The sequence below is a fragment of the Aliiroseovarius sp. F20344 genome (genome assembly GCF_023016155.1).
In the GTDB taxonomy this organism is placed as follows: domain Bacteria; phylum Pseudomonadota; class Alphaproteobacteria; order Rhodobacterales; family Rhodobacteraceae; genus Aliiroseovarius.
In genome coordinates this window covers 455,987-570,440 of record NZ_JALKBG010000006.1, presented here as the reverse complement: position 1 = coordinate 570,440, position 114,454 = coordinate 455,987, and the positions used below count along the sequence as shown (strand labels likewise).

111 protein-coding genes and 2 tRNA genes (2 of these 113 cut by a window edge) are annotated in these 114,454 nt (G+C 56.4%); 43 read left to right on the top strand and 70 right to left on the bottom strand.

The annotated features are described in order from the left end of the window. The 7 genes from MWU55_RS08570 to MWU55_RS08540 form a co-directional block, all read left to right on the top strand. A protein-coding gene (locus tag MWU55_RS08570) for a homoserine dehydrogenase (protein ID WP_246935628.1) crosses the window boundary here: on the top strand, positions 1-1,026 show its 3' portion. The gene continues 267 nt to the left of window position 1, outside the view; only the last 1,026 of its 1,293 coding nucleotides appear in the window; the start codon falls outside the window, past its left edge; it ends in the stop codon at positions 1,024-1,026. 220 nt (positions 1,027-1,246) lie between these two features. Next, positions 1,247-2,218 (top strand): class II fructose-bisphosphatase, encoded by a 972-nt coding sequence (gene glpX / locus MWU55_RS08565; protein ID WP_246935627.1) that lies wholly within the window; start codon positions 1,247-1,249, stop codon positions 2,216-2,218. After that, a complete protein-coding gene (locus MWU55_RS08560; protein ID WP_246935626.1) occupies positions 2,218-2,769 on the top strand; it encodes a cysteine hydrolase family protein in 552 nt (183 codons plus the stop codon). The genes glpX and MWU55_RS08560 overlap by 1 nt, the downstream gene beginning before the upstream one ends. Further along, a complete protein-coding gene (recJ, locus tag MWU55_RS08555; protein ID WP_246935625.1) occupies positions 2,766-4,514 on the top strand; it encodes a single-stranded-DNA-specific exonuclease RecJ in 1,749 nt (582 codons plus the stop codon). The genes MWU55_RS08560 and recJ overlap by 4 nt, the downstream gene beginning before the upstream one ends. Before the next feature lie 88 nt (positions 4,515-4,602). Next, positions 4,603-4,677 (top strand) — tRNA-Glu (locus MWU55_RS08550). Between the two features lie 130 nt (positions 4,678-4,807). Continuing rightward, positions 4,808-6,289: a DUF4403 family protein gene (locus MWU55_RS08545; RefSeq protein ID WP_246935624.1), complete on the top strand. Its 1,482-nt coding sequence runs from the start codon at positions 4,808-4,810 to the stop codon at positions 6,287-6,289. Positions 6,290-6,387: 98 nt separating this feature from the next. Beyond that, positions 6,388-6,462: transfer RNA gene (locus MWU55_RS08540), tRNA-Glu, on the top strand. A gap of 77 nt (positions 6,463-6,539) precedes the next feature. Here the strand turns inward: MWU55_RS08540 and MWU55_RS08535 are convergent. The 5 genes from MWU55_RS08535 to MWU55_RS08515 form a co-directional block, all read right to left on the bottom strand. Next, positions 6,540-6,857, bottom strand: coding sequence for a hypothetical protein (locus MWU55_RS08535; protein ID WP_246935623.1), 318 nt, complete (start codon positions 6,855-6,857; stop codon positions 6,540-6,542). A 126-nt stretch (positions 6,858-6,983) separates the two neighbouring features. Then, on the bottom strand, positions 6,984-7,964 hold the full coding sequence (locus MWU55_RS08530) for a diguanylate cyclase (RefSeq protein WP_246935622.1): 981 nt from the start codon (positions 7,962-7,964) through the stop codon (positions 6,984-6,986). Further along, positions 7,961-8,551 (bottom strand): heme NO-binding domain-containing protein, encoded by a 591-nt coding sequence (locus MWU55_RS08525; RefSeq protein WP_246935621.1) that lies wholly within the window; start codon positions 8,549-8,551, stop codon positions 7,961-7,963. Before MWU55_RS08525 ends, MWU55_RS08530 begins: the two co-directional genes overlap by 4 nt. Positions 8,552-8,626: 75 nt before the next feature. After that, positions 8,627-9,319, bottom strand: a complete 693-nt coding sequence (locus MWU55_RS08520) for an HAD family hydrolase (protein ID WP_246935620.1) — start codon at positions 9,317-9,319, stop codon at positions 8,627-8,629. 47 nt (positions 9,320-9,366) lie between these two features. Then, positions 9,367-9,645, bottom strand: coding sequence for a DUF3572 domain-containing protein (locus MWU55_RS08515; protein WP_246935619.1), 279 nt, complete (start codon positions 9,643-9,645; stop codon positions 9,367-9,369). Between the two features lie 91 nt (positions 9,646-9,736). Between MWU55_RS08515 and MWU55_RS08510 the strand changes: the two genes are divergently transcribed. Further along, a complete protein-coding gene (locus MWU55_RS08510) occupies positions 9,737-11,122 on the top strand; it encodes a diguanylate cyclase (protein WP_246935618.1) in 1,386 nt (461 codons plus the stop codon). A 30-nt stretch (positions 11,123-11,152) separates the two neighbouring features. Here MWU55_RS08510 and MWU55_RS08505 read toward each other — a convergent pair whose 3' ends face one another. The 4 genes from MWU55_RS08505 to MWU55_RS08490 form a co-directional block, all read right to left on the bottom strand. Beyond that, positions 11,153-11,674 carry a periplasmic heavy metal sensor gene (locus MWU55_RS08505; RefSeq protein WP_246935617.1) on the bottom strand — a complete coding sequence of 174 codons (522 nt, stop codon included), beginning with the start codon at positions 11,672-11,674 and terminating at the stop codon, positions 11,153-11,155. Continuing rightward, complete coding sequence (locus MWU55_RS08500) at positions 11,671-12,084, bottom strand: hypothetical protein (RefSeq protein ID WP_246935616.1); 414 nt, start codon at positions 12,082-12,084, stop codon at positions 11,671-11,673. Before MWU55_RS08500 ends, MWU55_RS08505 begins: the two co-directional genes overlap by 4 nt. Continuing rightward, positions 12,071-12,658 carry an RNA polymerase sigma factor gene (locus MWU55_RS08495; protein ID WP_246935615.1) on the bottom strand — a complete coding sequence of 196 codons (588 nt, stop codon included), beginning with the start codon at positions 12,656-12,658 and terminating at the stop codon, positions 12,071-12,073. The genes MWU55_RS08500 and MWU55_RS08495 overlap by 14 nt, the downstream gene beginning before the upstream one ends. A gap of 80 nt (positions 12,659-12,738) precedes the next feature. After that, the gene (locus MWU55_RS08490) at positions 12,739-13,323 is read right to left on the bottom strand and encodes an EF-hand domain-containing protein (protein WP_246935614.1); all 585 of its coding nucleotides are present in this window, start codon (positions 13,321-13,323) and stop codon (positions 12,739-12,741) included. Positions 13,324-13,517: 194 nt separating this feature from the next. On the opposite strand from MWU55_RS08490, the gene MWU55_RS08485 reads away from it, so the two are divergent. Further along, positions 13,518-13,940, top strand: coding sequence for a DUF983 domain-containing protein (locus MWU55_RS08485; RefSeq protein ID WP_246935613.1), 423 nt, complete (start codon positions 13,518-13,520; stop codon positions 13,938-13,940). Positions 13,941-13,958: 18 nt separating this feature from the next. Next, positions 13,959-14,660 (top strand): NUDIX hydrolase, encoded by a 702-nt coding sequence (locus MWU55_RS08480; protein ID WP_246935612.1) that lies wholly within the window; start codon positions 13,959-13,961, stop codon positions 14,658-14,660. A gap of 5 nt (positions 14,661-14,665) precedes the next feature. On the opposite strand, the gene MWU55_RS08475 is transcribed toward MWU55_RS08480, so the two are convergent. From MWU55_RS08475 to MWU55_RS08460, 4 genes are all read right to left on the bottom strand, one after another. Next, positions 14,666-15,568: an EamA family transporter gene (locus tag MWU55_RS08475; protein WP_246935611.1), complete on the bottom strand. Its 903-nt coding sequence runs from the start codon at positions 15,566-15,568 to the stop codon at positions 14,666-14,668. A 44-nt stretch (positions 15,569-15,612) separates the two neighbouring features. After that, positions 15,613-16,140 carry a lipocalin family protein gene (locus tag MWU55_RS16600; protein WP_246935610.1) on the bottom strand — a complete coding sequence of 176 codons (528 nt, stop codon included), beginning with the start codon at positions 16,138-16,140 and terminating at the stop codon, positions 15,613-15,615. Positions 16,141-16,177: 37 nt separating this feature from the next. Further along, positions 16,178-17,221: an aldo/keto reductase gene (locus MWU55_RS08465; protein WP_246935609.1), complete on the bottom strand. Its 1,044-nt coding sequence runs from the start codon at positions 17,219-17,221 to the stop codon at positions 16,178-16,180. Positions 17,222-17,289: 68 nt separating this feature from the next. Further along, positions 17,290-18,069: an SDR family oxidoreductase gene (locus tag MWU55_RS08460; RefSeq protein ID WP_246935608.1), complete on the bottom strand. Its 780-nt coding sequence runs from the start codon at positions 18,067-18,069 to the stop codon at positions 17,290-17,292. Between the two features lie 103 nt (positions 18,070-18,172). Between MWU55_RS08460 and MWU55_RS08455 the strand changes: the two genes are divergently transcribed. From MWU55_RS08455 to MWU55_RS08445, 3 genes are all read left to right on the top strand, one after another. Further along, positions 18,173-19,780 (top strand): peptide chain release factor 3, encoded by a 1,608-nt coding sequence (locus tag MWU55_RS08455; RefSeq protein ID WP_246935607.1) that lies wholly within the window; start codon positions 18,173-18,175, stop codon positions 19,778-19,780. Between the two features lie 60 nt (positions 19,781-19,840). Continuing rightward, a complete protein-coding gene (locus MWU55_RS08450; RefSeq protein WP_246935606.1) occupies positions 19,841-20,407 on the top strand; it encodes a hypothetical protein in 567 nt (188 codons plus the stop codon). Positions 20,408-20,597: 190 nt separating this feature from the next. Next, the gene (locus MWU55_RS08445; RefSeq protein WP_246935605.1) at positions 20,598-22,067 is read left to right on the top strand and encodes a DEAD/DEAH box helicase; all 1,470 of its coding nucleotides are present in this window, start codon (positions 20,598-20,600) and stop codon (positions 22,065-22,067) included. 86 nt (positions 22,068-22,153) lie between these two features. On the opposite strand, the gene MWU55_RS08440 is transcribed toward MWU55_RS08445, so the two are convergent. The 19 genes from MWU55_RS08440 to MWU55_RS08350 form a co-directional block, all read right to left on the bottom strand. Next, complete coding sequence (locus MWU55_RS08440) at positions 22,154-23,815, bottom strand: ribonuclease J (RefSeq protein ID WP_246935604.1); 1,662 nt, start codon at positions 23,813-23,815, stop codon at positions 22,154-22,156. Further along, a complete protein-coding gene (locus MWU55_RS08435) occupies positions 23,812-24,591 on the bottom strand; it encodes a type III pantothenate kinase (protein WP_246935603.1) in 780 nt (259 codons plus the stop codon). Before MWU55_RS08435 ends, MWU55_RS08440 begins: the two co-directional genes overlap by 4 nt. Before the next feature lie 11 nt (positions 24,592-24,602). Next, the gene (locus MWU55_RS08430) at positions 24,603-25,355 is read right to left on the bottom strand and encodes a biotin--[acetyl-CoA-carboxylase] ligase (RefSeq protein WP_246935713.1); all 753 of its coding nucleotides are present in this window, start codon (positions 25,353-25,355) and stop codon (positions 24,603-24,605) included. 4 nt (positions 25,356-25,359) lie between these two features. Further along, a complete protein-coding gene (nuoN, locus tag MWU55_RS08425; RefSeq protein ID WP_246935602.1) occupies positions 25,360-26,796 on the bottom strand; it encodes an NADH-quinone oxidoreductase subunit NuoN in 1,437 nt (478 codons plus the stop codon). A 12-nt stretch (positions 26,797-26,808) separates the two neighbouring features. After that, positions 26,809-28,353, bottom strand: a complete 1,545-nt coding sequence (locus tag MWU55_RS08420) for an NADH-quinone oxidoreductase subunit M (RefSeq protein WP_246935601.1) — start codon at positions 28,351-28,353, stop codon at positions 26,809-26,811. Next, on the bottom strand, positions 28,353-30,515 hold the full coding sequence (gene nuoL / locus MWU55_RS08415; protein WP_246935600.1) for an NADH-quinone oxidoreductase subunit L: 2,163 nt from the start codon (positions 30,513-30,515) through the stop codon (positions 28,353-28,355). The genes MWU55_RS08420 and nuoL overlap by 1 nt, the downstream gene beginning before the upstream one ends. 6 nt (positions 30,516-30,521) lie before the next feature. Beyond that, positions 30,522-30,827: an NADH-quinone oxidoreductase subunit NuoK gene (gene nuoK, locus MWU55_RS08410; protein ID WP_108856011.1), complete on the bottom strand. Its 306-nt coding sequence runs from the start codon at positions 30,825-30,827 to the stop codon at positions 30,522-30,524. A 51-nt stretch (positions 30,828-30,878) separates the two neighbouring features. Then, the gene (locus MWU55_RS08405) at positions 30,879-31,328 is read right to left on the bottom strand and encodes a hypothetical protein (protein ID WP_246935599.1); all 450 of its coding nucleotides are present in this window, start codon (positions 31,326-31,328) and stop codon (positions 30,879-30,881) included. A gap of 8 nt (positions 31,329-31,336) precedes the next feature. Then, the gene (locus MWU55_RS08400) at positions 31,337-31,951 is read right to left on the bottom strand and encodes an NADH-quinone oxidoreductase subunit J (RefSeq protein WP_246935598.1); all 615 of its coding nucleotides are present in this window, start codon (positions 31,949-31,951) and stop codon (positions 31,337-31,339) included. Then, positions 31,948-32,355 (bottom strand): carboxymuconolactone decarboxylase family protein, encoded by a 408-nt coding sequence (locus MWU55_RS08395; protein WP_246935597.1) that lies wholly within the window; start codon positions 32,353-32,355, stop codon positions 31,948-31,950. The genes MWU55_RS08400 and MWU55_RS08395 overlap by 4 nt, the downstream gene beginning before the upstream one ends. Before the next feature lie 9 nt (positions 32,356-32,364). Continuing rightward, a complete protein-coding gene (gene nuoI / locus MWU55_RS08390) occupies positions 32,365-32,856 on the bottom strand; it encodes an NADH-quinone oxidoreductase subunit NuoI (protein WP_246935596.1) in 492 nt (163 codons plus the stop codon). A gap of 3 nt (positions 32,857-32,859) precedes the next feature. Continuing rightward, complete coding sequence (nuoH, locus tag MWU55_RS08385; protein WP_246935595.1) at positions 32,860-33,897, bottom strand: NADH-quinone oxidoreductase subunit NuoH; 1,038 nt, start codon at positions 33,895-33,897, stop codon at positions 32,860-32,862. 14 nt (positions 33,898-33,911) lie between these two features. Beyond that, complete coding sequence (locus MWU55_RS08380) at positions 33,912-34,709, bottom strand: hypothetical protein (RefSeq protein WP_246935594.1); 798 nt, start codon at positions 34,707-34,709, stop codon at positions 33,912-33,914. A gap of 18 nt (positions 34,710-34,727) precedes the next feature. Then, entirely contained in the window at positions 34,728-36,746 is a 2,019-nt protein-coding gene (gene nuoG, locus MWU55_RS08375) for an NADH-quinone oxidoreductase subunit NuoG (protein ID WP_246935593.1), read from the bottom strand. Between the two features lie 60 nt (positions 36,747-36,806). Beyond that, the gene (locus tag MWU55_RS08370) at positions 36,807-37,226 is read right to left on the bottom strand and encodes a DUF5333 domain-containing protein (RefSeq protein WP_246935592.1); all 420 of its coding nucleotides are present in this window, start codon (positions 37,224-37,226) and stop codon (positions 36,807-36,809) included. A gap of 121 nt (positions 37,227-37,347) precedes the next feature. Further along, on the bottom strand, positions 37,348-37,806 hold the full coding sequence (locus MWU55_RS08365; protein ID WP_246935591.1) for a hypothetical protein: 459 nt from the start codon (positions 37,804-37,806) through the stop codon (positions 37,348-37,350). A gap of 8 nt (positions 37,807-37,814) precedes the next feature. Then, positions 37,815-39,110: an NADH-quinone oxidoreductase subunit NuoF gene (nuoF, locus tag MWU55_RS08360; protein WP_246935590.1), complete on the bottom strand. Its 1,296-nt coding sequence runs from the start codon at positions 39,108-39,110 to the stop codon at positions 37,815-37,817. 6 nt (positions 39,111-39,116) lie between these two features. Next, entirely contained in the window at positions 39,117-39,341 is a 225-nt protein-coding gene (locus tag MWU55_RS08355; RefSeq protein ID WP_246935589.1) for a DUF5337 domain-containing protein, read from the bottom strand. Positions 39,342-39,350: 9 nt separating this feature from the next. Further along, positions 39,351-39,617 carry a hypothetical protein gene (locus tag MWU55_RS08350; protein ID WP_246935588.1) on the bottom strand — a complete coding sequence of 89 codons (267 nt, stop codon included), beginning with the start codon at positions 39,615-39,617 and terminating at the stop codon, positions 39,351-39,353. Here MWU55_RS08350 and MWU55_RS08345 point away from each other — a divergent pair. Further along, on the top strand, positions 39,616-40,116 hold the full coding sequence (locus MWU55_RS08345; RefSeq protein WP_246935587.1) for a hypothetical protein: 501 nt from the start codon (positions 39,616-39,618) through the stop codon (positions 40,114-40,116). The genes MWU55_RS08350 and MWU55_RS08345 overlap by 2 nt on opposite strands. Before the next feature lie 274 nt (positions 40,117-40,390). On the opposite strand, the gene MWU55_RS08340 is transcribed toward MWU55_RS08345, so the two are convergent. From MWU55_RS08340 to MWU55_RS08275, 14 genes are all read right to left on the bottom strand, one after another. Beyond that, entirely contained in the window at positions 40,391-41,575 is a 1,185-nt protein-coding gene (locus MWU55_RS08340) for an NADH-quinone oxidoreductase subunit E (protein ID WP_246935586.1), read from the bottom strand. After that, on the bottom strand, positions 41,575-42,795 hold the full coding sequence (locus MWU55_RS08335) for an NADH-quinone oxidoreductase subunit D (RefSeq protein WP_246935712.1): 1,221 nt from the start codon (positions 42,793-42,795) through the stop codon (positions 41,575-41,577). Before MWU55_RS08335 ends, MWU55_RS08340 begins: the two co-directional genes overlap by 1 nt. Then, complete coding sequence (locus tag MWU55_RS08330) at positions 42,795-43,406, bottom strand: NADH-quinone oxidoreductase subunit C (protein ID WP_246935585.1); 612 nt, start codon at positions 43,404-43,406, stop codon at positions 42,795-42,797. The genes MWU55_RS08335 and MWU55_RS08330 overlap by 1 nt, the downstream gene beginning before the upstream one ends. 3 nt (positions 43,407-43,409) lie before the next feature. Next, the gene (locus tag MWU55_RS08325) at positions 43,410-43,943 is read right to left on the bottom strand and encodes an NADH-quinone oxidoreductase subunit B (RefSeq protein ID WP_246935584.1); all 534 of its coding nucleotides are present in this window, start codon (positions 43,941-43,943) and stop codon (positions 43,410-43,412) included. Further along, a complete protein-coding gene (locus MWU55_RS08320) occupies positions 43,934-44,299 on the bottom strand; it encodes an NADH-quinone oxidoreductase subunit A (protein ID WP_133489503.1) in 366 nt (121 codons plus the stop codon). Before MWU55_RS08320 ends, MWU55_RS08325 begins: the two co-directional genes overlap by 10 nt. Before the next feature lie 288 nt (positions 44,300-44,587). Next, on the bottom strand, positions 44,588-44,974 hold the full coding sequence (locus MWU55_RS08315; RefSeq protein WP_246935583.1) for a hypothetical protein: 387 nt from the start codon (positions 44,972-44,974) through the stop codon (positions 44,588-44,590). A 20-nt stretch (positions 44,975-44,994) separates the two neighbouring features. Further along, positions 44,995-45,777, bottom strand: a complete 783-nt coding sequence (locus tag MWU55_RS08310) for a crotonase/enoyl-CoA hydratase family protein (protein ID WP_246935582.1) — start codon at positions 45,775-45,777, stop codon at positions 44,995-44,997. A 3-nt stretch (positions 45,778-45,780) separates the two neighbouring features. Continuing rightward, entirely contained in the window at positions 45,781-46,635 is an 855-nt protein-coding gene (locus MWU55_RS08305; protein WP_246935581.1) for a hydroxymethylglutaryl-CoA lyase, read from the bottom strand. A gap of 18 nt (positions 46,636-46,653) precedes the next feature. Further along, a complete protein-coding gene (locus MWU55_RS08300; protein ID WP_246935580.1) occupies positions 46,654-47,331 on the bottom strand; it encodes a glutathione S-transferase family protein in 678 nt (225 codons plus the stop codon). Then, positions 47,328-49,268: an acetyl/propionyl/methylcrotonyl-CoA carboxylase subunit alpha gene (locus MWU55_RS08295; RefSeq protein WP_246935579.1), complete on the bottom strand. Its 1,941-nt coding sequence runs from the start codon at positions 49,266-49,268 to the stop codon at positions 47,328-47,330. The genes MWU55_RS08300 and MWU55_RS08295 overlap by 4 nt, the downstream gene beginning before the upstream one ends. A 65-nt stretch (positions 49,269-49,333) precedes the next feature. Further along, positions 49,334-49,771, bottom strand: coding sequence for a thermonuclease family protein (locus tag MWU55_RS08290; RefSeq protein WP_246935578.1), 438 nt, complete (start codon positions 49,769-49,771; stop codon positions 49,334-49,336). A 3-nt stretch (positions 49,772-49,774) separates the two neighbouring features. Then, positions 49,775-51,379: a carboxyl transferase domain-containing protein gene (locus MWU55_RS08285; RefSeq protein WP_246935577.1), complete on the bottom strand. Its 1,605-nt coding sequence runs from the start codon at positions 51,377-51,379 to the stop codon at positions 49,775-49,777. A 1-nt stretch (position 51,380) separates the two neighbouring features. Next, positions 51,381-51,917 carry a lysozyme inhibitor LprI family protein gene (locus tag MWU55_RS08280; RefSeq protein WP_246935576.1) on the bottom strand — a complete coding sequence of 179 codons (537 nt, stop codon included), beginning with the start codon at positions 51,915-51,917 and terminating at the stop codon, positions 51,381-51,383. After that, on the bottom strand, positions 51,917-53,077 hold the full coding sequence (locus MWU55_RS08275) for an isovaleryl-CoA dehydrogenase (protein ID WP_246935575.1): 1,161 nt from the start codon (positions 53,075-53,077) through the stop codon (positions 51,917-51,919). Before MWU55_RS08275 ends, MWU55_RS08280 begins: the two co-directional genes overlap by 1 nt. A gap of 374 nt (positions 53,078-53,451) precedes the next feature. On the opposite strand from MWU55_RS08275, the gene MWU55_RS08270 reads away from it, so the two are divergent. Beyond that, positions 53,452-54,003 carry a hypothetical protein gene (locus tag MWU55_RS08270; protein ID WP_246935574.1) on the top strand — a complete coding sequence of 184 codons (552 nt, stop codon included), beginning with the start codon at positions 53,452-53,454 and terminating at the stop codon, positions 54,001-54,003. 174 nt (positions 54,004-54,177) lie between these two features. On the opposite strand, the gene MWU55_RS08265 is transcribed toward MWU55_RS08270, so the two are convergent. From MWU55_RS08265 to MWU55_RS08250, 4 genes are all read right to left on the bottom strand, one after another. Next, positions 54,178-55,680 carry an alanine/glycine:cation symporter family protein gene (locus MWU55_RS08265; protein ID WP_246935573.1) on the bottom strand — a complete coding sequence of 501 codons (1,503 nt, stop codon included), beginning with the start codon at positions 55,678-55,680 and terminating at the stop codon, positions 54,178-54,180. A 30-nt stretch (positions 55,681-55,710) separates the two neighbouring features. Continuing rightward, positions 55,711-56,145, bottom strand: a complete 435-nt coding sequence (locus tag MWU55_RS08260; protein WP_246935572.1) for a universal stress protein — start codon at positions 56,143-56,145, stop codon at positions 55,711-55,713. 189 nt (positions 56,146-56,334) lie between these two features. Next, entirely contained in the window at positions 56,335-57,537 is a 1,203-nt protein-coding gene (locus MWU55_RS08255) for an aminotransferase class I/II-fold pyridoxal phosphate-dependent enzyme (protein ID WP_246935571.1), read from the bottom strand. A 53-nt stretch (positions 57,538-57,590) separates the two neighbouring features. Beyond that, entirely contained in the window at positions 57,591-58,274 is a 684-nt protein-coding gene (locus MWU55_RS08250) for an HAD-IA family hydrolase (RefSeq protein WP_246935570.1), read from the bottom strand. A 131-nt stretch (positions 58,275-58,405) separates the two neighbouring features. Here MWU55_RS08250 and glmU point away from each other — a divergent pair, with 131 nt between their 5' ends. From glmU to MWU55_RS08235, 3 genes are read left to right on the top strand one after another with little or no spacing between them, the layout of a single operon-like run. After that, positions 58,406-59,761 (top strand): bifunctional UDP-N-acetylglucosamine diphosphorylase/glucosamine-1-phosphate N-acetyltransferase GlmU, encoded by a 1,356-nt coding sequence (gene glmU, locus MWU55_RS08245; protein WP_246935569.1) that lies wholly within the window; start codon positions 58,406-58,408, stop codon positions 59,759-59,761. A 2-nt stretch (positions 59,762-59,763) separates the two neighbouring features. After that, positions 59,764-61,584, top strand: coding sequence for a glutamine--fructose-6-phosphate transaminase (isomerizing) (gene glmS, locus MWU55_RS08240; RefSeq protein WP_246935568.1), 1,821 nt, complete (start codon positions 59,764-59,766; stop codon positions 61,582-61,584). Further along, positions 61,581-62,387: a DNA alkylation repair protein gene (locus MWU55_RS08235; protein ID WP_246935567.1), complete on the top strand. Its 807-nt coding sequence runs from the start codon at positions 61,581-61,583 to the stop codon at positions 62,385-62,387. Before glmS ends, MWU55_RS08235 begins: the two co-directional genes overlap by 4 nt. 60 nt (positions 62,388-62,447) lie before the next feature. On the opposite strand, the gene MWU55_RS08230 is transcribed toward MWU55_RS08235, so the two are convergent. Both MWU55_RS08230 and MWU55_RS08225 read right to left on the bottom strand, forming a co-directional pair. Continuing rightward, positions 62,448-64,100, bottom strand: coding sequence for an AMP-binding protein (locus MWU55_RS08230; protein ID WP_348646222.1), 1,653 nt, complete (start codon positions 64,098-64,100; stop codon positions 62,448-62,450). After that, positions 64,097-64,561 carry a D-galactarate dehydratase gene (locus MWU55_RS08225; RefSeq protein WP_246935566.1) on the bottom strand — a complete coding sequence of 155 codons (465 nt, stop codon included), beginning with the start codon at positions 64,559-64,561 and terminating at the stop codon, positions 64,097-64,099. Before MWU55_RS08225 ends, MWU55_RS08230 begins: the two co-directional genes overlap by 4 nt. Before the next feature lie 94 nt (positions 64,562-64,655). Between MWU55_RS08225 and moaA the strand changes: the two genes are divergently transcribed. Further along, on the top strand, positions 64,656-65,663 hold the full coding sequence (moaA, locus tag MWU55_RS08220) for a GTP 3',8-cyclase MoaA (protein WP_246935565.1): 1,008 nt from the start codon (positions 64,656-64,658) through the stop codon (positions 65,661-65,663). Between the two features lie 134 nt (positions 65,664-65,797). Here moaA and MWU55_RS08215 read toward each other — a convergent pair whose 3' ends face one another. Next, positions 65,798-66,961: a M20 aminoacylase family protein gene (locus tag MWU55_RS08215; protein ID WP_246935564.1), complete on the bottom strand. Its 1,164-nt coding sequence runs from the start codon at positions 66,959-66,961 to the stop codon at positions 65,798-65,800. A 414-nt stretch (positions 66,962-67,375) separates the two neighbouring features. On the opposite strand from MWU55_RS08215, the gene MWU55_RS08210 reads away from it, so the two are divergent. The 4 genes from MWU55_RS08210 (at position 67,376) to MWU55_RS08195 (ending at position 72,329) form a co-directional block, all read left to right on the top strand. Next, a complete protein-coding gene (locus tag MWU55_RS08210) occupies positions 67,376-69,085 on the top strand; it encodes a peptide ABC transporter substrate-binding protein (protein WP_246935563.1) in 1,710 nt (569 codons plus the stop codon). 66 nt (positions 69,086-69,151) lie between these two features. Then, a complete protein-coding gene (locus tag MWU55_RS08205) occupies positions 69,152-70,162 on the top strand; it encodes an ABC transporter permease (protein WP_246935562.1) in 1,011 nt (336 codons plus the stop codon). Further along, a complete protein-coding gene (locus tag MWU55_RS08200) occupies positions 70,155-71,069 on the top strand; it encodes an ABC transporter permease (RefSeq protein WP_246935561.1) in 915 nt (304 codons plus the stop codon). Before MWU55_RS08205 ends, MWU55_RS08200 begins: the two co-directional genes overlap by 8 nt. A 162-nt stretch (positions 71,070-71,231) precedes the next feature. Further along, the gene (locus MWU55_RS08195; RefSeq protein WP_246935560.1) at positions 71,232-72,329 is read left to right on the top strand and encodes a YeeE/YedE family protein; all 1,098 of its coding nucleotides are present in this window, start codon (positions 71,232-71,234) and stop codon (positions 72,327-72,329) included. On the opposite strand, the gene MWU55_RS08190 is transcribed toward MWU55_RS08195, so the two are convergent. The 10 genes from MWU55_RS08190 to MWU55_RS08145 form a co-directional block, all read right to left on the bottom strand. Further along, a complete protein-coding gene (locus MWU55_RS08190) occupies positions 72,262-73,548 on the bottom strand; it encodes a DUF3422 domain-containing protein (RefSeq protein WP_246935559.1) in 1,287 nt (428 codons plus the stop codon). The two genes, MWU55_RS08195 and MWU55_RS08190, sit on opposite strands and share 68 nt — an antisense overlap. A gap of 109 nt (positions 73,549-73,657) precedes the next feature. Then, complete coding sequence (gene murD / locus MWU55_RS08185; RefSeq protein WP_246935558.1) at positions 73,658-75,064, bottom strand: UDP-N-acetylmuramoyl-L-alanine--D-glutamate ligase; 1,407 nt, start codon at positions 75,062-75,064, stop codon at positions 73,658-73,660. A gap of 99 nt (positions 75,065-75,163) precedes the next feature. Then, positions 75,164-76,246, bottom strand: a complete 1,083-nt coding sequence (gene mraY / locus MWU55_RS08180; protein WP_246935557.1) for a phospho-N-acetylmuramoyl-pentapeptide-transferase — start codon at positions 76,244-76,246, stop codon at positions 75,164-75,166. Positions 76,247-76,267: 21 nt separating this feature from the next. Then, positions 76,268-77,683 carry a UDP-N-acetylmuramoyl-tripeptide--D-alanyl-D-alanine ligase gene (gene murF / locus MWU55_RS08175; RefSeq protein ID WP_246935556.1) on the bottom strand — a complete coding sequence of 472 codons (1,416 nt, stop codon included), beginning with the start codon at positions 77,681-77,683 and terminating at the stop codon, positions 76,268-76,270. Then, on the bottom strand, positions 77,680-79,158 hold the full coding sequence (locus tag MWU55_RS08170; protein ID WP_246935555.1) for a UDP-N-acetylmuramoyl-L-alanyl-D-glutamate--2,6-diaminopimelate ligase: 1,479 nt from the start codon (positions 79,156-79,158) through the stop codon (positions 77,680-77,682). The genes murF and MWU55_RS08170 overlap by 4 nt, the downstream gene beginning before the upstream one ends. 28 nt (positions 79,159-79,186) lie before the next feature. Further along, positions 79,187-80,992 (bottom strand): penicillin-binding protein 2, encoded by a 1,806-nt coding sequence (locus MWU55_RS08165; protein ID WP_246935554.1) that lies wholly within the window; start codon positions 80,990-80,992, stop codon positions 79,187-79,189. Further along, positions 80,989-81,330 carry a cell division protein FtsL gene (locus tag MWU55_RS08160; protein WP_246935553.1) on the bottom strand — a complete coding sequence of 114 codons (342 nt, stop codon included), beginning with the start codon at positions 81,328-81,330 and terminating at the stop codon, positions 80,989-80,991. The genes MWU55_RS08165 and MWU55_RS08160 overlap by 4 nt, the downstream gene beginning before the upstream one ends. Then, a complete protein-coding gene (gene rsmH, locus MWU55_RS08155; protein WP_246935552.1) occupies positions 81,330-82,337 on the bottom strand; it encodes a 16S rRNA (cytosine(1402)-N(4))-methyltransferase RsmH in 1,008 nt (335 codons plus the stop codon). Before rsmH ends, MWU55_RS08160 begins: the two co-directional genes overlap by 1 nt. Beyond that, on the bottom strand, positions 82,330-82,836 hold the full coding sequence (mraZ, locus tag MWU55_RS08150; protein WP_246935551.1) for a division/cell wall cluster transcriptional repressor MraZ: 507 nt from the start codon (positions 82,834-82,836) through the stop codon (positions 82,330-82,332). The genes rsmH and mraZ overlap by 8 nt, the downstream gene beginning before the upstream one ends. Positions 82,837-83,488: 652 nt before the next feature. Then, positions 83,489-84,556 (bottom strand): Mrp/NBP35 family ATP-binding protein, encoded by a 1,068-nt coding sequence (locus MWU55_RS08145; RefSeq protein WP_246935550.1) that lies wholly within the window; start codon positions 84,554-84,556, stop codon positions 83,489-83,491. 473 nt (positions 84,557-85,029) lie between these two features. On the opposite strand from MWU55_RS08145, the gene MWU55_RS08140 reads away from it, so the two are divergent. After that, entirely contained in the window at positions 85,030-85,245 is a 216-nt protein-coding gene (locus tag MWU55_RS08140; RefSeq protein ID WP_246935549.1) for a DUF1127 domain-containing protein, read from the top strand. Between the two features lie 383 nt (positions 85,246-85,628). On the opposite strand, the gene MWU55_RS08135 is transcribed toward MWU55_RS08140, so the two are convergent. After that, positions 85,629-86,513, bottom strand: coding sequence for a homocysteine S-methyltransferase family protein (locus tag MWU55_RS08135; RefSeq protein WP_246935548.1), 885 nt, complete (start codon positions 86,511-86,513; stop codon positions 85,629-85,631). Between the two features lie 124 nt (positions 86,514-86,637). Next, the gene (locus MWU55_RS08130; RefSeq protein WP_246935710.1) at positions 86,638-88,956 is read right to left on the bottom strand and encodes a UvrD-helicase domain-containing protein; all 2,319 of its coding nucleotides are present in this window, start codon (positions 88,954-88,956) and stop codon (positions 86,638-86,640) included. Between the two features lie 310 nt (positions 88,957-89,266). On the opposite strand from MWU55_RS08130, the gene topA reads away from it, so the two are divergent. Further along, on the top strand, positions 89,267-91,816 hold the full coding sequence (gene topA / locus MWU55_RS08125; RefSeq protein WP_246935547.1) for a type I DNA topoisomerase: 2,550 nt from the start codon (positions 89,267-89,269) through the stop codon (positions 91,814-91,816). Here topA and MWU55_RS08120 read toward each other — a convergent pair. Together MWU55_RS08120 and MWU55_RS08115 are read right to left on the bottom strand one after the other, a co-directional pair. Further along, on the bottom strand, positions 91,809-92,330 hold the full coding sequence (locus MWU55_RS08120) for a helix-turn-helix transcriptional regulator (RefSeq protein ID WP_246935546.1): 522 nt from the start codon (positions 92,328-92,330) through the stop codon (positions 91,809-91,811). The genes topA and MWU55_RS08120 overlap by 8 nt on opposite strands. A gap of 43 nt (positions 92,331-92,373) precedes the next feature. Further along, positions 92,374-92,823 carry a hypothetical protein gene (locus MWU55_RS08115; protein ID WP_246935545.1) on the bottom strand — a complete coding sequence of 150 codons (450 nt, stop codon included), beginning with the start codon at positions 92,821-92,823 and terminating at the stop codon, positions 92,374-92,376. Between the two features lie 229 nt (positions 92,824-93,052). Here MWU55_RS08115 and MWU55_RS08110 point away from each other — a divergent pair, with 229 nt between their 5' ends. From MWU55_RS08110 to MWU55_RS08085, 6 genes are all read left to right on the top strand, one after another. Then, the gene (locus tag MWU55_RS08110) at positions 93,053-93,766 is read left to right on the top strand and encodes a CoA transferase subunit A (protein ID WP_246935544.1); all 714 of its coding nucleotides are present in this window, start codon (positions 93,053-93,055) and stop codon (positions 93,764-93,766) included. Between the two features lie 3 nt (positions 93,767-93,769). After that, positions 93,770-94,399: a 3-oxoacid CoA-transferase subunit B gene (locus tag MWU55_RS08105; RefSeq protein WP_246935543.1), complete on the top strand. Its 630-nt coding sequence runs from the start codon at positions 93,770-93,772 to the stop codon at positions 94,397-94,399. A 161-nt stretch (positions 94,400-94,560) separates the two neighbouring features. Continuing rightward, on the top strand, positions 94,561-95,685 hold the full coding sequence (locus tag MWU55_RS08100; protein WP_246935542.1) for a PQQ-dependent sugar dehydrogenase: 1,125 nt from the start codon (positions 94,561-94,563) through the stop codon (positions 95,683-95,685). Between the two features lie 126 nt (positions 95,686-95,811). Further along, a complete protein-coding gene (locus MWU55_RS08095) occupies positions 95,812-96,834 on the top strand; it encodes a lysylphosphatidylglycerol synthase transmembrane domain-containing protein (RefSeq protein WP_246935541.1) in 1,023 nt (340 codons plus the stop codon). Beyond that, positions 96,818-98,131, top strand: coding sequence for an FAD-binding oxidoreductase (locus MWU55_RS08090; RefSeq protein WP_246935540.1), 1,314 nt, complete (start codon positions 96,818-96,820; stop codon positions 98,129-98,131). The genes MWU55_RS08095 and MWU55_RS08090 overlap by 17 nt, the downstream gene beginning before the upstream one ends. A 5-nt stretch (positions 98,132-98,136) precedes the next feature. Further along, the gene (locus MWU55_RS08085) at positions 98,137-98,883 is read left to right on the top strand and encodes an SDR family NAD(P)-dependent oxidoreductase (RefSeq protein WP_246935539.1); all 747 of its coding nucleotides are present in this window, start codon (positions 98,137-98,139) and stop codon (positions 98,881-98,883) included. Positions 98,884-98,937: 54 nt separating this feature from the next. Here MWU55_RS08085 and MWU55_RS08080 read toward each other — a convergent pair whose 3' ends face one another. Together MWU55_RS08080 and MWU55_RS08075 are read right to left on the bottom strand one after the other, a co-directional pair. Beyond that, a complete protein-coding gene (locus MWU55_RS08080; protein ID WP_246935538.1) occupies positions 98,938-100,383 on the bottom strand; it encodes a UbiA family prenyltransferase in 1,446 nt (481 codons plus the stop codon). Further along, complete coding sequence (locus tag MWU55_RS08075) at positions 100,376-101,215, bottom strand: lytic transglycosylase domain-containing protein (RefSeq protein WP_246935537.1); 840 nt, start codon at positions 101,213-101,215, stop codon at positions 100,376-100,378. Before MWU55_RS08075 ends, MWU55_RS08080 begins: the two co-directional genes overlap by 8 nt. A 327-nt stretch (positions 101,216-101,542) precedes the next feature. On the opposite strand from MWU55_RS08075, the gene MWU55_RS08070 reads away from it, so the two are divergent. From MWU55_RS08070 to MWU55_RS08020, 11 genes are all read left to right on the top strand, one after another. Then, the gene (locus MWU55_RS08070) at positions 101,543-101,728 is read left to right on the top strand and encodes a hypothetical protein (protein WP_246935536.1); all 186 of its coding nucleotides are present in this window, start codon (positions 101,543-101,545) and stop codon (positions 101,726-101,728) included. Between the two features lie 303 nt (positions 101,729-102,031). Beyond that, positions 102,032-102,868 (top strand): Flp pilus assembly protein CpaB, encoded by an 837-nt coding sequence (gene cpaB / locus MWU55_RS08065; protein ID WP_246935535.1) that lies wholly within the window; start codon positions 102,032-102,034, stop codon positions 102,866-102,868. Between the two features lie 231 nt (positions 102,869-103,099). After that, positions 103,100-104,512, top strand: a complete 1,413-nt coding sequence (locus MWU55_RS08060; protein ID WP_246935534.1) for a type II and III secretion system protein family protein — start codon at positions 103,100-103,102, stop codon at positions 104,510-104,512. Between the two features lie 10 nt (positions 104,513-104,522). Next, positions 104,523-105,185: an OmpA family protein gene (locus tag MWU55_RS08055; protein ID WP_246935533.1), complete on the top strand. Its 663-nt coding sequence runs from the start codon at positions 104,523-104,525 to the stop codon at positions 105,183-105,185. Between the two features lie 409 nt (positions 105,186-105,594). After that, entirely contained in the window at positions 105,595-106,839 is a 1,245-nt protein-coding gene (locus MWU55_RS08050) for an AAA family ATPase (RefSeq protein WP_246935532.1), read from the top strand. Between the two features lie 15 nt (positions 106,840-106,854). Continuing rightward, positions 106,855-108,324, top strand: coding sequence for a CpaF family protein (locus tag MWU55_RS08045; RefSeq protein WP_246935531.1), 1,470 nt, complete (start codon positions 106,855-106,857; stop codon positions 108,322-108,324). A 3-nt stretch (positions 108,325-108,327) separates the two neighbouring features. After that, positions 108,328-109,296 carry a type II secretion system F family protein gene (locus MWU55_RS08040; protein ID WP_246935530.1) on the top strand — a complete coding sequence of 323 codons (969 nt, stop codon included), beginning with the start codon at positions 108,328-108,330 and terminating at the stop codon, positions 109,294-109,296. A gap of 11 nt (positions 109,297-109,307) precedes the next feature. Beyond that, on the top strand, positions 109,308-110,282 hold the full coding sequence (locus tag MWU55_RS08035; protein WP_246935529.1) for a type II secretion system F family protein: 975 nt from the start codon (positions 109,308-109,310) through the stop codon (positions 110,280-110,282). Between the two features lie 33 nt (positions 110,283-110,315). Further along, on the top strand, positions 110,316-110,930 hold the full coding sequence (locus MWU55_RS08030) for a tetratricopeptide repeat protein (protein WP_246935528.1): 615 nt from the start codon (positions 110,316-110,318) through the stop codon (positions 110,928-110,930). A 30-nt stretch (positions 110,931-110,960) separates the two neighbouring features. Beyond that, positions 110,961-111,827 (top strand): tetratricopeptide repeat protein, encoded by an 867-nt coding sequence (locus MWU55_RS08025; protein ID WP_246935527.1) that lies wholly within the window; start codon positions 110,961-110,963, stop codon positions 111,825-111,827. Between the two features lie 5 nt (positions 111,828-111,832). Next, the gene (locus tag MWU55_RS08020) at positions 111,833-112,333 is read left to right on the top strand and encodes a prepilin peptidase (protein WP_246935526.1); all 501 of its coding nucleotides are present in this window, start codon (positions 111,833-111,835) and stop codon (positions 112,331-112,333) included. 65 nt (positions 112,334-112,398) lie between these two features. On the opposite strand, the gene MWU55_RS08015 is transcribed toward MWU55_RS08020, so the two are convergent. Then, positions 112,399-114,099, bottom strand: coding sequence for a hypothetical protein (locus tag MWU55_RS08015; protein WP_246935525.1), 1,701 nt, complete (start codon positions 114,097-114,099; stop codon positions 112,399-112,401). A gap of 126 nt (positions 114,100-114,225) precedes the next feature. Between MWU55_RS08015 and MWU55_RS08010 the strand changes: the two genes are divergently transcribed. Beyond that, positions 114,226-114,454, top strand: the start of a protein-coding gene (locus MWU55_RS08010) for an ATPase (protein ID WP_246935524.1). Its footprint extends 1,085 nt past the window's final position; only the first 229 of its 1,314 coding nucleotides appear in the window; its start codon is at positions 114,226-114,228; its stop codon lies off the right edge, out of view.

The window sequence follows — 114,454 nt, the reverse complement described above, 5'->3', positions numbered from 1 at the left end:
GCGAAAGATGCCTGTGAAGCCGCGATTGCAGCGGGCAAAGACATCGTCACCGCCAACAAAGCGCTTTTGGCCCACCATGGACAGGAGCTGGCCTTGGCTGCCGAGGCCGCTGGCGTACGCATCCGCTACGAGGCCGCCGTTGCTGGCGGCATTCCGATTATCAAATCCCTGATGGAGGGCTTGGCCGGAAACGAAATCACCCGCGTCATGGGCGTGATGAACGGCACATGTAACTATATTCTGACCCAGATGCAGGCCACGGGCCGTGGCTATAACGCGCTGTTCGAAGAATGCGCCGAGCTTGGGTATCTGGAAGCCGATCCCAACCTGGACGTGGGCGGCATCGACGCCGGTCATAAACTGTCGATCCTGTCCTCGATCGCCTTTGGCACGCAGGTCAATTTTGACGCGGTCGAACTGGAAGGCATTCAGCGCATCCAACTGGAAGATATTGAACACGCTGCAGAAATGGGTTTCCGGATCAAGCTTCTGGGTGTTGCCCAGATGACGGGTCGCGGGCTTGAGCAGCGTATGTCACCCTGCCTTGTGCCAGCCACCTCTCCGTTGGGTCAGCTGGAAGGCGGCACCAATATGGTCGTCGTGGAAGGCGACGCGGTTGAGCAGGTTGTTCTGCGCGGACCTGGAGCGGGCGAAGGTCCAACCGCCAGCGCTGTGATGGGCGACGTGATGGACATCGCGCGCGGCATCTCAATCCCGGTATTTGGCCAGCCTGCAAAAACTCTGCGCCCTGTAACGGGTGCAAAGGCTGCGAAGCCTGCCCCCTATTACCTGCGTATGTCCCTGTTGGACAAACCGGGCGCGATGGCCAAGGTCGCCGCCGTTCTTGGTGACGCAGGCGTTTCGATCAACCGGATGCGCCAAACCAGCCATGATGAAAAATTGGCCCCCGTCCTGATCGTCACGCATAAATGCACCCGTGACGCATTAGATGCAGCGATCAAAGGCTTTGCGGCCACTGGCGTGGTTGATGGTGATCCCGTCGCCATTCGTATCGAAGATCTGTAACCCAGCTCCCGCAACGGTTACGAAACTGCGCCGTGGGTCACCACGGCCACGGTGATCTTTATGATCGCGCTGCTCTTTCAGGGGCACTTTCGCAGCCCGGACATTCGATTCTATTCGTGAAAGCGGCTTGTGGCTGCTATTTCGCCAAGTAAGGCACTTGCCCCTGCCCCCCCCGGCGCTTAAACCGGAACCCGAATAGAGACAGTGAGGATTGCCCCTTATGGCTGATAAAGTCGTTTTTGCCGACCGCATGCTTTCGCTTGGTTTGGCCCGTGTTTCCGAAGCCGCCGCCACGGCCAGCGCCGATCTGGTCGGCCGCGGGGACGAAAAAGCCGCAGACCAAGCCGCTGTGAACGCGATGCGTGATCAGCTGAACCTGCTGGACATTCAAGGTACCGTTGTGATCGGCGAAGGCGAACGTGACGAAGCCCCGATGCTGTATATCGGCGAAGAAGTCGGCACCGGCGACGGCCCTGCGGTGGACATCGCACTGGACCCGCTGGAAGGCACAACCCTGACCGCCAAAGACATGCCAAACGCGCTGACCGTGATTGCCATGGCTCCGCGTGGTACTCTGCTACACGCCCCTGACGTTTATATGGAGAAGCTGGCGATTGGCCCGGGCTATCCCAAAGACGTCGTCTCGCTTGAGATGTCTCCCAAGGAGCGCGTTGAAGCCCTGGCCAAAGCCAAAGGGTGCGACACCAAAGACATCACGGTCTGCGTTTTGGAACGCCCCCGCCACGAAGAAATGATTGAAGGCATCCGCTCGACCGGTGCTGCGATCCGCCTGATCACCGATGGTGACGTGGCCGGTGTCATCCACTGCGCCGAGGCCGAGATCACAGGCATCGACATGTATATGGGCCGCGGTGGCGCGCCGGAAGGTGTACTGGCTGCATCTGCTTTGAAATGTATGGGCGGGCAAATGTGGGGTCAGTTGACCTTCCGCAATGATGACGAGCGTGGCCGCGCGGCCAAGGCGGGCATCACTGATCTGGACCGCATCTATTCGCGTGACGAAATGGTCACCGCCGATGTGATCTTTGCGGCAACCGGCGTCACCGATGGTTCGATCGTGTCGGGCATCAAACGCGAACCCGGCTGGCTGACCACCGAAACGCTGCTGATGCGGTCGAAAACCGGATCGGTTCGTCGCATGATCTACCGCAACCCGGTTTCTGCCGACTGATGCTTGGGGCCCTGATCCTGATTGATATTCAGGAAGGGTTTGACGACCCGTTCTGGGGCACGCGCAACAATCTGGATGCCGAGTCAAACGCCGGACGGCTTTTGACCCATTGGCGGGCGCACTCTGCGCCCGTCTTTCACATTCAGCACCTGTCGACGACGGCCGGCAGCCCGCTTAACCCGGATGGTGGGCTCGTAGCGTTGAAATCCATGGTGTCGCCCCGCGAAGGTGAACCGGTCTTAACCAAACATGTGAACTCGGCCTTCATTGGTACCAATCTTGAAAAACGTCTGCGAAAGCTTGATGTGGTCGACGTCACCATCTGCGGCCTGACAACCCCGCATTGCGTCTCGACAACCACGCGCATGGCAGCCAATCTGGGCTTCAAAGTCCGGCTGGTCCACGACGCCTGCGCGGCTTTCACGGGCAATGCTGACAGCTCTTGGCGCAATGAAACACCCCCAAACGCTGCGCAAATTCACGAGGCAGCTTTGGACCAGCTACATGGCGAGTTTGCGCAAGTTTTGTCGACCGATCAGGTGCTTGGATGAGCACGTTTCTGGGCGTTGAAAGCTCTTTGACCGGGCGCAAATGGATCGGCCCCTCGCCCGAGTTAGAACGGCAGGCCGAAGCGATTGCCCAACAAACGACCTTGCCCGCGCCGCTTTGCAAACTGCTGGCGCAACGTGGCATTCCGGCCCACGAGGCAGCAGGATACCTTGACCCAACGCTGCGCGACCTTCTACCCGACCCGCGCAAGCTGAAAGACATGGACAAGGCGGCGGCCCGCATCCTTGCAGCCCTAGATCAGAACGAAAAGATTGCGGTTTTCGCCGATTACGACGTAGATGGCGCAACCTCGGCCACTCTGTTGATCGACTGGTTTCGGCAATTCGACCGACAGATCAAGCTCTATATCCCGGATCGAATTGCGGAAGGCTACGGCCCCAACACCCCCGCTATGGAACAGCTGGCCAAGGATCACAGCCTGATCATCTGCGTTGATTGCGGGACGCTTAGCTTCGAACCAATCGCCGCAGCCCGCGCAAAAGGCGCAGATGTGATCGTGCTGGATCACCACCTTGGCGCTGAAACGCTGCCCGATGCGACCGCAGTGGTGAACCCAAACCGCCAAGACGAAATCGACGCCCCCGGCTATCTTTGTGCGGCAGGTGTCGTCTTCCTTGTTCTGGTCGAGCTGGGACGTTTGCTGCGCGAAGCTGGACGCAGTGGACCCGACCTGATTTCGATGCTCGACCTTGTGGCGCTTGGCACCGTTGCGGACGTTGCCCCCCTGATCGATGCAAACCGTGCCTTCGTACGACAGGGCTTGAAGATCATGGCCCGTCGTGCGCGTCCTGGGATGGTTGCATTGGCAGATGTGTCCGGGCTGAACGAAGCCCCGCGCGCGTATCACCTTGGATACTTACTGGGGCCGCGCGTGAACGCAGGCGGTCGTATCGGAAAAGCAGATCTTGGCGCGCGATTGTTGGCGACAACGGATGCAAACGAAGCCAATTCCATTGCCGAGAAGCTTAATGAACTCAACGCAGAACGGCGAGAGATTGAAGCCCGCGTGCAAGAAGTTGCGATGGAGCAGGCGGAAGAACGCGGGTTAGACGCCCCGTTGGTTTGGGCTGCGGGCGAAGGATGGCATCCCGGCGTTGTGGGCATCGTCGCCAGCCGCCTGAAAGAGGCCACCAATCGCCCGTCCATCGTAATCGGATTTGCCGAGGATGATGGCAAAGGGTCGGGCCGTTCGGTCAGCGGGATTGATCTTGGTGCAGCCATTCAGAAGCTGGCGACCGAAGGTGTCATCCAAAAAGGTGGTGGCCATAAAATGGCAGCGGGTCTTAGCCTGTCGCGTGATCAGTTGGAGCCCGCCATGGCGCGGCTGAACGAGCTGATGGAAAAACAAGGTGCGGGCGCGCTTGGGGCCGCGGATCTGGTTCTGGATGGTGTCTTGATGCCGTCCGCGGCAACCGTCGATCTGATCGAAACCTTGGAAGAGGCCGGGCCCTTTGGGGCCTCTGCCCGCGCTCCGCGCTTTGCTTTCCCGGATGTGCAGGTGTTTTTCGCCAAACGCGTTGGTCAAAATCACCTGAAAGTCAGTTTTGGGGACGGCTTGGGAACGCGGATCGACGCGATTGCGTTTGGGGCTTTCGATGGTCCTTTGGGCCCTATGCTTGAAAACCATGGCGGGGCTCGCTTTCATCTGGCGGGGCGACTCGAAATCAACCAATGGCAGGGCAGAACCAGCCCGCAACTTCGGCTGGAAGACGCGGCAAAGGCCTGAATTAATTTGATTTTATCTCGCTCCAAAAAAGTGAAAATGCCTCTTGCGTGGCTTCGGGCTTTGACATAGAAACCCCTCACCACAGAGTGGCCCGTTCGTCTATCGGTTAGGACGCCAGGTTTTCAACCTGGAAAGAGGGGTTCGATTCCCCTACGGGCTGCCACTTTTCCCTGAAATCTTGATGTCCACACAGCGGAAAATCACTTTTCTGTGGTGAATTTCCTGTCCAGTTGCCCCTTGCTGCTGGGGTCAATTCCTCGCAACATCAGGCAACTTGATCAACACCTATGGTTATGATGTTCCGTAAAAGCTTCCTTCGCCTTGCACTATCTGCGTGGTCTGCATTTCCTGCCAACGCGCAAGAGTGCGATCCAACAACCCATTCTTACATCACACTGCCCTTGTCGATCCCGCTGGACGAACTGCAAACGCAGCTTAATGCCTCGGTCGACGAAGTGATGCGCGGGATTGAGAATGATCCGGTTCCGGGTCGGTTGGTGGATGACACGCTCGGCTGGGCTGCACGACGATCTGATATCGTTCTACGTCCGAGCGCAAATGGTGGGCTGATTGCCAAAGCCAACATTCGTGGCAATGTGCAGTTGACCGGCGGCATCCAGATTGTGCGCGGTGCGGTCGGCGCGCTTTTGAACCAAGTTGCCCCCGCGAACATTCCCATAAGCCAATCCAGCAAGCTTGAAGCGCGTGTGGTCGGTGATTTCAGACCGATCCTTAGAGAAGACTGGAGCCTGAACCCACGCGCGGTAGCATCTGTGCAGGTAACCCAAGCCGAGGCGAAAATCGCCAAGTTGGGCAGATTATCGTTCCGAAAGCTGCTTCAGCCCACGGTCCAAGAAAAGGTCGACAAGTTGATGGCGAAGCTGAACCGCGACCTGCCAAAAGACCAGTTCTTGCGCAAAGAGGCACAAGACCTTTGGGACGACTCCCATAAGGTGATCGAAGTCCGGGGCGATGTGCCCGGGTGGATCGTGACCAAGCCCGTTCGGTTTGAGGCGGTTCAACCCTTTGTCGATCAACAGGAAAATGCTCTACGCCTAGGTCTAAGCCTGTGCTTTGAAGCGACCGGTGTTTTGACCCCCAACAGGCCAGATCGCCCCCGTCGCAGCGACGTTCCCCCGTTGAAATTCATCGATAAGATCGATACCGGTGGCATCGCGATCAGACTGCCTGTCTCTGCAAGCTGGGATCGGTTAAGCGAGATTGCCACGTCTGAGATCACGCAGACCGAGATGAAATGGCCCCAAAACGGACGCGCGTTTAACATGACCCTGTCCAATGCGACGCTTAGCGGGACGAATGACGGGGATATGACGGTAAAGCTTGGGTTGTCCGCTTCAAAAGGCTGGCTCAGCCGTGTCCTGTTTGGGCAGAAATTCGATGGCGACATTACCTTCACCGCCACCCCTCAACTTACGGACAACAAGCTGACAATGGTCAATGCACGTATCACTGAAGAAAGTGATGGCCTGCTGCTTAAGTCCGCCAAATGGCTTCTGAAAGGGAAACTGGAAGAGCTTGTTGAGACGCATGTGCATGCGGACCTAACCGGGGTGAAAGCTGAGACAGAGGCGTCGACCAAAGAAGCTTTGCGTCGTCTTGCGCAGGACATGCGGTACGATGGGTTTGGCGTGAGCTTCAATGATGCCGACATCAACCTGATTGGTTTCACCCCAAGCGATCGCGGACTGGAGTTTACGCTAAGTGGCGTGACAACCACGCAAAATGCGCAGGTTACTTTCGTCCCCCAATTCTAACCCGGGCGTCGCTCGCAGAGATGGAAATTCAGATTTCTTTGATTTCCCCTCTTGCGCTTGTAAATGGGCTCGCCTAATAAGCCGCCTACCAACAACGTGGCCCGTTCGTCTATCGGTTAGGACGCCAGGTTTTCAACCTGGAAAGAGGGGTTCGATTCCCCTACGGGCTGCCACTTGGTTTTCCAAACATCGCCGCATCAAATCTGCTGAGCTACGCTGCGCAAACCGGATCGCATTTTCACGTAGTTTGTTACTGGCCGACGCTGAACGTCGCTTTCCCGCCCGGACTTACAAAGATCACGGTTTGAATGTCGCCATCCGGGGCATATTCAGCAAACACGTCCATGCAGATCGGTGCGCCGGTCAATCCACGAGTGAACTCGCGACAGTATTTGTTATCATCCAGCGTCCAAGTCCCTGCAAAAGCAATGCCGTTAAACACACCTTCCAATGATCCGTCAGCATTGATGAATGCTTGCGAAACTTGTTCGCTGCTAAGCGCCCGCCCCAGAATGGATCGTATTATATCGTCTGTCTGAGACGCCACAGGGTTGGCTAAGATCGGCACCCATGAACTCGCGACAAAAAGGGTAACGATTGCATGCGATAACAAGGGCATAGGGGGGCCTCGGCTGTGTTGGAGTCTTGTTTGTGCTAAGGCCTGCCCCCTATCCTGTCAACCGAACAAAAGGACCTATCGGCTTACCGTAAATGCAGCTCTGCCAGCACGCTTTGAGGCATACAGTGCCTGATCCGCATCTTCGGCCATTTCCAAGGGATCTGGATGCACATAACTGGTCGATAGCACCACACCAATACTGGCCGACACTCCGCATTCAATATCCCTGAAAACAACGGGCTTTTCGATACGCTGGATCAGTCTGGCGGCGATTTTTTCCAAGCGTGCTGGGCAAACGAGATTGTCCAGAACAATCACAAATTCATCCCCCCCCACACGCGCGACCAGATCCACTTCGCGCGTCTCTTGTTGCAAAACATCAGCCACTGCTTCGAGCACCGCATCCCCCGCCGCATGACCATGGGTGTCATTGACGGATTTGAAGTAGTCGAGGTCCAGATGCATCAGCGAAAACGGCACATTGCGTTTCAACTGGCGGCCAAAACGCAAATCAAGCGCACGTCGGTTGGCCAAACCTGTTAGCCCGTCCGTCTGCGCCTCATTTTTGGCGACTTCTTTTTCGTCATGAAGTCGGTGTGCAAGTTGGCTTGCAATGTCCATAGCTGCTGTCTTTGCTTCTACCAGATACAGCATTTCGACGGCCAGTTCGGTGGGGGCGAAATCTGACCCCGTCAATTCATAGCGCGCGACGGCCTCTGCGATGGAATAGCCAAAAGAGAGGTTCAACAGAACGCAGTTCAAATCGGGCATAAACGCAACGGCCCCCGTCAAAGGCGTTTCATATTCGTCTCGGATCTTCAGCCGAACACGTTTGGTGTCGATTCCCCGAACATCTTCAATCCGCTTGATATTTCTTGGCCGTTTGAGCTCCAGCAACCCAAAAACGTTTCGCCCGACAACGTCGCGATCCCCAAACACCTTTTGGATGGTTGGGCCGGCGTGCTGAATGATCCCCTTTGCGTCTATCATCAGGTGCATCGGCAGAACGCGATCAAGAACACCACAAGTGAAGGGAATTGGCCGTTCCATATTCATGATACGCCACCTGTTGCCCACAAAAACTCACGCCCTTCTGCGTGTTGGCACTCAAGCAGGTCTGCTGTGATGACGACATTGTCGGCGGTCTCGGCAGTCACCTCTAAAAAAACCAGAGAGCCAAAATCATCAGCCAGAGCCCGCAGCACGCCTAAAAGCACGTAAGGCGCGCCTTTCGGAATGTTTTCGCATGTGATTTCAAAGCGATGCGGCTGCCGTTCATCCACTTGAATATTCGGTAGGTGTAGGTCCGGCACAGCCAGAAGCGAACGCCCTTTAAGGTCCTCAAGAGAGTGAAGAAAATCCGTGTAGTCAACCCCACCGAACCGCAGCAATCTGCGTACTCTTTCAACCCGCGTATCAGTTACTAGGAACGTGCCGAAATCTTCCAGCAATGATTGCCGATCCCGATTAAGGTCAACGGCCAATTGCTGAAGGATCGACAGCCCAACCTGATCATCATAGTGAAACAGTGGTTCAACCGCATTGAGGCTAAGGTCGAGCTTGGACAACACACCAGTCCACACCTGATTTCCATAGGTCAGGCGCACAAAAAATTCGAATGTCCACAGGATCAAGCCATGCATTTTCGCCACTCAGGTTATTAACTGATGACGATGTAACAGCCTAAATCTTAATAAACCGCAAAGCCGATTTGGAACCTAAACCAGTTGGTCCAACCAAGCCGGAATTTCGCCGATATCAGCAAGAACAACATCCGCAAAGGGGTGCAGCTCATCCCGTGTGGCGACCCCGGTAAGAACACCGATGGTTTTCATTCCTGCAGCGCGTCCGGCCTTCAGATCGTGCAGGCTATCACCGACCATTCCCACATGCATCGCAGGGACATCGATATGGTGCGCGAATGCCAAGCATGGGCTCGCATCTGGCTTTACACCATTTCCGCTGTCATATCCGGAGATGAAATCAAACAGATCGGAAACTTTTGCACTCTGCAAATGCTGCCTTGCAGGGCGTTCTGCATCGTTCGTTGCCACACCAAGGGCCAGCCCTCTTTCGCGCAGATGATTTAGCAATGGGACAAGCGCGACAGCCTCGACTTGCGGGGCGGTTTCAGCCTCGTCGTTAAGTATTCTTTCCAACTCACCCGAAGGCATGTCGACGTGCTTTTGCAAGGCGATCACAATTTCAGCCGGCGTGCCCGCAATTACCACGCTATCGGGGGCGAATTCCTGCGCCTCCATGTCAAACCCGACATCATGACCAATACGCGTGGCCCAATCGACATCCCCATTGGTCAGACGCAAAAGCACCTTATGTGTCCACGCTTCCCATGTGGCTTTGAAGTGAAAAAGCGTGCCGTCTTTATCAAAGAGAAGGGCCTTGATGGTCATGGTGGCTCCTGCCTGTAAACTTGGGGAACACTGCCCAGTTCCCGCCTTCAGGTCCAGTGAAAATCTGCCCCTCCGGGCAAGGCTTGTCGCACCGATGCCACCTGCACATAGGGAAGCCCCTGAGCGTCACAGGCTTGCATAACCCATTGGTCGTCCATCATCAGGAAATCCAGCATCGCAGCCAGAAACTGAGGATCGCCTGCGTTTTCACGCAACGTGTCCTGATCTGCCCCCGTCGCACCCATGAAAATCGGCAAAAGTTCTTCATTGCCAACCAGCCAACCAAGCATTTTCAACGCGATCCCTTCGGCCTGATCCGGTGTCATTTTAACACTCCTTTGCATTTGGAAAGGATTTCTTAACCAATCGGGCGCAGAGTGTCTGCACACCTTTGTCAACAACTAGCAAAATGGACACATGAGCGGAAGGATCCTCATAGCAGATGATCTGGCGACCAATCGCATCGTACTGAAGGTCAAACTGACTGTTTCATGCTACGATGTCATACAGGTCGAGCGCGTCGATGACGCGCTTGAAACCGCTCGTCGTGCGCAGCCCGACCTGATCATTCTTGGACGCGGCCGCAAAGGGCAAAGCCTGTCGATTTGCACAGCATTGAAGCAGGATCAAATTCTGTCTTCGATCCCCGTGATATTAATCACTGACAAAGATGACCGAAATTCCCGGATCGAAGCATTGCGTGCTGGTGCCGAGGATGTCTATTCCCGGGGCGGGAACGAAAGCACATTATCTGCCATGGTGCGCAACCTTATCCGGACACGCGGCACATATGAAGAAATCATGCGCCATCGCGACATCAGTACAGAGTTCGGCTGCGCGGAAGATGCAGCCAGCTTTGTACCGGCCGCGCATATCGCACTGGTGGCCCCGGACCCGGAACAAGGTCTGCTTTGGCGTCGAAACCTTTCTACCGAGATGCCCCATCGACTAGATGTGATGACGATCACACAAGCTTTGGGGGATATGAATGCTGTTCGGAATGTACCGGATGCCTTTGTGATCAGCGCATCCTTGCTGGAAGACACCGATGGGTTGCGGCTGGTCAGCGAGCTGCGTTCGCGCGTCCAAACCCGCAACGCAGTAATCGTGGTCGTCCATTCCGAGGATCGACCGAATGATGGCGCAATGGCGTTGGACTTGGGCGCAGATGCGGTCATGCATCCTTGTTTCGAAGCGATCGAATTGTCATTGCGCCTAAAGGCCCTTCTATCTCGCAAGTTAGAGCTTGATGCGCTGCGCAAACGCTTCGACCTTAACCTTTCGCTGGCCGTTCAGGATCCACTGACCGGATTGCACAACCGGCGTTATGCACAAAGCTACCTGAACCGGTTAGAGCAAGAGGCGCTTACCAACGGACAAGCCTATGCGATCATGGTGCTGGACCTTGATCACTTCAAATCTATCAACGACCGATTTGGCCACGGAGTAGGCGACAAAGTGCTGGTCGAGGTCGCAAACCGAATGCGTAAAAATCTACGAGAATTTGACCTTCTGGCTCGATTTGGGGGCGAAGAGTTTTTGGTGGCCCTGCCAGACGTCAGCCCAAAGGATGTTGCCGCGATGGCAGAGCGTTTGCGTCGCGCGGTTGGAGACGTTCCAATCAAGGTGTCAGAAATTGCTGCACCCATTCATGTCACTGTGTCGGTAGGCGTTGCCGTTTGGGGGGATCAAGCGAATGATGCCCGCAGCTCGCACGAGCTAACCCAGGCGGCAGATGAAGCGCTCTATGCCTCGAAGTCTGAGGGTAGAAATGTTGTGACCTTCGGCAAGTCGGCGGCTTAACCCACCGGCTTCCAACCCCGACCATTCAGGCTAGCGGTGTGACCTGCGATCGATCGTGGCTTCAAGCCGATCCGCAAAAGCCTTTCGTTCTTCGGGCGACATGCTCACAATTCGATCGACCACAAGATTTCGCAGGCTTTCCCCTCGGCTCCGCATACGATCCGCCTGTTGGGACATCGCGTTTTCAAGGACGCTTTTGTCAAAAGCCTCAGCTCTCAGCAGCTTCAGAAGCATTTCAAAATCGCGCTCTAGCGTTGCGCGGTTTTCCTTGAACGATCCGCCTTCGCGGCGAAACTCACGGCCAATTTCGCGGCGATCTTTGGGGTTTAAAGCCTTGGCAATCGGCGCAAAACCAAGATCGCGGATCACCCCGCGTTCCGGGCCACGGTGATCGAAGTTCGCGCGATCATGCCCCGACAGTTTCGCGCCAATGATCAGCCCCAAAACCAATAGGTTCAGCGTGAGCGAGATCACTAAAATAATGCGCGTCAAATGGCGGCGCGATTTCCTTTCGGGCTTGGAATGTTGCGTATTTTGATCAGATGCGCTCATCCTTCATCCTCCGCAAAGAGTGTTGTTCCCAAATATCCCGGCGCCAGATCTTCCAACGCATAGGACGTATCCGCAGCCGTATAATCACCCGACAACACCAACCCACCTGATAGGGTCTCAAGTTGCACGGGCTGCGTAAATCCGATCCACACACCGGCCACCGTCGCGGAGGCAAGGCTTGCCGCAGCTGGCCAGCCACCAATTGCAGAGAATATCGATTGAAGCCACCCGCCTTCTTGGGATCCTTGCCCAACAACAGGTAGAGTTTCGACCGCAGACAATTGAGCCTCGGCATCCGCAATGATGGCATTGAAGACATCAGCCGAAGGTTCGACATCCGCTTTTCGCGCCGCATTAAAGAATAGCTCAAGCTCACTGTCCAGCAGGGGCTGTTTGTCAGTCTTCGCCATATCCCAACTCCTCACGTCGTCCGGCCAGATCCTTGGCCAATGCTCTTTTGCCCCGGGCGGTTAGACTTTCCACCGCCTCGACACTTATGTCCATGATCTCGGCGATCTCGGGGTTGGTGGCCCCTTCGATATGCCGAAGTGTCACTGCAATCCGTTGCCGGTCGGGCAGCCGGTTCAGTGCACCCTGCAAGGCTTGCGCCCTGTCTTCATCCATCATGCTCTCAACCGCAGATGGCCGCCCGTCTTCTGGGTCACCAGCCGCGTCGATGTTCACTGTGCGCCGCTTGCGTAACCGATCCGTACAGAGGTTGGAAACCACACGATACAGCCAGGTTGAGACCTGAGCTTCCCCTGTACGCCAGCCTGTTGCCTGTTTCCACAAGCGCAGCATCGCCTCTTGCGTTACGTCCTCAGCCTCGGCCCGATCACCGCCAAGCAGGCGCGTCGCAAAGCCCAAAGCACGCGGTGCAAGCCTGTGGGTCAAAAGCTGTGCAGCCATTGGATCGCCATTGCCGTAAAGCACCAGCAATGCTTCATCAGAAGCTTCTTCATATGCGTCCAAGGCCATATTCATATGTCCTGCCTAGTCCGATCCGTGACACAAGACAACTTGGCAACGCCCTGCCCCGTCGGAAAGGGCGTTGCCGGCTGCAATTAGCCTTTGCGATCGCGGTTTTTGCCGCCATGACGCATGAACATCTCTTTTTGCGCTGCGTCGAATTCGGCTTGCGAAATCGCGTTGTCGTCATCCGTGTCGAAACGATCAATCAGACGTTCAAAGCGCGACAGCTCGGGGGACATTTCTTCAAAGCTGAGCGACCCGTTTTCATCCGCATCCTTTTTGGCCAACCGGTCTTCGATCTTCCAGCCCATGCGCTTTTGCATCATCTTGCCCATGCGCTTGCCGTCGCCTTTTCCTTGGCCTTTTTCCATACGATCAGCCATGCGCTTTTCGGCCTGCGCCTTCAGTTCTTCCAGCGTCAGCTCTCCGTTCCCGTCAGCATCCGCTGCATCGAAACGAGCTTTGGCGAAAGCTTGCAAATCTTCGACAGTGATCTGACCGCTTTTGTCCAGATCGACATCTGCAAATTCCATCACCATGAAGCCGCCTTTGCGCCCCATCATATCGCGTCCACCTTCTTTACCACCAAAGGCCATCGCGGCTGTTGAGGTCAATGTTAGGGCCGCGCCCAGACCAAGTGCAATGGCGGTGGCAGCTGTTTTCGCGTTCAGTTTCATAACTAACTCCTGTGTGTTCTTGCCTGTGCGACAGGGTGTTTTCCCCGACGCTATGTAACTTCAACGCACGAGCTGAGCGTTTCCGTCGCCAAGTCTCGAATTTTTCCGCGACATCGCGCCGCAAGCGCATTTCATGACATGAACTGCCCGTGGGAATCTGTATGATAGTCGGATGCGCGAACAAGGATTCACTCATGACTGAGAATGCCGAGATATCGATGGACGAGATGCCAGCCACATCCGAAGCCACAGAACGAGAGCTAAAGCCCGCCCTGCGCAAAGGCTGGGGCAAACGCTGCCCAAGCTGCGGCACGGGCAAACTGTTTCAGGGCTATCTGAAAGTGCATCACGATTGCACGGTCTGCGGCGAGGAACTTCATCACCAACGCGCGGATGATGGCCCGGCATATCTGACAATTATCGTGGTCGGCCATGTCATGGCGCCGCTGCTTCACATTTTTTATGTCCACGTGGTTCAGGATCCTTGGATGCTGGCGACCATTTTCACGGTTGGCACCGTGGCGGCTTCGCTTTACCTATTGCCTAGGTTCAAAGGCTTTATGATTGCCTTCCAATGGGCCAAACGCATGCATGGGTTTGCCGGCAAAAAATCTTAGACCACGTAAGGGGCCAAAATGGACAAATCCAAGATCATCCGCGACGCAGCAACCGTCATTCTGATCCGGGACAAATCCACGCGACCTCAGGTTCTTATGGGGCAACGCGGCGCAAAAGCCGCCTTTATGCCCAATAAATTCGTATTTCCGGGCGGTGCATTGGACGCAACCGATGCGATGGTACCTTTGGCGGATGCCGGTGCGGAACCATGTTTGACCCGTCTGGGAGAACAGGCTGACGCCTCAAAGGCGCAGGCCCTTTTGGTCGCCGCAATCCGCGAGCTTTGGGAAGAAACCGGACAAATTCTGGGGGAAGCTGGCAGCTGGAATGGCACTATCCCTGAAGACTGGAAGAGTTTTGCCGATGCAGGCTTTATTCCGTCAGCCAAAGGCATGTCCTTTGTTTTCCGCGCCATCACGCCCAAAGGCCGCACCCGCCGTTTCGATGCGCGCTTCTTCTCGGTCGACGCCGATGAGTTGCAGACCGATATCGACGACTTTTCGCGCGCATCGGACGAGCTAAGCCATCTGCAGTGGATCCCGTTGGATGATGTGCGTCGGTTTGACCTGCCCTTCATTACCGAAGTTGTTTTGGCCGAGATCGTTGGCAAGCTTCCAAATATTGGCGCGCCCGCAGAAGTGCCATTCTTCAACAATTCGGACGAGGAAAGCCTGTTTGAGCGCCTTGGCGGCGTTGGCCCGCTGTCCGCGTTGAACTAACGGTCCTATTTCAAAAACAAGACCAGCATTAGAACCGACACTAGGATAAGTGCGGTTCCACCATATTCGCGTCCGCTAACCTTTTCGCGAAAGACAAAAATTGTAGCTGCGTAGGAAAACAACAGCTCAATCTGACCAAGCGCTTTCACAAGAGCAGCATTCTGCAAAGTGAATGCGGTGAACCAGCAAAAACTCCCGATCATCGAGCTTAGCCCGACAAGCACGCCTACGCGCCACGCCGCAAAAACGCGGCGGATCTCGCCTTTTTCGCGCAGCGCCATCCATGTTGCCATGACCAGCGATTGAAACGCCGTCACCACAGCCAGTGTGAAACCCGCACGCGAGATCACGTCATCGACATCCAGCGACAAAGACGCCCCACGATACCCAATGGCGGAGAACGAGAACAAAAGTCCAGCGCCAAGTCCAAGGGCAGCGGCTTTGTTAAAGAACCGTCGCCACCCCTGCCCGCCTTCCGGTGGGTCCGACAGCAATATCAGCCCCAAAAAGCCGATAACGATCGCCAAGGCACCAGCCAGTTTGACACCTTCCCCAAGCACCAACAGCCCAGTCAGAGCTGTCAGCACGACCTCGGTTTTTTTGAAGGTGATACCGACCGCGAAGTTACGTTCGGCAAACAATGCGACCACGCAAATGGTGGCCAAAATTTGGGCAATCCCACCTACGGAGGCGAATAGGAAAAAGCGCGCTTCAGGGCGTGGAACCTCGTGCCCGCTAAGGACAAAATACGCGGCCATCAAAAGCGCAACCAACGGTGCGGAGTACACAAACCTTGCAAATGTCGCGCCGGTTGCGCTTAACCGCGTGTCCTTCAGCCGCTTTTGCAGCATGAACCGCAGGTTCTGCGAGAACGCTGCCAATATGGTGATCGGAATCCAAGCTTGCATGCTCATGCCTTCGCATGATGCGGCACCCGGAACAAGGGCATAGCCTAGCGCATACGCAACCGGCTTTTATCATAGCCATTAAACGCCAGCATATCCGCGGCTGCTTTAATACGATCTTCGCCGCCGGTCCGCTGGCGATCGATGATCCAGCCGAAACTGCCAGACGGTGTGCCAATCGCAGCGGTGCGATAATCCGCATCCACCCAAAGCACCCAATATTCGGTGCCAAAAGGCGGTGTGCCCACGATGATGCGTCCGGCTGTATTCATGCTGGCGTCATAGCGTTCACGCGACCCGGTAGAGTTGCTGACAATGATCCCAGACACTCCGGCGGCTCCGGCCTCGACCACGACATTGCCGTATAGGGGCTTTTCGCCGGGATGCACAAACTCCCCCCGGATCACCCATTTGCCCGCGAACCTCGCCGCATCAAACCGGGTCGTTGAACTGATCGGCCGTTTTGTGTTGCGGTGAAACTCCACCCCGTCGTCGCCACCGCCCAGACATGCGGTTAGAGCCGGCGTCACAGCGGACGCCGCCATTAGCTTAAACAGATTGCGTCGATCAATCACAGGAAACCTCGTTACTTAACCTAAGTATTTCAGACTGTTAGTAAGGCATCGGATGGGCACGATGCGCCACATCGATATCTGCCAGAACTTCATCTGTTAGGACAAGGTCTTTGCCGTCAAGAATATGTCCCAGCTGCTCCATCGAAGAAGCCCCAAAAATGGTCGACCCCATAAACGGACGCCCGACCGAGAAGGCGAGCGCCATCTGCGTCAAATCAAGCCCGTGTTTGTCAGCAACCGCCTGATAGGCATCGACAGCCGGGAATGCACGTTCGGTGACCCTGCCCCCGAGGCCAGGATAGATATCAAGTCGCGACCCTTCCGGCACAGCACCCTTTTGATATTTCCCGGTCAGAAGACCCGTCGCCAAAGGTGAATAGGACAGAACCCGCGTGCCTTCATTCATGCAAAGCTCTGCCAAATCAGTATCGGCCAATCGGCACATCAGGCTGTATTCATTCTGGACCGAGATCACCTCGGGCGCGCCCATCTCTCGTGCAAGACGCAGCCATTGGGCCGTACCCCATGCACTTTCGTTGGACAGCGCAAAATGGCGCACTTTGCCCGCGGCAACGACTTCGCTCATGGCGGTCAGAACGTCTCGCATATGCGCTTCGGTTGCTTCGCGGTTCTGGCCCGATGGATCAAAGGTCCAATTCTGGCGGAATGCATAGCTTCCGCGCATCGGCCAATGGGTTTGGTAGATGTCGATATAGTCGGTGTTGAGCTTTTTCAGGGAAGCGTCCACCGCCTCGTGAATGACCGCGCTGTCATAACCTTTACCGCCCCGCTTCCAGCCCGGATTATCGCCCGACACCTTGGTCGCGATGACAACATCGTCGCGCCGACCGGTTTTCGCCAACCAACCGCCGATTGTGGCCTCGGATGCTCCGCAGCGTTCGGCTTTGATGGGGTTCACCGGATACATCTCGGCGGTATCAATGAAGTTGCCGCCATGATCCAAGAACATGTCGATCTGATCGTGGCCTTCGGCTTCCGTGTTTGTGGATCCCCACAGCATCGAGCCAAGGCAAAGCGCGCTGACTTCAAGTGCGCCATCGGCAAGTTTGTTCATACGCATCGTGTTTCTCCTTTGGCCTTAGCCATGTTGTTCAGGCAGCAAATGATGGTGGATTGAGGTGTCAGTGGTCAGAGCGTCGTGTTGGTCGCACCGCCATCCAGAAGCACATTCTGTCCGATCATGAAACCCGCATGTTGCGAACACATGAAAGCGCAAGTGGCGCCGAATTCTTCCTTGGTGCCATAGCGTCCGGCCGGAAGGGTTTGGAACTTCTGCGCGCGCGCCTCGTCAAATGACACGCCGCTCGCATCCGCAGCCGCCTGATCAAGCGAGATCATGCGATCCGTGTCGTGCAGCCCCGGTAGAAGGTTGTTGATGATCACACCCTGACCCGCCATCTGGCGCGAGACGCCTGCGACAAAGCCGGTCAGACCTGTACGTGCTGTGTTGGACAGCCCCAAAACCGCAATCGGAGCCTTCACGGACACGCTCGTGATGTTCACAACACGGCCCCAACCGCGCTCTGCCATACCCGGGATGAGCGCCTGCATCAGTGCAATCGGCGTCAGCATATTGGCGTCAAAGGCTTCAATGAACGCGTCGCGTTCCCAATCGGTCCAAGTGCCGGGGGGCGGCCCGCCCGCATTGGTGACAAGAATATCAACGTCGCCTGCGGCCTTTAGAACGCGTGCGCGGCCCTCTTCCGATGTGATGTCGGCGGCCACGGTCACCACTTCGACGCCCGTTTCGGCTCGGATTGCTTCGGCAGCCTCCAACAACGGACCCTCGGTCCGTGCGTTCATCACCAGCGACACGCCTTCACGCGCCAAAGCCTGTGCGCAGCCAAATCCCAACCCTTTGGACGATGCGCAGACCAGTGCGCGCTTGCCAGAGATTCCCAGATCCATCTTATCCTCCACCGTGTTTGACCCAGACCTAGCAGCGCATCCCGTCTGAGGGAAGCGTGCATGCATGTTGCACCACCCTGCCCCCGTCGCTATATGCCAATCCATGTTGGACACGAATACAAACCGCCCCGAATTGCCGCCCGAGATTGCGCGCCGTCGCACTTTTGCGATCATCAGCCACCCGGATGCCGGCAAGACGACCCTGACCGAGAAATTCCTTCTGTATGGTGGCGCCATTCAGATGGCCGGACAGGTGCGCGCCAAGGGCGAGGCACGGCGCACACGATCCGACTTCATGAAGATGGAGCAAGACCGGGGCATCTCGGTCTCGGCCTCGGCCATGTCGTTTGATTTCGGCAAATACCGCTTCAATCTGGTGGACACGCCCGGCCACTCGGATTTCTCGGAAGACACCTATCGCACGCTGACCGCTGTGGACGCGGCGGTTATGGTGATCGACGGGGCGAAAGGTGTTGAAAGCCAAACCCAGAAACTGTTCGAAGTCTGCCGTCTGCGCGATCTGCCCATTCTGACCTTCTGTAACAAGATGGACCGCGAAAGCCGCGATACATTTGATATTATTGACGAAATCCAAGAGAACTTGGCCATCGACGTGTCCCCGGCCAGTTGGCCTATCGGGATGGGTCGCGACTTCATGGGCACCTATGACCTTTTGAATGATCGCCTTGAACTGATGGACCGCGCCGACAGAAATGTCGTGGCTGAGACCATCGAGATCAATGGGCTGGACGACCCCAAACTGGCCGAGCATGTGCCCGAACATCTGCTTGAGAAGTTCTTGGAAGAGGTCGAGATGGCGAAGGAACTTTTGCCTAAACTCGACCCTCAATCGGTTTTGGAAGGCCACATGACGCCAATATGGTTCGGCTCGGCCATCAACTCGTTCGGCGTGCAGGAATTGATGCAGGGAATCGCCAATTACGGCCCGGAACCGCAGCCCCAGCAGGCTGATCCCCGTGCCATCGCGCCCGAGGAAAAGAAAGTCGCGGGCTTTGTCTTCAAGGTTCAGGCCAACATGGATCCGAAGCACCGTGACCGCGTCGCGTTCATGCGTCTGGCCTCGGGCCACTTCAAACGCGGTATGAAACTGACACATGTGCGCTCGAAGAAACCGATGGCAGTTTCGAACCCTGTGCTGTTTCTTGCCTCTGACCGCGAGCTTGCGGAAGAAGCTTGGGCAGGTGACATCATCGGCATCCCGAACCACGGACAGCTGCGCATCGGCGACACGCTGACCGAGGGCGAAATGATCCGCGCCACCGGCATCCCCTCTTTCGCGCCAGAGCTGCTTCAAACAGTGCGCGCGGGCGATCCGATGAAAGCCAAGCACCTTGAAAAGGCACTGATGCAGTTTGCGGAAGAAGGGGCTGCGAAGGTCTTTAAACCCAACATTGGTTCCGGCTTCATCGTTGGCGTCGTTGGCGCGCTTCAGTTCGAAGTGCTCGCAAGCCGGATTGAAATGGAATACGGCCTGCCTGTGCGGTTTGAACAGTCCCAATTCACCTCGGCCCGTTGGATCCTTGGCGAAAAGGATGAAGTCGAAAAGCTGGTCGACGCTAACAAGCAGCACATTGCCCATGATAACGACGGAGATCCAGTATTTCTGACGCGTCTTCAATGGGATATCGATCGTGTTGAACGTGATTATCCCAATCTACGCCTGTCCGCCACCAAGGAAATGATGGTATAAGCCATGTGCCCGCCACGCCCCTCGCCTTTGCAAAACCGCGTTTTGCCAACGGGCGAGATTGTGGCGGACACAGCCCGCGGGATATTCACCGGAAATCGGGGCATCCTGCCTTTCACCGACGGCAAGCTGGGTACATCCCGCTGGAAACACAAGCATTGGATTATCTGCGACCTTAAACATCCAAAAGGCCGCAATCACGGCCCCATGCCGACACGGGCGTGGACACCGCTTTTCTTTTTGGACGAAGCAGTTGGATTGGCCGCAGGTCACCGCCCTTGCGCCTATTGCCGACCAAAAGCTTACAAGCGCTTCAAAGCAGCCTGGTCAGAGGCACATGAACCGATGTCACATCGCGAAATGGATCGTGTTCTGCACCAGTCGCGCGTGACACGTTCGCGACAACAGGTCAGGCACGAGGCATCATGCGCGGACCTGCCAGACGGCAGCTTTATCCTAAGGGATAATCAGCCCTTTCTGCTTCATCAGCAGCGGGCTTTCCCCTATCTGCGTGACAAATATGGTCCTGCAATCCCGCAACCAGCCGAGCGTGTCACTGTGCTGACGCCTGCACCAATCATTGATATCCTGCGCCACGGATATCAGCCTATCCTGCATCCCTCAGCCTAGCTGTCGCTATTTGTGCAACATTCGCAACGCTTTGCTGGGATTGGGCAGAATATGACCCATGTCATTGACCAAGGCCCTTTTTTTCTTTACCCACATGCCCAACCGAAGGGGCGCTGAATATGCGCACACGCCACACGGGCCTTCCCTTCTTAGACGCACGGGCGCGACATGTCCGTGAAACAGGACATACATGACCAAATTTTCTGATTTAAAACTCAGCCCGAAAGTGCTGAAAGCTGTTGATGAAGCGGGCTATGAAAGCCCCACCCCCATTCAGGCGGGTGCCATCCCCCCGGCCCTTGAAGGCCGCGACGTTCTTGGGATTGCCCAGACTGGTACCGGTAAAACCGCATCCTTCACCTTGCCCATGATTTCGGCCTTGGCACGGGGTCGCGCGCGTGCGCGTATGCCGCGTTCCTTGGTGCTTTGCCCCACGCGCGAATTGGCAGCCCAGGTCGCTGAGAATTTCGACATCTATGCAAAGCATGTGAAACTGACCAAAGCGCTTTTGATCGGCGGCGTAAGCTTTAAAGAGCAAGACCAACTGATCGACCGTGGTGTTGACGTTCTGATCGCCACACCGGGTCGCCTATTGGACCATTTCGAGCGCGGTAAGCTTTTGCTGACCGGCGTGCAGATCATGGTGGTGGACGAAGCCGACCGGATGCTCGACATGGGGTTCATTCCCGACATCGAACGTATTTTCGGCCTGACGCCGTTTACGCGCCAGACCCTATTCTTCTCGGCCACCATGGCGCCCGAGATTGAGCGGATCACCAACACCTTCCTGTCGAACCCCGAACGGATCGAGGTCGCCCGTCAGGCAACCACATCCGAGACGATCACGCAGGAATTGTGCATGTTCAAGGCCTCGCGCCGTGACCGTGCCGCGTCCGAAAAACGCAAGCTCTTGCGGGCACTTATCGACCGTGAAGGCGACAAATGCACCAACGCAATTATCTTCTGCAACCGGAAGACGGATGTGGATATCTGCGCGAAATCCCTTAGCAAATACGGATATGACGCTGCTCCAATCCACGGTGATCTGGATCAGTCCAAACGCATGGAAGTTTTGGATGGATTCCGCGCGGGTACGCTTCGGTTCTTGTGTGCATCAGACGTGGCAGCCCGCGGGCTTGATATTCCGAATGTGAGCCACGTGTTTAACTATGATGTGCCGGGTCACGCTGAAGATTACGTCCACCGCATTGGGCGTACCGGTCGCGCAGGTCGTGAAGGCAAAGCCATCATGATTTGCGAGCCGCGTGACGACAAAAACCTTGAAGCGGTTGAACGTCTGATCGAACAGGAAATCCCGCGCGTTGAAAATCCAGTTTCGAACGAAAAGCCTCAGCGCAGCCGTGCGAAATCTGATGAGCAGCGCACTGAAAAACCCGCAAGACCTGCCCGTAAGCGCAAGTCGGTCGATGAAGTGACAGAAAAGCCTGCGCGCAAGCGCAAGTCTGATGATGCCCAAGACATCAAGACCGAAGCCCCCGTGAAAGAACAACCAAAGCCCGAAGCCAAGCCCGAGCGGAATGATCGCAACAAGGGACGTGGCCGCGGTGGCAACCGTCGCGACACCAACAAAGTGGTCGGCATGGGTGATCACCTGCCCGAGTTTATCGCCAAAAGCTTTGAGGAACGGCGCGCGGGTTAAGACCTTGCAGCATTGAACAGAAAACCGCGCGACCCCACCAGGTTCGCGCGGTTTTTCTTTTTGCAAGCCCCCTTACGGTGCGACGTTTACTCCAACCGGCTGACGATGATGGTCACTTCAGGCTTGCGCCCGATCTCATCATTGGTGGATTTGCGCGCGATGCGTTTCAGTTCGTCCGCTAGCTTATCTTCGTCGCGAAGCGTCTTGTTCGCAGCGCGCATAAGGAACTGACCAAGGTCTTCTTCTAGAACATCCACCAAAGGCGCATTTGACTGACCAACCTCTGGCAGGCCCATGAGCTCCACCCACGGCTCCCCTAACGGCTCATCACCATCTAAGATCACGTTCACGATCACATGGCCGTTCAGCGCCAATCGGATACGGTCGCGCACAATGCCGTCAAGCGACCCGATCAGAATGTCCCCATCCAGATAGATGCGATCCGTTTCAACATGTTCCACAACATGAGGCTGATCCCCGGTCAGATCACATACGGCTCCGTTCACTACCACCATCGAGGCCCGCCCCGCATCAGACGCAAGCTTGGCATGTTCACGCAGATGCCGGTGTTCACCATGCATTGGGATCACCATTTCGGGGTTGATGATCTCATGTGCGCGCAAAAGATCGGGGCGGTTCGCGTGACCCGAAACGTGGTAGCGGTCGTTCTCGGCCACCAGTTCCACGCCCATCTCGGAAAACGCATTCATGATGCGAATGACGCCGCGCTCGTTGCCCGGAATGGTCTTCGACGAAAACAGGAACATGTCCCCTTCCGCCATCGTCAGCCCCATATACTTGCCCCGCGCCAATTGCGCCGAGGCCGCCCGGCGTTCGCCTTGGCTTCCTGTCACGATCAGCATCAGGTTTTCACGCGGAATGTCGCGGGCATCTTCCGGCGTCACAGTGGTCGGAAAGTCATCCAACTCACCCGTTTCGATCCCTGCTTGAATCATCCGCCGCATCGCGCGTCCCAACAAGCAGATCGAGCGCCCGGCGGCCTTGCCTGCCTCGGCCAGTTGCTTCACCCGCGCCACGTTTGAGGCAAATGTCGTCGCCACAACCATATGCGGCGCGTCTTTCATCAGGGCCACCAGCTCGGGGCCAACCTCGGCCTCGGAGCGTCCGGGATTGGGGGAAAACACGTTGGTGGAATCGCAGACCAGCGCCTTTACGCCAGGCTTCGCGATCTTGCGCCACAAGCCTTCGTCAAACTTGTCACCCAACACTGGGGTCTCATCCAACTTGAAGTCACCGGTGTGCACGATCCGGCCCGCGGGCGTATCAATCACCAAGCCAGCGCTTTCCGGGATCGAATGGCTGAGCGGCATGAAGCTGACCTTAAACGGCCCAGCATCAATCACCTGCGGATAGACACCCGCGGCAATTACGGCCTCAGCCACCTGCCCCGCTTCTTCCATCTTTCGCTGCGCATGATAGCGCGTGAAAGGGCGCGCGTGGATCGGCGCCTTCAGCTTGGAGTACAAACGCCCAACAGCGCCCACGTGGTCTTCGTGCGCGTGGGTGATGAAAATCGCTTCAAGCCGGTCGGCGTTGTCTGCCAGCCATGTGACGTCGGGCATGATCAGGTTCACGCCCGGCGTCGTATCCATATCCGGGAAAGTCACACCCAGATCCACAAGGATCAGCCGTTCCTTTCCGGGTTTGCCATAGCCATAGACATAGGCATTCATGCCGATCTCGCCGGCGCCCCCCAGCGGGAGGTAAATCAGACGGTCAGCACTCATATGTTGCCCTGTTCCTTATTGTAGTCGTAGATGCGCACAAGCCCGTGCATGGTCAGATCCTCGTCGATCTTATCGTATAGTTGCGCGCCTTGTTCAAAGAGCGGCGCGAGCCCTCCTGTTCCGATAACCTTCATGGGAAGGCCATATTCGTCTTTCACCTTTTGCACCAACCCCTGCACAAGGCCAACATAGCCCCAAAAGATGCCAGATTGGATGCAGCCCACCGTGTTGGTCCCAATCACCTTTTCAGGTTGGGTCACGTCCACATGTGGAAGGGCCGCTGCCCCTTGGTGCAGAGCCTCAAGCGACAGGTTTACGCCCGGTGCGATCACGCCGCCGATATAGGCGCCATCATGGGCGACCACGTCGATATTGGTAGCGGTTCCGAAATCCACCACCATGCAATCGCCACCGTAACGTTCAAAACCAGCCACGGCATTGGCCAGACGGTCAGGACCGGGCGTGGTTCCCTGGTCCACGCGTGGGGCGACAGGCAAAAGGCAATCAGGCTTGCCAACCACCAGCGGGCGACAGCCAAAGAAACGATCCGCAAAGACACGCAGGTTCCAGACCACGCGTGGCACGGTCGAGCTGACCACCAATCCGGTGATCTGCGGATCGATCTTGTAGTGATTGATCAGCGTCGAGAACCAAGTGAAATAGGCGTCTGCCGTACGCGAATGGTGGGTTGATGTTCTGAGCGTGCACAGAAATTTCTCGCCATCCCAGATCGAGAAGACGGTGTTTGTATTGCCGCAGTCAATGGCCAGAAGCATGTGCCACTCCCTTAGAAAAAGATCTCGGCCGCGGGGATCACCTCGCGCGCTTTGGCCGTTGATAAGACAAGGTTGCCAGCCGCGTCCACTGTTTCAAATCGTCCCACATACTGGTCACGAGTGGTGCGGGCCGTGATTGTATCGCCCAACCGAGCTGCCCGGGCGAGCCATGCTTCTCGGATTGGTTCAAACCCGTAGGTCACAAATTGGGTCTCGTAGTGATCATACGCAGGGGCCAGAAAGCCCAGGAAGTCTTCTTGCGATAACTGAACACCGGTTTCGCTGGCTAGGCTGACAGGGGCGACCGCTCCGGCTTCGACTTGTTCAACCTGCGGCGTGTCGATCAGATTAACCCCGATCCCGATGGCGATGTGGCTGACTTGCCCTCCGGCCACGCCGGCGCTTTCCAAAAGGATGCCAGCGACTTTACCGCCATTCAGCAAAACGTCATTTGGCCATTTCAGCGACAGCCCGTCGGTTCGACCCGTAGCCGTCGCAAAGGCGTCGTACAAAGCCAGTGACGCAACGAAACTGCGCAGCGCAACCTTATCAGGGGTTTCATTCGGGCGCATGACCAGAGTGGCCGAGAAATGGCCTTTCGGCGCGGCCCATGCCCTGCCCCTACGTCCGCGACCTGCGGTCTGTTCCAGCGCAAGGATCCATGTAGGGCCCAAAAGGCCCGGCGCGATACGCCGGGCCTCTTCATTGGTGCTGTCCACCGTGGTCAGAACGCGTTTTTCAACGCCGTCTGGCCATTTGGGCAGTCCGTTATTTGACAAGGGCTTCTGCAGCGGCCGCGGCCGCGCCTTCGATGCCGAAGAAATTCACGACACCCAATAGGATGATCGCGGCAGACCCCATCAAAGCGGCCCATGCGGCAGGCGACATGTTCAGCTCAACGCCGTCACCCTCTTCTCCAAAGTACATGAAGTACACGATGCGCAGGTAGTAGAAGGCGCCGATCACGGATGCAATCACACCAGCCACCGCCAGCCATGTCAGACCAGACTGAACTGCGGCGATCAGCACACCATATTTGGCAAAGAAGCCCAGCATGGGCGGCACACCAGCAAGCGAGAACAAGAGGATCAGCATCGCCAACCCCTTCAGTTTGTCATTCACGGCAAACTGGTTCAGCGCGGCAATGTCCGTAACCGGACGGCCATCACGCTCCATCGACATGATGAAGGCGAAGGTGCCGATGTTCATGGTCAGGTACACAGCCATGTAAAGCAGCATTGCTTGAATGCCGTATTCACTTCCCGCAGCCAGACCAAGAAGGGCAAAGCCCATATGGGCGATGGATGAATAGGCCATCAGGCGCTTGATATTGGTCTGCCCAATGGCCGCGAATGCGCCAAGGAACATGGATAGTACCGCCAAAAGCGCGATGATCTGCTGCCAGTCGCCTACGGCCTGACCGAATGCGTCAAACATGACGCGGGCAAAAAGACCCATGGCCGCCAATTTCGGAGCGGTGGCAAAGAACGCTGTCACCGGGGTCGGTGCGCCTTCGTACACGTCTGGGGTCCACATATGGAACGGTACGGCTGAGACTTTAAAGGCCAGACCAGCGGTCACGAAGACCAGACCAATCAGAAGACCAAGGCCAACCTGACCGTGGTTTGCGGCTTCGATGATGCCCGAGAAGACCGTTGTGCCCGCATAGCCGTAAACCAGCGAAGAACCATAAAGAAGCAGGCCCGAAGACAACGCGCCCAACACGAAATATTTCAGACCGGCTTCGGTCGACTTCACGCTGTCACGGTTCAGCGACGCAACGACGTAGAGCGACAGCGATTGAAGCTCCAGCCCCATGTAAAGCGACATCAGATCCCCAGCAGAGACCATCATCATCATGCCGACAGTGCCGAGCGTGACTAGAATTGGGTATTCAAAGCGCAGCAGGCCACGACGCGCCATGGTCGCCTCGCCCATCACCAAAACAGCGGCGGCAGACAAAAGGATCGCAACCTTGGCAAAGCGCGCATAGGCGTCATCAAGGAACATGCCGTTGAAGGCAGCAGTGTTGCCGTCCCCGCCAGCCACCATCAGGGCCACGATCACCATCACGGCGCCGGTGATCCATGTGATCGGTTTGGCCAAGGCATCCTTGCCCGTATAGACCGCAGCCAGAAGCGCCACCATCGCATAGATCGCAAGGATCAGCTCAGGCAGAACCGTTTGAAAATCAACAGAGCTCATCTTTCGCTCTCCTTAATGCGATGCGGTCTGCGCCATCTCTGCAGCATCTGCAGGAATAGCGGCATGGAAGTTGGTCAAAAGCGCCTCGACCGAGGGGCCAATGATGTCGGTGACCAGCGATGGGTAGACACCCAGCAGCAGGGTCATGAAGATGAGAGGTGCGAAGATCGCTTTCTCGCGGCCATTCATCTCGGTGATCGACTTCAGGCTTTCCTTGATCAGATCGCCAAAGACGACGCGGCGGTAAAGGTAAAGCGCATAGGCGGCCGAGAAGATCACACCCGAGGTCGCAACCAGAGCAACCCAGGTGTTGGCTTTGAACATGCCCACCAGTGTCAGGAATTCACCCACGAAGCCCGAGGTACCTGGAAGGCCCACGTTTGCCATGGTGAAGAACATGAAGATCAGCGCGTAAGTCGGCATGCGGTTCACAAGACCTCCGTAGGCCGAGATCTCGCGGGTATGCATGCGGTCATAGATGACGCCAACACACAGGAAGAGGGCGCCCGAGATAAAGCCGTGGCTGATCATTTGGAAGATCGCGCCGTCCAAACCTTGTTGATTAAGCGAGAAGATACCAGCCGTCACGTAACCCATGTGGGCAACGGACGAATAGGCAATCAGCTTTTTCATGTCTTCTTGCACCAGCGCAACCAGCGAGGTGTAGACAATCGCAATCGCTGACAACCACAGGACGAAGCACGCCATCACGTCTGCCCCAATCGGGAACATCGGCAGGCTGAAGCGCAGGAAGCCATAACCGCCCATCTTCAGAAGGATCGCGGCCAGCACGACCGAACCGGCGGTCGGCGCTTGTACGTGTGCATCAGGCAACCAGGTGTGAACCGGCCACATCGGCATTTTCACCGCGAAGCTTGCGAAGAAGGCCAGGAACAGAAGCGTCTGTGCGCCGCCTACAATCTGGATGCCCAAAAGGCTGAAATCTTCCGAACCAAACTTATGCGCCATCAGCGTCGGAATGTCCGTCGTGCCTGCGTCGATGAACATATAGATCATCGCCACCAGCATCAGGACCGAGCCCAAGAAGGTATAAAGGAAGAACTTGAAACTCGCATAGATGCGGTCCTTGCCGCCCCAGATACCAATGATCAGGAACATCGGGATCAGGCCTGCTTCGAAGAAGAGGTAGAACAGCACCAGATCCAGCGCCATGAAGACGCCCAGCATCAGGGTTTCAAGCAGCAGGAAGGCAATCATGTATTCCTTCACGCGGGACGTGACGCCCCAGCTGGCCCAGATGGTCAGTGGCATCATGAAGGTGGTGAGCATGACAAACAGGACCGAGATCCCGTCGACGCCCATCTTGTACTTCAGACCCATGATCCACTCGCCTTCTTCCACGAACTGGAAGCCAGTGTCAGCTGGGTCAAACCCTGTGATCACCAGAAGCGAGAAAAGGAAAGTTGCAACCGTCGCTGCCAGCGCAAGGTACTTTGCGTTGCGCGCGGCCGCTTCGTCATCGCCGCGCAAGAAAAGCGCAAGGATCACAGCCGCGACCAGCGGCAGGAAGGTAATGATGGAAAGCAGGTTATTCATTAGTGCGCTCCACCGCTGAAGATAATCATGATTGTCACCAGTGCGACGATGCCAAGAACCATCGCGAAGGCATAAGAGAAGACGTAACCAGTTTGTGCACGGCCAGCCTGTTTTGTGAACCAAGGCACGATGCCCATCGCCACGCCATTTAGGAAGCCGTCAATCACATTGCCGTCGCCGCGTTTCCACAAGAACCGTCCAATGGCAAAGGCGGGCTTGACGAAAAGGATGTCGTAGATCTCGTCAAAGTACCATTTGTTCAGAAGGAAGTTGTAAATCAGCGGGAATGTCTCGGCCAATCGCTTGGGCAGGCTCGGGTTCTTGATATAGAACCAGAAGGCCGTCACGAAACCGATGATCATCGCCACGAAGGGCGAGACCTTGACCCATTTCGGCACATAGTGCGCGTCATGCAGAACGTGATTGTCGGCACCCATGTAGATCGCACCTTTCGGCGCTTCGCCGTGATGTGCAGCCGCAACCGGTGCATGTGCGGGGTCGGCCATGGTTTCAGCATGTGCTTCTTCAGTGGCGTGGGCCGCGTCGTCGTGGCTGTGATCGTCCGCAGCGTGGTCATCCTTTGCATGATCGTCGCTATGACTATCCGCAGCCTCACCGTGGCTGGCCGAAGCGTGGGCCTCGATGCCAAAGAACTTCTGCACCTGCTCTTCTTTCCCGAAGAACGATCCATACCAGATCATACCGGCAAAGATCGCGCCCAAGGCCAGAACACCCAGCGGGATGGTCATGACCAGCGGGCTTTCATGTGCATGCTCATGCGTGTGCTTGTCGCCGCGCGCCTTGCCGTAGAAGGTCATGAACATCAGGCGCCAGCTGTAGAAGCTGGTGAAGAGCGCGGCGATGACCAGCATCCAGAAGGCGTAGCCTCCGTTCGTGCCGGCAAATGCGCTTTCAATCACGGCGTCTTTCGACAGGAAGCCTGCAAATCCGATGGTGGTCAGCGGGATGCCGACACCGGTGATGGCCAGTGTACCGATCATCATGGCCCAGAAGGTGATGGGCAACTTCTTACGCAGGTTGCCATAGTTGCGCATGTCCTGTTCGTGATGCATTCCGTGGATGACCGAACCGGCGCCAAGGAACAGCATCGCCTTAAAGAAGGCGTGGGTGAACAGGTGGAACATAGCGACCGAGTAGACGCCAACGCCAGCCGCCACGAACATATAGCCCAGCTGCGAACAGGTCGAATATGCGATCACGCGTTTGATGTCGTTTTGCACAAGGCCCACGGTGGCCGCGAAGAACGCAGTGGTGGCGCCAAGGAAGACGATGAAGTTGGTCGCCTCGGGCGCGTACTCCATCAGGGGCGACATGCGGCAGACCAGGAATACACCCGCGGTCACCATGGTCGCGGCGTGGATCAGGGCCGACACCGGGGTCGGGCCTTCCATCGCGTCGGGAAGCCATGTGTGCAGGATCAACTGAGCCGATTTACCCATCGCGCCGACGAACAGAAGGAAAGCCAGCAGGTTGGCTGCGTTCCAATCACGCCACAGGAAGTGGAGGTTGGTTTCCGCCAGCGCAGGTGCGGCTGCAAACACATCGTCAAAGCGGATGCTATCGGTCATGTAGAACAGGCCGAAGATGCCCAAAGCGAAGCCAAAGTCACCAACACGGTTTACCACGAAGGCTTTGATCGCCGCCGCGTTGGCCGAGGGTTTCTTATAGTAAAAACCAATCAGCAGATACGAGGCCACACCCACGCCTTCCCAGCCGAAGAACATCTGCAAGAGGTTGTCCGAGGTCACCAGCATCAACATGGTGAAGGTGAAGAAGGACAGATAGGCGAAGAAACGGGGGCGATAGCTTTCGCCCTCGAACTGCGGATCGTGGGCCATATAGCCCATCGAATACAGGTGAACCAGCGACGAGACCGAGGTCACAACGACCAGCATGATCGCGGTCAGACGGTCCAGACGGATCGACCAGTCAACGCTCAGCGACCCCGATTGCACCCAATCCATCAGGTGGATGATCTGGGTCTCGCTTCCCAATCCCAGGAAGACGATCCAAGATAGGAACGCAGACCAGAACAGCAGGGCTGTCGTCAGGATCTGCGCGCCCTTGTCTCCGATGAACCGGTGGCCGAAGCCAGCGACCAACGCGCCGAAAAGCGGAGCAAAAAGGATGAACTGTACCATTTTTGGTTAGCCTTTCATCACGTTGACATCTTCGACAGCAATCGTGCCGCGGTTGCGGAAGAAGCTGACAAGGATCGCCAGACCAATGGCAGCTTCAGCAGCGGCCACGGTCAGTACAAAGAGCGTGAAGACCTGCCCCGTCAGATCGCCCAGATAGGACGAGAACGCGACAAGGTTGATGTTCACGGAAAGAAGCATCAATTCGATCGACATCAAAAGGATGATGACGTTCTTACGGTTCAGGAAGAGCCCGAAAATGCCGATGACGAACAGCGCCGCACCAACTGCGAGATAATGTTCAAGACCTACCATTTCGTCCCTCGTTTCTGTTTCCCGGTCTCGGGAGCGTCGATTTTCTTTTATTCACTGTGTCGCTCCTACCAATTCAGGGTAGTAAAGCTCGCAGGCACATGAAGTCTGCGTCACCCAACTAACGGGTTCTAAATCGTTAACTTCGAAGCCATACCTGCTGCTACTGGCCAGTTTCTTACCGTTATGCAGGGAGAATTCGGACCGTCGCAGTTCGTCAAAAAACTTGCCCACTGCGAACTGGTCATCACTCGCAAACTCGGCTGCATCTCCAGAAGCGCAGTTTTTTATTTGCCCAACGCTCTGAACTCCCTCAACAGTGTGGTTTGAAGGATCATCTTCTAGAAAGACGAACAAGTGCGATACAAAGCCATTGCCTTCATTGACCGGCGCACGCATTGGGCCTTCCCAGTGAGAAATTGAGCAATCTTCTTGCATCCCAAATCCTTCGTCGAATTCAGTATCACAAGCGGATAGCGCTACTATGGACAATGGGATTGCCATGTTAATTCTCACAGCCCCTGCCCCGGTTTCACGTCGATGATCTCCATCGCTTTGGCCGGGTCACGGTGCATCTGGGCCATGACGTTCTGGCGCTTCACATTCGTGCGGTGGCGCAGGGTCAGGACGATGGCGCCGATCATGGCAACCAGCAGGATCAGACCCGCCAACTGGAAGAGCAGGATGTATTGGGTGTAAAGGATCTGCCCCAGAGCTTCGGTGTTGTGGGCCACATCAAGTGCGGGGGTGACAGCAGCACGTGCAGCCTCGGCTCCGTCGGCGAAATGCCAGACACCAAAGATGGTGCCCATTTCGACCAGCAGGATCACCCCGATCAGAAGCGCGATGGGCAGCGATTGCGACATCTCGGCCTTCAGGGCGGCGAAATCCACGTCGAGCATCATGACGACGAACAGGAACAACACCGCGACCGCGCCCACATAGACGATCATCAGAAGCATCGCCACGAACTCGGCCCCCAGCAGGACAAACAGACCCGTGGCACCGATGAAGGCAGTGATCAGCCACAGCACCGAGTGCACGGGGTTTCTTGCCATTACGGTAAAGAACCCGCCGACCACGGTGGTCAGGGCAAAGAGGTAAAAGGCGAAATCGGCAACGCTCATGCGTCCCCCTCCTGATTTTCATCAAAGACGGCTTGCGCTTCTTCAAGCGCCCGGTTCATCGCCGGCAAGCCGCCCAACATGGACATTTGATAGATCACTTCCGCGATCTCTTTCTCGGTCGCGCCCGCTTCCAAAGCATGGCGCACGGTCACTTTCAGCTGCGGTCCGGCTTGAGCTCCTGCCGCCACCAGCCCCGCAAGGGCCACCAGCATGCGGGTCTTCGTGTCCAGACCGTCTTTGTTGAAGGCGTTTCCAAACATCATATCCATCATGTCTTTCGGCATGGTGGGCATCAGCTTGTCGAGACCTTCTGGAACGAACTTCTCCAGCGCAGGATTGAAGGCGCGAAGCATCAAGGTGCCCTGCTCCATCATCTCAGCGTATTTCTTTGAAAAGTCGTTCATTGGATTTCCTTAGCGGTAGGGCGCATCAAGTTCGATGTTGCGCGCGATCTCGGCTTCCCAACGTTCGCCGTTCTCAAGCAGCTTTTCTTTGTCATAGAACAGCTCTTCACGGGTTTCGGTGGCAAACTCGAAGTTCGGACCTTCAACGATTGCATCTACCGGGCAGGCTTCTTGGCAGAAGCCGCAGTAGATGCATTTGGTCATGTCGATGTCATAGCGCGTGGTGCGGCGCGAGCCATCGTCGCGGGGTTCCGCATCGATGGTGATGGCCTGTGCTGGGCAGATGGCCTCGCACAGCTTACAGGCGATGCAGCGCTCTTCCCCGTTGGGATAGCGGCGCAGCGCATGTTCACCACGGAAGCGTGGGCTCAGCGGACCCTTTTCGAAAGGGTAGTTGATCGTCGCCTTCTTCGAAAAGAAGTACTTCAGACCCAGCTGGAACCCTTTGATAAAGTCGGTCAACAGGAAGTATTTTGTTGCGCGTGCGTAATCAAATGCCATTGATCAGCCCCCTACAGTCCAGCGGGCATAAGCGCCCCAGAATGCCCCGTATTGGGCGAAGAATGCGACCAGAACGACCCAGCCCAGCGACAGCGGCAGGAAGACTTTCCAGCCAATGCGCATCAGTTGGTCATAGCGGTAGCGAGGCGTGATGGCCTTCACCATCGAGAAGACGAAGAAGAAAAAGAAAATCTTCGCAAACAGCCACAGGATGCCATCCGGCAGCGCCTCGACCGGCGACAGCCAGCCGCCAAAGAACAGGATCGAGATCAGCGTACACATCAGAACGATGGCCACATATTCACCGATCATGAACAGAAGGAACGGGGTCGACGAGTATTCAACCTGATAGCCCGCCACCAGTTCCGATTCCGCTTCGGGAAGGTCAAAGGGTGGGCGGTTGGTTTCAGCCAAAGCCGAGATAAGGAACAAGAAGACCATCGGGAAATGCGGCAGCCAGTACCAGCTGAGCAACCCTTTGCCATCCTGTGCCATCACGATGTCACCGAAGTTCATCGATCCGGTCGAGATGATCACACCAATGATGATCAGGCCGATAGAGACTTCGTAGGAAATCATCTGCGCAGCGGAGCGCAGCGAGCCAAGGAACGGATATTTGGAGTTCGACGCCCAGCCGCCCATGATCACGCCGTACACCTCAAGCGAGGAGACCGCGAAGACGAACAGGATCGCCACGTTCACATCGGCCAGAACCCAACCATCGTTGAACGGGATCACCGCCCAGGCGACCATGGCCAAGACAAAGCTCAGCATCGGGGCCAGCATAAAGACAAAGCGGTCGGCCCCTGCGGGCACCACGATCTCTTTCAGCACATATTTCAGGAAGTCCGCGAAGGACTGTAGCACGCCAAACGCGCCAACCACGTTGGGCCCTTTGCGCAGCTGAACCGCTGCCCAGACCTTGCGGTCAAAATAGAGCAGGAAGGCCAGCGCCACCAGAAGTGGGACCACGATCAGCAGACACTGACCAATGATCAAAAGCGCGATGCCCAGATTTGTAGTGGTGAAGAATTCAATCATTTCTCTTCATGCCCTCAGACCGTCGGTATTCCGTTTTCAAAGCAACTCTGGGCGGTGACAGCCGCGTCAATGGTGATCAGCCCCTCGGGAAGGGTCTCTGACACCCAAAAGACGGCTTTGCCAGTCCAGATGCTGTTATCTCGTGTTACGCTTGTTAGGACATGCCGGGCGAACCCGTATCCACGGCTAAGCGTGTATTGCGCGGCGGCACATTCCGCATATGCCGCGACATTTTCATTGTTCACTTCGCCCTCAAGACGCACGTTGATCTGCACCAATTCGTCGTCCAAGCGCTTGGTCTGAACGCCAAGATAGGTGATGTCCCAAGCCTGATTTGTCTCTTCCAGAGACAACCCGGCATCGCCGCTTTGCGTGGCGATGGGCGATGCACTTGCTGCAACTGCAACCTTGTCGTTGGCAGCTTTTTCGGCTGCGGCTGTTTCGGTTGCCACTGCTTCAACTGCGGCTTCTTGGGTGGCTGGCGTCTCATCCACCGGCGTTTCGTCCTTAGGGACGGTGCGCGTCTTGCCAGGTTTGGCAGCCCACCAGCATCCCGGTGGTCGTTTCGCACGGTCATATTTGGACGTGTACATGACGGCGCGATCGCCATTCATTAGGTCATCTGATGGCGCATCTTTGCTCTGCTCAACCAGCCCACGATCGCTTGCGACTTTGCAATCTCCAAGCCCCACGGCATTTTTCATGACTCCGCCAACACGATCCATGAGAGCACAGGACGATAGGGCAGTGACAATCACCACTGCCCCCAAAAGCCGCTTGCTTACCGTTCCTATGATCGATTGAGTGGTCATGTTCAGCACCAATCCTGTTTATTCCGCCGCCAAAGGCGCGGTGCGGTTGCGGCCTTGCGCCGAAAGCTCAGCCATCACTTCTGAAGCACGGGCAATCGGGTTGGTCAGATAGAAGTCGCCAATCACATAGCGGAAGGACGCTTTGCCCATCTTCTCGACCGGCAGCGCCTGCCATTCATTGTCGGCCACCTGATCAACACCACCCAGAACCGGAGCGGCCTCGACCATCGCCCGGCGCAGGCCAGCCTGCGTGTCCCATGGCAGGGTTGCACCAAGTTCAGCTGACAGCGCGCGCAGAATGGCCCAGTTTTCCTTGGCCTCGCCCGGTGCAAAGTTTGCACGAAGAGCCAATTGCGGACGTCCTTCTGTGTTTACGAACAGACCACCTTCTTCGGTGTACGCAGCCCCCGGCAGGACTACGTCGGCGCGCATCGCACCACGATCCCCGTGGCTGCCCTGATAAATCACAAAGGGACCGTCAGCGATTTCGATCTCATCCGCGCCCATGTTGAAGATGACATCAGCGCCAGTTGTTGCCGCTTCCATGCCACCTTCGGTCACAGCACCCAGATCCATTGCGCCCACACGGCCAGCGGCGGTGTGCAGGATCATCAGTTTCGAGCCGGTATCCTCGGCCAGCTTCATGGCGTTCGACAGAACCGCCAGACCGTCTGCTTCGCGCAAGGCACCCTGCCCGACGATCACCACGCTTGGTGCGTCTTTCACAGCGCCGTAGTCTTTGCCCACAATGCTATCCAACGCCGCGCGGTCATTGCCCACATGCGCGTAATCATATGTCAAATCAACAGCTTCGCCGACCAGTCCAACCTGAGCACCCTTCAGCCAAGCCTTACGGATGCGCGCATTCAGGACCGGAGCCTCAACCCGCGGGTTGGTGCCGATAAGCTGGATGAACTTCGCGTTGTCGATGTCTTCGATCGAAGCGGTGCCCACATAGCCCGAGCGGTTGCCAATCGGCAGACGCGCATTGTCGGTGCGGCATTCCACGTTCCCACCCCGCCCTTCAATCAGGGTCTTGAGCGAGAATGTCGCCTCGGCCGACGCCAGATCACCGATCAGGCCAGCAACTTTCTTGGCATCCTTCATCGCCTCAGCAGCTTTGCCCAGAGCCTCCCCCCAGGTGGCTTTGCGCAATTTACCGTTTTCGCGGATGTAAGGCGTGTCCAGACGCTGACGACGCAGACCGTCCCAAATGAAGCGCGTCTTGTCGGAAATCCATTCTTCGTTCACGCCATCATGGTTGCGCGGCAGCACACGCATGACTTCGCGACCCTTGGTGTCAACTCGGATGTTTGATCCAAGCGCATCCATCACGTCGATGGTCTCGGTCTTGGTCAATTCCCACGGGCGGGCTGTAAAGGCGTAGGGTTTCGATGTCAGAGCACCCACCGGGCACAGATCGATGATGTTGCCCTGCAAATTGCTGTCCAAAGTCTGGTTCAGATAGCTCGTAATCTCGGCATCTTCGCCGCGGCCGGTTTGGCCCATCTGGCTGATCCCCGCGACCTCGGTAGTGAAGCGCACACAGCGGGTGCAGGAAATGCAGCGGGTCATGGCGGTGGCAACAAGCGGGCCAAGATCCAGATCATCAACGGCGCGCTTCATCTCGTTAAAGCGCGTGCCGGACATGCCATAGGCCATGGCCTGATCTTGCAAATCACACTCACCACCCTGATCGCAAATCGGGCAATCCAGAGGGTGGTTGATCAGCATGAATTCCATCACGCCTTCACGGGCCTTCTTGACCATGGGCGAATTCGTTTTCACGACAGGCGGCTGGCCTTCGGGACCGGGGCGCAGATCGCGCACCTGCATGGCGCAACTTGCTGCCGGCTTGGGCGGACCGCCCACGACCTCGACCAGACACATGCGGCAGTTGCCCGCAATCGACAGACGCTCGTGATAGCAGAAACGCGGAACTTCGATCCCGGCCACTTCGCATGCCTGAATCAGCGTCATCGCGCCATCAACTTCAACTTCCATGTCGTCAATGACGATCTTTTTCAGGTCGCTCATCACGGTCCCTTTTTCGTTCCATGGGCCGGTGTTTTCACCGTGCCCACACAGTCATGCCCCTTAGCGCTCGTAAAGTAACGAGCCCGCAAAGGAGCGCTTTGCAATCTCAGCGCGGCCAGCCGCGCAGTAGGTTTCTTCCTGACCCTTCACCACACCTTTCGACGCCAGCAATGGCTCGGCGATGGCGCGGAAACGGTCCTGTTCGGATTTGCTGTCTACATAGGCCATCACCTCTTTCGAGGAATAGCCAAGCGACACAGCATGTTTTCTAAGCGAGAACGCTTTGTTCAGCAGGCGCAGCTTGCGCAGCCCCAATTCGGAACAGTTCTCGTCGATCAGATAGGCAACGGATGCGCCCAGCAACTCGGAATGCATCCTGCTGTCATCACGCAATGTGCTAAAGTCGGTGGCCGAGGCCATCCCAATACTTGCAGTTGCGGCCAAACCCGCGGCCAAGAAAACGGTGCGAATACTCATCATGACAAAACTCCTTTGTTCACAAAGGAGATGGGTGTGGCAGGCGTTGTCATGCAATAACAACACGGCAAAACGGACGCAAAAGCGCCTGTTTTCATGTAGTTATGCATAACAGTTTCTTTCATTACGCACAGACCCTCGGTAGATGAACATAACCGTCCGCGGTTACAAAAACCGGAGCCAGCATTTCTTCAGGCTGCATCGTGCGGCCGATTTGCGTGCAGGCCTGTGTTGCCACGTTGAACAACGTTGTCAGGTTTGCCGCAGCAGCTGCGCAGCTGGTCACCGGCGCGTTCTGCGCCTTCACGCTAAGGATCGTGATCCCGCTTTGCTCAACATCCGTGTCCTGCATCTCGGCCGTCTCGGTCTCGTCACCGGTGCATACAAGCGCCATGCCAGCGCCAGCCGCGAAATTGGCGAACTTGTAGTCGTAGGTCACGCCAGATTCCACGATCTGCCCATTCTCACCTGACGACAGATCGTACTGCGTCTTTGGCAACGGAATGGTGCGCGTGGTGCAGGCCCCTAAACCCAACACAAGCGTTGTAACCAGAGATGTTTTGATGATGGTTGATTTGAACATGTTTTCACTCACTCAGCTGCGATACTAACCTTGCCTTGCTTATTTACCCGGATGCGGTCTTCAATCTCGTCACGGAAGTTGCGGATCAGGCCCTGGATCGGCCATGCCGCGGCGTCACCCAATGCGCAGATCGTGTGGCCTTCGACCTGCTTGGTCACATCCCACAGCATGTCGATCTCTTCCACGTCGGCCTCGCCCTTCACCAGACGATCCATCACGCGCATCATCCAGCCGGTGCCTTCACGGCACGGCGTGCACTGACCACAGCTTTCGTGCTTGTAGAACTTGGACAGGCGCCAGATGGCTTTGATGATGTCGGTGGACTGGTCCATGACAATCACGGCTGCGGTGCCAAGGCCCGAGCCCAGCTCTCCGCGTAGATAATCGAAATCCATGATGGCGTCGCGCATGTTTTCGGCGCGTACACACGGCACGGACGAACCACCCGGAATAACCGCTTTCAGATTGTCCCAGCCGCCGCGAATGCCGCCGCAATGTTTCTCAATCAGCTCTTCAAAGCTGATCGACATGGCCTCTTCGACGACACACGGGTTGTTCACGTGGCCCGAGATGCCAAACAGCTTCGTGCCCGCGTTATTGGGGCGACCAAAGCCCGCAAACCAATCCGGCCCACGGCGCAGGATGGTCGGCACGACCGCAATCGATTCCACGTTGTTCACTGTGGTCGGGCAGCCATATAGACCGGCACCGGCCGGGAAAGGAGGCTTCATGCGTGGCATGCCCTTCTTGCCCTCAAGGCTCTCGATCAATGCAGTTTCTTCGCCGCAGATATACGCCCCTGCTCCGTGATGCAGGAACAGATCAAAATCCCAACCGGATTTCGCAGCATTCTTGCCCAGAAGGCCCGCGTCATAGGCCTCGTCAATCGCGGCTTGCAGCGCTTCACGCTCGCGAATGAATTCGCCACGGATATAGATATACGCCGTGTTGGCCCCCATCGCGAAAGACGCAATCAGAGCGCCTTCGATCAGAGTATGCGGATCATGGCGCATGATCTCGCGGTCTTTACAGGTGCCGGGCTCGGATTCATCTGCGTTGATAACCAGATAGGCCGGACGCCCGTCGCTTTCTTTTGGCATGAAGGACCATTTCAGACCGGTCGGGAAACCCGCACCACCGCGACCACGCAGACCCGAGGCTTTCATCTGCTCAACGATCCACTCGCGGCCTTTTTTGATGATCCCGGCTGTGCCGTCCCAGTGGCCGCGTTGTTTGGCGCCCGCAAGAGTGCGTTCGTGCATGCCATAGAGGTTGGTAAAGATCCGGTCTTTATCCTGCAGCATTCGCTTCTATCCTTCATCCGTCCGGCGCTGACGCCAGATCCGATACGTTACGACCAGTCCGAAACCGAACCCGGCCAGCGCCAGCAAATCCACCAAAGCCATGGTCCGGTTCGACCACCCCAGTGAATTGCCCGCGAAAGTGCCCCCGACCCACAGCGCACCGGTCAAGGCGATGACGATTGCCGCCAAGCGCCCCTGATTTCCGGATCCGTTTTGTGGGTCGGTTGCCATTTCCATTCCTTAATAGACCTTGCCCTTTTTGACCTTGGACGAGAATTCAGTCTCTCCGCCCTCAGCCAGGACTTTAGCCTGTTCTACCCAGCCGTCCCTTTCGATCCGGCCTTTGAAACTTAGGTTGTCATCAACCCACGAAATCTCGTCTGCGCCCCATTTGGCAACCTGATCGAAATGCCAGAAACCAAGGCCGTTCAAGGTCTGCTCAAGCTTGGGACCAACACCCTTCAACTGTTTCAGGTCGTCCGCACCAGACTTGCGCGGCGCTTTCATGGTACGTGGCTTCTTGGGCTTGCCGGTCGCTGCAGCAGGTGCTGCGGCTTTTGCGGACGATGCCTTGGCTGTCGATTTGGTCGACTTGGCTGCGGGTTTCTTCGCAGCTGCCTTTTTGGTGGTCGCCGATGTCGAAGCGGCCTTCGCCGCAGTCTTTTTGGCTGCTGGCTTCTTGGCTGCCGGCTTCTTTGCAGCAGGTTTCTTGGCTGCGGCTGCTTTGGATGCGGGTTTCGTCGCGGTGGTTTTTGAAGAAGGTTTCGCAGCCGTTTTGCTTTTTGCTTTTGGCGCGGCGGCTTTCGCGGGCTTAGAAGCCTCAGCAGCTGCACTTGCATCAAGAGCTGAAGCAGGCGTTGCGCTGGCAGCGGCGTCGCTTTCAGAAGCGGAAGCCGATGACGACCCAGTCGCTGCAACGGCGCCTGCGCCTACTGCCGCAGCAGCGGTTGTCGAAGCAACTGCTGCGCCCGAGGTCACTTCAACCTCACCACAGAACAGCTTTTGAAGCAGAAACGCCAGCGCGACAGCTGCGATCAGACCTACGATGAAACCGACGATCCCTGAGATCATCAGCCACAGCGCAATTCCAATTAGACCGCCGACAATCCAGCATGTCCGCTTGCAAGTGAAAAATCCGGTATTGTTACTCATTGTCCCTTATCCCTGTTGTTGATTTTGGACATCACGATAGAACGCGGTTGCGCGGAGGCATTTGTCTGCCTTTTCTTGCACTTATGATGATGAGCGTTCCTGTACATACCTGAATTCCTACACGGTGCTTAGTAGACCTTGCCCTTCTTGACCTTGGACGAGAACGCAGTCTCGCCACCATCTGCCAGAACTTTGGCTTGCTCTACCCAACCATCGCGCTCAATCCGCCCTTTGAAGGACAGTTGATCGTCAACCCAGGCAATTTCGTCTGCACCCCATTTGGCAACCTGGTCGAAATGCCAGAAGCCAAGGCCATTCAGGACGCCTTCCAGCTTGGGGCCTACGCCCTTCAGCTGTTTCAGGTCGTCCGCTCCCGACTTGCGGGGGGCCTTCATGGTGCGTGGTTTCTTCGCCTTGCCGCTGGCTGCGGGGGCAGCGGCGGCTTTGGTCGCCTTTGCAGGCGTTTTGGCGGATGTTTTCTTTGGTGCGGCTTTCTTGGCCGCTGCTTTTTTGGCTGCGGGCTTGGCTTGCTGAGCAGCCGTCTTACCCGTTGCGCGCGCTTTCGGCGTCGGGGCAGCGGCTTCACGACCAGCAGCCTTGCCATCGTTACCCAACCAAGGTGTCAGCAGCGGAACTTCGGTCCCATCGATGCGCTTCACCGTGTCGCCAATATCAGCAGCCAGTTGAACCGACGCGTTATACTGCGTCTTGCCGCTGTCATATTCCGTCAGAGACGTCAGACCCGACAAGGGCTCGGCTGCGTAGCGACCATTTTGCGGGCCAGGGGTCGGCACATTGCCTGCACGCAGCTCGTCAATGATCTTACCAAATGTCTCGGCGGTCAGGTCTTCGTAATAGTCTTTCCCGATCTGAGCCATTGGCGCGTTGGTGCAGGATCCAAGGCATTCGACCTCTTCCCAGCTCAGCTTGCCATCGCCGGATACCACATGCGGTTTGTCGGCAATCTTCTCACGACAGATCGCAATCAAATCCTCAGCGCCACAGATCATACAGCCCGTGGTGCCGCAAACCTGAATATGCGCAACAGAACCAACAGGTTGCAACTGAAACATAAAGTAGAACGAAGCGACTTCCAACACGCGGATATAAGCCATGCCCAACATATCAGCGACAGCCTCAATCGCGGGCTTGGTCAGCCAGCCTTCTTGTTCCTGCGCACGCCACAAAAGTGGGATCACCGCAGACGCCTGACGCCCCTCGGGATATTTCGTGATCTGCCCTTCCGCCCATGCAAGGTTGGCTGGCGTGAAAGCGAAGCTTTCGGGCTGTTCATGATGCAGACGGCGAAGCATTAGCGGTCGATCTCCCCAAACACGACGTCCATGGTGCCGATGATGGCTGCGACGTCGGCCAGTTGGTGGCCACCGGCCACATAGTCCATTGCCTGAAGATGCAGGAACCCGGGCGCGCGGATTTTCGAGCGGTAGGGTTTGTTCGATCCATCCGACACCAGATAGACGCCGAACTCGCCCTTGGGCGCTTCGACAGCGGCGTATACCTCACCTTCGGGCAGTTTGAAGCCTTCGGTGTAGAGCTTGAAGTGATGGATCAGGCTTTCCATCGACTGTTTCATGTCGCTGCGCTTGGGCGGGGTCAGCTTGCCACGCGCCAGTACATCGCCCTGCCCTTCGGGGGCACGTAGTTTTTCAACACATTGCAGAATGATCGACAGCGACTGGCGCATCTCTTCCATGCGGACAAGGTAGCGGTCATAGCAGTCGCCGTTTTTGCCGACGGGGATTTGGAATTCGAATTCGTCATAGCATTCGTAAGGCTGCGCGCGGCGCAGATCCCATGCCAGACCCGACCCACGGACCATCACGCCCGAGAAACCCCAATCCAGAATGTCCTGTTCGTTCACCACACCAATGTCAGCGTTACGCTGTTTGAAGATGCGGTTTTCGGTCAGAAGCTCGTCAATATCCTTGATCCGCGACGGGAAATGATGCGCCCAGGTCTCGATATCGTCGATCAGCTCGGGCGGCAGATCCTGATGGACACCGCCGGGGCGGAAATAGGCTGCGTGAAGGCGGGCACCACAGGCGCGTTCGTAAAAGCCCATCAGAGCTTCGCGTTCCACAAAGCCCCACAGCGGCGGGGTCAATGCACCCACGTCCATCGCCTGAGTGGTGATGTTCAGAAGGTGGTTCAGAATACGGCCAATTTCGGAATACAGCACGCGGATCAGCTGACCACGGCGCGGAACTTCGACACCGGCCAGTTTCTCGATCGCCAGACACCAAGCGTGTTCCTGGTTCATTGGGGCCACATAATCCAACCGGTCGAAATACGGCAGGTTCTGCAGATAGGTGCGGCTTTCCATCAGCTTTTCGGTGCCACGGTGCAGAAGGCCGATATGTGGGTCGGCGCGTTCAACGATCTCGCCATCCAGCTCAAGCACCATACGCAGCACGCCGTGGGCTGCCGGGTGCTGAGGCCCGAAGTTGATGTTAAAGTTGCGGATCTTCTGCTCGCCGCTCAGGGCGTCATCGAAGTTCTTGGATCCGTCCATCATTTTGCGGCCTCTTCCGTTTTCTCGTCACCCGGAAGGATGTAGTTTGCACCTTCCCACGGGGACATGAAGTCGAACTGGCGATAGTCCTGTGTCAGGGTCACGGGTTCATAAACCACACGTTTCTCAACCTCGTCATACCGTACTTCGGTATAGCCGGTGGTCGGGAAGTCTTTGCGCAGCGGGAAGCCGCGGAAGCCGTAGTCCGTCAGGATGCGGCGCAGATCCGGGTGGCCCGAAAATAGGATGCCGAACATGTCGAAGACTTCGCGTTCGAACCAGTTTGCGGATTTGTGGACCTCGGTGATCGAGGGCACCATCTCGTCCTCGCGCACAGCGACTTTCACGCGGATGCGTTGGTTCGTGTACATGGACAGGAAATGATAAACCACGTCGAAACGCGCCTCACGCTCGGGATGGTCAACTGCAGTGATGTCCACCAGCGTCGAGAACTTGCAAGCGTTGTCGTTCTTCAGAAATTCGATAAACGCCGGAATGCCCGACAGCGGCACACTCACGGTCAGTTCGTCAAATATGACATCCCAGCTTAGGACGCAATCAGGGCGCTTTGCTTCGATAGTGGCGCCAAGTTCGTTCAGGGCTTCGCTCATCACTTACCTCACAATCGTGCCGGTGCGGCGGATTTTGCGTTGCAGCTGCAGGATGCCGTAAAGCAGTGCCTCGGCGGTGGGGGGGCAGCCGGGAACATAAACGTCCACGGGAACAATGCGGTCACAGCCGCGCACAACCGAATAGGAATAGTGATAGTAGCCACCGCCGTTCGCACAGGACCCCATCGAGATCACGTAACGCGGATCCGGCATCTGGTCGTACACCTTGCGCAGCGCCGGGGCCATTTTGTTGGTCAGCGTGCCAGCAACGATCATCAGGTCCGACTGACGCGGGGACGCGCGCGGCGCGGTGCCAAAACGCTCAAGGTCATAATGCGCCATGGCCGAATGCATCATCTCAACCGCACAGCAGGCCAGACCAAAGGTCATCCAGTGCAGCGACCCGGTTCGGGCCCAGTTGATAATGTCGTCGGTGGTGGTCAGCAAAAAGCCTTTGTCGGCCAATTGATCGTTCAGAAGACGGGTCGCATGTTCGCGGTCACCGCCAACCGTGTTGGCTCCAGTCATCACTCCCATTCGAGCGCCCCTTTCTTCCATTCGTAAGCAAAGCCGATCGTCAGAACGGCCAGGAACACCATCATCGACCAGAACCCAACCAACCCGACATCTTTAAAGGCCACGGCCCAAGGGAACAGGAAGGCGATTTCCAGATCGAAAATGATGAATAGGATCGCGACCAGATAAAACCGGCTGTCAAACTTCATCCGCGCGTCATCGAAAGCGTTGAAACCGCATTCGTAAGCGCTGAGTTTTTCGGGGTCGGGATTGCGGACTGCCAGCACTACGGCGGCGAGGATCAGAACAAGTCCGATAACAATGGCGAGTCCGAGGAAAATGATGATGGGGAGGTATTCCCGGAGAAGGTCTTCCACGTGTGGCTCCTTTTAAAGCGGATAAACCGCCTTTCGCTAGCTATGTGCGGTTTACCGCCGCACCGTTGCAGGGTCAACCAACAGGCGCTCGCATTCGCGTTTTTGAATGAGAGCGCGCACATGGGTAAAAACCTGTCACAAAAGGCTTAAAAGCAAGGGATTCTTGATCCGATGCGGTTTTGGACAGGTGCAAAACTACATCACGTGTTAAACTGTTTCGTCCAGTTTTCTGAAGGTTTTCGGTGTGATTGTTACTGCGATTGGCCATTTCTAGCGAGTTCAAGAGACTCACCCACTTGAAACGGCGGTGCTCCCGCCTATTGCGATTGTGATTACAGTGATGCTCAGAACTAAGGTGACAGGTCCCCACAGCCGACGCTCGGCGGGCGATGGTGTTGCCCAATTTGCAATAGTTGTCAGGATGGTCACGCCAAGAGCGACCCAAAATGTCCAACCGGGCCATCCTTGCAGCAATCCGGCCCGTGTGGCGACGGCAATTCCCATAAAGACCAGAATGCCCGCCTGTCCGATCGCGGCCACGCGCATGTATGGGGGAAGCGTCCCACGCCAACGCCCGCCATTGGCAAGATGCCCCCAAGGCATCCCCAGCGCCATGCAGAACTGAAAGCAGACCAGCACAACAATGAGGGCTGCGTAAATGTAACCTGCCAACATCATGCTGACAGGCTATCAGGTTAGATCCAGCTTGGCTTGCGTTTTTCAAAAAACGCCTCAATCCCTTCTTGCGCCTCGGCGCTTTCCCAGCGTGCGACAAGGCCAGCGATGGTCTCGTCGATGATCTCCTCCGTGATCGGCGGGCCAAGACGACGCGCCAGCGCTTTGGCTTCGGCCACCGCACCGGGGGCAACTGACAGATAGGGTTTCACTTCGGCCTCAACGGTCGCGTCCAGATCTTCAGGAGCCACAGCCTTGGCCAAAAGGCCCAGCGTCACGGCTTCGCCCGCATCGAAAATGCGCGCAGACATGAACACCCGCCGCGCCATCGCTTCGCCCAGACGGGCCAGCACATATGGACCAATGGTGGCGGGGATCAGGCCAAGACGCGTTTCAGTCAGACCAAACTTCGCCCCCGTCACACCGATGGAGACATCCGAGACTGAGGCCATTCCGACCCCGCCCCCGAACGCCTGCCCTTGCACGCGCGCAATCAGCGGCTTGGGCATTTCATTCAGCGCATTCAACATCATCGCCAGCTTCTTGGCTTCAACCCCGCGAGTTACAGGGTCCGCTGCCATTTGGTCCTGCATCCAGCGCAGGTCCCCACCGGCACAGAAACTTTTGCCGTCGCCGGTTAGGATCACGACGCGCACTGCATCATCCGCACCCAGCTTGTGTGCAGCGTCTGACAGCTCTTTAATCATTTTGGCAGACATTGCGTTGTGCTTATCCGCGCGATCCAGAAGCAGCGTGGCCACGCCGCGCTCATCCGTGGTGATCGAAATGGTCTCATAACTCATGGATCAGTCCCCTGCCCGCATCTGACGCGCCATCACGGCGGCCTTTTCAAGAATGTCCCGGTTCAGCCCGGTCGTGTAACCCAGCGCGGTCACGCGATCATGTACCGCTTCGGTCGCCACATTGCCCTGCGCACCCGGGGCGTAAGGGCAGCCGCCCAACCCACCAACAGCCGCATCGAAAACACGCAGGCCCTTAGCCAGAGACGCTTCGACGTTGTCGCAGGCCCGCCCGCTTGTATCGTGGTAATGGCCTGCAAACTTTCTGGCTTCACCCTCACCCAACACTGTGGCCAACATCGCGCTGATGCTTTCCGGCGTCGCCTGACCAATCGTGTCGCCCAACGAGATCTCGTAGCAGCCCATGGCGAGCAGTTCCTTTGCGACCCAAGCCACGCTTTCAGGCGCGGTTGGACCGTCATAGGGGCAGTCCGTCACACAAGAGATATAGCCACGCATTGGAATGCCGGCCTCTTTTGCGGCCTCGGCAACCGGTTGGAACCGCTCAAGGCTTTCGGCAATCGTGCAGTTGATATTGGCCTTGGAAAATCCTTCTGACGCGGACCCGAATATTGCGATCTCGTCAGCCTTTGCGGTAACAGCCCCTTCGAAGCCCCGCATATTCGGTGTGAGCGCTGCATAGGAAATGCCCGGCGCGCGTTTGATCCCAGCCAGCACATCTGCTGAATCGGCCATTTGCGGCACCCATTTGGGGCTGACGAAACTGGCAACCTCGATCCGCTTGAACCCCGCACCTGACAGAAGATCGACCAGTGCAATCTTTTCAGCGGTCGGGATCTGGCGCTTTTCGTTCTGCAGCCCATCACGCGGGCCGACTTCGAAAATCTCTACGTATTCCATGGGGTTACTCCACACTCATCATTCTGCGGGCACAGGATAGAAGTCCTGTGCATAGAAACGTTGCGGCCCTTCACGCTCAATCACGCGCTGATACGATGGCAGTCCCTCAACCCGTGCCTTATAGGCCGTGATATTCGGGAACTCGTCCAGTTTCACGTAATAGGGCGCTGCAAAAATGTTGAACCCCATCATGATATCAGCCGCCGTGAATCCGCGCTCCAGAAGCCAGTCGCGGCCGTTCAGGTGTTTCTCAAGCCCTGCCAGCGTGTGACGCAGTCGCGCCACGTTGATCTTGATCACAACCGGGCTGGGTTTGACCGGAGGCCGCAGGAACACCATCTGCATGTTCAGCTGTTCAATCAGGCTGGCCATGGTTTCTGTGTAGTGAATCCATTGCAGGTAATCTGTGCGCTCCGGCTGACCGGGGGCGACGCCAAAATCGGGCGCATAAGTCTCGGTCAGGAATTCAACGATCGCGCCGCTTTCCGACATGGTGATGTCGCCGATCTCCAACGCCGGAATACGGGTCGCAGGGGATACCTTGCGCAAATCGCTTTCAAACATCTCTTTCGAGCCGATTTTATATTCGATCACCTCGAGCTTCTCGCCCAGCTTTTCCTCAAGCCCAAGCTCTTCTATCAGCCACAGTACGCGAACCGAACGGCCATACTGAACGTGATGCAGTCGAAACGTCATGCGTCATCCTCTTCATCTTCCAGACGGATCAGCGGAGCGCCAGCTTCGACCTGATCCCCATCCGCACAGAGTACCTCGGCCACCACGCCGTCACGTGCGGCTTCCAGCGAATGCTCCATCTTCATCGCCTCAAGGATCGCAAGGCGGTCACCTTCCTTCACCTCTTGGCCCGCCTTGGCAAAGACGGCTTTCACAAGGCCCGGCATGGGCGCTTCAATCACGCCCGCGCCAGCACCGGCGCCCACATCCTGATCCAGCGGATCGGCCACGTGGAACTCCAGCCCGGATTGTGCAAAAACGGTCACGACATTGCCCGCCTTGGCCACACGCGGACCGCGGTCTTCGCCCATCTTCCACTGGCCGTTCAGGCAGGTCGCTTCGATGCTATCCTCACCCACGGTAATCACGTGACGATCCGCCCCGTAGGAGGAAACAACCACGTCATAGGTGTCATCTGCATCTGTGAGTGTGACGAAGTGGTTCAGACCTCCCCAAAGCGTAAAGCCCGTGCCCGTGCGTTTCAAAAGGTCCAGCGCGCACAGGGCGGCGGCGCCGATATCTGCCATCGTTGGGCCGGGCTCGTGCGTCAATGCCTCAAGATCGCGGTCGATCAGGCCTGTATCCACATCACCCTTCGAAAAACCGTCGTGGCGGGTCAGTGCGCCAAGGAACGCAAGGTTGGTGACCGATCCGGCCACTTCGGTGTTCGACAAAGCGGAGGATAGCATCCGCAACGCCGCCGCACGTGACCCTGCATGTACGGTCAGCTTGGCAATCATCGGGTCATAAAATGGGCTGATCGTGTCCCCTGCCCGCACTCCGGTATCAGCACGCGCGCCTTCGGGGAATTTCAGGTGAGACAGAGTGCCCGTCGCAGGAAGGAACCCCTTCGGAACGTCCTCTGCATACAGTCGCGCTTCAAACGAGTGACCGGTGATGGTCAGCTCGTCTTGCTGCATGGGCAGGCCTTCACCTGACGCGACACGCAGTTGCCACTCCACCAGATCAACGCCGGTGATCGCTTCTGTGACGGGGTGTTCGACTTGCAAACGCGTGTTCATCTCCATGAACCAGAACCCATCGGTGCGCAGACCATTGGCCCCATCCACGATGAACTCGACCGTACCTGCGCCCTTATATCCAATTGCCTCGGCTGCACGCACCCCAGCCATGCCCATCGCCTCGCGAACCTCTTCGGTCATACCGGGGGCTGGCGCTTCCTCGATCACCTTCTGATGGCGACGCTGAAGCGAGCAGTCGCGCTCAAACAGGTGCACCGCATGGGTGCCGTCGCCAAAGACCTGCACCTCGATGTGGCGCGGCGACAGGATATATTTCTCAACCAGCACATCGGCGTTGCCAAAGGCGGTCTGAGCCTCGCCCTGCGCAGATTTCAACGCATCCGCAAAATCGGCAGGATCATCCACACGACGCATCCCCTTGCCGCCACCGCCGGCGACAGCCTTGATCAGAACTGGATAGCCCATCTTGTCAGCCTCGGCGGCCAGGAAAGCGGGATCCTGATTTTCGCCGTGATAGCCCGGCACGACTGGTACGCCTGCATCCACCATCAGCTTCTTGGCGGCATCCTTCAGACCCATCTTGCGGATCGCGTCCGATGACGGGCCGATGAAGGTCAGGCCGGCCTTTTCAACTGCATCCACAAAGTCAGGGTTCTCCGACAGGAAGCCATAGCCCGGATGGATGCCTTGCGCGCCTGTGTCCAGCGCCACCTGAATGATCCGGTCCCCCAGAAGGTAAGACTGCGCAGGCTGTGGTGGGCCGATATGCACGGCTTCATCCGCCATTTTAACATGGCGCGCATCGGCATCAGCGTCCGAATACACGGCGACAGTGGCCACGCCCAGTTTGCGGGCGGTGTCGATGACGCGGCAGGCAATCTCGCCGCGGTTTGCAATCAGGATTTTCGTGAACATCGCTGTTCCTCCTTCGGGTGGGCCTCAGCCCTCTTTCATGTGTCCGCCCAGCGCAGGGCGAGAATTCAATTCAAACGGTCACACCAGTTGATCCGCGAGCCACCGCGATAGGCCAAAGCCAGCCCTTCGCTGATCAGCGTATCGCCCACGTCGCGCCCATCGACCGACAGGCGCACCAGTTCGCGACCATATTTGTCGTGTCCGTCATGGCGCATCGTGATGTCCGCCCCTTTTACGATCTGACGCAGTCGCGCCGTGGCCTTGTCGCCCAATGCCTTTTCCTCGGGGCAACCCGGGTCTTTTGTCTCGGGCGTGTCAAAACCCACAAGCCGCGCCGTCCGGGTCCCGTCCGGGCACTTCAGTTCAACCGTGTCCCCGTCATAGACATAACCCAGCCGACAACCGTCGATCACACTCACACGTGGGACAGGCGCGATTTGCTCGGCCAGCGTGTACAGGATCAGCAGCGTAAGCCCGGAATATATGACAAGGTTTGTATCCACCGATTACATCCTGAAGACGCCGAACTTGGTCTCTTCGATCGGAGCGTTCAGGGCTGCCAAGAGCGACAGGTAAAGCACCTCGCGCGATTTGCGTGGATCGATCACCCCGTCATCCCACAGACGCGCCGAAGCGTAGAGCGGGTGGCTCTGCTCCTCGAACATATCAATGGTGGGTTGCTTGAAGGTGGCCTCTTCTTCCGCCGACCATTCCCCGCCCTGACGTTCAATTGCATCGCGTTTCACGGTCGCCAGCACGCCCGCGGCCTGTTCGCCGCCCATCACCGAGATGCGCGAGTTTGGCCACGTCCACATGAAGCGCGGCTGATAGGCGCGTCCGGCCATGCCATAGTTACCGGCGCCATACGAGCCACCGACAACCATGGTCACTTTCGGAACATTGGTGGTCGCCACGGCGGTCACCATCTTTGCGCCGTGGCGCGCGATACCTTCATTTTCGTATTTTCGGCCCACCATGAAGCCGGTGATATTCTGCAGGAAGACCAACGGGATATTGCGCTGGCTGCACAGTTCCACGAAATGCGCGCCTTTCTGGGCGGCTTCCGAGAAGATCACGCCGTTGTTGGCGATGATCCCGATCGGGCAGCCTTTCAGATGGGCAAAGCCTGTCACCAGCGTTTCACCAAAGCGCGGCTTGAACTCGTCAAAACGCGAGCCGTCAACGATGCGCGCGATCACTTCGCGGATGTCATAAGGGGTTTTGAGGTCTGCGGGGACAACACCCAGCAGTTCCTCGGCGTCGTAAGCAGGTTCTTCCGGCTCTTGCCATTTCACCGTGATCGGTTTCTCGCGGTTCAGGCTTTCCACCGCGCGACGCGCCAAGGCCAGAGCATGCGCGTCGTCTTCCGCCAGATAATCGGCCACACCCGACAGGCGTGTGTGAACGTCACCGCCACCAAGATCTTCGGCCGAGACGACCTCGCCCGTTGCGGCCTTCACTAAGGGCGGACCCGCAAGGAAAATGGTTCCCTGCTCTTTCACGATGATGGTCACGTCCGACATGGCGGGCACGTAAGCACCACCAGCCGTACACGATCCCATCACAACCGCAATCTGCGGGATACCCTTCGCGCTCATCCGCGCTTGATTGTAAAAAATCCGGCCAAAATGGTCGCGATCCGGGAAGACCTCGTCCTGCTGCGGCAGGTTCGCGCCGCCACTATCGACCAGATAGATGCAGGGAAGGTTGCATTCCTCCGCGATCTCTTGCGCGCGCAGGTGTTTCTTCACCGTCATCGGGAAGTAAGTGCCGCCCTTCACGGTCGCGTCGTTGCACACGATCATGCATTCCTGACCATGCACCTGCCCGATGCCAGCCACAACACCGGCACAGGGGGCTGCGCCGTCATACATGTCATGAGCGGCGGTTGCGCCGACCTCAAGGAACGGAGACCCCGGATCCAGCAGGTTCGACACGCGATCACGCGGCAGCATTTTGCCGCGGCTCAGGTGACGATCACGGGATTTCTGCCCTCCGCCGCCAACTGCGGCCTCGGCAGCATCCGCCACCACTTTCAGGGCTTCAAGGTGACCCTTGCGGTTGGCCTTCCAGGCCTCTGATCCGGGGGTTGCTTGGGATTGTAGTTTCATCTCAGCATCCTTCGTGGTTGCAGATATTGTCGCCAAAGTCGTTGAGGTCGCTTTCGAGCGACATTGCTTGGCGGGCAGTCAAATACAGATGGCAGGACACAGCAGCAGGACCGCCGCCTGTTCCCCCGCCCCATTTCGTGCGCTCGTAATCACATGAGGTGTCGCGGAATGTGATCCACGCGCGCTGCATCTCTTTCAGTGCTGGCGCTTGCTTCGGTGCGGAACTGCCCATGACGGACATTTCTTCATCCTGAGCTTTCAGCCTGGTCATTAGAATCCCATATGCACGGTTCAGGCGACGATCCCAGTCCTCAAGCTCCAACCCGAGGCAAGACGACATGCCTACTGTGCTCATGCCGCCCTCGGTGGCTTCCATGCAGTAATTGGCGGCTGCCCCTACGCACCGCATTGGATCGCCGTCTTCACCCATCGCAGACAGGCAGTCCGTCGTTGGATGGAAGCTATAAGTCATGTTCTGCGCAGTGGCCGGACCGGCCACAGCAAGCATCAGTGACAATACGAGGGCCAGCGCACGCATCACTGCGCGCCCATCAATTCGCGACCGATCAGCATGCGGCGGATTTCCGAGGTGCCTGCGCCGATCTCCATCAGCTTGGCGTCGCGGAAGATGCGGCTGACAGGCGTTTCATTCATGAAGCCCGCACCGCCCATGGCCTGAACCGCTTGGTGCGCCTGTTTCATGGCTTCTTCGGACGCATAGAGCACACAGGCGGCGGCGTCCTGACGAGTCACTTCACCACGGTCACAGGCTTTGGCAACTTCGTAAACGTAAGCACGGGCCGAGTTCATCGCGGTGTACATGTCGGCGATCTTTGCCTGCATCAGTTGGAAGTCACCAATCGGACGCCCGAACTGTTTGCGCTCTTTCATATAGGGCATGATCTCGTCCAGGCACGCAGCCATGATACCAGTGCCAATACCCGACAAAACCACGCGTTCGTAATCCAGCCCTGACATCAGAACGGCAACGCCTTTACCCTCCTCGCCCAGCACGTTTTCAAACGGCACTTCCACGTCTTCAAAGATCAGCTCGGCGGTGTTTGATCCGCGCATCCCCATCTTGTCGAAATGCTCAGACGTCGAGAAACCCTTCATGCCCTTCTCGATGATGAAGGTGGTGATGCCCTTGGGGCCGGCCTCCGGGTCAGTCTTGGCATAGACGACCAGAGTGTCCGCATCCGGGCCGTTGGTGATCCAGAACTTGGTGCCGTTCAGCACATAGTATCCGTTGCGCTTTTCGGCGCGCAGCTTCATCGACACAACGTCCGATCCTGCCCCCGCTTCCGACATTGCCAGCGCACCGACATGCTCACCCGAGCAGAGCTTCGGCAAGTACTTCGCCTTCTGTTCGTCGGTCGCATTGCGACGGATCTGGTTCACGCAGAGGTTCGAGTGCGCACCGTAGGACAAAGACACCGAGGCTGAGGCGCGCGCGATCTCTTCCACAGCCACAACATGCGCCAGATAGGACATGTCCGACCCGCCGTATTCCTCGGGTGTGGTGACACCCAGAAGGCCAAGTTCACCAAACTCCTTCCACAGCTCGTTGGGAAATTCGTTCTTCTGGTCGACCTCACCCGCGATCGGCTTGATCCGATCTTGTGCATAGCGATGCACCATCTCGCGGATTGCATTGACGTCTTCGCCCAGGTCAAAATTCATGGAGTTGTTAAACATGTGCCGCTTCCTTCGGATCAGATCATAAGATCGCATTATTGAACGCTTGTTCATTTAATGCGCCGAAAGCACGATTCGCGTCAATAACGACGCAACGTCGCAGGGTGAAAGTCGAGAGGGTCGCGTTGCAGAAACTGTTGCGTTTGCTTCATCTCAAAGCGAGGGTTTTCGTCGCGAAGTTTGGACGATGTGGAGTAGTTTCAGCTTTGCAGACAAAACAGCCAATTGGTTTTAAGGCCAATGTACGCTTTCACTGAGCATGATCTTGACGGTTTGTCAGATAGTGAGCTTTACTCTATCCTTTTCAAGACGTTCGGAATTTCATTTCCTTCAAAACCAACACCTGTTTGATCAAGGATATTAGTTCCATTTCTATGTTCCATGATGGCATTCTCAAAGATTTTACACCTCGCTTCAAATCGATCCGGAAGGACTGCGATCGTTATTCGAATGAACTCGTCGAGCTGTTTGATGCAGAAGTAATTGACACAAGGGAGTATTTTGAACTCAACGGAAAAGGATCTTTGTGGATCATTCTGCAATATATCGAAAGGGGCCTTTTGGACGACGTGGAAGTAAAGGTCAGGGAAGATGTTACTAGCAAGGATTTCTATGGGCCACTTTTCGACAACACGGTAGCAACACTCGCCTATTTGACCGAACGCTCAGAGCACGAACGTGTTTTAAGGTTGTATCGCGCAGCCATCGAACACCGGCTCAAGGCCTTGAAAGATGAAGCCAAAACGCGCGATCAACAGACATTGAGCAGGAACACGCGGACGACGTCAGCCAAGTGGATCAGACAGCACCTCCCGCCGGCTAGAAAAATTGTACAACAGTATGAGAAACTTCTGGCCATCAATGGGCATAGTGATCCTGAGCTGTCAGCCTTTCAGCAATCTCTGGACGCAGTAAAGAGCCCCTAGCGGGGCTGCGGCTAACGTGACGTGCGAGGCAATCTATGACGTTCTGTTCTTCCTCAAAAAGCTGCCGTTCGCGGCTCTACTGGAGTTCGGGAGAAATGGCACCAAACCGTTCCTTCAACCCAATAAGAAGGCCCCCGTTTGCGACGAGGACCTTCTTGCTTTCTTCAGGATAGATCAGTGCTTGAACTTCTTGATCTCGCCGCTTTCAAGCTTGGCTTGATACTTCTGCATCTCGCGCTTCACGATAGGCGCCAGGAAGTAGAGCCCTAGGATGTTCGGCACACAGATCAGGAAGACCAACGCATCCGAGATGTCTAGGATCGGACCAAGTTGAACAACACAGCCCAGAGCCACGAAGGCACAGAAAATCAGCTTATAGACTGTCTGCAAGGATTGATCTTCACCGAACAGATAGGTCCAACCCTTCAACCCGTAATATGACCACGAGATCATGGTCGAGAAGGCAAAGAGCAGCGCTCCGAAGGCCAAGGGCACTGGGAACCAGCTGATCTGACGCTCGAACGCGGCTGATGTCATTGCAACACCTGTTGCATCGCCCGCAAAGTTGGGGTCAGCGACTTGGCTTGTGCCAATCACAAGCGCGGTGATGGTACAGATGACGATCGTATCAATGAACGGCTCCAGCAAAGAAACATAGCCTTCTGTCACAGGCTCTTCGGTCCGTACGGCAGCGTGGGCGATTGATGCAGAACCAATGCCTGCTTCGTTCGAGAAGACGGCACGTTGGAAACCGATGATCAGCGCGCCAAGCGCCCCGCCGGTTACGCCTTCGCCGGTGAATGCCCCGGTGAAGATGTTGCTGACGGCCATGGGGATCGAGCTAAAGTTCATCAAAATCACGATGATCGCGAATACGCAGTAAAAGACGGCCATAAACGGCACGACTTTCTCGGTCACACGGGCGATGGATTTGATACCGCCAATGATCACGGCAAAGACGACCGCTGCTAGGATCAGGCCAACCAGCCAGCCATAGCCATCCAGCGCACCACCGGCGACGGTGTTCAGCTGCACATAGGCCTGGTTCGACTGGAACATATTGCCGATGCCCAAGGCACCGATGAAGATGCCGATGGCATAGAACGTGCCCATGAATTTGCCGAAGCCTTCCATGCCGCGCTCTTCAAAACCCTTGCGCAAGTAATACATCGGACCACCGGACACAGACCCATCCGGGTTCTCATTTCGGTATTTTACACCCAACGTACATTCGACAAACTTGGTGGACATACCCAGAAAACCCGCGACGATCAGCCAGAACGTCGCCCCGGCTCCACCGACGGTAACTGCAACTGCGACCCCACCGATGTTACCAATACCGACAGTGCCCGACACAGCCGTTGCCAGCGCTTGGAAGTGCGAAACCTCGCCCGCGCTGTTTGGATCTGCATAGTCGCCTTTGACAAGAGAAATCGCGTGTTTGAAGCCGCGCAGGTTCACAAAACCCATATAGAAGGTGAAGAACACCGCGCCGATCACCAGCCAAAGCACCACCAACGGAAGGTTTGCCCCTGCTATTGGCACTTTGAAGAATACGACCTGCCCGATGAACGTTGCGATCGGGGCAGTCAGATTGTTAATGGTTTCGTCAATACCAGCCTGCGCTGGTCCAGCATAGATCACTGCCGTAAGCAGCAAGAAAAGGATGCGTTTCATAATGCACCTCCGGAAAACTTGAGTTCAGGATCAGGGGACAACCACAACCGGCACAGGCGCGGTTTGGATCAGGTTCCCTGCGACGCTGCCAAATAGAAGCGATTTCAGGCCGCTATGCCCTCGGCGTCCTATTAGGATCTGCGCCGCGCCACATTCTTTGGCGATATCGATCAGAGTTTCTGCAGGCGCGCCGTGGCGCACAACGCCTTCGCACGCCAAACCCTCGCCTTCCAGACGCGCCAATGCTGGCGCTACGATCTCGGAGTTGGCACGTTCAATTTCAGATTCCCGGCGGCTGTGCCGCTGGGCGTTTTCTTCTGGGGTATTGAAGGAATATGGCGACCATTCGATCACATAAGCGACGACCACTTTGGCCCCACCTTGTTTGGCTCTGGCAATTGCATGACCAAGTGCGCGGTCAGATCCGTCGCTGCCATCCACTGCCAAAAGTACGGTGTTTTCCATAATTTGAGTCCCTATTTGGTTCTACATCCAGACGCTTCCGGTCTTCTGCCGCTCTCGCCTGAATTGAGTTACCCTAGGTCAGCAAAATACCCCCCAATAGGGCCAGTTATCTCTTCGGATATATCCAAACGTCAAAAATTAAGCCAAACCAATCCTTTATTAAAAGGATTTTTCGGTTGATAAGATATATCATTTCTCGTGAAATGAAATCGCCACTTCGTCGCGGATAATACGCGCAATCAACTTGCAGTCGTCGATCGATAAGGTCAGTGGCAGACGCAGATCCAACACGGCTTCCAAGATCCGGTCCGTCTTGGGCAGAACCGGCGTATCCGCATAGCGCCAACTGTCATAACGGCTTGTAAACCCTTGGGGTTCAGCCCCGCCGAACCATTTCAGTTCGACCCCCCGATCCGCACAGCGTACAATCACATTTGCCACTGCATCCTCGTGCCAGTCCAACAAGAGAAACTGGAACGAGGACATGACATAGTCTTCGGCCTCGGGGCGTTCGATCACTGTCAGGCCGGGCGTGTTGCGCAGACCCTCTTCGACCGCCCGATAGCGCGCATTCCAAGCTGCGCATTGAGTGTCTATTTTTGCCAACTGTGGACGCAAGATCGCGGCCCGCAGATTGTCCATTCGACCCGAGATGTTGGGCGTGATGTATTTGATTTTCTCAAAGGCCTCGGGCGGCGGACCTGCCAAGTGGCGTTCATACAGCATGTAACTGCCCGACAAGATGATCGCGCGCGCCATTAGGTCCGGATCGTCCGAGATCAGCAACCCACCCTCACCCGAATTCGCGTGCTTGTAAGTTTGAGTGGAGTACGCGGCCATCACGCCATGGCGACCAGATAAGATGCCATTCCAGCGCGCACCCATCGTATGGGCGCAATCTTCGATCACCTTAACGCCCGCTGCATCACAGATCTGCATAAGGCGATCCATGTCGCAGATATGGCCCCGCATATGGCTGAGAAGCAGGACCTTTGGCGTATCATCAGAGGCCAGTATTTTGGCCAAATGGTCCAGATCGATGGTTAACGCCTCGGTCACCTCGACAAACTCAGGGGTTGCGCCGACAGACGCAATTGCACCCGGCACAGGGGCCAGCGTGAACGCGTTGGTAAGAACCCGATCCCCCGGCGCCACCCCCACAGCGCGCAACGCCGTTGCAATGGCATACCCGCCCGAGGATACGGCCAGCGCGTATTTCGACCCCATCAACGCCGCGAACTCCTGTTCCAACAGGGCGGTGTGTGACACCTCACCCTCTGCCACGTTGTAGCGGTGCAATCTGCCGTGGTTCAGCACGTCCAGCGCAGCCTTGATCCCTTCGTCTGGGATGGCCTCTTGCTGGGTGAAATTTCCGGTGAATCGTTCTTTCATGGGCCGACACTGCGCGCGCAGCGCGTTGTGGTCAATGGGCAGCTTTCGCGGATCTATCCGATCAGCTGCGCCACCGTCGCATCCAGCGCGTCATAGTGGTCCAGCATCGCTTCAGGGGCCAGCCTTGCCACGCCAGCGCCTTCAGGCCCAAATCCAACAAGGATGCACGGAACCCCAGCGGCCTTTGCCGTATCGCGATCCGTCACCGTGTCCCCGACCAAAAGCGCCCGGTTGGGATCACCGCCTGCCTGACGTGCCGCCGCCACAAACGGGGCCGGGTCAGGTTTGCGCGTCGGCAAAGTGTCCGCCCCAATCAACGAGGTGAAGCTTTCCAAAATACCCAAACGCGTCAAAAGCAACCGCGCCAGCCCTTCGGGCTTGTTGGTGCAAATACCCACCGCATAACCCGCGCCATGCAACCGCCCGACAGCGTCCATTGCACCGGGGTATAACACCGTATGGCGATCAATATCGGCCTCATAGGCTTTCAGAAGATTGGGAAACTCCCGATCCACGGCCGCTTCATCAGCCTTTCCGTTCAAACGCTCAAATCCCAAGCGCAACATCGCCCGCCCGCCGTGGAATGCGGTCAGCGCATCCGCTATCGGGTCCAATGGCTTTCCATGCCCCAAGGCATGAAAACACGCATTTGCCGAGGCGATCAGATCCCCCGACGTGTCCGCCAGCGTGCCATCCAGATCAAAAATCACTGTGCGTTTACCGTTACTATTCGTCATGCTGATGATACCTTTTGGCAATTCCTCGCCGAAGCCTGTAACCTCGCGTAAGGTTAATTGAACGTCTTTTACTTGCGAGCCGCGCCCCAAGGGGTAAAACGGGCCAAAAGAAATTGAAAGAGCAGATCGATATGGCGACAGCCCTAATTGTCCTTGCCGCTGGCAAGGGAACACGGATGAACTCGGATCTTCCCAAGGTGATGCACGAAGTGGCCAGAGCGCCATTGTTCGCACATGCGCTTTCGTCCGGGGCGTCGCTGGCACCCGATCGCGCCGTGCTGGTGGTTGGTCATGGGGCAGAGCTGGTGCGGAAGGCCGCGACCGATCTGGACCCAGACATCACGATAGCCGTGCAGGAAGAGCAATTGGGCACCGGCCACGCGGTTGCACAAGCCCGAACCGCGCTGGATGGGTTCGATGGGGACGCGATTGTCCTCTATGGGGATACACCTTTCATCCGACCCGAAACATTGGAAGCAATGGCCACTGAGCGCGCTGCAGGTGCAGATGTGGTGGTGCTGGGGTTCGAAGCCGCAGATCCGGGGCGCTACGGTCGTTTGATTGTCAAAGATGGGGCGCTTGACCGCATCGTTGAGTTTAAAGATTCTTCTGATGAGGAACGCGCAGTAACCCTTTGTAACAGCGGTGTAATTTCTGCCAACGCGAATACTCTCTTTGACCTGATTGACGGGGTCGGAAACGACAATGCCTCGGGCGAGTACTATCTGACAGACATCATCGAAGTGGCCCGAAACAAGGGGCTGACAGCACGCGTTGTCACCTGTGACGAGGCCGAAACACTGGGCATCAACTCACGCACAGAACTCGCAGCTGCAGAGGAGATTTTCCAAAGGCGCGCCCGCGCCGAGGCGCTCGAAAACGGTGTGACGCTGATCGCAGCCGACACCGTCTATTTCGCGCATGATACGGTGATTGGACGTGACACAGTGGTCGAACCCAACGTGGTCTTTGGCCCGGGCGTGACGGTCGAAAGCGACGCACGCATCCGCGCGTTCTCGCACCTTGAGGGGTGCCATGTTTCCCGCGGTGGTGTGGTCGGGCCTTACGCGCGCCTGCGTCCGGGTGCAGAGCTGGCCGAACACGCCAAGATTGGCAACTTCGTCGAGATCAAGAACGCACAGATCGAAGAAGGTGCGAAGGTGAACCACCTGTCCTATGTGGGCGACGCGCGTGTTGGGGAAGGTGCCAATATCGGCGCAGGGACAATCACCTGCAACTACGACGGCGTCTCGAAACACCATACCGATATTGGGGCGCGCACTTTTATCGGGTCGAATACATGTCTTGTGGCCCCTGTCTCAATCGGCGATGACGCGATGACCGCGACGGGCACGGTGGTCACAAAAAACGTCCCTCCCGAAGCCATGGCAATCGCCCGCGCGAAGTTAGAGATCAAACCCGGTCTTGCTGTTAAGTTGTTCGAAAAGTTAAAGGCCATGAAGGCCAGACGTCAGAAAGGTTCCTGAAAATGTGTGGTATTGTAGGGGTCTTGGGCAATCACGAAGCTGCGCCCATCTTAGTTGAGGCGCTGAAACGGCTGGAATATCGCGGCTATGACAGCGCGGGGATCGCAACCATCAACGACGCAGGCCAGTTGGGTCGCCGCCGGGCTGTCGGCAAGCTGGTGAACCTGTCGGACAAGCTGGTGCATGAACCACTGGCTGGCAAATCTGGCATCGGGCATACCCGCTGGGCCACCCATGGTGCGCCGACCACAGACAACGCCCACCCGCATCGCGCGGGATCGGTTGCAGTGGTTCACAACGGGATCATCGAAAACTTCCGCGAACTGCGTGAAGAGATGGCGAATGAAGGGCTTGAGTTCGAAACCGAGACCGACACGGAAACCGTCGCGCTGCTTGCACAGCATTTTGTCGCGCAAGGCAAATCCCCCAAAGACGCGGTCGAAGCGACCCTTGCGAAACTGGACGGTGCCTTCGCGCTCTGTTTCCTATTTGACGGTGACGATGACCTGATGATCGCAGCGCGCAAAGGCAGCCCCCTGGCGATTGGACATGGCGAAGGCGAGATGTTCGTGGGCTCAGACGCAATTGCTCTGGCCCCGATGACCGACAAAATCACCTATCTGGAAGAGGGCGATTGGGCCATTGTCACCCGCTCGGGCGCCGAGATTTTCGACAGCGCCGGTCGTCGTGCCAACCGTCAGATGAAGCACGTGAAGCTTGATGCCACCCGGATCGAAAAGGACGGGTACAAGCACTACATGGCCAAGGAAATCGCCCAGCAGCCCTCTGTCGTGGGGGACGTGATCGAGACCTATATTTCGGGCGATAAGATCACCATGGAATTGGAAGGGATCGACTTCACGAAAGTGGATCGCCTGTCCATCGTGGCCTGCGGAACGGCCTATTATGCCGGGCTGGTGGCGAAATACTGGTTCGAACACTATGCCCGCCTACCCGTCGACATCGACGTCGCGTCCGAGTTCCGCTACCGCGAGGCACCCTTTGCCCCCAAAACCCTGGGCGTTTTCGTCAGCCAATCGGGCGAGACCGCCGACACCCTTGCCGCGCTTCGCTATTCCACAGGAAAGGCCGACAAGATCCTGTCTCTGATCAACGTTCCCGAAAGCTCGATCGCGCGGGAAAGCGATGTTGCGGTCGAAATCCTTGCCGGCATCGAAGTGTCCGTCGCATCGACGAAAGCCTTCACATGTCAGCTGACCTGCTTTGCCATCATGGCACTAAAGGCCGCGCATGAACGTGGCCATCTGGATGATGCGGAATTGGCCGCCCACTTGGCGGAACTCCGTCAACTTCCCGGATTAATGAGCCACGCGCTAACCATCGACACGGCCACGAAAGCAATCGCAGACAAACTGGCCGAAGCACGTGACGTGCTGTTCCTTGGGCGTGGTCAAATGTTCCCGCTGGCCCTTGAAGGGGCTTTAAAACTGAAAGAAATCAGTTACATCCACGCGGAGGGCTATGCCTCGGGCGAACTGAAGCACGGCCCCATTGCATTGGTCGACAAGTTCACACCCGTGGTGGTGATGGCGCCGCATGACGGGCTGTTCGACAAGACGGTTTCCAACATGCAAGAGGTCATGGCACGCGGTGGGCGCGTGGTACTGGTCTCGGACTCGCGTGCCGCTGACGAAGCGGGCGACGGCGTGTGGCAAACGCTTTCCTTGCCGGAAGCCCCTGAATTGATCCAGCCCATCCTTTACGCTGTTCCAGCGCAACTGTTGGCCTATCACACAGCGATTGCCAAAGGCACCGATGTGGATCAACCCCGCAATCTGGCCAAATCGGTGACCGTAGAATGACTTTAGATGATGCGCTGGCCGCGCTTAAGGCCCAGATCGAACCGGGCCGCGCCGAGGGGCAGAAAGCTTATCACAAACAAACGCGCGAGGTTTTGGGCATCCCGAACCCCGCGATCAACGATCTGACCAAGGAATGGCGTCAGAGCCTGAGCGTTGAAGAACGCGTGTCGCTGGCCGACCAATTGTGGAAAACTGATATCTTCGAAGCCCGTATCGCGGCTGCGAAACTTCTGACGCAGGCCCGTATCCGTCCGGATGACGCGGTGTGGGATTTGATCCAAAGCTGGGTGCCCGATTTCGACAGCTGGGCAATTGCGGATCACGTTTGTATGGCTGGACAGAAGCGGCTTATGGCGGACCCTTCGCGTCTGGACACAGTCGAAGCATGGACCCGCTCTGATCATATGTGGACGCGTCGAGCAGCCCTTGTCATCACCCTGCCCTGGACCAAACAGAACAACCCCAAACCGCAGGACATCGCAATCCGCGATCGCATTCTGGGCTGGGCGGACGGCTATGTCAGCGACCCGGAATGGTTCATTCAGAAAGCGGTCGCATGGTGGGTGCGTGATCTGTCGAAACACGATCCGGATCGGGCACGTGCCTTTCTGAAGCCGCACGCGAAAACGCTGCAACCCTTTGCATTGAAAGAGGCGCGCAAGCATCTGCCCCCACCCGCACAGCTTCAAAAGGAAGCCAAGGACAAGTGGAGAGCCGAGAAGCGAAAGTTGCGCGAGGAAAGCTGGGGCCGAAAGCGGGACGATCGCTCACAAGACGATCACTCACAAACAGACGAAGATTGAACCAGCTGGCCTAGGTCGAACCGGTTTCGGTCCTACAACATGCTTTTGTCGGGCGCTTTGTTAACGATCCCTCAGCTCTCGTCGCATGATCTTGCCTGTTGCGGTCATCGGCAACGCGTCAACAAACTCGACGATACGCGGCGCGACATGAGGGCTGATCCGGTCGCGGACCAGCTGCTTTAAGGCACCTTCCAGATCAGCGTCAGACACGCCAGCGCGCAGGACCACCACGGCTTTCACAGCTTCGGTGCGCAAAGGGTCGGGCACCCCAATAACCGCTGCGCTGACCACATCGGGATGGGTCATCAGGCAGTTTTCAATCTCGGTCGGGCCGATCCGATAGCCGGCGGAGGTGATCACATCGTCATCACGGCTGGCAAATGTGAAATACCCATCCACATCCCGCGTCGCCAGATCGCCAGTACGCAGCCAGCCACCTTCTGTTTTCTGTGCTGTTTTTTCGGGCAGGTTCCAATAGCGCATGAACATCACCGGATCACCGACACGCACGGCGATCTCTCCCATCTCGCCGGGTCCGCATTCCTGTCCATCCGCCTTTAACAGCGTGACTTCATGGCCCGGAATGGCTTGCCCCATACTGCCGGGCTTCACGTCCATGGCCCCCGAGACCGAGGATAGGACCAAATTGCATTCGGTCTGGCCGTAAAACTCGTTTATTTTTACGCCCAGCACCTTGTCGGCCCAATCGAGCAGTCCAGACCCAAGGCTTTCGCCGCCTGATCCAATTGACCGGATGTCTACACCATCTGGTCGCGCGTCTGACTGGCGCAAAAACTTCAACGCGGTGGGCGGCATGAAGAGGTTCCGCACCTTATGTTCTGCCATCAAGCGATAGGCTGCTTCGGCCTCAAACTTGCGCATCCTGTGGCTGACAATCGGAACGCCGAAATAGAGAAACGGCAGCGCCAAATCCATCAGCCCTCCGATCCACGCCCAGTCAGCAGGCGTCCAACCCTTGTCGCCTGCTTGCGGGAAATCTTCGTTGTACGTCTCGACGCATGGCAGATGGCCCAGCAAGAAACGATGGGCATGAAGCACACCTTTCGGGGGGCCCGTCGTACCGGAAGTATAGATCATAACGGCAGGATCTTCTGCCAAAGTATCAATAGGTCCGCGCAAGGGTGATGCGGCATCGAGCATGTCCCAGAAGGGCAACGCGCCCTTACTGGGTTGCAGGGTGAACACAGCCTCAAGTCCCGGAAGCTTTGACTGGATCGCAGTTAGTTTGGTGATGTTGTCTTGGTCCGTGACCACAATATTGGCACCGCTATCCGACAAGCGATAAGCCAATGCATCTTCACCGAACAACGTGAACAAGGGCAGCACAACCGCGCCAAGCTTGTAGGCCGCAAAATGGGTGATCAACACCTCAGGCCCCTGCCCCAAAAGAACAGCGACCCTGTCCCCTTTGCGTAGTCCAGCGTCGCGCAGAACCGACGCAAACTTGTCGGAGGCCTCTTTTAATGCACCAAAGCTCCAATCCAGCGCGGATCCATCATGCGCCACATGGGTCAGAGCAATGCGCGAGGGATCAACCCCGGCCCAACTGTCGCAGCAACGGTCTGCGATATTAAACTGTTTGGGGATATTCCATTCAAACGCGGACTGCATGTCCCGCCATGACGCCCATGGCGAGACCAGTTTGCGATCGCGGCCAAGCGACAGCCACTCCGCGTCTGAAGTCGTCTTCACGATCCGAAGACCACCAATTCATGCAATCCGGACAAATCCAAATCCAAAAGCTGCAGAGCCGAGATCGAGATCCGGCTGCCGCCAGTGGTTGTGGGCTTCAGCGTAACTTTGACGGTTCGCCCGGTGGACTTGGACTGAACCCGACCCTCGGTCACGCTGGTGACCAAAGGTGTTTCAACCCAGAACCCCGGGACCGTGGGGTCCCCCAGATTTGCAACCGTTGTGCCCAATGCGCCAGCCGGTGTTGGCGCGGCGGACAGAGCAGCCACTTTTTCACCTTCGCTGGCCGTATCGAACTCATCAACGGTGGTCGCATTGGCCGGTGGCGCATTTGGGGCCACAGCGGGTGCGGCCGGAGCCTCGCGCAGATGCGGTGGCGATGGGATAATGTTGTTCATGTCCACACCGGCACAACCTGTGACAGCCAGACAAGCGGCGGAGAATAAGAATACTTGTTTCATACCAACAAACTGGCGCAATTCGTATCCGCTTTCAACGGTTGAAATGACGCGAGCGTGTCTTGCGCGTTCTCTTGCCCGGCACTAGGGTCTACTTATGGAAACGCCCAAGCTTGTTGACCCCTTTCACCGCCCGGTAACCTATCTGCGCCTGTCCGTCACGGATCGGTGCGATTTCCGCTGCACATATTGCATGTCCGAGAACATGACCTTTCTGCCCAAGAAAGATCTTCTGACGCTGGAAGAGCTGGACCGCCTGTGCTCGGCCTTTATCGGGCTGGGCGTGCGAAAGCTTCGTATAACCGGCGGCGAGCCCTTGGTCCGCAAGGGCATCATGGGCTTCTTCGACGCGATGGGACGGCATCTGGACAGCGGCGCGCTGGACGAATTGACGCTGACCACCAACGGCTCGCAGCTTCATCGCTTCGCCGATGATCTGTTCAAGGCAGGCGTGCGGCGGGTCAATGTCTCGCTTGATACGCTCGATGAAGACAAGTTCGCCAAAATCACCCGCTGGGGGCGCCTTCCACAAGTGTTGCGCGGGATTGACGCCGCCCAAAGCGCCGGGTTGCGCGTCAAGATCAATGCCGTTGCGTTGAAAGGCTTCAATGATGACGAAGTATTTGGTCTAGCAGAGTGGTGCGCTCGACAAGACATGGACCTGACCTTTATCGAGGTCATGCCCATGGGCGACATGGGAGAAGAAGACCGGTTGGACCAGTACTGGCCCCTGACCGATCTGCGCCAGCAACTTGAAACCCGGCTAAGTCTGACTGATCTCGATGAAAGCACGGGCGGCCCCGCCCGCTATGTGCGCGTCGAGGAAACTGGACAGAAAATCGGTTTCATCACGCCAATGACACATAACTTCTGCGAAAGCTGCAACCGCGTCCGGATGAGCTGCACCGGCCAGTTCTACACCTGTTTAGGACATGACGGAATGTCAGACCTACGCGCACCCCTTCGGGCATCGGAAAGCGATTCCGTGCTGATAGACGCCATTCATGCGGCGATCGCTCGTAAGCCTAAGGGGCATGATTTCGACTATAGCCGCCAGGAAATCCGCGGGCAGACCATTCGCCACATGAACCACACCGGCGGCTGATTTCGCTAACCAATCAAGCACTTAAAGCGTATCCACATTATGTTGAAGCAGCATGATGTGGATACGTAGTGTATCATTTCGGGATAGCGGGCGTTTCCAGCTATTGCTGAGATCCAACAATAACTGGAAACGCTTTAGCTGATCGGCATACGGCTTTCCGCCATTTCGGCCCACCATGAACAGCCTTGCGGGATCAGCTCGTCATTGAAGTTGTATTCAGGGTGGTGGACCATCGCTGTATCCCCGTTTCCGACAAGAATGTAGGCGCCGGGGCGTTCCTCCAGCATAAAGGCGAAGTCTTCTCCGCCCATCACGAATGGAGCATCGGCGCAATCCCCGCTGACAGAACGCGCAGCTGAGGCGGCGAATTCGGTGTGTTCGTCGTGGTTCACCATAACCGGGTAATTACGCTTGTACGTCACCTGTGCTTTGCCGCCAAAAGTGGCGGCAATGCCGTTGCAAATTTCGGAAATACGCGCCTCCGCAAGATCACGCAGATCTGGCGACAAGGTGCGCACGGTCCCTTTCAGCTCAACCGATTGCGGGATGACGTTGAATGTGGTCGATGACGTTTCCACAGATGTGATCGACACAACCACCTGCAAGGTCGGGTCCGCGTTCCGGGACGCGATCGTTTGCAGTGCGGTTACCGCTTGGGCCGCCATCACAACGGGATCAATCGTCTCGTGCGGTTTGGCAGCGTGGCCCCCGCGTCCCTCAAACGTGATACTCAGCAGATCAGCTGCCGCAAAAAACGGTCCCGGCCGGATCGCAAAGGCCCCCAACGGCTGCCCCGGCCAGTTGTGCATGCCATAGATCTCTTGCACGCCAAACCGATCCATCAGGCCATCGTCACACATGACTTTGCCGCCGCCGCCACCTTCTTCGGCGGGTTGAAAGATAACCACGCAGGTGCCGTCGAAATTGCGGGTTTCAGACAGGTATTGCGCCGCGCCAAGCAGCATCGCTGTGTGCCCATCATGGCCACACGCATGCATCTTGCCCGGCTCGACGGACGCATAGTCAAGACCCGTTGCTTCATTGATCGGAAGCGCATCCATATCTGCCCGCAATCCGACGACTTTTCCTGAATCCGTTTTGCGCCCGTGGATCACCCCAACAACACCCGTACGCCCCAAACCTTCGACCACGTCATCACAGCCAAAGGCACGCAATTTCTCGGCAACGATGCCAGAGGTTCGGTGAGTATCGAACAGAAGCTCCGGGTGCTTATGAAAATCCTGCCGCCATTCAGTTATGTCTTTATGAAGCTCGGCAAACCTGTTTCGGATCGGCATGGGATCATCCTTTCGAGTTGGGTGCAACATAGGCAATTTGATCCGCACCTTGCCGGGAAACTCTAGGGTTCTCAAGTAACTGAATCTGACACGATACAACAAACCCATTGATTTCATGACGATCTGTTCGGATCCACCTATCCGGCGCTTCCACATTCACGTCACTACCTATGCTTCTGTATATATTGAACTTTCCACCGAAATTAGAAATGCAACACTTAGGTGATTTGGCAGTCTCGAATGTTACCGCTATTGCAACGAACCCAGAAATAAGTTGTCCTTTCAACTAACAGAAGGGCGGCGCGCGAAACCAGTAACCCAGTTTGATTTCTGCCAGAAGAAAATGAAACATCGTCTGAACTTTGTCAGGGGCTGGCAGAATTCGGGCACGATCACATGTAAGGACGAACCAGAATGTCTGTGAACCTCAGACCTGTTGGCTATTTGACGTTGAGCATCTGTGCGCTGAGTTCAGCTGCCATGGCCGACCGTGGCGATCAAGGAAAGCTAAGCCTGCTTTACTGGCAAGCCCCGACCCTTCTAAACCCTTATTTGGCCTCGGCTCCTAAGGATTCCGAGCCTGCATCCTTGGTGCTGGAGCCATTGGCCCGCTACGACGAAAATGGGATAATGCTGCCGTGGCTGGCAGAGGCAATTCCGACCTTAGAGAACGGCGGGATTGACCCCGACATGGGCTCGATCACATGGACGCTGAAACAGGGGATCAAATGGTCCGACGGCAGCGATTTTACCGCTGAAGATGTGGTGTTCACAGCTGACTACTGCATGAGCGCTGACAGCGGTTGCCAGATGACGGCAAAGTTCACGGATGTCTCGCAGGTCGAAGCATTGGACGCCCACACGGTCAGAATCAGTTTCGCAAAACCCAAACCCTACCCCTACGGTCCCTTCGTCGGACTGGAAGTTCCTGTCCTACAGGCCAACCAGTTTGCAGATTGTATCGGGCCCGATGCGGTGAATTGTTCGGCAGAAAACCTCTCTCCAATTGGGACAGGTCCCTATCGGATTACCGAGTTCAAGCCCGGTGATGTGGTCAGCTATGACATCAACCCGTATTACCGCGACGCTACGAAACCAGGGTTTGCCTCGGTTGTTGTGAAAGGTGGCGGCGATGCGTTGGGTGCAGCGCGCGCGGTGCTTGAAACGGGCGAATTCGATTACGCCTGGAACTTGCAGCTTGACCCCGAGGTTCTGACAAAGATGAAAGCCGCCAACAAAGGACAGGTTGTCAGCTCGTTCGGGACAGCGGTCGAGCGGCTTCAGGTCAACCTGACAAACCCTGCAACAGATTTGTACGACGCCCGATCCACGCGTGACGGCGGCGCCCATCCGTTTCTGGCGGACCCGCGTGTCACCAAAGCCCTGTCTCTGGCCATTGACCGTACAGCTCTGGTCCAGATCGCCTATGGGGAGGCGGGTCGCCCGACCTGTGACGTACTGGCCGCCCCGGCCATCTACACCTCGGGCGCAAATGATGACTGCCTGACGCAAGATCTCGATCGTGCTCGGGCATTGCTGGACGAGGCCGGATGGACCGACAGTGATGGGGATGGCATCCGCGACAAAGACGGTCACTCCATGGCCCTTCTCTATCAGACCTCCGTCAACCCGGTACGTCAGACCACTCAGGACTTGCTGAAAGCATGGTGGACCGAGATTGGCGTCGAGACCGAGCTGCGCGCTATTGCACCTGCTGTGTTTTTCGGAGGCGATCAATCAAGCCCGGATACGTTTCAAAAGTTCTATGCCGATCTTGAGATGTTCACGAACTTCTTCCCCGGATCGGATCCCGAGCCATATCTGAACAACTGGACCTGTGCCGCCATTCCAACCCCTGAGAACGGCTGGGCGGGGATGAACGTGCCCCGGTATTGTGATGCGGACTATGACGCGTTAATCGCCAAGCTTGGCAACACAGTGGATCTGGAACAGCGCATCGATATCTCGAAAGAGTTGAATAATATGCTGATGCAGGCAGGCGCTTTGATCCCGCTGGTCCATCGTGGCGAAGTGTCCGCCCATGCAACGTCCCTTCAGGGCGTGCGCATGAATGTGTGGGACAGCGAACTTTGGAACATCGCGGACTGGACCCGCGCCAAGTAAGACCGCTAGACTGTAGACGTGGTCCAATCATGGGCCGCGTCACGGAACCGAAGGCCGTCTACCGCCATGTTGACCTACAGTTTGCGCAGGCTTGCTTTTTCAGTTCCCGTACTGATTTTCATCAGCTTTGCCATTTTCCTATTGATGGATATGGCGCCCAATGATCCGACAGCCAATCTGCCGATGACCATCCCCGCCGAAACACGCGCCCAGCTGCGCGAGGCTCTTGGAATGGATGACCCGCTTCTGACTCGCTACCTTCTTTGGTGTAAACAGTTCTTTATCCACGAGCCGCTGCACCTGATCGCCCAGTGGACCGGGATATCGATCAGTGACCCGGATCAGCTTCGCGTCCTAAGCTGGTCATCGCGTGTGCCGGTGGTGGACCTGATCGCGGATCGCCTTCCGCAAACGCTGTTGGTTGTGGGACTGTCGTATCTTCTTGGGATCGCGATTGCGCTGCCGGTCGGGATTTACTCGGCCTATCGCCAGCACAGCTGGGTTGATCATGTGGGCACTTTTGTCTCGATGATCGGGTATTCGGTGCCCAGTTTCTTCCTTGGGGTGCTTCTGATCATCGTATTTGCGGTGAAACTTAGCTGGTTTCCGTCTGTGTATGACACGACCCTTCAGGTCACAGATTTCACCAGCCTCATGACCCAGTTGCGTCAAATGGCGATGCCCGTCACGATCCTTGCCCTTTACAATGCAGCACAGATCAGCCGCTACATGCGTGCCGCCATGCTCGAGAATCTGCATCAAGACTATGTGCGCACCGCGCGGGCCAAGGGGGCATCTGAAACCCGAGTGATCTGCGCCCACGCGGCGCGCAACTCGCTTTTGCCTGTTGTAACGGTGATCGCGTTGGGGGCCCCGCAGGTCTTGGGAGGCGCCATCGTGACCGAGCAGATCTTTAAGATCAACGGGATCGGCGAGCTTTTGATCTCGTCCATTCAAAGCGGCGACCTGCCCGTTGTGCAGTCCCTGACCTTCCTCTTCGCAGTGCTGATTGTCCTGTTTAACCTGTTGGCCGACATTGCCTATGGCGTGCTGAACCCGAGGATCCGGTATGACTGATCTGGCAGTACCGCAGGCCACGGCAGCTCAACCGCGCCGCAATGGATTCTGGTCAAGGTTTAGACGTCACAAAGGCGCTGTGATTGGCGGCACGCTGCTTGGGCTGATCATGCTTGCCGTTCTGCTGGGACCAACCCTTTGGCCCTACACCGCAGGCCAGATCAACCTCACAGACCGCAATTTGGGCGCAAGCTTGTCTCATCCGATGGGGACCGATCATCTGGGGCGCGATCTGTTTGCCTCTGTCCTGAAAGGCGGGCGTGTCACCGTTCTGGTTGGGCTGGTCGCCATGATGTTGTCCTTGCTGATCGGTACGGCTGTTGGGGTGGTGGCCGGGATGGTCCGCTGGCTTGATGCGCCCTTGATGCGGCTCACTGACCTATTCCTTGCCCTGCCCGTCCTCCCTTTGCTTTTGGTCACGATCATGTTGTGGCGTGACAGCTTGCGCAGCGTGTTCGGTGCAGAGGCCGGCATCTTCCTGCTGATCGTGACAATGATCGGCCTGACAAGCTGGATGCAAACCGCCCGCATATTGCGTGCCGAAATCTTAGCCTTGAAAGAACGCGAGTTCGTCACGGCCGCAACCGCGCTTGGACTGCGCCCTGCAGGCATCATCAGGAGGCACATATTGCCAAATGTCATGGGGCTGATCGTCGTTTCTGCAACGCTTGGTCTGGCCAATGCAATTGTGACCGAAAGCGCGCTTAGCTTTCTGGGCCTAGGCTTCCCACCGGATCACCCCACTTGGGGGCGTCTTCTTTTTGATGGAACTGACTATTTGACCCTGACACCGGCGCGCGCGCTGTGGCCCGGGGTTTTGATCACCTTGACGGTCTTAAGCGCGAATTACCTTGGCGAAGGGTTGCGAGATGCCTTCGATCCCCGCGGAACCATAAAACGCAAATAAGGACAATGCTTGGGGCGCATCTTGCCAAACAGTGCCCGCGTTCTGCAATTTCACAAGATCCGGCCAACTTTCCCACACCACAGCCAAAACCGGAATGATTTTCCGCTCAAGCCGATCCACACACATTCAAATACTCTTGCAACACGCAATCCGCCGCGCCAGATGGAACATATTCCCAAATGCGGAGACGTGAAGATGTTCGAGACACTCGGTTTTGAAACCCTAACACCACGCACAGCCTCGATCCTGTTCGGATTAGGGCTTGGCGCAGCTTTCGGCGTTCTGGCCGAAATAACCCGCTTCTGTCTTCGCCGCGGAATCATTGGGTCCGGCCGCGAAAGTCAGTCCGCTCTGGCCATCTGGGTGACGGCAATGGCTGTTGCGGTGATCGGCACCCAAGCGGCCGTATCCGCAGATCTGATCAGCTTTGGCGAACATCGTTTCCACGCCCCTACACTGCCAATCCTGTCCCTTCTAGCAGGTGGCATTCTGTTTGGCGTGGGCATGGTTATGACACGTGGTTGCTTGTCCCGTTTGGTGGTCCTTAGCGCATCCGGCAATCTTCGTGCCGTCGTTGTCCTTGGCGTCGCAGCCCTTGCGGCCTTGGCCACCTTGAAGGGCATTTTTGCCCCCCTTAGAAACTCCCTGGCGGCGATCGAGATCGCTGCCCCCACCCTGCCAGCCTGGAGCGCTATTATGCCCGTTCTGCTTGCCGGTGTCCTCATTGCGCAGTCTCGTCCCAAGTTGCGCAGCGTGTTGCTCGCCGGTCTCCTAGGGGCGTTGGTGCCTCTGGGCTGGTTGGGAACCGGATTGGTCCTGTTTGACGAATTCGACCCCATCACAATGGAAAGCCTGTCTTTCACAGCACCCTTGGCGGACACACTGTTCTGGACCGCTGCATCCAGCGCCGTAGGCGGAAACTTCGGCACTGGGTTGGTTGGAGGCGTGCTTCTGGGCGCGCTGATCTCGGCCCTGATCGCAGGACGGTTTACGCTTCAAGGCTTTGAAGGCCCGGCGCAAATGGGCCGCTACCTGTCTGGTGGCGTATTGATGGGTGTCGGCGGCGTGTTGGCTGGTGGATGCACCGTTGGAGCCGGATTGTCAGGTGTCGCGACACTTTCAAGTGCTGCTTTGGTTGCACTTCTGTCGATCATCGCTGGCGCTTGGATTGCCGCTAGGCTTGATGCGCGTATCAGTGCCCCAAAGACTTCCGTATCCGCCGAACAGCCAACCACACAAGAAGCACCACTGGCAGCGTAAGCGCCGCTGTAAGTGTCCCCTTAGACACACCGAACGTGTCGGTGAGCGGGTAGAATAGATAGCCCGCCAGCGAAACCGCATAGTAGCTGATGGCGACAACGGACAAACCTTCGACCGTTTCCTGCAGCCGAAGCTGCAATTGCGCCCGCTTGTCCATGCTTTCCAAAAGCGCCTGGTTCTGCTCTGCCCGTTCCACATCAACGCGCGTGCGCAGAAGCTCCCCCGCCCGCGCGGCACGACCAGCCATATTCTCCAACTGTGCCGCTGCACTTTTTGTTGTGCGCATGGCAGGGTCATAGCGGCGCATCATAAACTCGCTTAGAGTCTGACGACCCCGGAAACGCTCTTCACGCAGCACATCGATACGTTGGTTCAGGATGGCTTCATAAGCGCGGGTGGCACCCATCCTGAAAGAGGTTGATGCCATTAATTCTTCCAACTCAGAAGAAATAGTCAATAGCTCGCGCAGGGTATTATCTGGCAACTCGTCACCGCGAGTCATGGCACCTACCAGATGCGTCAGCTCCCCATCCAAGTTTCGCAACTTTCGGTGAATCTCCTGCGCAACCGGAAACCCCAGCATCGACATGGTCTTATAGGTTTCAATTTCGCACAAACGCTGGACAATTCGTCCGATGCGTCGCTTGCTTGTACTTTCACTGATGAACGCGACCAGACGCATGTGCCCTGCCGGATCGATGCGAAAATCACCAGCGACCATCGCAGCGCGATCCAGAACCCAGTTTGAAGCAATACTTTCGGACACGAACCATTCGCGCACCAGCTTGTCCATTTCCTTTTCCGTGCCTGGCATCTGTTGAACACGGATATGGGCGGATGTGATACGCGCGCCGGGTGCATCTGCCAGCCATTCGTCGGGGAAAACATCAAAGGCAGCCGGATCAAATGCACGGGACGAGATGCCATCGCTGAACACAGTATAGCTGACAAACTCGTTATGCTGTTCCCACTTCAAGTGATAGCGGCCGATTTCGCCGAAATAGTGGTTGGCACCGGGGCTTGGATGCGGCGCGCCGAAACGATCCAGCAGCGCAATCAAATGTGCGCGGTCAGCCTCGCGGTCGCGATTGGCCGCATGATCTGGGCGCTTGATCGCCAGATAGACAGCCGTTCCAGGCGCGGACAGGGCCGGTGACGGGCGGGCGTGTAGCTCGTTCGCCAGTTCGTATCGGCCGGGATGATCAGCTAGGTTCATCATTTCGCGGGTCTCCTCTGCGCAAAGAGGTAACAGAGCCGTGACACATTGCAACCCCTTATAAACAAGGGGTTTTCACGGGGCTTAGCATACCGCGGGATACCGGTAACGCTCACATATCCTGAAGTTGAGCCTCAACCAGCTGGGTGAAGTCCTCGCCGCGCTTCTCAAAGTCCGGGTATTGGTCAAAGCTGGCTGCCGCAGGGGCCAACAGCACAGTGTCGCCCGGTTCCGCATCTTTGGCAGCGGCCGCAACGGCATGTTCCATCGTATCGCAGATTTCGTAAGGTACATCACCCAATTGGAGTGCAAACTCGCGGGCTGAATGTCCAATCAGATACGCTTTCGTGACATGTTCAAGCGCATCTGACAGGGCATCAATCCCACCCTCCTTGCCAAGACCACCTGCAATCCAACGAATGTTGGTAAATGCCCCAAGTGCTGCGCGCGCGCTGTCCACGTTGGTCGCTTTCGAGTCGTTAACGAAGCTCACACCATTCGCCTCGCCCACCAGTTGCGAGCGATGTGGAAGCCCCTTAAACGCGTGAAACGCGGCTTCAATCACCTTCGGAGCCAATCCCAGCGTCCGACATACGGCATAGGCCGCACAAGCGTTTTGATGGTTGTGACTGCCCGGCAGACCTTTGATCGCGCGCAGATCCACGGATCCGATTTGCCGCCCTTTGCGATATTCGGACAAGAAGCCCTTTCGGGCGAAGACCTGCCATCCTGGCCCCGTCAGTTTGCGATCAACGGACACACGGATCACCCGATCATCCGAGGCACCTTCAGACAGTTGCCCAGCCAAGTAGTTCCCCTCAGCCTCATCCACGCCAATGATGGCACGGTCCGGTCCGCCTTCTGAAAACAGGCGGCGCTTGGCCGCAAAATACCCCCCCATGCCGCCGTGGCGATCAAGGTGATCGGGCGACAGGTTGGTAAACACGGCGATATCTGGCGTCAATGACCGCGCGAGATCGGTTTGGTAGCTGCTCAGCTCCAGCACCACCACCTCTCCGTCATGGGCGGGATCGATATCAAGAACACCGCGCCCAATATTGCCCGCAAGCTGCGTGGGGCGCCCTGCATGCTCCAACACATGGTGGATCAGGGCCGACGTGGTCGATTTTCCATTTGATCCGGTAACCGCAACGATCTGCGGCAACGTGTCGAAACTGTCCCAATCGCGGTCTGCAAAGCTGCGAAAGAACAGGCCGATGTCATTGTCGACCGGCACACCTTCGGCCATGGCACGGGAAATCAGCTTGTTGGGTTCAGGGTAAAGATGCGGAATACCGGGGCTAACAATCAGCGCCGAGACGTCTTCCCACGCGTTGCCCTTGGTCAGGTCATGCAAGATCAGTCCCTGCCCTTCTGCACGCTCTCGAGCCTCTTGCCCATCGTCCCAGCAAAGCGCGGTAGCCCCGCCCGCTTCCAAAGCATGAGCCGTGGCCAGACCAGAGCGTCCCAGCCCCAAGACTGCAACTTTGCGACCATCAAAACCTTTGACCGGGATCATGCGTGCCTCCTTCACCTTCCACATCATCGCTAGCGGGTTTGATCACAAAACAAAAGCCCCACCGAATGGGCGGGGCTTTTCGAAGGTATATGAACGGGGTTAGCGCACCTTCAGCGTCGCCAGACCGATCAAGGCAAGGATCAACGAGATGATCCAGAAGCGGATGACAATCTGCGGCTCCTGCCATCCCTTATGTTCGAAATGGTGATGGATCGGGGCCATCAGAAACACGCGTTTGCCGGTCTTTTTATAGTAAAGCACCTGAATGATGACCGAGAGCGCCTCGACCACGAAAAGGCCGCCAACGATCGCCAGAACGATCTCGTGCTTGGTGGCAACAGCGATCGCACCCAATGCACCGCCAAGGGCCAGCGATCCTGTATCGCCCATGAAGACGGCTGCGGGCGGCGCGTTGTACCAAAGGAACCCCAGTCCGCCCCCGATAAGGGCAGACGTGAAGACGAAAAGCTCGCCCGTGCCCGGCACGTAATGCACGTCCAGATATTCGGTAAAGTCAACACGACCGACAGCATAGGCGATCACGCCCAACGTTCCGGCGGCGATCATTACAGGCATAATCGCCAGCCCATCCAGCCCGTCCGTCAGGTTCACCGCGTTGGCAGAGCCCACGATCACGATCATCACGAAGGGGATGAAGACGTAGCCCATGTTTAAAAGCGTGTCTTTGAACACTGGGAAGGCCAATTGATACTGAAGCCCCTCAGGATGTACGCTTGAGGCCCAGAAGCCTGCGATCCCGGCAATTGCCAGCCCAAGCGCCATTCTGATCTTGCCAGATACACCAGCGGTATTGTTCTTGGAAACTTTCGCGAAATCATCCGCGAACCCGATCAGGCCGAAGCCGTATGTGACAAACAAGGTGATCCAGACATAGTGGTTATCAAGCCGCGCCCACATCAGGGTTGCGACCAGAAGCGCAGACAGGATCAACAGCCCGCCCATGGTCGGCGTGCCCTGCTTTTCCTTATGGCTTTCAGGACCATCGTCACGGATTGGCTGACCCTTACCCTGCTTGCGACGCAGGATATTGATCAGTGGCTGGCCAAATATGAACCCAAAAATCAGCGCTGTGAAAAACGCCCCGCCCGAGCGGAAGGTGATGTAGCGAAACAGGTTGAAGACGTCGCCACCGTCCGAAAACTCGGTTAACCAATACAACATATAGTGGGTCCCTTCTTGGAATTACGACAGCGATTGGCTCATTTTACGGATGGCGTCAACAGCTTTGGAGACATAGCTGCCCTTTGATCCTTTGATCAAAACCACGTCGCCCGCATCGATTAGTCGGTGGATTTGCGCGGCCATCTCATCCGCAGATTCCGCAAATACACCCTGTTGCTCACCCTCGAGCCGCGCCCAAAGTGCGTGCATAAGCGGACCGCAACAATGCACCACGTCGATGCCCGTCATGTAAGGCAAATCCGCGATATCTGCATGTAGCTGAACCTCATCCAATCCAAGCTCCAGCATATCGCCCAGAACGGCGATACGGCGCCCTTTGTGGATCCGGCCCACGCCATCAACAGGAGTCATCGACGCCAGCACCTCAAGCGAAGCCGCCATCGAGGTTGGGTTGGCGTTAAAAGCGTCATCAATCAGGGTAAGCGTCAGCCCCTCGGGCGCATCAAGTGTGATCTCTTCACGGGTTCCGCGCCCCTCGGGTGGTTGCCACATCTCCATGTCGCGGGCAGCCAAAGTCGCGTCTGCGCCCAAGGCTTTTACGGCAACAAGAACGGCCAGTGCATTGCTTGCAAAATGTCGGCCCGAAGTTGCAATTTTAAACAGCTGCTCTTGACCATCGATTTCAGCTTTGCAGATCGTCGCATCCGGTGTCAGCGACACATGGGTGAGCCTGTGATCATTGCCTTCATGCGCACCGAAACTTTGCGTCTCAAACCCGGCTGCAGCGCCGCGCAGCACGGGCGTCGTGTCCAAATCGCCATTGATAATCGCGACACCGCCGACTTCCAACCCTTTGAAGATAGATCCCTTTTCTTGCGCAATGCCGTTCAGATCATCAAAAGCTTCCAAATGCGCCGCAGCCACTGTGGTGACCATTGCGACATGAGGGCGGGTCATATGGGCAAGCGGTTCAATCTCGCCGGGGTTGCTCATGCCGATCTCGATAACGGCATAATCCGTATCCGCAGGCATGCGCGCTAAAGTCAGCGGCACGCCCCAATGGTTGTTATAGCTGGCTTCGGCTGCGTGGGTCTTGCCTTGGCGCGCAAGAACCGCACGCAGCATTTCTTTGGTCGATGTCTTTCCAACCGAGCCTGTCACCGCCACCACACGCGCATGTGTCCGCGCGCGCGCTGCTACACCAAGGGCCTCCAAAGCTGGCAGAACGTCGTCAACAATCAAAAGAGGCGCGTCAGGGGAAACACCTTCAGGAATATGGCTGACCAGAGCAGCCCCCGCCCCTTTTTCCAGCGCCTGCGCCACAAATTCATGCCCATCTCGAGCTGCCTTCAACGCGACAAACAAATCGCCCGGCTGAATGGTGCGCGTGTCGATGGAAACGCCTGAAACGGACCAATCTCCGTGTGCCTCACCACCGGTGGCCTTTGCGGCTTCTTTTGCAGTCCAAAGGCTCATGCCAACCGCCCTTCCAACGCCGCAACAGCAACCGAGGCCTGTTCGACATCATCAAACGGCAACACGTCATTGCCGACGGTCTGGCCGGTTTCGTGCCCCTTGCCAGCAATCAGCAACGTGTCGCCCGGCCCCAAAGCATCAACACCACGCAAGATCGCCTCTGCACGGTCGCCAACATTCACCGCCTCGGGGCAGCCTTCCATCACCATGGCACGGATCAGGGCTGGGTCTTCGGTGCGCGGATTGTCATCGGTTACGAACACCACATCCGCATTCTCGGCAGCGGCCTGCCCCATCAATTTGCGCTTGGTGGTGTCGCGATCACCGCCCGCGCCAAAAACCACAACCAGACGACCCAACACATGTGGGCGCATGGCGCGAAGGGCCGTTTTCAAGGCGTCGGGCGTGTGGGCATAGTCAACGAAAACTGCAGCGCCGGTTTCCCGTGTGGCGGCCAACTGCATCCGACCGCGCACGGTCTCCAGATCTTTGAAAGTCTCAAACACATGCTGGGGATCGGCCTCACATCCGATGGCCAACCCCGCCGCCGCCAGCACGTTTTCCGCCTGAAAGCCGCCGATTAGGTTCAGTCGCGCTGTAAACGGCGTGCCGAGCCAAGTGAACATCAGCTCTTGCCCGGTTGCATCATAACGGCGCGCTTTCAGCCGTAACTCACATTCTTCAGCCTGTCCAATCCGGATCAGCTTTTGGCCGCGCGCTTCTGCGATGGTTGCCATTTCAGACCCTTTGGGGTCATCCATATTAATCACAGCCGTCCCGCCCTCGGGCAGAACACGGGCAAACAGCCCGGCTTTTGCGGCGAAGTATTCTTCGAACGTTTCGTGGTAATCTAAATGGTCTTGCGTGAAGTTCGTGAAGGCCGCAGCCGACAAGCGCACGCCATCCAAGCGTCGTTGCGCCAACCCGTGGGACGACGCCTCCATCGCGGCATGGGTCACACCTGCGCCTGCCATATCGGCCAACACTTTGTGCAACGTAATCGGCTCGGGCGTGGTGTGTGACAAGGGCGCTGTGAAGGCACCTTCAACGCCCGTCGTGCCCAAATTGGCAGCTTTGATGCCAAGCAAAGTCCAGATCTGACGTGTGAAGCTTGCGACCGAGGTCTTCCCGTTGGTCCCTGTCGCCGCAACCATATGTTCGGGTTGTGCGCCAAACCAAAGGGCGGCAGCATAGGCCAGCGCCATGCGTGGATCTTCGGTGACAACAACAGCGGCATCTGACGCTGCCAGCTCGGCTTCAGCAATCTTTGCACCTTCGGGATCGGTCAGGATGGCCGTGGCACCCATGCGCAGCGCATATTGAATGAACTCGCCACCATGCAGTTTCGCGCCGGGTAAAGCCGCAAACAAATGGCCGGGCTTCACATGACGGCTGTCCACTGACAGCCCTGTTACTTGCGCATCACGCCCCGCCCGGGCGCTGAGCCCCAGTTCACCCAGGGATTTCGTTACCATCTCAGCACCCATCCGTAGTCAATCCGCTTTAGTTCGAGGTGAGTGTTACCCCAGTTGTGGACAAAGGTTCAACGCGGGTTTCGCGCGGCTTCATACCCAAAAGCGGTGCTACGCGTTCAATGATCGTCGCAGCAACGGGAACAGCCGTCCAACCTGCCGTGCGGCGTGGTTTGGTGCCCGACGTCTCAACCGGTTCGTCCAGCGTGACAATCAACACGTATTTCGGGTTGTCCGTCGGGAACATGCTGGCGAAGGTGTTGATCACCTTATCATCATAATACCCACCACGCGGCTTGGGCTTGTCGGCGGTACCGGTTTTGCCGCCGACCAGGTAGCCTTCAACCTCGCCAAAGCTGGCAGTGCCTTCGGTGACAACCTTGCGTAGCATGTCGCGCGCAGCCGCAGCCGACGCTGCACTCATCACACGAGGGCCACGTTCAACATGTTGGCGCTTCAGCACGGTTGGCGTGACCGCATAACCACCATTGGCAATCGCCGCATAAGCCGCTGCCAAATGCATGGGTGAGTTTGAAATACCGTGGCCATACGAGATGGTAACAGAGCTAAGCTTGCCCCATTTCTGCGGCACAAGAGGCGTAGATCCTGTGGCTTCAACAATCTCGAACGGTGTGCGGTCCAGAAGCCCTAAGCCCTTCAGGAATTCCTGCTGACGCTCCGCACCGATTTGCAACGCCATACGCCCCGTTCCCCGGTTCGAGCTTTTGACAATGATGTCTGAAACCGAGATTTTGCCGTAGTTCTTGTTCCGGAACTCGCCAATGCGGAAGCCCGAGATCTTCATCGGCTTGCCTGTGTCGATCACCGTGTTGGGATTTACTAAGCCAAGATCCATCGCCTGAATGGCTGTGAAAATCTTGAAGGTCGAGCCAAGTTCGTAAACGCCCTGCACCGCGCGGTTAAAGAGCGGGCTGTCGGACTGATCTTTACCCTTGTCCGCCACCGTCAAAGGACGCGGACGATTGTTCGGATCGAAATCAGGAAGCGATGCGACCGAGATTACCTCGCCCGTGTGCACATCCATCAAAATGGCCGCCGCACCCTTGGCATTCATCATCTTCATGCCGCCATAGAGCACGCGCTCGATCGCATCTTGGATCGTCAGGTCCAAAGACAACTGAAGGGGCGCACCGCCGTTGGCCGGATCACGCAGGAAATCGTCGAACTGCTTTTCAACACCGGCAACGCCGATCACCTCGGCGGCTGAGACGCCTTCGCGACCAAAGCTCGCCCCGCCAAGGACATGTGCGGCCAGCTTTCCGTTTGGATAAAGACGCATTTCTCGCGGGCCAAACAGAAGGCCGGGTTCGCCGATGTCAAATACGGCCTGTTTTTGCTCGGGGCTGATTTTCTTCTTGATCCACAGGAACTTACGCGTTCCGGTGAAGTCCTTGATCAGGCGTTCACGCTTAAGGTCCGGGAAGATGCGCACAAGCTCATCGGCTGCGCGCTCCGGATCCACCATCTGGTGGGGCTGCGCGTAAAGCGCATGCGTGACCAGGTTCGTTGCAAGAATGCGACCCTGTCGATCCAGAATGTCCGCGCGCGCCGTTGCAATGGATGCCCCTGATGCCTGAGCACGCGGTTCTTGCGCCTCGGATGCGGAAAGTGTGGCCATGCGTGCGCCGACCGTTACGAAAGCACACAGAAAGAACCCTGCCAACACCAAAAGACGCCCTTCCGAGCGTAGACGAGATTGGTCACGGATTTGGTCATGGCGATGACGCAGGTTTTCACGCTCGATCGCGTCGGGATTCTCACCCTTTTCGCGGGCTTCCAGAATGCGGGCAAGTGGGCGGAGGGGGACGCGGGTCATTGGCCGATCTCCCCAATCACATCGATGGCGCCTGTGACTTCCGGAATTTCATCTTCAGCATAGGCAACCTGATCAACACGGCCAAACTGGCCAGGCTCCAACACGTTCAGTTCAAGCTTGCCATAGTTCATCCTCGCCAGATCGCGCAGTCGGTCCGGGCGGTTCAGATACGCCCATTCAGCCCGCAAAACGGCCAGCTCTTCCTGCATGCGGCCAATCTCGCTTTGCAAGGCCTGCGACCGATCCAGAGACGCCTGCGTTTTATAGTTCTCGGAATAGGCCCAATACGCCAGCCCCATCACGGCCAGAGCGGAAACAATATAAAGCAAGCTACGCATTACGATTTGTCCTTAAATACAAGGGGCGGCAATCCAAGTTTTTTGCGATCCGACGGACCAGCGGGGGCCTCGGTCCGGGTGGCAACGCGAAGGCGCGCCGAGCGGGCCCGCGGGTTGTATTTTAGTTCTTCGGCATCCGGGCCAATCGCTTTCTTGGGCGTCAATTTGAAACGCGGGGTTTCGGCTTGGGCTTCGGGCGCATAGCGCGACCCCCCACCTCCAGACGAGGCACGCGCCTGCAAGAAGCGCTTTACCACGCGATCTTCCATCGAATGGAAGGTCACAACCGCCAGTTTCCCACCGGGCTTCAGCGCACGTTCTGCGGCCTCAAGCCCTTCAATCAATTGACCAAATTCATCGTTTACCGCAATGCGGATGGCCTGAAAGCTGCGCGTCGCAGGATGGCTTTGACCGGGCTTAGAGCGCGGCAAGCATTTCTCAATCACATCCGCCAATTGCAGCGTTGTTTCAAACGGGGTCTCTTCGCGGGCCTTTACAATGGCGCGCGCAATCCGACGCGACGCACGCTCTTCCCCATAGTGGTAAAGAATGTCCGCCAGCGTATCGGCATCCGCGTCGTTCACGATGTCAGCAGCCGAGGGGCCAGATTGGCTCATCCGCATATCCAAGGGGCCATCCTTCATGAAGGAAAAGCCACGCTCGGCCAGGTCAAGCTGCATCGAGCTGACGCCAAGGTCCAAAACCACGCCATCCAGCAGCTTGCCCGCCAGTTCATCCATTTCCGAAAATGTGCCTTCGCGCAGGGCTAAGCGGTCACCGTAGTCACCCGCCCATTTCGCGGCCATCTCAAACACCATCGGATCGCGGTCTATACCGCAAACCCAATCAGCGCCCGCATCCAGAAGTCCCCGAGTATAGCCACCCGCGCCAAACGTCCCATCCGCCCAGTCGCCAGAAACAGGCGTGACCGCTTCTAAAAGCGGCCGTAGCAATACCGGGATATGAGGACGTTTTTCGGTGGCAGCCGGGTCAGACATCTCAGCCATCCCCTCCGCTGCCGCCCAAAAGGGTCAGCGGGTCGAAATCTTCGTCCTGCTCATCCAGCCACGCTTCGGTCTTGGCCATCTCGACCTCATCATAGGTCTCGGGCTTCCAGATTTGGAATGTATCACCGGTGGCGATGAAGAAGGCCTCTTTGTCCAGACCGATTTTCTGGCGCAGCTTGGCGGGCAGCACCAAACGGCCAGTTTCGTCTACAGTCGTCGGAAAGGATTGGCCGTTGAAAAGACGCTCAAGCATACGGCGCTCCATTGAGCCACGCGGAAGTTTGGCGATCTGATCATCAACCTCATCGATCGCTTCAACCGTGTAGGCTTCCAGATAGCTGCGGCGATGGTCGCCATATACAATAACAAGATTGGGGTTCAGACCATCGGTCCAATCGGGGTCGCCGGCCTCAAGCACACGGCGAAACAGGGCTGGGATCGATACCCTGCCCTTCGCATCCACCTTGTGGTGGCTTTCACCTCTGAACCTGCGTGCCACTTGCGCGGCCCCCTTATAATCAACTGTCCCACCAGCCCTGACAGAGGCTGGAATTAAAAACGGCGGATTGATCTGCTGCCACTGACCAATCCGCCGCCTGTCCCGTTTCCGGGTGCCCAGCTACGCGCGCCACCTGGGGGGATGTCTGCTCGCGTACGCGCCGGATCTCTTTCGTTCGATGAAAGCGGGGCCTGTATGAAACCTGACTTGGGAGTGTCGCGAGGTCTTAATGCCTCTTGTCCCGTCCTCATCTTGAATACAGGGATAGCTTGGGAAATCGTGGGAAGCAATAGCTTTTTGAGGGAATTCGTGCCCGCAAGGGCTGTGAACGGGCCAACACTCAAGCGCGATTGCAGAAAGATATCGACAAAATGAAGCACATATCGGTGCAGTGAATTGCTCCGTCACTATATATAGCGCTGCACACGCAGCATTTTCGAGACCCATCTTTTCCCAAAAAAAATTTCAGTTTCTAACGAGTTTGGCCCCAACTCGGCCATTTCGACCCAAGAATCGGCGCAACCCCTACCTCCAAATCAGCCAACCCCATGATGATCACGACCCCGCCCATGATTTCCCAATCACCGCGTTAATCACAAAAAAGCCCGGCGTAGTTGGGTACGCCGGGCGGAAACCACTGCTGGAAATGACGTCAGGCGATGCCGCGAGCCACCATATCGGCTGCGAGCTTTTGATAAGCCTCTGCCACAGGTCCGTCGCCCAAAGCAGCCGGCGTTCCGCTGTCACCTGCCAAGCGCACATCCAATGACAATGGGATCTCACCCAAGAATGGCGCGCCCAGTTCGGCTGCTTCATCGCGAACACCACCATGACCAAACAGATGTGCCTCGTGCCCGCAGCTTGGGCAGACATAGGTGGACATGTTTTCGACCAGACCGAGGATCGGCACATTAACCTTGCCGAACATATCAATCGCCTTGCGCGCATCAAGAAGCGCCACGTCCTGCGGGGTTGAGACAACAATCGCCCCGGTGATCTGAGATTTCTGCGCCAAAGTCAGCTGCACATCTCCAGTGCCCGGAGGCAGATCGATAATCAGAACATCAAGGGGCGCCCAGTCGACCTGAAACAGCATCTGCTGCAAAGCGCCCATTAACATCGGTCCACGCCACACCACGGCCTCGCGATCAGATTTCAGCATCAACCCGATGGACATCATCTTGACCCCATGCGCCTCGACCGGGATCAACTTGTCCCCGTCTGGCGAACTTGGTCGCTGTGTGGTTCCCATCATGCGCGGCTGCGAGGGGCCCAGAATGTCAGCATCCAACAGCCCGACCTTGCGACCCTGCTTAGCCAATGCCACAGCAAGGTTCGAACTGAGTGTAGACTTCCCTACCCCGCCTTTGCCCGATGCAATGGCAACCACATTGGTCACGCCCGGCACGGGCAAAGGCCCTGCCTGCGGCTTCGGATGCCCGCCCACTTTCAGGCTTGGCGGGGCTTTTGCCGGTTGCGCTGGTCCATGCGCAGTCAAAATAACCGAAACGGTTTCGACACCATCCAACGCGGCAATCGCGGCTTCAGCCGCGCGGCGCTGGGGTTCCATATCTGCTGCTTGCTCGGGCGATTCCGCTTCGATGACGAAACTGACATTGCCACCCTCAACAGACAACGCTCGGATCATATCGCGTGATGCTAGGTCACCCCCATCCGGCAGCGCCACCGAGGACAGCGTCCCCATGATCTTATCCCGCATTTGATCGCTCCTGTTTGACTGTGCGCGTTGCCCTAGATTGGACGGTTTCACGGCAGGCGCAAGAGGCAAAGGCACACGGCGCCGGGGCGATCTGATGAAAATCTCGCTGTTAACTTAGCGCACCGCCGTTTTCACGGACCTTCTGAACACATTCAGCCACACACCCCAACGCACAGGCCGATGTACTGGGCACATCTAAAAAACTGCCGTTGCGTAACCCGCCAAGCCAAATATGCTGCGCTGCAGCTAACGGGGAAAAATTAGGCAAAAATCACCTCATGGTGTTATTTTATAAGCATATTTACCTATGCACACAATGCATGACGGGTTTGATGAAGTGAGGTATTGTGCAATTGCAGCATCACCCCCATTTTGAACTCGAAGCGCAAATGTGAGCGCCAACGAAATGTAACTGGGTCGTGTTGATGACCCGCTTCAAGGTTCACAGAACCGAACAAGAGTGAGTGAGTAAAATGGCACATGCTACCGAAATTCTGATCGCCCGCGCAGGCATCATCGACCGTATCGTAGCACGTGTTGCGACCTGGAAAGAGCGCTATGACCAGCGCGTTGACTACAACGCAACCGTGCGTGAACTGTCGGCCCTGAGCGACAACGAGCTTTGGGATCTGGGTCTGTCCCGCGGTTCCATCCGTCACGTGGCAAAAATGGCCACCTACGGCAAATAAAATTTCGGCCACCACCCTCCTCCTCCCTGGTGGTGGCTTTGATTGGCGGCGGGGTCTTCCTCCTCCCTGACCCCGCCGACCAATCACAAGTCTTCGGATCTTCTACCTCCTCCCAGAAGATCCATGGGTCGCGACGATGCTCACCTCCTCCCGGGCATCGTCGCACCCCCAGATACGAGGCGTTTCCACCTCCTCCCGGAAACATCTCGATATGGCAGACGGTCTACCTCCTCCCAGACCGCATGCCAGCTGAAGTCGGCCCTCTCCTCCTCCCGAGGGTCGCATCAGACATGAACGGCGGCGCCCACCTCCTCCCGGGCGTCGCCGTTTTTTTGTTTTTTCGCAAAGTTCGGTTGATCTGACGTTATGCGTCTTAGACAAGGTTACGGAACCAATTTCCCACCCTGAAACGCCGACGCAATTTCCGCCATATGCCGCATATCCGTGCCACAGCATCCGCCAAGCACGCGAATATTCGGATAATTCCTGTGAAGGGCCGCCAGTTGCTGCCCAAGCTCGACGGGGTCTCCGTCATCCAGCTTGGTCGATTGATCTAGTTCGGCATGGCTACAACGAGATGCATTGACCACCAGACCTTTCAACCGCGCCATCCATGACGCATCCGAAAGGACATGCTGGAAATGATCGGGATGCGCGCAATTGATCATGAAGTACGCGCTATATCCGTCCGTTGCGTTGTCGACAGCTTTGATCGCTTGGCCAAGCGAAACTCCCGTCGGAAGACGGCCGTCGGTTTCCACCGTGAAGGCCACAACAACAGGCACACCACATTGCCGCGCAGCGTTTACGATCCCGATCGCTTCTTCTGTATAGGCAATGGTGTAGGCGCTGATCAGGTGAATGCCAGCCTGCGCAAGCACGTTTATCTGTTCAATATGATAGGCTTCCGCTTGGGCCGCATTCATTTGCTCGGTTGGTGCATAGGCATCCGCGCGCGGCCCAACATTGCCGCTTGTCAGAACCGGAACATCATCATGGTCTGCGCAAATCTCAGAAAGAAACGCGACCGCCTGAGTGTTCCTTTCAACAAGCGTGGCGGGTTCGTACCCGATCTGTGCCCCGCGATCTCGGTTTGCAACCCAGGTCGGGGCCTCCAGAATTGCGCCGACGTCTTTGTCGCGTGCAAGAGCGATCAGATCCTCGTAATACGCCCGCAATTGCCGCCGCCCTGCCGTTGTCTCAAGCAAAGGGTAGCTTGCAAATCCGGGCAGATCGAAGCCTTGCGTGAATAACAGATCAGTTTCCATTCCCGTGTAGGTTATGAAAGCTGTCTCATCCGTTAGTGAACATATATCGCCACTTGGAGCCACAGTGATACCTTTTGTTGTATCGAACCACCTTTGCAGCTCCGGGGGATTGAGGCAATTTCTTCTAAAACGGTACATCGCCCGCTTGTGCGGCGGGTACGATGAACTTGGACACGACTTTTTTGGCACCTGCCTTATCGAACTCGATGTCCAGCTTGTCGCCTTCGATGCCCATCACAGTGCCGTAACCAAACTTGGTGTGAAACACCCGGTCGCCTTGGGTGAAGGAGGAGACAGCTGTCGCGTCGATCACCAGCCCGCGCGCCTCGTTCGGGCTGGGTTTGGCGCGCAGGTTGCCTTGCGCCTGCATCCGCTTCCAGCCCGGTGAATTGTAGGCATCCGCGCGGCTGGCTTTGTCCTCCAAGGGGGATTGCCCCCCGAAATCGCCAGACATGCCGCCGTAGCCCCCGCCATACAGGCCGGGCGCGGTCAATACCTCGACATGCGCTTCAGGCAGCTCATCTACAAAACGGGATGGCAATTGCGACTGCCATTGTCCGTATACGCGGCGGTTGGCAGCAAAAGAGATCGTGCAGACCTCTTCCGCCCGCGTGATGCCCACATAGGCCAACCTGCGCTCTTCCTCGAGACCCTTCAACCCGCTTTCATCCATCGAGCGTTGGGACGGGAACAGCCCGTCCTCCCAGCCCGGAAGGAACACGGCAGGGAACTCAAGCCCTTTGGCACCGTGCAAGGTCATGATGGTGACCTTTTCCTCAGCGTCGTCGGTGTCATTGTCCATGATCAGGCTGACATGCTCGAGGAAACCCTGAAGGTTTTCAAAGCTTTCCAGAGCTTTCACCAGCTCCTTGAGGTTTTCCAACCGCCCCGGTGCCTCGGGCGTTTTGTCGTTCAGCCACATCTCGGTATAGCCGCTTTCCTCGAGGATCACCTCGGCCATTTCGATATGGGTGTCGGCCTCCGCGCGCAGCTGATTGAACCAGCGATCCAGACCCGCGACCAGCTCGGCCAGCCCCTTGCCGCCTTTGCCTTTGATTGCGCCCGTCTCGACCGCGATCCGCGCGCCTTCGACCAGCGAGACGCCATTTGTGCGGGCCAGCATCTGGATGGTCTGCACCGCCTTGTCACCCAGCCCCCGGCGCGGCGTGTTGACGATGCGCTCAAACGCCAAATCGTCGTCTTGGCTGACAGCGAGCCGGAAATAGGCCATCGCATCGCGGATTTCCAAACGTTCATAGAAACGTGGACCGCCGATCACGCGATAGGGCAAACCGATGGTCAGAAAACGGTCTTCGAAGGCGCGCATCTGGTGGGACGCACGCACAAGGATGGCCATGTCATCCAGCAACTTCGGTTCCAAGCCCCGCGTGCCAGATTGCATCGCCTCGATTTCTTCGCCGACCCAGCGGGCTTCTTCGTCTCCGTCCCAATGGCCGATCAGGCGGACCTTTTCGCCGCCCTCGGCCTCGGTCCACAGCTCTTTGCCCAGACGCCCTTCGTTGCCCGCGATCACGCCGGACGCAGCGGCCAGAATATGCGCGGTCGAGCGGTAGTTTTGCTCCAACCGGACCACTTTCGCGCCCGGAAAATCCTTTTCAAACCGTAAGATATTGCCAACTTCGGCCCCGCGCCAACCATAGATCGACTGGTCATCATCGCCCACGCAACAGATGTTTTTATGCCCCGCCGCCAAGAGCCGCAGCCACAGGTATTGGGCGACGTTGGTATCTTGGTATTCGTCGACGAGGATGTATTTGAACCAGCTTTGATACTTGTCCAAGATGTCGTCGTGTTGCTGAAAGATCGTGACCATATGCAGCAGCAGATCGCCAAAGTCGCAGGCATTCAATGTCTTCAACCGCTCTTGATACTGCGTATAAAGCTCCGGTCCGCGATCGTTGAATGCCTGCGCCTCGGACGCGGGCAGCGTTTCCGGCGTCCATGCGCGGTTTTTCCAATTGTCGATCACGCCCGACAAAAGACGCGCGGGCCAGCGCTTCTCGTCGATATTGTTGGCCACGATCAACTGCTTCAGCAACCGGATCTGGTCGTCTGTATCGAGAATGGAGAAGTTGGTTTTCAGCCCGACCAGTTCGGCGTGACGGCGCAAAAGCTTCACGCAGATCGAATGGAAGGTGCCCATCCACGGCATGCCTTCAACCGTTTGGCCCAGCAGCCCGGCGACGCGTTCTTTCATCTCGCGCGCGGCCTTGTTGGTAAAGGTTACGGCGAGGATTTCGTTGGTGCGTGCGGACCCAGTGGTCAAGAGATGCGCGATCCGCGTGGTCAGAGCCTTGGTTTTGCCCGTGCCCGCGCCAGCAAGCATTAAAACCGGACCGTTCAACGTCTCGACCGCCTCACGTTGGGCAGGGTTTAATCCGTCCATGTAGGGCGCAGACCGCGCGCCCAAAGCCGCCCCCATCGCGCGCTGCGATAGTGGTACCTTCGGCGCTCCTACCCCATCATCGGAATCATCAATCAGGTCGTTGTCGTCAATGCTGCTCATTCGATCTTCTTAGCAACGCGAAGCCCACAGGGGAAGAGTATGTTCCACATCTGTTCCCTCCATCTCCTAAAATCCCCCCAAACTTTCCGCCCCCTAAAGGGGGCGCGGCGAAATGCGCCCCTATATATAGAGAGTGCCCATTGACAAGACGCCCCTTCACGACACATCTAACGCCTCCAGAAAGACTGCCATTATTACATGGTGTACCTGAGTCGAGAGGAAGTTCATGCCCGTAGTCGTCGTCGAAAGCCCGGCCAAAGCCAAGACCATCAACAAATATCTTGGGTCGGACTACACGGTATTGGCCTCGTATGGTCACGTTCGTGACCTGCCCGCCAAAGATGGCTCGGTCGATACGGATAATGAATTTGCCATGACATGGGAGGTCGGCCGCGACAGCGCCAAACATGTGCGCGCCATTGCCGACGCCCTGAAAGATGACAACAACCTAATTCTCGCAACCGACCCCGATCGCGAAGGGGAAGCGATTTCGTGGCACTTGGAAGAAGCACTGCGCAAGCGCCGTGCGGTCAAGAAGGACACGCCGGTCAGCCGCGTGGTCTTCAACGCGATCACCAAATCCGCTGTGACCGAGGCGATGCAGAACCCGCGCGACGTCGACAGTGATCTGGTCGAGGCATACCTCGCCCGCCGTGCGCTGGACTATCTGGTGGGCTTCAACCTCAGCCCCGTTCTGTGGCGCAAACTGCCCGGCGCGCGGTCAGCTGGTCGCGTGCAGTCCGTTTGCCTGCGCCTGATCGTCGAGCGTGAGGAAGAGATCGAGGCGTTCAACGCGCGTGAATACTGGTCTGTGAAGGCGCTGTTGCAGACCCCGCGCGGACAGGAGTTCGAGGCGCGCCTGACGGTGTTGGGTGGCCAGAAGCTTGACCGCTACGACCTTGAGAACGAAACCGCTGCCGAACTGGCTGTGCAGGCCATTTCATCGCGCGATCTGTCGGTTCAGTCGGTCGAAGCGAAGCCTGCGACCCGCAACCCCTCGCCGCCCTTCATGACCTCGACCCTGCAACAAGAAGCCAGCCGCAAGTTCGGCTTTGGCGCGCGTCAGACCATGTCGACCGCCCAGCGCCTCTATGAAGCGGGCTATATCACTTATATGCGGACCGACGGCATCGACATGGCGCCCGAGGCCGTGTCAGCTGCGCGCGATGCAATCTCGGACCGGTATGGCAAGGAATTCATCCCCGCCAAGCCACGCATCTATAAAAACAAAGCGAAGAACGCTCAGGAAGCGCACGAATGTATCCGCCCGACGGATATGACCGTGTCTGGCAGCGATCTGGCCAAGCTGGAACCCGATCAGCGCAAGCTTTACGACCTGATCTGGAAGCGGACGCTGGCCAGCCAGATGGAAAGCGCGAAGTTTGAGCGCACCTCGGTGGATGTGGGTTCAGATGACGGTCAAGTTGTGCTGCGCGCTACTGGACAAGTGGTTGTTTTCGAAGGATTCCTGAAGGTCTATGAAGAAGGCCGCGACGATCAGGTGGTGGACGAGGACGACAAGCGCCTGCCCCAGATCATGGAAGGCGAGGCTGCCAAGAAAACCGGCATCACGCCCGAACAGCACCACACTCAGCCCCCGCCCCGCTACACCGAGGCGACGTTGGTCAAGCGTATGGAAGAGCTGGGCATCGGTCGCCCGTCGACCTATGCGTCGGTGATCACCACGATCCAAGACCGCGAATACGTTCGCAAAGACAAGAACCGCCTGTTCCCCGAGGACAAAGGTCGGATCGTGACGATCTTCCTGATGAACTTCTTCCGTCAGTACGTGGGCTATGAGTTCACCGCGAATTTGGAAGAGGAACTCGACGAGATTTCGGCGGGCGACATGGACTACAAGGAAGTGCTGGCGCGCTTCTGGCGGGATTTCTCGGCCGCGATTGCCGAGACCTCTGAACTGCGGATCTCCGAAGTGCTGGACAAGCTGGATGCTGCACTTGCGCCGCAGCTTTATCCTCCGCGCGAAGACGGATCCGACCCGCGCATTTGCCCGAAATGCGGCACGGGTCAGCTGCATCTGAAAACCTCGCGCACAGGCGGGTTCGTGGGCTGCGGCAACTACCCGGAATGTAACTATACCCGTCCTATCGCTGGTGAAGGCGCGGAAGGCGACGAGCGCCTGTTGGGCGAAGACAATGGTGACGAAATCTGGCTGAAAGCCGGTCGCTTCGGACCTTATGTTCAGCGCGGTGAACCCACGCCCGAAAACAAGAAACCGCCGCGGGCTTCGCTGCCCAAGGGCTGGTCTAAGGACGACATCACGCTTGAGAAGGCTTTGATCCTGCTCTCGCTGCCCCGCATCGTGGGCGAACACCCGGATGGCGGCGAGGTAAAGTCGAACTTCGGTCGTTTCGGGCCCTACATCATGCACCAAGCCGAAGGCGAGGCGAAGCCCGTCTATGTGAACCTGAAAGACCCTGCGGACGTGTTCGAGATCGGCATGAACCGCGCGGTCGAGATGCTGGCAGAAAAACGCGCCAATCCTGGTGGGCGCGGACGTACCGCTGCCAAGCCTCTGAAAGAACTGGGCGAACACCCAGAAGATGGCGGGCCGGTCAACGTCATGGAAGGTCGCTATGGTCCCTACGTGAAATGGGAGAAGGTTAACGCAACTATCCCCAAAGACGTGGAACCCGCCGACGTCACCATGGAAATGGCCGTGGGCTGGATCGCTGAAAAAGCGGCCAAGAAAAAGCCTGCGCGCAAAAAAGCGGCTACGAAAAAGAAAGCCGCCCCGAAGAAGAAGGCTAGCTAAGCTTCTCAGCAGTTTCTGGTGTGCTTCCGGTTGATGGCTCGATTAAAAGCTCGTCGATCAAAGCACCCAGCAATTGCGTTCGGCTTTTCACACCTGCTTTTCGATAGATCGCATTGTTTTGCGATTTTACCGTGCCTTGACTTGTTTTTCGGATGTCCGAGATTTCCGCAACCGTAAATCCTTTCATGGTCAGGTACGCTATCTCTTGCTCGGCTTCACTTAGCCCCCAGCTTGAAAACTGTGCTTGAACCATCGCGCCAAACTGTCCCTGCGCCGCACGTAAAAGTTGCTCGACTTCGTCATTGCGGCGGCGGAGCAATCTTTGACTGTGAAAAATGAATGCTCCGCCAATGATGAAACCACATAGCGTGGCAAGCTCTGTGAGTTCATGAATGAACCAATCGAAGCCCAACAGCCAAATCCCAGTAACCTCTCCAAAAAATTCAATGAGGAAAGCAATGGCTGAAAGCGCAAAAAGCCCTGCTCCGATCATGCTGTAGGTTCTGGCGCGCATTTTTGGGCTCCGATTGAGTTTCAAGGCGCTTCAATGGGACCGATTAATCGTCGTCATCATCGTCGTCGTCGTCGTCATCATCATCGTCGTCATCATCGTCATCATCATCGTCGTCGTCATCATCGTCATCGTCATCTCGATCTTTCCGATCGTCACGATCATCATCGTCGTCATCCCGATCATCATCATAATCGTCGTCATCCCGATCATCATCGTCGTCATCATCACGATCATCATCATCATAATCGTCGTCATCTTTCTCAAAACGGTCCCGCAACACTGTACCGTCTTTGCCTAAAACAAGCTTACGTTCACCCAAGGGACCTTCCGCTTCGATCTTGTAGTTGCCGAACAAGGTTTTGCGAATTTTGATCTCTGTGTATCCCTGATCCGTCAGTTCTTGGATCAATGCTTCTTTGGTGGTTTGCGCAAAAACCGGGGCTGCCAAGGCGGCAACAACTGCGGTCATCGCAAGTGTTTTAATAGGTTTCATCTGCTTTCTCCGTTAGGAATGGATTACTATCCAGTATTGATCAGACAATCCGTAACATTGATATTGGACTTTCGATGGTTCGATTGGAAACCAACTAAAGTTATACGCTTAGACCGGGTCAATTGATCCTACGTAGAAATACCCGAAACCCCGCATTTCCCCCGTGTTTCGTTGACTCAGCACCGCCCTCACGCCAGAACACCTACGAAACTGACGAGAGGGAACTTTCATGAACAAGGTATATGGCAGCGCCGCCGAAGCTCTGGACGGGCTTTTGCATGACGGCATGCTGATTGCCGCTGGCGGCTTTGGCCTGTGCGGCATTCCCGAGCTTCTGCTGGAAGCCATCAAGGAAAACGGTGCAAAGGATCTGACTTTTGCCTCGAATAATGCGGGCGTTGATGATTTCGGCATTGGTATCCTGCTGCAAACCAAGCAGGTGAAGAAGATGATTTCGTCCTATGTGGGCGAAAACGCCGAGTTCATGCGCCAGTACCTGTCGGGCGAACTGGAACTGGAGTTCAACCCGCAGGGCACTCTGGCCGAACGCATGCGCGCCGCTGGCCACGGCATCCCCGGCTTCTTCACCAAGACCGGCGTGGGCACCGTGATTGCCGACGGCAAGGAACACAAGGACTTCCCCACTGGCCCGAATGGCGAGATGGAAACCTACATCATGGAAGAAGGAATTTTTGCCGATCTGTCCATCGTGAAAGCCTGGAAAGCCGACGAGACCGGCAACCTTGTCTTCCGCAAAACTGCCCGCAACTTCAACCCGCCGGCTGCCATGTGTGGCAAAACCTGTGTGGTCGAAGTGGAAGAAATCGTGCCGACCGGCTCGCTGGATCCAGACTCGATCCATCTGCCGGGCATCTACGTGCATCGCATCATTCAAGGCGAGCACGAGAAGCGCATCGAACAACGCACCATCCGGGAGGCTTAAGACATGGCTTGGGACCGCAATCAAATGGCCGCCCGCGCGGCGCAGGAACTGCAAGACGGTTGGTATGTAAACCTCGGCATCGGCATCCCGACGCTGGTGTCCAACTACATCCCTGAAGGCGTCACCGTGACGCTTCAGTCGGAAAACGGCATGCTGGGCATGGGCCCCTTCCCGACCGAGGATGAAATCGACGCCGACCTGATCAACGCAGGCAAGCAGACCATCACCGAACTGCCCCAAACGGCCTATTTCGACAGCTCGATGAGCTTCGGCATGATCCGTGGCGGCAAGATCGCCATGGCGATCCTTGGCGCGATGGAAGTCGCTGAAAACGGCGACCTTGCCAACTGGATGATCCCCGGCAAGCTGGTCAAAGGCATGGGCGGCGCGATGGACCTTGTGGCCGGTGTTGGCCGCGTTGTCGTCGTGATGGATCACACCAACAAGCATGGCGACTCGAAAGTGCTGAAAGCCTGCACCCTGCCCCTGACTGGCAAGTCGGTCGTGGACCGCATCATCACCAATCTGGGTGTGCTGGATGTGGTCGAAGGCGGCCTGAAAATCGTCGAGACCGCCGATGGCGTGACCGAGGACGAACTGCGCGCAGCAACGCAGGCGACCATCGTCAACTGATCAAATCACAAATTTTCGTGGAAAGGCCCCGGTGACGGGGCCTTTTCTTTGCCACGCTGCAAAGTCACACGATTGTTTGGTCGCAACGTTTGATGCAGCCCGGCATTGATGCTCTACTATCCGGGTCAATTGTCGCTTCTCTCACCCGGATCGAGGCCACCATGAAATCGTTCACCTCTGCACTGTTCCTTGTCATCACAGCTTTGGTTGCATCACTTGGCACAGCAAACGCGTTCACCATCAAAGGAACCAAAGGTGGATCGTTTGAAGCGTCGTCAGTTGCCGCGTTTGACAGCCCGTGGGCGATGACCTTCGTGGATAAAGACCGCCTGCTTGTAACCACGAAACCAGGAAAGCTGTGGCTGGTCAGAACTGATGGGAAAAAAGAACTGGTTGGCGGCCTTCCAGATGCCCTTGTCGGCGGGCAAGGCGGGCTGGGCGATGTCGTGCTGCATCCAAACTTTTCGGACAATCAGATTGTCTATGTATCCATGGTGACAACAGGCGACGCGGACGGCACCCGTCGCGCGATCGTTCTGCGCGGAGAGCTTGACCTTTCAACACCTCCGAAACTGTCCAATGTCGAACGGATCTGGCAGCAGGACCCGGCCTTAGAGGGGAAAGGGCACTTTTCTCACAGGATTGCCTTTGGTCCGGATGGAAAGATGTTCATCACCTCAGGTGATCGGCAAGAACAGACACCTGCCCAGCGATGGGACATGGCGCTTGGCAAGATCATTCGCCTGAATGACGACGGGACGGTGCCGCCCGACAATCCGTTTCAGAACAAAGGGGACTTGGCGAAAAGCTTCTGGACCACAGGACATCGCAATGCGCTTGGAATTGCCTTCGATGCAGGGGGTCGTCTTTGGGCGCATGAGATGGGTCCGCTTCATGGGGACGAGTTGAACTTGATCAAACCGGGATTGAATTATGGATGGCCCGTCGTGTCGAACGGCGACAATTACAATGGAAGCGAAATCCCCGACCACCCGACACGCCCGGAATTCGAAGCGCCCAAGGCCTTTTGGGTGCCAAGTATCGCGCCATCTGGTCTGGTGATTTATTCCGGCACACGGTTTCCGGACTGGACAGGTGATGCCTTCATTGGCGGCCTTGTCAGCCGTGCACTCATCCGTGTGGACCTGTCTGGGGATACAGCAACCGAGGCCGAGAGATTTCGCTGGGGCAAGCGGGTGCGCGAAGTGGAACAGGGGCCAGACGGAAACCTTTGGGTTTTGGAAGATCGGGATGGAGGGCGCCTGCTAAAGCTGACAGCACCCTAACCGGAAGACCTTTGCCACGCATCACATGTGGGAAAAGCTGTTGGTTTCTCCCCTCTTTTCCCTCGCAATTGCTGCCGAGCTTTCATAATCTCGCCTCAATCCCCAGCCATAAGCCGGGCAATGACAATGAGCAGCACTGATCCCATATCGTCAACCACGGGGAAACAATCCGTGGGCGAGCCTCCGAACAAGAGGCTTCGGGATACCCTTATTCTCTTGGGATTGTTTGCGCTGGTCTTGGCCGGGCTACTTGGGCTTGCTGCGGCGACTGGATGGGAAGAAACCCGCGAACAACTGATGAAACTCAGCTGGATGCAATTTGCGGCGCTCTTAGCTCTTAGCCTTGTGAATTACCTGTTCCGCGGCCTGCGCTGGCACATATTTGCGCGCAAACTTGGCCTGCCTACGGGACTATTCCAGAACCTACGCCATTTTCTAGGTGGCTTTGCGATGTCTGTGACCCCCGGTCGTTTGGGTGAATTGGTGCGCATGCGTTGGCTGCGCCGTGAAACGGGCTGGAGCTTCGAACGAACCGCGCCGCTGGTCTTGGTAGATCGCGCATCGGATCTGACCGCGATGGCATTGATCCTTGGATTGGCTTTAGCCTTTTCCACAACGGGGATCGCTGGCGGATTGCCTGTCACCATCCTTGCATTGATCGCGGCATTTGCGGCCACGCGCCCGCGCTTGCTGGCGTGGTTTGCCACAATGGGACACCGCGTCACCGGTCGTTTTGCACGCCTTTGGGCAAAGGTCCGTCGCGCTGCGCATTCGCTGTCCGCCTTTACCTCACCCACCCTCATGGCCGTTGCAGCCATTGTGGGTGTGATCGGATGGATAGCCGAAGGCTATGCCTTCCACCTTCTTCTGATGTGGATGGGGGCTGACATTGGTTTCGCCAAAGCCGTCGCCATCTTCGTCTTTTCAACACTTGCCGGTGGACTGACAGGCGCACCAGGAGGCGTCGGCGGTGCCGAAGCCGCCATGATTGCCCTGTTGGCACTGGAAGGCGTGCCGCTTGAGGTAAGCCTGCCTGCCACTGCCATCATCCGCGTAACAACCCTTTGGTTCGCGATCGGGCTTGGTCTTCTGATCTTCCCTATCGCCGAACGTAAATCACTGAGACACACACATGGTATGGAAAACTAGCGACTATGCCGGCTGGGGCCGGGTTCTTACGGCTAGCGGAGAGCTTGCCCGCCCAGAACGCGCCCGCAGCCTGAAGGCCATCGTGGCCGACACCACCTGCCCTGCGATTGGCAATTGTCGGTCCTATGGGGATGCTTCTTTGAATGACGGTGGCCGCGCCATCGACATGACGCGCATGAACCGCATCATCGCCTTTGATGCCGAAGCCGGCGTTGTGACGGTCGAAGCCGGGATCACCATCGGCGAGCTTGCTCATATCTTTGCCCCCCAAGGTTGGCTGCCTGCGGTCATGCCCGGCACCGGCTTTGCAACCGTTGGCGGCTGCATCGCGCAAGACGTGCACGGCAAGAACCACCATAACGAAGGCAGCTTTGGCCAGCATATTCTGTCCGTCACGCTGCTGATCGGAGAAAAGCGCACTGTCGCCACTCCGGATCGCAATGCCGGACTGTTCCGCGCCACCATGGGCGGTATTGGACAGACCGGTGTAATTGCCGAGGCGAAACTGCAACTGAAACCCTGCCCCGGCGACGTGATGATGGTCACCGAACGCCGTGCCTCAGATTGGGATGAACATCTGGCGCATCTGGATGGCAGCCAGGCCACCTATTGTGTCGGCTGGATCGACGCCACGGCCACCGGTTCAACGCTAGGGCGCGGGATCGTAGAAGAGGCCGAGCTGGCCGCAGGTCTACTGCCCAAAGCCAAGCCGTCAAAATCCGTGCCATTGGACGCGCCAAACTTTGCGTTGTCTGCCCCAATCGTGCGTACGTTTAATAACGCCTATTATCGCCGCGTGCCGACCTCGGGCCGCTCCTCGGTCAAGCGCATCGACGATTTCTTCTTTCCTTTGGACAAGATTCACGACTGGAACCGACTTTATGGCAAGCGCGGGTTCTATCAATTCCAGAACGTCGTCCCGTTGGATCAGGCATATGCGCTGAAGGCGATGCTGAAAGAGATCGCAGGCGCGGGCCTTGCCTCGCCTCTGGCTGTGCTCAAACGCATGGGCGCAGGCCGCGCGGGCCACATGAGCTTCCCGATGGAGGGCTATACGCTCGCCGTCGATTTCCCCGCGCGCGATGCAGCGCGGGATTTGATTGCGATGCTCGAGGATATGACCGTAGATGCAGGCGGGCGGCTTTATCTGGCCAAAGACGCTTTGGCCACCGGCCCCGCCATCAAGGCGATGTATTCCGAACATGCAGACTGGGTAAAGGCCGTGAACAAGGTCGACCCGGACCACGCGCTGGAAACCGATATGGTGCGGCGCCTGAACCTTCGCGAGGCGGGGTAAAAGATATGACGACAAAACAAAACCAGTGTTGGATCATCTTGGGCGCCACGTCCTCAATGGCACGCGCCTTTGCGCAAGCGGTGGCAGACCAAGGCGCAAGCGTCATTCTGGCTGGTCGTGACATGGACGACCTGAAACGATCCGCCACCGATCTATCCGTACGCGGTGTTGACGCAGTTGCGATGAAGTTCGACGCGCGTGACAGCGCCACGTTTAAACCGATCATAACCAAGGCCGAAGGTATGGAAGGCGTGATCAACGCCGCAGTCTTTGTAGGCTCCATGCCTCCGCAAGACGACATCGACGCCAATCCTGATCTGATCGAGGGCGTTGTGAAAGACAGCCACACAGGCCCGGCAACCTTCCTGTCCATGCTCGCCCCGATTATGGAAGAGCGTGGCGCAGGTACTGTTGTGGGTGTCGGATCGGTCGCCGGGGACCGCGGACGCATAGGCAATTATGTCTATGGATCTGCGAAAGCAGGATTTGCCACATATTTGTCAGGTCTGCGCAACCGCCTGACCCGCTCGGGCGGGCATGTGGTCACCGTGAAACCCGGTTTCGTCGACACGGCGATGACCTGGGGTATTGAGGGGATGTTTCTTGTCGCCTCGCCTCAGAAAGTCTCGCAAGACATTCTTAAAGCGGTGGAGAAGCAAAAGAACGTGATCTACACGCCGTTCTTCTGGCGCTACATCATGCTTATCATCCGGCACATCCCGGAAATCATCTTCAAGAAGATGTCTATCTGATTGCACAGCCCGTTGCCGCTTAGGCACGGGCTGATACGCATGATTAGATATGCTTTAGAGCACGCCAAACCATTGCTGCCACAACCCAGCAGCGTAGAACATAATGGCAAGCGTCATCAGGATCAGACCAATGCCGCGCTTGTCCTTCATGGCAAAGACGATTGGGTCGTAATCCTGTTTGCCATGCCATCCCAGCGACACCATGCGGATCATCCACCATGCCAGCGGAATCTCTGCCACCCAGATCAACCAGCGGGTTTTATAAAGCCCGATGGCCTGTTCGGTGAAGGAATACAGGAAGAAGGCGACCAAGGCGGCGATCACGCCAAGTGCGGCTACGTTCAGCAAATCCGGGCGATCCGGGCGGCCATACCCCCTGCCCGGCAGACGCTCATCAGAAATTGCCAAAGTCAGTTCGGTCAGTCGTTTCACACATCCAAGTGCTAAGAACACAGGGAAGATGAACACCAACAGGTACCCCGACACGTAGATGCCGGTGGCCGCCGCGCCAGCCACAACCCGTAAGGAGTAAAGCGACGCGAGCACCGCAATATCCACCCAACGCATGCGCTTAAGCTTCAACGAATAGGCCAGCGACAACACCATATAGAACGCGACAACGCCCAGAAATGACCAAGACAGTGCGGCAGCCACGCCCAAAGCGATGGCTGACAAACCGACAAAACTGATCATGCCAATCTGAATGGGCACCGCGCCCGACGCGAAAGGACGGTATTTCTTTTTAACGTGAAGGCGGTCCGCCTCGAGGTCGAGAAGATCATTCACCAGGTAGATAGAAGAGGCCGCAGCCGAGAAGGCGATAATACCAAGTAATGCTGCGATCAGCGTTCCGCCATCAAAGGCATGTGCCGCGATCATCGGAAGCAAAAGAAGGACGTTCTTAACCCACTGATGTGGTCGGAAGCTGCGCACGACGTCACGAATACGCCAGCCACCTTCCACACGGGTCAGTGCCTGCCCTCGTGCCTCAACCTGACGTGCGGACGCATCATCGCCCACAACGATGGCACGGTCAGCTTTTTCCCAGATGGCGCGATCCACCGGGGCATTCCCGGCATAGTCAAACGCCGCCTCACCGAACTCTTCCACCAACGCCGCAGCTTTGCGCGCGCCCTTAAGGTTCGTTTCACCGTCTGAGGCAAAGACCTTTGGTGACAAATCATGATCCTGCGCCAGTTTCTCGACCAATGGACGGTGCGAGGCAGAGGCGAGGATCACCTCGCGTCCTTCAGACTGCGCCTGACGGGCGATTTCCACCACGTCGGGCTCGACTGGGAGCAGGTCAGTGCGCAATTGCGCAATCTCAGCCAGCTCTGCCTTCAGCTTGGCGGGATTGTTCAGGTTAAGAAAACTGGTCTTGAGCGCGCGGATGGGATCCTTTCCCAAACTGGCCCAGAAGCATTCAAACAGAATATCTGTGCGCAGAAATGTTCCATCGACGTCCAAAACCAAAGGTTTGCTTTGCGGTGCTTCACCCATTCGACGGGGTCCCCATTACTGTAAATACACAACCATCTGTTAAAAGCTCGGGTGGCGTCAGGCACAATCCACGCGCAACATGCCATGCAGCCAATACTTTGGGAACATATGCGCGAGTTTCGGCGAAAGGCGGAATGCCACCATGGTTTCCTACTGCGTTTTCCCCGGCGTTGTAGCCCGCCAAAGCAAAGATCGGATCCCCTTGGAAATGCTTGATCAGCCATTCCAGATAGGCCACGCCGCCCCGGATGTTTTGTGTCGGGTCCGTACTGTCTTCTACGCCAAACCGTTCTGCTGTCGCCGGGATAAGCTGCATCAATCCTTGCGCACCGGCTTCTGACAGAGCTTGTCCATTGCCTGCACTTTCCACCGAAATCAATGCCACCACCAGCGCCGGAGATACCGGCGTCCCTACCGTGACACTTAATATATCTGTGCCATGCACACGTGCGATATCCTGCAAATGCTGCAACCTCGGCTGCGGAAGACCCTCTCGCTCGGTAATTGCTTTGATGGCTTTGTGGATGTTTAGAGGACCTGTGTCTTCAAGTTTCGGAGACACTTCTTTCCAGAACCAATCCCATGGCGTCGGGGCTGGTAACGCGATTTCGCCGTCTTGCTCGGGCTCAGCGGCAGGTTTCTCGGGCACGGCCAGCGCTGCAGCTTGCTCTTCCGGGTCGATCTGAACATTCAAACGGTTTGTTGTTCCCGACTGAGGCACACCAACTCGTTTGAATGTGAACTCCGGATAAGGCGGGGGCGTTTCCTGCCCAAAGGCAGAACCCACTGAGACGCACGCCCAGAATGCACTATAGTGTATGAATCGCCGCATTGTGCGGTTCTCTGCTCTGCTTTTTTCTGATTCACTTCTCGCAGATTGGTGTAAAAATCGCTAGTTTTTCCTGAAAATTGGGGTATTACGCAAGGTAAGCCACACCTAAATCAACTAATTAAAGACAGTTAGACACGATTTTTTACAAATATTAACAATGCGTTAACGGCAATTACAAAAAAAACACATGCAAAGCGAGAAATCGTACTAAACGCGCCCAATTCTTGCCCCAATCAAAAGGCTTATTGTACCCATCAAACGCGCCAAAGCAGGAATGATCTTGCAAAACGCTTAACAAGTACTGAACGCATATCAGAGGATATCAAAATGAAACTGTTTGAAATGATCAAAACCTTCAAAGCCGACGAAGACGGTGCCGTAACTGTAGACTGGGTTGTTCTGACCGCAGCTATCGTTGGCCTGGGTCTGGCTGTTATGTTGTCGGTTCGCGGTGGAACCGAAGGTCTGGCAACCAAGATCTCGGAAGCTCTGGCAAGCATGAGCGTCCAATAATTCTCTTTCACGAGAATAAAGAAATACAGAAGGCCGCACGATTGTGCGGCCTTCTTGACTTCGAACTCCAGCCAAATACTTGCTTTGGCACTGCACTACCTCAAAAATGGGTGCTCTCGTTTGCAAGCCTAGATAGACGTAATTGCCCCTTAAGGCATAAATTCGACTTTGCTTGGAAAATAAGGCTGGATATGGGAAACCAATCCCGTGTAAATCATGAAAATCCTGCGTAGCGCACAACTGCAAACTTCTTAGGCAGCACAACAAAACGTACGGAAAGCTTTGTAAGTGAAAGGGATTCTGATGCGCTTGATTTTCGGACTGGTTTTGGTGATCGGCATTGGCTTGGCTGGCTTCGCCGTCTACATGGCGCGCGACTTCATCGGCGGATATCAAGCTCAGCTGGCAGCCGAGCGGGCTGCGCGCAGCGCAATCGTCCCAACCGTAGACGTTTTAGTCGTGAACAAATCTTTGCGCTATGGGGAACAGATTACTGAAAAAGAAATACGTTCGGTAAAATGGCCCGAAAATGCCATCCCAGAAGGCACCTTCCGTACGATAGAAGAGGTCTTTCCGGAAGGTGAGCGAAAATTCCGCACAGTTATCCGCGCCATGGAAAAAGATGAAGCTCTTATGGCCATCAAAGTTTCGAAACCAGGTGCAGATGCCGGTGTCTCATCACGGCTGTCTCAGGGTATGCGTGCATTTGCCATTCGTGTGGACGTCAGCTCAGGCGTTTCGGGCTTCCTTCGCCCAGGCGATAAAGTGGACATCTATTGGACCGGGCGTGGTCGCAATGACGCAGGTGAAGCCGAAGCGGTGACCAAGCTTATTCAAGCAAATGTTCCTTTGATTGCCGTAGACCAAACTGCAGACAGTGATCGTACGGGCCCAAATGTTGCGCGAACCGTAACTGTCGAAGTGACCCCGCGTCAGGTGGCAGCATTGGCACAAGCACAAAGCAGCGGGCGGTTAACACTTGCCTTGGTTGGCGCGCGCGATGACACGACAATTGACGAGATCGAAGTCGGTCAGGGCGAAATTATCGGAGAATTTACAGCACCTGAAAAAGAGACGTGTACGGTGCGTACTCGCCGCGGTGCTGAAATTATCGAAACTCAGATTCCTTGCCCTGAGTAACGAACGAACACCAAACAGTTATCGGGTGCGCCGGATTAAGTGTTGCGTTAGACACACATAACACCCGACCTTAAGGTTATTGAATGTTGATTTTTGCGCAGAACCTGCGCAATCTGTCGATCAATAGGTGAAGTATGCTCCGCAAAGAGGGTGACTTGGCCAACGAGCAAAGGGGATAATCCGGATTATACCGGAATCCCGAAAGAAAAGTGATCAGAGAGGCAGGATCACATGAAAATCGATCGTTTTATCAAGGCGGCCCTATTGGGTTTGACCATGGGTGTTGGAACTGCACCTGCAACTGGCGTGGCCGAAACCCTTCGCGTTACGGACACCGGCCCATCGCGCGCTCTGAAGGTTCCAATGAACCGCGCAGTTGTGGTTGAAAGCGAAAACCCATTTGCAGAGCTTTCCATTGCAAACCCAGGCATTGCAGACATCTCGACCTTGTCGGACCGCACAATCTACGTGCTGGGTAAGACACCAGGCCGCACCACGCTGACCCTTTTGGGCCCCGATGGTAAGCTTATGAGCAATGTCGAAGTGCACGTCACACCTGACATCAGCGAATTTAAAGAGCGTTTGCGCCAAATCCTTCCCGGTGAAGGGATTGAGGTGCGTACGGCCAATGACGGGATCGTTCTGTCAGGTGTTGTTAGCTCTCCTGATCGACTAACTCTGGCGCTTGATCTGGCACAGCGCTATGCGCCCGAGCGTGTATCAAACATGATGAGCGTTGGCGGTACCCAGCAAGTTATGCTGAAAGTTCGCTTCGCTGAAATGGGTCGCTCTGTTCGCAAGGCACTTTCAAGCTCTTTGGCTGTCGGTGGCGCAAGCGGCGGAATTAGCGTTGGTGGGGAAACGGGCACTTGGCTGCAAGGTGCAAATGGCCTGAACAACCCATCTGTGACAGTAAGTGGAGACCAGGAAGGCGCGATGAGCATCGGCTTCGGTGCTGGCAGCTTCCGGGTTGGCGTTTTGCTGGAAGCCCTTGAAAGCAAGGGGGTTGTGCGCACGCTGGCAGAACCAAACCTGACTGCATTGTCGGGTCAAGAGGCATCATTCCTTGCAGGTGGCGAATACCCAATCCCAACCGCGCAGGAAGAAGGCGCGGTTAGCGTTGAATACAAGCCTTTCGGTGTTGAACTTACATTTACTCCGACAGTTTTGACCGACGACGTGATTAACCTTCAAATGAAAGCTGCCGTATCCGGCCTGGACAGCTCGGTAAGCTATCAGAATGGCGGGTTGATCTTGAATTCGTTCCGTCGCCGCGAGACTTCGACCACTGTCGAACTTCGTGACGGTGAAAGCTTCGCCATCGCTGGTCTGATCGAAGACGATTTCCAGGATGCAATCGGTTCGGTCCCTTGGCTTGGCGATCTGCCGGTCCTAGGCGCGCTCTTCCGCTCGACCGAATACGAACGCCGTCAATCGGAGCTTGTGATTATCGTGTCGGCCCATCTGGTAACGCCTACACGAGGCGAATTCCTGGCTGTACCGACTGACCGCATTCGCCCACCGTCTGAAAAAGACCTGTTCCTGTTTGGTAAAACGGCCGCACCCGCTGCGCCGAAAGCAGGCGCCGCTGCAGAAGTGGCAAAGCAGGACTTTTCGGGCTCTTATGGCTACGTGATGGAATAAGGATCGCGACATGAAACGGATCAAACCACTTCTCGCTGCCACGTCTATCATTGCCCTTCTTGCGGGCTGTGGGGATAACAAAGAGGCGCTTCACTTCTGGACAAACGAAGCTGGTGGCAGCTTGGATGAAGGCGGCTTCGGAGCCCCAACTGCGCATAACATTGGCGTACAAACTGGTGAAATCGACGTTGTTCAGGCTCTCGGCGAACGCTTTAGCCGCGAAGTCCCCGATACAGTGAACTTCGCCTTTAACAGCGCTGAGCTTAGCCCCGAGGCACGGACAATTCTGAGCAGACAGGCCACATGGATCCTGCAATTCCCGGAAATTCGCTTCCGCGTTTATGGGCACACCGATCTTGTCGGCTCAACCGGCTATAACAAACGACTTGGTATGCGCCGCGCACGTGCAGCTGTGAACTATCTTGTTTCGCAGGGTATCAGTCGCAGCCGACTTGAAGCAGTGGTGAGCTACGGCGAAAGCCGCCCGCTGATCAAGACCGAGCAGCGTGACTTGCGCAACCGCCGTACAGTGACGGAAGTATCTGGTTTCGCGAACAATCGGAAAGCCACCCTTCTGGATGGTAAATATGCCGAGATCATCAACCGTGAGTATGTCGCAAGCGCGACTCCTCGACCGACCATTGCAGACGGTGGAACCGGGTCAGTCGAGTAATCGACCAATCAATCAAACTGAAACGGGGCGTAACATTGTTACGCCCTTTTCTATTCGAGGGCACGGGATGGTCGCGTAACCCACGTTAACCAACCGATGAACCGCCCTCTTACATTCGGTTTATTTCTTTTTTATCAGTGGTATAGTGTGGTATATGATGGTGAGATTAGCGTCCGTTAGTGCAACTTAGTTCGTTCACGAAGACGAGACAGACCGATTGAAATATGGTTTATCGTCCTTAAAGTTCGAACAATTTGGCCACTGTGGCCGCATTATTGCCCAGATTGCCTGCGAGGGTTCACATCGGCATGGCGCTATTTTTGTGTGTGTTTGCGATTCGCAATTAACGAGAGACCCGGACGCCTGATGAACGAGTTGTGGCAAGCCCGGATACGAAAGGAACGAGGAAATGAGTGGCCGCGCAGCGCTACAAACTGACCCGGAACCGATTACCGCGTGCACTGTTTCGCGGGATGTTCAGAATTTTGACCTTCTGATCGAGGATATGGAAGCCGAACTAGGTGAAGCCTGGGGTGACCTGCCGATCGAAGATGCGGTTGCTTTTTTTGAGCAACCGGACGCCAAGGAACTTGAGTTCATTGCAATGGCTTTGGACGATCAGGACGAAGCTGATCTAAGCGCAGTTGCGACTGTGATCAAAGCCGCGCTTGAGCGAGATATCAAAGTAATTGTGATTGCCGAAGAGGTAAGCCCAATTGCTTTGCACCAACTTCTAAAGCTCGGTGCGGAAGAGTTTGTCCCCTACCCCCTTCCCGATGGCGCGCTACATGACGCCATCAAGCGGATGCGTGAGAAAGACATCGCTCCGCCGGTCAATCAAGAACCGGAAAGAGTCGCGACAAAGAACACCGGCAATAAAGAGGCCGTCATATTTGCGGTTCAGCCAATGGCTGGCGGAACAGGGGCAACCACCCTTGCTGTCAATCTGGCTTGGGAACTTACGCAAATGAAAGGCAACACGCCGCCGCGTGTTTGCCTTTTGGATTTCGGACTTCAATTCGGATCGACCGCGACATACCTTGACCTTCAGCGTCGCGACGTGGTTTACGAACTGCTTTCAGATACTGAAATGATGGATCAAGAGATCTTCATGCAGGCACTGTTGCCCTACGGAGATCATCTTCACGTGCTCACTGCTCCGCCTGATATGCTGCCATTAGATATGGTAACACCCGAGGACATCGAGCGGATCGTTGAGATGGCGCGCACCAATTTTGACTATGTTATCATAGACATGCCCAACACATTGGTGCAGTGGACTGAAACTGTTCTTCAAGCGGCGCATGTCTATTTCGTAACTCTGGAACTCGACCTGCGCTCTGCACAGAACACCCTTCGCATGATAAAAGCTCTAAGAGCTGAAGAGCTGCCAGTTGAAAAACTGCGCTACGTTCTGAATCGTGCTCCGAAGTTTACGGATCTCTCGGGGAAATCCCGTGTGAAACGCTTGGCTGAAAGCCTGGACATTTCGATTGAGCTAATGCTTCCGGATGGTGGCAAACAGGTCTCGGAAGCCGGGGATCACGGGGCACCCCTAGCAAATTCTGCGCCAAAAAATGTTTTGCGCAAAGAAGTGCAAAAGCTTGCCAAGTCGGTACACGATTTGAACCAGGCAGACGCCGCAGCGCAATAAAAGGTCGGAGGCAACATGTTCTCGCGTTACAAAAAACCTTCCAATCCGCAAGGCAAGGGAACCCCTCAGCTATCCGCCGTGGAAAATGGGCGGATCGAGGACGGAATTATCACTGCGCCTCCCAAAAAGCAGGCGGCTCCAAAGGTTCAGGCCAACGCGCCTAAGCCAAAGGCCGCACCAGCAGCACCGGCTGCCTCGGATAAGGAACGCAAGCGCAAGGAACGCCTGTCTGAAATCAAGACAGAGTTGCACAAAGAACTTCTGGACAACTTGAATCTCAGCGCACTTGAAGCCGCGAGTGAGAAAGACCTTCGCTCGGAAATCACTGATATTTCATCGGAATTCCTCGCCACTCGTGATGTTGTTCTGACACGTGATGAACGCCTGATACTGAACCAAGAGCTTTATGACGAAGTCAAAGGCCTTGGTCCGCTGGAACCTCTTTTGCAAGATGAAACGGTCAACGATATTCTGGTCAACGGACCACAACAGGTTTTCGTTGAACGGGAAGGTAAACTGGAGCTGACCGACGTTAGCTTTAAAGACGAACGTCACCTTCTGCGTATTATTGATAAAATTGTTTCGGCTGTTGGGCGTCGCGTAGATGAACAAAACCCTCATGTCGACGCCCGTTTGGCCGATGGATCGCGTTTCAACGCCATGGTTCCACCGATTGCGGTGGACGGATCGCTGGTTTCGATCCGGAAATTTAAGAAAGACAAGTTGGGCATTGATGAATTGGTCAATTTCGGCGCGTTCTCCGAGGAGATGGCAGCGTTTCTACAAGCAGCTGTCGCCACCCGCCTGAACATCATCGTGTCTGGCGGTACCGGCTCGGGTAAAACGACCACATTGAATGCTTTGTCATCGTTCATTGATGACAGTGAACGCATCCTAACGATCGAGGATACGGCGGAACTTCAGCTTCAACAGACCCATGTTGGCCGGATGGAAAGCCGACCCGCAAACGTTGAAGGTAAAGGTGCAGTCAGCCAACGCGATTGTTTGAAAAACGCCCTTCGTATGCGCCCTGACCGCATCATCGTGGGTGAGACGCGTGGCGAAGAAGTTATCGATATGCTTCAAGCCATGAACACCGGTCACGACGGATCCATGACAACCATTCACGCCAACTCGGCGCGCGATGCTGTGTCACGTCTTGAAAACATGGTTGCCATGGCGGGTATCGAAATGCCGCTTAAAGCCATTCGTAGCCAGATCGCTTCGGCTGTGAACCTTATGGTACAGGCCAGCCGCCTACAGGACGGTTCCCGCCGTATGGTGTCGATCACCGAGATTACGGGTATGGAAGGCGAGGTCATCTCGATGCAAGAGGTGTTCCGCTATGAACGTCTTGGGCTATCACCTGATGGCAAAATCATCGGTCGTTTCAACGCGACAGGTGTACGTTCCCACTATGCCGAACGCTTCCGTCAGTGGGGGTATGATCTGCCTGCATCCATCTATGAGCCGTGGAGCGACTAAATCATGACGATCTCAGCGGAACCGATTATTTACGGTTTGATCTTTCTTGCCGTTCTGCTGTTGGTAGAGGGGATCTACCTTACGATTTTCGGCAAATCCATCAGCTTGAACAGCCGCGTCAATCGACGCATCGACATGCTGGAAAAAGGTGCCGCGCGCGAGGAAGTTCTGGAAAAACTCCGCAAGGAGATGGGCCAACACGTTCGCGCCCAAGGCATTCCTTTTTATTCTCTACTGGCAACCAAAGCCCAGAAAGCTGCAATCGCTTTCACACCCGGCCAGCTGGTTCTGATCATGGTTGCGTTGTCGATCTTCTCGTATTTCGGGCTTAGCGTGGCCACAGGTGCCGGTCTGCCAGTTCGCATTGGTGCGGCCATCGTGATGGGTGTTGGGGGTGTTTTTGTCTGGGTCAACAACAAAGCCAAGAAGCGTATGTCGTTGATTGAAGAACAGCTTCCTGACGCAGTTGAGTTGATGGTCCGATCGCTGCGCGTTGGACACCCATTCACATCAGCAGTCCAGATCGTCGCAAAAGAGGTTCCCGATCCCTTGGGAACCGAAATGGGGTTGATCGCTGATGAAAGCTCTTATGGACGTGATGTTGGGGAAGCGCTTTCCAGCATGGCTGAAAGAATGGACAATCAGGACATGCGGTTTTTGGCAGTTGCTGTAACCATTCAGCAGACTTCGGGGGGTAACTTGGCCGAAATTCTTGATGGATTGGCCAAGGTTATCCGATCGCGCTTTCGCCTATTTCGCCGTGTTCGTGCTATCACCGCCGAAGCAAAGTGGTCGGGCAACTTTTTGTCCGGTTTCCCACTCCTTGCGCTGGTCATGATCAACCTGATCCATCCAAACTACTATGACGATGTGCGCGAAACCGAATTCTTTATCCCTGCCTGCTTGATTGTTGCAGGGTTTCTGGTGGCGAATATCTTTATTATGCGCGCGCTCGTGAACATCAAAGTCTAGGTATCAAGCTCATGCAAGCCATTCTCGACTTCCTGACTGAACAACTAGGGCCCGCAGGGCCAATCCTTGCCTTAGGTGGTGTGGGAATAGTGCTTGTCATTGTCACTTTACCATTTGTCCTAAGAAAGCAGGTTGACCCGCTGGAGAAGGTAAAAGCCCTTCGTGAGGGCGGGGCAAAAAGTGCGAAGAAAGCAGACCTGCGTGTCGCCCAGGGGTCAACCAAACTCGAGAAGTACTCCGCTTTTCTGGAGCCCCAAGATGCTGCGGAATACTCCGCCACGCAACTTAAGCTTCTGCAAGCCGGCTATCCGAGTAAAACTGCTGTTCGAACCTATCACTTTTCGCAGTTTGCACTTGGTATTGTGCTGCTTGCATTTGGTGTATTCATTACGATCCTTAAGACCGCCAACGGGCAAGAGCTTACGACGCAAGCCCGTATTCTCTGGATATTGGTTCCAGGTGCGGTTGGTTACATGTTCCCTAAGTATTGGGTCACACGGCGTATGGAAGAGCGGAAAGAGGAAATCATCAACGGCTTTCCCGACGCCTTGGACATGATGCTGGTTTGCGTGGAAGCGGGTCAATCCTTGGATCAGGCAATTTTGCGGGTCTCTAAGGAAATTCGCCCTTCCTACCCGGCGCTGGCAGATGAGTTCACCATCGTTTCGAACGAGATGAAGGCCGGTAAGGATCGTATTCAGGTTCTACGCGACATGTCAGAACGATCCGGTGTGCCAGATGTGGCAAGTTTCGTAACGGTGATGATCCAATCTGCAACCTTCGGTACATCCATCGCAGAAGCCCTGCGCGTTTATGCCGGCGAGATGCGCGATAAACGGGTTATGCGCGCGGAAGAAAAAGCAAACCAACTGCCGACTAAAATGACGCTGGCGACGATGATGCTTACCGTTCCTCCCCTTTTGATCATTCTTATCGGTCCCTCTGTCTATGAAGTGTATATAACACTTCAAAATATTCGTTTCTGACACCCGCGAGTTTCCACAGGAGCATCTCGTTTTATGCCCACTGCCCCCTGCTCGAAAGCTCAACTGCCTAAAGGCGCCGGCCAAGTCGGCCTTACACTCGTGGTTGCTTCGCTTCTCGCTCTGTCTGCCTGCAAGAAAGCAGATACGGGTTTCGAAAGCCTTGAAGGAAGCCCCTATGCACCCGGCACTTTCGCCGCACAAGACGGTTCCGTCGATGGGTTAACAGTTGGACACAGACTTACCGCTGCCGGAGAACATGAACTGGCATTGAAGGCCTATACACGCGCGGCTGCAGAGCAAGGTATCACGGTTGATGTGCTGTCAGCGATTGGATCTGCCAATCTACAGCTTGGCCGCTTGGGACAAGCCGAAAAGCTTCTGCGCAAGGCCACTCAACTGGATGTAAACTTCGCACCTGCTTGGAACAATCTGGGTGTAGTGTTGATGGAAACCGGCCAAGTCAACGAAGCAGCGCGCGTTTTCCGCATCGCTTTTGGGCTTGATCGTGGCCAATCTGCCGAAATTCGAGAGAATTTGCGCCTAGCGCTCGCAAATTTGGACAACCCGGACTATGATCCAGCCAATAATGATACATTTTCGCTGGTTCGCAGGGGCTCAGGTGACTATCTGCTTCTGTCCGAAATCTAGACGAAAAGACGAGCAGTAGAGGACGCAAAAATGCGCCAATCCATTCTTCTTGCGCTGTGCGTAAGCAGCGCTATGGCCCTATCGGCCTGCCAAAAACCCAAGGACGAAGGCGAAGACGTCGAACGTGCCTTGGCAGATTTGAACGTCATCGACGAAAGCAACTTAAACGACATCATGCTGACGGTCGGGGACGCTGACGAAGCTGCCTCCTATTTTCAGGGCGCGGTTAAATCCAATCCTGACAGGATCGATCTACAACGTGGCCTTGGGCAATCGTTGGTTCGCGCCAAGCGCCCAACCGAAGCCGTCGGAACATGGAAAAAGGTCGTGTCCCTTCCGGGTGCAACCAATGCAGACCGCGTTTCGCTGGCAGACGCGTTGATCCGTGCAGGCGACTGGGATCAAGCCAAGGTCGAACTGGATAAGGTTCCACCGACCCATGAAACCTTCCGCCGCTACCGCTTGGAAGCCATGATTGCTGATAGCAGGGAAGACTGGAAAAAAGCGGATAGTTTTTATGAAACCGCCGTTGGCTTAACCACCAACCCGGCAACTGTGTTGAACAACTGGGGTTATTCGAAACTGACACGCGCCGATTACAAAGGCGCTGAGGATTTGTTTAGCCAATCGCTTGGGTACGACTCGACGCGTTTCACGACGAAAAATAACCTTGTTTTGGCACGTGGCGCGCAGCGGAAGTATGACCTTCCGGTCATCAAGATGACCCAGATCGAACGGGCGCAGCTTCTGCATACTCTGGCACTTTCCGCGATAAAGCAGGGTGACGTGACAACTGGAAAAGGACTGCTGCAAGAAGCAATCGACACACATCCACAGCATTTCGAAGCCGCCTCGCGCGCGCTTGAGGCTCTGGAAAGCAACGTCTCGAACGGTTAACGCGTATGTTTATTACACTTACACAATGGGCAGCCCTGCTGTTTCTATCGCTTGCTATTCCGGTCTCGGCATGGGTGGTCTATTCAGATCTGTCCCGAATGAAAATTCCCAACAAAGCCGTTGCGGCCCTGTTGATCGGGTTTGCCGTACTGGGATTTTTTGCATTGGAAACAAATGAATACTTGTGGAGATGGTCGCATTTTGCGGTCGTCCTGACCGTGGGTTTTCTTTTGAACATTGCAGGAAAGATGGGCGCTGGCGATGCCAAGTTAGCCGCTGCAATCGCACCCTTCATCGCTGTGTCGGATACATTTCTGGTGCTTACGATCTTTGCGTTGATGATTATTGTGGGCTTTGTGGTGCACAGAATTATTCGACGCATTAAACCCCTGCGCGCACTCACCCCCGATTGGGAAAGCTGGTCGCGAACTGACTATCCAATGGGGTTTAGCATCTGTTTAACCTTCCTGACTTATCTCGTCCTAGGGGCTGTTTACGGAGCTTAAACACCGTCGCACTCAAACAAAAAAGCCCGCAAGACTTGCGGGCTTTTTGCATTCTACAAGCTGGGTTAGCTGCCGTCTTCAGTGTCTTGTTTCTCAGGATTGCTCTTGGGGGCCACCGGTTCCCCCTTTTCACCGGGCAAAGAATACAGCGTGTACTCATCCGTGCGCCGAACCTCGGTCACATTGTCGGCCCAACTTTGCGCTGAAATCTCATCAAGGACTGCCTTACGTGTCGGAGCCGAAAGCGGGCAACGTGGCACCAAAAGATAGTCCGCATTCTCGATCCCGGTCAGCTCACCATAATACCAAGGCGCTCCACGTTTCAGGGGGGACAGATCGGCAAACAGCCAATAGCTTGAAATCAAATCTGCAGTGAAGATTGAAGCACCTTCCCCGCCGTCCCAATTGGCTATGTCATTGGCTATGCCCTCAAACCAGCCCACCATTCCTACATCCAACGAGCAATAAGTAAGATCCTCTCCGTTGAACGTGACCTCAACATTGGCACGATCTACGCGTTCAGCGTAACCCGCGAATAGCGCATTCTCACTATCAACAGCAGCTCGAAAATCCATTTGATAAGCGCGCGGGGTAGTTGTCTGAATGCCCTCATGTGAGCCGGAATTCGGTAGCAATGAAACGTATTTCTCGACATCTGTCGCAAAGTGGCGAATTGGGCTTGCAGTCATGTTCATGAAGCTGGGGGTCGCAAGGGCCATCGCAGCAATGGCACAAAGGATTACCGATTGCCGAAGATCCCACCCGAAGCTGTTGTGCAGCCCAGTCTGCGGCAGACGTGCAAAAAGCAACAGGCCCAGCAGCCACAACCACTGAGGATCGTTGCCAAAATTCTGATAAGTGACGTAGAAAAAAGCCGGCGCGAGAAGAAGAAGCGTCAAGCCCTCGGGTTTGCGGTCCGCCTGTCGCATCAGGACCACGGCAGCAAGTATGATCAGAGACCCGCCAAGATAGGCCGGGGCACTTACCACATAAGCGAAATCATGACCGGGATGCGGACGCACACTTGATCCTGCAACGTTCAGTAGATCCTGCAGATAGGCCAACCAGAAAACCGGAGTTCCAACTGCCAGAGTCGCCAGTACAGCGGCGACGATTCCGCCAACAATCGCCCAAAGCACCGTACGCCCTGCTTTACGGGCCAAGAGCCCAATCAACACCGGAACAAAGAAGGCCGCGAAAAAAGTTACTTTGATCAACGCCATGATGGCCATCATGACGCCAACTGTCACCCCATCCACCATTGGGGAAGAACGACCTTCAAGCGGGGGAACCATTGCAACCGAAACAGCCATGAACGCCGCCGCCCATGCCCAGCGATTGTAATACATCGAGATGGATATCGCGTCCACGGACTCGCCGTGTACCAATGCTACGGACAAAATCAGGATGGTTGCAGCAAACAAATAGGCCCAACCGCCGTGGAAACGGCTTCGTGCAACCCACCATGCAAATGGAAAAAACGCAATCGCAACAATGAATTGGCCAGCCAAGATCGCCTGCCCTGCCCCGAAACCGGCCTTTAGGAAGACCAACATTGGAGCAAACGCCAAAATGCCAATCGGTGTTACGAAGTCTAGATGAGGCCAATCCCCGCCTTGCATCCGAAACAGGATTTGCAGCAGGTGCAGCGTATCCCCTTCGTGCTTGCCAATATAGAAACCACCCTTCGCGAAGGTCAGTCCTGCATAGCCAGCCAGCAGCAGAACCATAAAGGCTGCCAAAATCTTACCATTATTTGTGCTCATACCTGCCCTCATTCTTTTGTAGCCAAATTAGCGTCAATGCATTCTCAGGCAAGACTTTGTAAGCTGAACGAGTATATATATAGACAAATCAACAGAACCACGTGAACCAAGGATCGGGCAAACGAAATGAATGTGCAACCATCTGACCTGATTGCGCCTCCGGGCCTGAAGACAGCAAGTGACCTTGGGCTGACCACGGTCATGATGCGGGATATCCTTCTGAAAACCATGTTCCGCACCAATCTGGAACGCGTCACGGATCTGGAGCGTGCGCTTTGTGTTCCTGCCCGTGTTGTGCAGGAACTGATCGACATGGGTCGCGAACTTGGCCTTGTTGAGGCTATGGGGACTATGC

Coding starts and splice junctions, on each gene's coding strand:
- MWU55_RS08195 (WP_246935560.1), top strand. CDS start 71,232: ATGGAACATATTCCCAAATGCGGAGACGTGAAGATGTTCGAGACACTC.
- glpX (WP_246935627.1), top strand. CDS start 1,247: ATGGCTGATAAAGTCGTTTTTGCCGACCGCATGCTTTCGCTTGGTTTG.
- MWU55_RS08520 (WP_246935620.1), bottom strand. CDS start 9,319: ATGACCATCAAGGCCCTTCTCTTTGATAAAGACGGCACGCTTTTTCAC.
- murF (WP_246935556.1), bottom strand. CDS start 77,683: ATGAGCCTTTGGACTGCAAAAGAAGCCGCAAAGGCCACCGGTGGTGAG.
- MWU55_RS08355 (WP_246935589.1), bottom strand. CDS start 39,341: ATGGCAACCGACCCACAAAACGGATCCGGAAATCAGGGGCGCTTGGCG.
- MWU55_RS08145 (WP_246935550.1), bottom strand. CDS start 84,556: ATGCGGGATAAGATCATGGGGACGCTGTCCTCGGTGGCGCTGCCGGAT.
- MWU55_RS08235 (WP_246935567.1), top strand. CDS start 61,581: ATGACTTTAGATGATGCGCTGGCCGCGCTTAAGGCCCAGATCGAACCG.
- MWU55_RS08040 (WP_246935530.1), top strand. CDS start 108,328: ATGACGATCTCAGCGGAACCGATTATTTACGGTTTGATCTTTCTTGCC.
- MWU55_RS08205 (WP_246935562.1), top strand. CDS start 69,152: ATGTTGACCTACAGTTTGCGCAGGCTTGCTTTTTCAGTTCCCGTACTG.
- MWU55_RS08325 (WP_246935584.1), bottom strand. CDS start 43,943: ATGGGAGTGATGACTGGAGCCAACACGGTTGGCGGTGACCGCGAACAT.
- MWU55_RS08105 (WP_246935543.1), top strand. CDS start 93,770: ATGGCTTGGGACCGCAATCAAATGGCCGCCCGCGCGGCGCAGGAACTG.
- MWU55_RS08210 (WP_246935563.1), top strand. CDS start 67,376: ATGTCTGTGAACCTCAGACCTGTTGGCTATTTGACGTTGAGCATCTGT.
- nuoH (WP_246935595.1), bottom strand. CDS start 33,897: ATGATTGAATTCTTCACCACTACAAATCTGGGCATCGCGCTTTTGATC.
- MWU55_RS08110 (WP_246935544.1), top strand. CDS start 93,053: ATGAACAAGGTATATGGCAGCGCCGCCGAAGCTCTGGACGGGCTTTTG.
- nuoN (WP_246935602.1), bottom strand. CDS start 26,796: ATGAGCTCTGTTGATTTTCAAACGGTTCTGCCTGAGCTGATCCTTGCG.
- MWU55_RS08310 (WP_246935582.1), bottom strand. CDS start 45,777: ATGAGTTATGAGACCATTTCGATCACCACGGATGAGCGCGGCGTGGCC.
- MWU55_RS08395 (WP_246935597.1), bottom strand. CDS start 32,355: ATGAACGACTTTTCAAAGAAATACGCTGAGATGATGGAGCAGGGCACC.
- MWU55_RS08095 (WP_246935541.1), top strand. CDS start 95,812: ATGAGCAGCACTGATCCCATATCGTCAACCACGGGGAAACAATCCGTG.
- MWU55_RS08215 (WP_246935564.1), bottom strand. CDS start 66,961: ATGCCGATCCGAAACAGGTTTGCCGAGCTTCATAAAGACATAACTGAA.
- MWU55_RS08045 (WP_246935531.1), top strand. CDS start 106,855: ATGTTCTCGCGTTACAAAAAACCTTCCAATCCGCAAGGCAAGGGAACC.
- MWU55_RS08495 (WP_246935615.1), bottom strand. CDS start 12,658: ATGAATATGGCCTTGGACGCATATGAAGAAGCTTCTGATGAAGCATTG.
- MWU55_RS08370 (WP_246935592.1), bottom strand. CDS start 37,226: ATGATGAGTATTCGCACCGTTTTCTTGGCCGCGGGTTTGGCCGCAACT.
- MWU55_RS08020 (WP_246935526.1), top strand. CDS start 111,833: ATGTTTATTACACTTACACAATGGGCAGCCCTGCTGTTTCTATCGCTT.
- MWU55_RS08255 (WP_246935571.1), bottom strand. CDS start 57,537: ATGAAAGAACGATTCACCGGAAATTTCACCCAGCAAGAGGCCATCCCA.
- MWU55_RS08500 (WP_246935616.1), bottom strand. CDS start 12,084: ATGGCGAAGACTGACAAACAGCCCCTGCTGGACAGTGAGCTTGAGCTA.
- nuoI (WP_246935596.1), bottom strand. CDS start 32,856: ATGGCATTTGATTACGCACGCGCAACAAAATACTTCCTGTTGACCGAC.
- recJ (WP_246935625.1), top strand. CDS start 2,766: ATGAGCACGTTTCTGGGCGTTGAAAGCTCTTTGACCGGGCGCAAATGG.
- MWU55_RS08250 (WP_246935570.1), bottom strand. CDS start 58,274: ATGACGAATAGTAACGGTAAACGCACAGTGATTTTTGATCTGGATGGC.
- MWU55_RS08225 (WP_246935566.1), bottom strand. CDS start 64,561: ATGAAACAAGTATTCTTATTCTCCGCCGCTTGTCTGGCTGTCACAGGT.
- MWU55_RS08165 (WP_246935554.1), bottom strand. CDS start 80,992: ATGACCCGCGTCCCCCTCCGCCCACTTGCCCGCATTCTGGAAGCCCGC.
- MWU55_RS08475 (WP_246935611.1), bottom strand. CDS start 15,568: ATGCAAGCTTGGATTCCGATCACCATATTGGCAGCGTTCTCGCAGAAC.
- MWU55_RS08460 (WP_246935608.1), bottom strand. CDS start 18,069: ATGGATCTGGGAATCTCTGGCAAGCGCGCACTGGTCTGCGCATCGTCC.
- rsmH (WP_246935552.1), bottom strand. CDS start 82,337: ATGGCTGAGATGTCTGACCCGGCTGCCACCGAAAAACGTCCTCATATC.
- MWU55_RS08270 (WP_246935574.1), top strand. CDS start 53,452: ATGTTCCATGATGGCATTCTCAAAGATTTTACACCTCGCTTCAAATCG.
- MWU55_RS08545 (WP_246935624.1), top strand. CDS start 4,808: ATGATGTTCCGTAAAAGCTTCCTTCGCCTTGCACTATCTGCGTGGTCT.
- MWU55_RS08505 (WP_246935617.1), bottom strand. CDS start 11,674: ATGAGCGCATCTGATCAAAATACGCAACATTCCAAGCCCGAAAGGAAA.
- nuoL (WP_246935600.1), bottom strand. CDS start 30,515: ATGGTACAGTTCATCCTTTTTGCTCCGCTTTTCGGCGCGTTGGTCGCT.
- MWU55_RS08455 (WP_246935607.1), top strand. CDS start 18,173: ATGTTGGACACGAATACAAACCGCCCCGAATTGCCGCCCGAGATTGCG.
- topA (WP_246935547.1), top strand. CDS start 89,267: ATGCCCGTAGTCGTCGTCGAAAGCCCGGCCAAAGCCAAGACCATCAAC.
- MWU55_RS08560 (WP_246935626.1), top strand. CDS start 2,218: ATGCTTGGGGCCCTGATCCTGATTGATATTCAGGAAGGGTTTGACGAC.
- mraY (WP_246935557.1), bottom strand. CDS start 76,246: ATGTTGTATTGGTTAACCGAGTTTTCGGACGGTGGCGACGTCTTCAAC.
- MWU55_RS08060 (WP_246935534.1), top strand. CDS start 103,100: ATGAAAATCGATCGTTTTATCAAGGCGGCCCTATTGGGTTTGACCATG.
- glmU (WP_246935569.1), top strand. CDS start 58,406: ATGGCGACAGCCCTAATTGTCCTTGCCGCTGGCAAGGGAACACGGATG.
- glmS (WP_246935568.1), top strand. CDS start 59,764: ATGTGTGGTATTGTAGGGGTCTTGGGCAATCACGAAGCTGCGCCCATC.
- MWU55_RS08050 (WP_246935532.1), top strand. CDS start 105,595: ATGAGTGGCCGCGCAGCGCTACAAACTGACCCGGAACCGATTACCGCG.
- MWU55_RS08345 (WP_246935587.1), top strand. CDS start 39,616: ATGGTACGTGGCTTCTTGGGCTTGCCGGTCGCTGCAGCAGGTGCTGCG.
- MWU55_RS08055 (WP_246935533.1), top strand. CDS start 104,523: ATGAAACGGATCAAACCACTTCTCGCTGCCACGTCTATCATTGCCCTT.
- MWU55_RS08130 (WP_246935710.1), bottom strand. CDS start 88,956: ATGGGGGCGGCTTTGGGCGCGCGGTCTGCGCCCTACATGGACGGATTA.
- MWU55_RS08365 (WP_246935591.1), bottom strand. CDS start 37,806: ATGTTCAAATCAACCATCATCAAAACATCTCTGGTTACAACGCTTGTG.
- MWU55_RS08510 (WP_246935618.1), top strand. CDS start 9,737: ATGAGCGGAAGGATCCTCATAGCAGATGATCTGGCGACCAATCGCATC.
- MWU55_RS08090 (WP_246935540.1), top strand. CDS start 96,818: ATGGTATGGAAAACTAGCGACTATGCCGGCTGGGGCCGGGTTCTTACG.
- MWU55_RS08435 (WP_246935603.1), bottom strand. CDS start 24,591: ATGCTTCTGGCCATTGACTGCGGCAATACAAACACCGTCTTCTCGATC.
- MWU55_RS08485 (WP_246935613.1), top strand. CDS start 13,518: ATGACTGAGAATGCCGAGATATCGATGGACGAGATGCCAGCCACATCC.
- MWU55_RS08285 (WP_246935577.1), bottom strand. CDS start 51,379: ATGAAACTACAATCCCAAGCAACCCCCGGATCAGAGGCCTGGAAGGCC.
- MWU55_RS08330 (WP_246935585.1), bottom strand. CDS start 43,406: ATGAGCGAAGCCCTGAACGAACTTGGCGCCACTATCGAAGCAAAGCGC.
- MWU55_RS08420 (WP_246935601.1), bottom strand. CDS start 28,353: ATGAATAACCTGCTTTCCATCATTACCTTCCTGCCGCTGGTCGCGGCT.
- MWU55_RS08070 (WP_246935536.1), top strand. CDS start 101,543: ATGAAACTGTTTGAAATGATCAAAACCTTCAAAGCCGACGAAGACGGT.
- MWU55_RS08315 (WP_246935583.1), bottom strand. CDS start 44,974: ATGTTGGCAGGTTACATTTACGCAGCCCTCATTGTTGTGCTGGTCTGC.
- MWU55_RS08160 (WP_246935553.1), bottom strand. CDS start 81,330: ATGCGTAGCTTGCTTTATATTGTTTCCGCTCTGGCCGTGATGGGGCTG.
- MWU55_RS08135 (WP_246935548.1), bottom strand. CDS start 86,513: ATGGAAACTGATCTGTTATTCACGCAAGGCTTCGATCTGCCCGGATTT.
- MWU55_RS08405 (WP_246935599.1), bottom strand. CDS start 31,328: ATGGCAATCCCATTGTCCATAGTAGCGCTATCCGCTTGTGATACTGAA.
- MWU55_RS08085 (WP_246935539.1), top strand. CDS start 98,137: ATGACGACAAAACAAAACCAGTGTTGGATCATCTTGGGCGCCACGTCC.
- MWU55_RS08265 (WP_246935573.1), bottom strand. CDS start 55,680: ATGAAACGCATCCTTTTCTTGCTGCTTACGGCAGTGATCTATGCTGGA.
- moaA (WP_246935565.1), top strand. CDS start 64,656: ATGGAAACGCCCAAGCTTGTTGACCCCTTTCACCGCCCGGTAACCTAT.
- MWU55_RS08335 (WP_246935712.1), bottom strand. CDS start 42,795: ATGGACGGATCCAAGAACTTCGATGACGCCCTGAGCGGCGAGCAGAAG.
- MWU55_RS08515 (WP_246935619.1), bottom strand. CDS start 9,645: ATGACACCGGATCAGGCCGAAGGGATCGCGTTGAAAATGCTTGGTTGG.
- MWU55_RS08295 (WP_246935579.1), bottom strand. CDS start 49,268: ATGTTCACGAAAATCCTGATTGCAAACCGCGGCGAGATTGCCTGCCGC.
- MWU55_RS08530 (WP_246935622.1), bottom strand. CDS start 7,964: ATGAATATGGAACGGCCAATTCCCTTCACTTGTGGTGTTCTTGATCGC.
- MWU55_RS08080 (WP_246935538.1), bottom strand. CDS start 100,383: ATGGGTGAAGCACCGCAAAGCAAACCTTTGGTTTTGGACGTCGATGGA.
- MWU55_RS08115 (WP_246935545.1), bottom strand. CDS start 92,823: ATGAAACCTATTAAAACACTTGCGATGACCGCAGTTGTTGCCGCCTTG.
- nuoG (WP_246935593.1), bottom strand. CDS start 36,746: ATGAGCGACCTGAAAAAGATCGTCATTGACGACATGGAAGTTGAAGTT.
- MWU55_RS08170 (WP_246935555.1), bottom strand. CDS start 79,158: ATGGTAACGAAATCCCTGGGTGAACTGGGGCTCAGCGCCCGGGCGGGG.
- MWU55_RS08400 (WP_246935598.1), bottom strand. CDS start 31,951: ATGAGCGTTGCCGATTTCGCCTTTTACCTCTTTGCCCTGACCACCGTG.
- MWU55_RS08260 (WP_246935572.1), bottom strand. CDS start 56,145: ATGGAAAACACCGTACTTTTGGCAGTGGATGGCAGCGACGGATCTGAC.
- MWU55_RS08275 (WP_246935575.1), bottom strand. CDS start 53,077: ATGTTTAACAACTCCATGAATTTTGACCTGGGCGAAGACGTCAATGCA.
- MWU55_RS08030 (WP_246935528.1), top strand. CDS start 110,316: ATGCCCACTGCCCCCTGCTCGAAAGCTCAACTGCCTAAAGGCGCCGGC.
- MWU55_RS08120 (WP_246935546.1), bottom strand. CDS start 92,330: ATGCGCGCCAGAACCTACAGCATGATCGGAGCAGGGCTTTTTGCGCTT.
- MWU55_RS08075 (WP_246935537.1), bottom strand. CDS start 101,215: ATGCGGCGATTCATACACTATAGTGCATTCTGGGCGTGCGTCTCAGTG.
- MWU55_RS08200 (WP_246935561.1), top strand. CDS start 70,155: ATGACTGATCTGGCAGTACCGCAGGCCACGGCAGCTCAACCGCGCCGC.
- MWU55_RS08035 (WP_246935529.1), top strand. CDS start 109,308: ATGCAAGCCATTCTCGACTTCCTGACTGAACAACTAGGGCCCGCAGGG.
- MWU55_RS08280 (WP_246935576.1), bottom strand. CDS start 51,917: ATGCGTGCGCTGGCCCTCGTATTGTCACTGATGCTTGCTGTGGCCGGT.
- MWU55_RS08525 (WP_246935621.1), bottom strand. CDS start 8,551: ATGCATGGCTTGATCCTGTGGACATTCGAATTTTTTGTGCGCCTGACC.
- MWU55_RS08350 (WP_246935588.1), bottom strand. CDS start 39,617: ATGAAAGCGCCGCGCAAGTCTGGTGCGGACGACCTGAAACAGTTGAAG.
- MWU55_RS08305 (WP_246935581.1), bottom strand. CDS start 46,635: ATGGAATACGTAGAGATTTTCGAAGTCGGCCCGCGTGATGGGCTGCAG.
- cpaB (WP_246935535.1), top strand. CDS start 102,032: ATGCGCTTGATTTTCGGACTGGTTTTGGTGATCGGCATTGGCTTGGCT.
- MWU55_RS08190 (WP_246935559.1), bottom strand. CDS start 73,548: ATGATGAACCTAGCTGATCATCCCGGCCGATACGAACTGGCGAACGAG.
- MWU55_RS08465 (WP_246935609.1), bottom strand. CDS start 17,221: ATGCGTATGAACAAACTTGCCGATGGCGCACTTGAAGTCAGCGCGCTT.
- MWU55_RS08440 (WP_246935604.1), bottom strand. CDS start 23,815: ATGAGTGCTGACCGTCTGATTTACCTCCCGCTGGGGGGCGCCGGCGAG.
- MWU55_RS08100 (WP_246935542.1), top strand. CDS start 94,561: ATGAAATCGTTCACCTCTGCACTGTTCCTTGTCATCACAGCTTTGGTT.
- nuoF (WP_246935590.1), bottom strand. CDS start 39,110: ATGCTGCAGGATAAAGACCGGATCTTTACCAACCTCTATGGCATGCAC.
- MWU55_RS08025 (WP_246935527.1), top strand. CDS start 110,961: ATGCGCCAATCCATTCTTCTTGCGCTGTGCGTAAGCAGCGCTATGGCC.
- MWU55_RS08480 (WP_246935612.1), top strand. CDS start 13,959: ATGGACAAATCCAAGATCATCCGCGACGCAGCAACCGTCATTCTGATC.
- nuoK (WP_108856011.1), bottom strand. CDS start 30,827: ATGGTAGGTCTTGAACATTATCTCGCAGTTGGTGCGGCGCTGTTCGTC.
- MWU55_RS08380 (WP_246935594.1), bottom strand. CDS start 34,709: ATGACCACTCAATCGATCATAGGAACGGTAAGCAAGCGGCTTTTGGGG.
- MWU55_RS08015 (WP_246935525.1), bottom strand. CDS start 114,099: ATGAGCACAAATAATGGTAAGATTTTGGCAGCCTTTATGGTTCTGCTG.
- MWU55_RS08140 (WP_246935549.1), top strand. CDS start 85,030: ATGGCACATGCTACCGAAATTCTGATCGCCCGCGCAGGCATCATCGAC.
- MWU55_RS08490 (WP_246935614.1), bottom strand. CDS start 13,323: ATGAAACTGAACGCGAAAACAGCTGCCACCGCCATTGCACTTGGTCTG.
- MWU55_RS08445 (WP_246935605.1), top strand. CDS start 20,598: ATGACCAAATTTTCTGATTTAAAACTCAGCCCGAAAGTGCTGAAAGCT.
- MWU55_RS08340 (WP_246935586.1), bottom strand. CDS start 41,575: ATGCTTCGCCGTCTGCATCATGAACAGCCCGAAAGCTTCGCTTTCACG.
- murD (WP_246935558.1), bottom strand. CDS start 75,064: ATGATCCCGGTCAAAGGTTTTGATGGTCGCAAAGTTGCAGTCTTGGGG.
- MWU55_RS08300 (WP_246935580.1), bottom strand. CDS start 47,331: ATGACGTTTCGACTGCATCACGTTCAGTATGGCCGTTCGGTTCGCGTA.